This window comes from Gardnerella sp. Marseille-Q9691 (assembly GCF_046507715.1).
GTDB classification, from domain to species: Bacteria; Actinomycetota; Actinomycetes; order Actinomycetales; family Bifidobacteriaceae; genus Bifidobacterium; species Bifidobacterium greenwoodii.
Window position 1 is genome coordinate 298643 of record NZ_JBKFXI010000001.1, and the last position, 115343, is coordinate 413985.

The 115343-nt window shown below is 40.8% G+C and carries 85 protein-coding genes, 5 tRNA genes and 2 pseudogenes (1 of these 92 cut by a window edge); 47 read left to right on the top strand and 45 right to left on the bottom strand.

Annotated features, from left to right (window positions below; genetic code table 11):
- Positions 1–1000, top strand: partial view of a preprotein translocase subunit SecA gene (gene secA / locus ACLD6A_RS01260; RefSeq protein ID WP_004136105.1) — the end only. The gene continues 1787 nt to the left of window position 1, outside the view; only the last 1000 of its 2787 coding nucleotides appear in the window; its start codon lies off the left edge, out of view; it ends in the stop codon at positions 998–1000.
- 183 nt (positions 1001–1183) lie between these two features.
- Here secA and ACLD6A_RS01265 read toward each other — a convergent pair whose 3' ends face one another.
- Positions 1184–1735: a hypothetical protein gene (locus tag ACLD6A_RS01265; protein WP_004136106.1), complete on the bottom strand. Its 552-nt coding sequence runs from the start codon at positions 1733–1735 to the stop codon at positions 1184–1186.
- A 79-nt stretch (positions 1736–1814) separates the two neighbouring features.
- Between ACLD6A_RS01265 and ACLD6A_RS01270 the strand changes: the two genes are divergently transcribed.
- On the top strand, positions 1815–2525 hold the full coding sequence (locus ACLD6A_RS01270) for a lysophospholipid acyltransferase family protein (RefSeq protein WP_004136107.1): 711 nt from the start codon (positions 1815–1817) through the stop codon (positions 2523–2525).
- Positions 2526–2610: 85 nt separating this feature from the next.
- On the opposite strand, the gene ACLD6A_RS01275 is transcribed toward ACLD6A_RS01270, so the two are convergent.
- Together ACLD6A_RS01275 and ACLD6A_RS01280 are read right to left on the bottom strand one after the other, a co-directional pair.
- A complete protein-coding gene (locus tag ACLD6A_RS01275; protein ID WP_410313356.1) occupies positions 2611–4824 on the bottom strand; it encodes a protein kinase domain-containing protein in 2214 nt (737 codons plus the stop codon).
- A 107-nt stretch (positions 4825–4931) separates the two neighbouring features.
- Entirely contained in the window at positions 4932–6038 is a 1107-nt protein-coding gene (locus ACLD6A_RS01280) for a polyprenyl synthetase family protein (protein ID WP_410313357.1), read from the bottom strand.
- Positions 6039–6264: 226 nt separating this feature from the next.
- Here ACLD6A_RS01280 and ACLD6A_RS01285 point away from each other — a divergent pair, with 226 nt between their 5' ends.
- The 3 genes from ACLD6A_RS01285 to ACLD6A_RS01295 all read left to right on the top strand — a co-directional run bounded on the left by ACLD6A_RS01285 (position 6265) and on the right by ACLD6A_RS01295 (position 11245).
- Positions 6265–7155, top strand: a complete 891-nt coding sequence (locus ACLD6A_RS01285; RefSeq protein ID WP_410313358.1) for a hypothetical protein — start codon at positions 6265–6267, stop codon at positions 7153–7155.
- Positions 7156–7261: 106 nt separating this feature from the next.
- Positions 7262–8767 carry an RNA polymerase sigma factor gene (locus ACLD6A_RS01290; protein ID WP_410313359.1) on the top strand — a complete coding sequence of 502 codons (1506 nt, stop codon included), beginning with the start codon at positions 7262–7264 and terminating at the stop codon, positions 8765–8767.
- A 93-nt stretch (positions 8768–8860) separates the two neighbouring features.
- Positions 8861–11245, top strand: coding sequence for a DNA gyrase subunit B (locus tag ACLD6A_RS01295; RefSeq protein ID WP_410313360.1), 2385 nt, complete (start codon positions 8861–8863; stop codon positions 11243–11245).
- 163 nt (positions 11246–11408) lie between these two features.
- Here ACLD6A_RS01295 and ACLD6A_RS01300 read toward each other — a convergent pair whose 3' ends face one another.
- On the bottom strand, positions 11409–12518 hold the full coding sequence (locus ACLD6A_RS01300; RefSeq protein ID WP_410313361.1) for a type II TA system antitoxin MqsA family protein: 1110 nt from the start codon (positions 12516–12518) through the stop codon (positions 11409–11411).
- A gap of 269 nt (positions 12519–12787) precedes the next feature.
- Here ACLD6A_RS01300 and ACLD6A_RS01305 point away from each other — a divergent pair, with 269 nt between their 5' ends.
- From ACLD6A_RS01305 to ACLD6A_RS01320, 4 genes are all read left to right on the top strand, one after another.
- A complete protein-coding gene (locus tag ACLD6A_RS01305) occupies positions 12788–13969 on the top strand; it encodes an MFS transporter (protein ID WP_410313362.1) in 1182 nt (393 codons plus the stop codon).
- A 172-nt stretch (positions 13970–14141) separates the two neighbouring features.
- Positions 14142–14465, top strand: coding sequence for a hypothetical protein (locus ACLD6A_RS01310; RefSeq protein ID WP_410313363.1), 324 nt, complete (start codon positions 14142–14144; stop codon positions 14463–14465).
- 17 nt (positions 14466–14482) lie between these two features.
- The gene (locus ACLD6A_RS01315; RefSeq protein ID WP_410313608.1) at positions 14483–16789 is read left to right on the top strand and encodes an InlB B-repeat-containing protein; all 2307 of its coding nucleotides are present in this window, start codon (positions 14483–14485) and stop codon (positions 16787–16789) included.
- Positions 16790–17117: 328 nt separating this feature from the next.
- Positions 17118–19847, top strand: coding sequence for an InlB B-repeat-containing protein (locus ACLD6A_RS01320; RefSeq protein ID WP_410313364.1), 2730 nt, complete (start codon positions 17118–17120; stop codon positions 19845–19847).
- Positions 19848–19883: 36 nt separating this feature from the next.
- Here the strand turns inward: ACLD6A_RS01320 and ACLD6A_RS01325 are convergent, their stop codons facing one another.
- The gene (locus ACLD6A_RS01325) at positions 19884–22547 is read right to left on the bottom strand and encodes a DNA topoisomerase (ATP-hydrolyzing) subunit A (RefSeq protein WP_410313365.1); all 2664 of its coding nucleotides are present in this window, start codon (positions 22545–22547) and stop codon (positions 19884–19886) included.
- A 229-nt stretch (positions 22548–22776) separates the two neighbouring features.
- Between ACLD6A_RS01325 and ACLD6A_RS01330 the strand changes: the two genes are divergently transcribed.
- Positions 22777–24033 carry an alkaline phosphatase family protein gene (locus ACLD6A_RS01330; RefSeq protein ID WP_410313366.1) on the top strand — a complete coding sequence of 419 codons (1257 nt, stop codon included), beginning with the start codon at positions 22777–22779 and terminating at the stop codon, positions 24031–24033.
- Between the two features lie 50 nt (positions 24034–24083).
- Here the strand turns inward: ACLD6A_RS01330 and sepH are convergent, their stop codons facing one another.
- Positions 24084–25343, bottom strand: coding sequence for a septation protein SepH (gene sepH / locus ACLD6A_RS01335; protein ID WP_246905085.1), 1260 nt, complete (start codon positions 25341–25343; stop codon positions 24084–24086).
- Between the two features lie 158 nt (positions 25344–25501).
- Between sepH and ACLD6A_RS01340 the strand changes: the two genes are divergently transcribed.
- The 3 genes from ACLD6A_RS01340 (at position 25502) to ACLD6A_RS01350 (ending at position 28749) form a co-directional block, all read left to right on the top strand.
- On the top strand, positions 25502–25795 hold the full coding sequence (locus tag ACLD6A_RS01340) for a DUF4193 domain-containing protein (protein WP_004128217.1): 294 nt from the start codon (positions 25502–25504) through the stop codon (positions 25793–25795).
- Positions 25796–26275, top strand: coding sequence for a dUTP diphosphatase (gene dut / locus ACLD6A_RS01345; RefSeq protein ID WP_004128220.1), 480 nt, complete (start codon positions 25796–25798; stop codon positions 26273–26275).
- A gap of 122 nt (positions 26276–26397) precedes the next feature.
- Complete coding sequence (locus ACLD6A_RS01350) at positions 26398–28749, top strand: RelA/SpoT family protein (RefSeq protein WP_410313367.1); 2352 nt, start codon at positions 26398–26400, stop codon at positions 28747–28749.
- 108 nt (positions 28750–28857) lie between these two features.
- Here the strand turns inward: ACLD6A_RS01350 and ACLD6A_RS01355 are convergent, their stop codons facing one another.
- From ACLD6A_RS01355 to ACLD6A_RS01410, 12 genes are all read right to left on the bottom strand, one after another.
- Positions 28858–29139: an HU family DNA-binding protein gene (locus ACLD6A_RS01355; protein ID WP_004119480.1), complete on the bottom strand. Its 282-nt coding sequence runs from the start codon at positions 29137–29139 to the stop codon at positions 28858–28860.
- A gap of 198 nt (positions 29140–29337) precedes the next feature.
- Complete coding sequence (locus ACLD6A_RS01360) at positions 29338–31773, bottom strand: YbhN family protein (protein ID WP_410313368.1); 2436 nt, start codon at positions 31771–31773, stop codon at positions 29338–29340.
- Positions 31774–31789: 16 nt separating this feature from the next.
- Complete coding sequence (gene purB, locus ACLD6A_RS01365; RefSeq protein WP_410313369.1) at positions 31790–33232, bottom strand: adenylosuccinate lyase; 1443 nt, start codon at positions 33230–33232, stop codon at positions 31790–31792.
- Positions 33233–33285: 53 nt separating this feature from the next.
- On the bottom strand, positions 33286–34938 hold the full coding sequence (locus ACLD6A_RS01370; RefSeq protein ID WP_410313370.1) for an alpha/beta hydrolase: 1653 nt from the start codon (positions 34936–34938) through the stop codon (positions 33286–33288).
- A gap of 1 nt (position 34939) precedes the next feature.
- A complete protein-coding gene (locus tag ACLD6A_RS01375) occupies positions 34940–35128 on the bottom strand; it encodes a hypothetical protein (protein ID WP_410313371.1) in 189 nt (62 codons plus the stop codon).
- Positions 35129–35299: 171 nt separating this feature from the next.
- A complete protein-coding gene (locus tag ACLD6A_RS01380) occupies positions 35300–35890 on the bottom strand; it encodes a DUF6466 family protein (RefSeq protein ID WP_410313372.1) in 591 nt (196 codons plus the stop codon).
- Positions 35887–37041 carry a vWA domain-containing protein gene (locus ACLD6A_RS01385; RefSeq protein WP_410313373.1) on the bottom strand — a complete coding sequence of 385 codons (1155 nt, stop codon included), beginning with the start codon at positions 37039–37041 and terminating at the stop codon, positions 35887–35889. The genes ACLD6A_RS01380 and ACLD6A_RS01385 overlap by 4 nt, the downstream gene beginning before the upstream one ends.
- A complete protein-coding gene (locus tag ACLD6A_RS01390) occupies positions 37038–38171 on the bottom strand; it encodes a vWA domain-containing protein (RefSeq protein ID WP_410313374.1) in 1134 nt (377 codons plus the stop codon). The genes ACLD6A_RS01385 and ACLD6A_RS01390 overlap by 4 nt, the downstream gene beginning before the upstream one ends.
- On the bottom strand, positions 38171–38701 hold the full coding sequence (locus ACLD6A_RS01395) for a hypothetical protein (RefSeq protein ID WP_410313375.1): 531 nt from the start codon (positions 38699–38701) through the stop codon (positions 38171–38173). Before ACLD6A_RS01395 ends, ACLD6A_RS01390 begins: the two co-directional genes overlap by 1 nt.
- Entirely contained in the window at positions 38701–39645 is a 945-nt protein-coding gene (locus ACLD6A_RS01400; RefSeq protein ID WP_410313376.1) for a DUF58 domain-containing protein, read from the bottom strand. The genes ACLD6A_RS01395 and ACLD6A_RS01400 overlap by 1 nt, the downstream gene beginning before the upstream one ends.
- Positions 39642–40763, bottom strand: a complete 1122-nt coding sequence (locus ACLD6A_RS01405) for an AAA family ATPase (RefSeq protein WP_180964320.1) — start codon at positions 40761–40763, stop codon at positions 39642–39644. The genes ACLD6A_RS01400 and ACLD6A_RS01405 overlap by 4 nt, the downstream gene beginning before the upstream one ends.
- 90 nt (positions 40764–40853) lie before the next feature.
- Positions 40854–41570, bottom strand: coding sequence for a uracil-DNA glycosylase (locus tag ACLD6A_RS01410; RefSeq protein ID WP_410313377.1), 717 nt, complete (start codon positions 41568–41570; stop codon positions 40854–40856).
- Between the two features lie 129 nt (positions 41571–41699).
- On the opposite strand from ACLD6A_RS01410, the gene ACLD6A_RS01415 reads away from it, so the two are divergent.
- Together ACLD6A_RS01415 and groL are read left to right on the top strand one after the other, a co-directional pair.
- Positions 41700–42371 carry a LytR C-terminal domain-containing protein gene (locus ACLD6A_RS01415; RefSeq protein WP_410313378.1) on the top strand — a complete coding sequence of 224 codons (672 nt, stop codon included), beginning with the start codon at positions 41700–41702 and terminating at the stop codon, positions 42369–42371.
- Positions 42372–42619: 248 nt separating this feature from the next.
- Positions 42620–44245, top strand: a complete 1626-nt coding sequence (gene groL / locus ACLD6A_RS01420) for a chaperonin GroEL (protein ID WP_004134974.1) — start codon at positions 42620–42622, stop codon at positions 44243–44245.
- A gap of 122 nt (positions 44246–44367) precedes the next feature.
- On the opposite strand, the gene ACLD6A_RS01425 is transcribed toward groL, so the two are convergent.
- Complete coding sequence (locus ACLD6A_RS01425; protein WP_004127832.1) at positions 44368–44661, bottom strand: WXG100 family type VII secretion target; 294 nt, start codon at positions 44659–44661, stop codon at positions 44368–44370.
- Positions 44662–44789: 128 nt separating this feature from the next.
- Between ACLD6A_RS01425 and ACLD6A_RS01430 the strand changes: the two genes are divergently transcribed.
- From ACLD6A_RS01430 to ACLD6A_RS01455, 6 genes are all read left to right on the top strand, one after another.
- On the top strand, positions 44790–45614 hold the full coding sequence (locus tag ACLD6A_RS01430) for a hypothetical protein (protein ID WP_410313379.1): 825 nt from the start codon (positions 44790–44792) through the stop codon (positions 45612–45614).
- 75 nt (positions 45615–45689) lie between these two features.
- Positions 45690–46418 (top strand): response regulator transcription factor, encoded by a 729-nt coding sequence (locus ACLD6A_RS01435; RefSeq protein ID WP_004127837.1) that lies wholly within the window; start codon positions 45690–45692, stop codon positions 46416–46418.
- Between the two features lie 14 nt (positions 46419–46432).
- On the top strand, positions 46433–48379 hold the full coding sequence (locus ACLD6A_RS01440) for a sensor histidine kinase (RefSeq protein WP_410313380.1): 1947 nt from the start codon (positions 46433–46435) through the stop codon (positions 48377–48379).
- A 129-nt stretch (positions 48380–48508) separates the two neighbouring features.
- Positions 48509–48898, top strand: a complete 390-nt coding sequence (locus ACLD6A_RS01445; RefSeq protein WP_116794016.1) for a cold-shock protein — start codon at positions 48509–48511, stop codon at positions 48896–48898.
- A 17-nt stretch (positions 48899–48915) separates the two neighbouring features.
- Positions 48916–50211, top strand: a complete 1296-nt coding sequence (locus ACLD6A_RS01450) for a DUF3027 domain-containing protein (RefSeq protein ID WP_410313381.1) — start codon at positions 48916–48918, stop codon at positions 50209–50211.
- A gap of 137 nt (positions 50212–50348) precedes the next feature.
- Positions 50349–52925 (top strand): ATP-dependent Clp protease ATP-binding subunit, encoded by a 2577-nt coding sequence (locus ACLD6A_RS01455; RefSeq protein ID WP_410313382.1) that lies wholly within the window; start codon positions 50349–50351, stop codon positions 52923–52925.
- An 83-nt stretch (positions 52926–53008) separates the two neighbouring features.
- Here the strand turns inward: ACLD6A_RS01455 and ACLD6A_RS01460 are convergent.
- Positions 53009–53203: pseudogene (locus ACLD6A_RS01460) on the bottom strand (type IIL restriction-modification enzyme MmeI); the annotation flags it as partial.
- A gap of 294 nt (positions 53204–53497) precedes the next feature.
- Between ACLD6A_RS01460 and ACLD6A_RS01465 the strand changes: the two are divergent.
- Positions 53498–54472: a zinc-ribbon domain-containing protein gene (locus ACLD6A_RS01465; RefSeq protein ID WP_410313383.1), complete on the top strand. Its 975-nt coding sequence runs from the start codon at positions 53498–53500 to the stop codon at positions 54470–54472.
- On the top strand, positions 54394–55047 hold the full coding sequence (locus ACLD6A_RS01470; protein WP_410313384.1) for a zinc-ribbon domain-containing protein: 654 nt from the start codon (positions 54394–54396) through the stop codon (positions 55045–55047). The genes ACLD6A_RS01465 and ACLD6A_RS01470 overlap by 79 nt, the downstream gene beginning before the upstream one ends.
- A gap of 475 nt (positions 55048–55522) precedes the next feature.
- Here ACLD6A_RS01470 and ACLD6A_RS01475 read toward each other — a convergent pair whose 3' ends face one another.
- The 3 genes and pseudogenes from ACLD6A_RS01475 to ACLD6A_RS01485 form a co-directional block, all read right to left on the bottom strand.
- Positions 55523–56971 (bottom strand): hypothetical protein, encoded by a 1449-nt coding sequence (locus tag ACLD6A_RS01475; RefSeq protein WP_410313385.1) that lies wholly within the window; start codon positions 56969–56971, stop codon positions 55523–55525.
- Positions 56968–57978 (bottom strand): hypothetical protein, encoded by a 1011-nt coding sequence (locus ACLD6A_RS01480; RefSeq protein ID WP_410313386.1) that lies wholly within the window; start codon positions 57976–57978, stop codon positions 56968–56970. Before ACLD6A_RS01480 ends, ACLD6A_RS01475 begins: the two co-directional genes overlap by 4 nt.
- Positions 57979–58258: 280 nt before the next feature.
- Positions 58259–61041, bottom strand: a pseudogene (locus ACLD6A_RS01485) (class I SAM-dependent DNA methyltransferase).
- A 138-nt stretch (positions 61042–61179) separates the two neighbouring features.
- Here ACLD6A_RS01485 and ACLD6A_RS01490 point away from each other — a divergent pair.
- The 9 genes from ACLD6A_RS01490 to ACLD6A_RS01530 all read left to right on the top strand — a co-directional run bounded on the left by ACLD6A_RS01490 (position 61180) and on the right by ACLD6A_RS01530 (position 70294).
- The gene (locus tag ACLD6A_RS01490; protein ID WP_410313387.1) at positions 61180–61953 is read left to right on the top strand and encodes a DNA-binding protein; all 774 of its coding nucleotides are present in this window, start codon (positions 61180–61182) and stop codon (positions 61951–61953) included.
- A 377-nt stretch (positions 61954–62330) separates the two neighbouring features.
- Positions 62331–62403 (top strand) — tRNA-Gly (locus ACLD6A_RS01495).
- 28 nt (positions 62404–62431) lie between these two features.
- Positions 62432–62502: transfer RNA gene (locus tag ACLD6A_RS01500), tRNA-Cys, on the top strand.
- A 30-nt stretch (positions 62503–62532) separates the two neighbouring features.
- Positions 62533–62604, top strand: a tRNA-Val gene (locus ACLD6A_RS01505).
- Between the two features lie 40 nt (positions 62605–62644).
- Positions 62645–62717, top strand: a tRNA-Val gene (locus tag ACLD6A_RS01510).
- Between the two features lie 220 nt (positions 62718–62937).
- A tRNA-Gly gene (locus tag ACLD6A_RS01515) sits at positions 62938–63013 on the top strand.
- Positions 63014–63088: 75 nt separating this feature from the next.
- The gene (locus tag ACLD6A_RS01520; protein ID WP_410313388.1) at positions 63089–66319 is read left to right on the top strand and encodes a tetratricopeptide repeat protein; all 3231 of its coding nucleotides are present in this window, start codon (positions 63089–63091) and stop codon (positions 66317–66319) included.
- 54 nt (positions 66320–66373) lie between these two features.
- A complete protein-coding gene (gene ligA, locus ACLD6A_RS01525) occupies positions 66374–69145 on the top strand; it encodes an NAD-dependent DNA ligase LigA (protein ID WP_410313389.1) in 2772 nt (923 codons plus the stop codon).
- Positions 69146–69160: 15 nt separating this feature from the next.
- Positions 69161–70294 (top strand): Mrp/NBP35 family ATP-binding protein, encoded by a 1134-nt coding sequence (locus tag ACLD6A_RS01530; protein WP_410313390.1) that lies wholly within the window; start codon positions 69161–69163, stop codon positions 70292–70294.
- A 72-nt stretch (positions 70295–70366) separates the two neighbouring features.
- On the opposite strand, the gene ACLD6A_RS01535 is transcribed toward ACLD6A_RS01530, so the two are convergent.
- Positions 70367–71737 carry a DUF349 domain-containing protein gene (locus ACLD6A_RS01535; RefSeq protein ID WP_410313391.1) on the bottom strand — a complete coding sequence of 457 codons (1371 nt, stop codon included), beginning with the start codon at positions 71735–71737 and terminating at the stop codon, positions 70367–70369.
- Positions 71738–71832: 95 nt separating this feature from the next.
- Between ACLD6A_RS01535 and hisS the strand changes: the two genes are divergently transcribed.
- The 12 genes from hisS (at position 71833) to ACLD6A_RS01595 (ending at position 86669) form a co-directional block, all read left to right on the top strand.
- Positions 71833–73233 carry a histidine--tRNA ligase gene (hisS, locus tag ACLD6A_RS01540; protein ID WP_410313609.1) on the top strand — a complete coding sequence of 467 codons (1401 nt, stop codon included), beginning with the start codon at positions 71833–71835 and terminating at the stop codon, positions 73231–73233.
- Positions 73234–73321: 88 nt separating this feature from the next.
- Positions 73322–75118 carry an aspartate--tRNA ligase gene (gene aspS / locus ACLD6A_RS01545; RefSeq protein ID WP_019261015.1) on the top strand — a complete coding sequence of 599 codons (1797 nt, stop codon included), beginning with the start codon at positions 73322–73324 and terminating at the stop codon, positions 75116–75118.
- Between the two features lie 187 nt (positions 75119–75305).
- A complete protein-coding gene (locus tag ACLD6A_RS01550; RefSeq protein ID WP_029600181.1) occupies positions 75306–76076 on the top strand; it encodes an amino acid ABC transporter ATP-binding protein in 771 nt (256 codons plus the stop codon).
- Positions 76077–76150: 74 nt separating this feature from the next.
- Positions 76151–76984, top strand: coding sequence for a glutamate ABC transporter substrate-binding protein (locus ACLD6A_RS01555; RefSeq protein ID WP_102695166.1), 834 nt, complete (start codon positions 76151–76153; stop codon positions 76982–76984).
- 1 nt (position 76985) lies between these two features.
- Positions 76986–77663, top strand: a complete 678-nt coding sequence (locus ACLD6A_RS01560) for an ABC transporter permease subunit (RefSeq protein WP_410313392.1) — start codon at positions 76986–76988, stop codon at positions 77661–77663.
- 5 nt (positions 77664–77668) lie between these two features.
- Complete coding sequence (locus ACLD6A_RS01565) at positions 77669–78820, top strand: amino acid ABC transporter permease (RefSeq protein ID WP_004135018.1); 1152 nt, start codon at positions 77669–77671, stop codon at positions 78818–78820.
- A 131-nt stretch (positions 78821–78951) separates the two neighbouring features.
- A complete protein-coding gene (locus tag ACLD6A_RS01570; protein ID WP_410296076.1) occupies positions 78952–80391 on the top strand; it encodes a UTP--glucose-1-phosphate uridylyltransferase in 1440 nt (479 codons plus the stop codon).
- A 229-nt stretch (positions 80392–80620) separates the two neighbouring features.
- Positions 80621–82543, top strand: coding sequence for a helix-turn-helix transcriptional regulator (locus ACLD6A_RS01575; RefSeq protein ID WP_246905199.1), 1923 nt, complete (start codon positions 80621–80623; stop codon positions 82541–82543).
- Position 82544: 1 nt separating this feature from the next.
- Positions 82545–82883 (top strand): hypothetical protein, encoded by a 339-nt coding sequence (locus ACLD6A_RS01580; RefSeq protein WP_004135025.1) that lies wholly within the window; start codon positions 82545–82547, stop codon positions 82881–82883.
- Positions 82884–82898: 15 nt separating this feature from the next.
- Entirely contained in the window at positions 82899–85532 is a 2634-nt protein-coding gene (locus ACLD6A_RS01585; RefSeq protein ID WP_410313393.1) for a DEAD/DEAH box helicase, read from the top strand.
- Positions 85533–85594: 62 nt separating this feature from the next.
- Positions 85595–85942 carry an RNA polymerase-binding protein RbpA gene (locus ACLD6A_RS01590; RefSeq protein ID WP_004126876.1) on the top strand — a complete coding sequence of 116 codons (348 nt, stop codon included), beginning with the start codon at positions 85595–85597 and terminating at the stop codon, positions 85940–85942.
- A 7-nt stretch (positions 85943–85949) separates the two neighbouring features.
- Positions 85950–86669, top strand: coding sequence for an HAD hydrolase-like protein (locus ACLD6A_RS01595; RefSeq protein ID WP_410313394.1), 720 nt, complete (start codon positions 85950–85952; stop codon positions 86667–86669).
- Between the two features lie 510 nt (positions 86670–87179).
- Here ACLD6A_RS01595 and ACLD6A_RS01600 read toward each other — a convergent pair.
- The 16 genes from ACLD6A_RS01600 to ACLD6A_RS01675 form a co-directional block, all read right to left on the bottom strand.
- The gene (locus ACLD6A_RS01600; RefSeq protein WP_410313395.1) at positions 87180–87803 is read right to left on the bottom strand and encodes a MerR family transcriptional regulator; all 624 of its coding nucleotides are present in this window, start codon (positions 87801–87803) and stop codon (positions 87180–87182) included.
- Positions 87781–88221 carry an FHA domain-containing protein gene (locus ACLD6A_RS01605; RefSeq protein WP_004137215.1) on the bottom strand — a complete coding sequence of 147 codons (441 nt, stop codon included), beginning with the start codon at positions 88219–88221 and terminating at the stop codon, positions 87781–87783. Before ACLD6A_RS01605 ends, ACLD6A_RS01600 begins: the two co-directional genes overlap by 23 nt.
- A gap of 18 nt (positions 88222–88239) precedes the next feature.
- Complete coding sequence (locus ACLD6A_RS01610) at positions 88240–89076, bottom strand: DUF881 domain-containing protein (RefSeq protein ID WP_004137217.1); 837 nt, start codon at positions 89074–89076, stop codon at positions 88240–88242.
- Position 89077: 1 nt separating this feature from the next.
- A complete protein-coding gene (locus ACLD6A_RS01615) occupies positions 89078–89410 on the bottom strand; it encodes a small basic family protein (RefSeq protein WP_004135038.1) in 333 nt (110 codons plus the stop codon).
- A gap of 2 nt (positions 89411–89412) precedes the next feature.
- Positions 89413–90495 carry a DUF881 domain-containing protein gene (locus ACLD6A_RS01620; protein ID WP_410313396.1) on the bottom strand — a complete coding sequence of 361 codons (1083 nt, stop codon included), beginning with the start codon at positions 90493–90495 and terminating at the stop codon, positions 89413–89415.
- A gap of 15 nt (positions 90496–90510) precedes the next feature.
- Entirely contained in the window at positions 90511–91116 is a 606-nt protein-coding gene (locus ACLD6A_RS01625; RefSeq protein WP_410313397.1) for a CDP-alcohol phosphatidyltransferase family protein, read from the bottom strand.
- Positions 91117–91230: 114 nt separating this feature from the next.
- Positions 91231–91896, bottom strand: coding sequence for a ribulose-phosphate 3-epimerase (gene rpe, locus ACLD6A_RS01630; RefSeq protein WP_004126825.1), 666 nt, complete (start codon positions 91894–91896; stop codon positions 91231–91233).
- A 55-nt stretch (positions 91897–91951) separates the two neighbouring features.
- The gene (gene lgt, locus ACLD6A_RS01635) at positions 91952–92893 is read right to left on the bottom strand and encodes a prolipoprotein diacylglyceryl transferase (RefSeq protein WP_032841763.1); all 942 of its coding nucleotides are present in this window, start codon (positions 92891–92893) and stop codon (positions 91952–91954) included.
- 66 nt (positions 92894–92959) lie between these two features.
- Positions 92960–93985: a phosphatidate cytidylyltransferase gene (locus tag ACLD6A_RS01640; RefSeq protein WP_410313398.1), complete on the bottom strand. Its 1026-nt coding sequence runs from the start codon at positions 93983–93985 to the stop codon at positions 92960–92962.
- Between the two features lie 50 nt (positions 93986–94035).
- Positions 94036–94590 (bottom strand): ribosome recycling factor, encoded by a 555-nt coding sequence (frr, locus tag ACLD6A_RS01645; protein ID WP_004135046.1) that lies wholly within the window; start codon positions 94588–94590, stop codon positions 94036–94038.
- Positions 94591–94609: 19 nt separating this feature from the next.
- The gene (gene pyrH, locus ACLD6A_RS01650; RefSeq protein ID WP_004126813.1) at positions 94610–95359 is read right to left on the bottom strand and encodes a UMP kinase; all 750 of its coding nucleotides are present in this window, start codon (positions 95357–95359) and stop codon (positions 94610–94612) included.
- Positions 95360–95529: 170 nt separating this feature from the next.
- Positions 95530–96381 (bottom strand): translation elongation factor Ts, encoded by an 852-nt coding sequence (gene tsf, locus ACLD6A_RS01655; protein WP_004135048.1) that lies wholly within the window; start codon positions 96379–96381, stop codon positions 95530–95532.
- Between the two features lie 102 nt (positions 96382–96483).
- On the bottom strand, positions 96484–97302 hold the full coding sequence (gene rpsB / locus ACLD6A_RS01660; protein WP_004126798.1) for a 30S ribosomal protein S2: 819 nt from the start codon (positions 97300–97302) through the stop codon (positions 96484–96486).
- A 240-nt stretch (positions 97303–97542) separates the two neighbouring features.
- On the bottom strand, positions 97543–98031 hold the full coding sequence (locus ACLD6A_RS01665) for a peptide deformylase (RefSeq protein ID WP_004135050.1): 489 nt from the start codon (positions 98029–98031) through the stop codon (positions 97543–97545).
- Positions 98032–98098: 67 nt separating this feature from the next.
- Positions 98099–100156, bottom strand: coding sequence for an AMP-dependent synthetase/ligase (locus tag ACLD6A_RS01670; protein WP_375169483.1), 2058 nt, complete (start codon positions 100154–100156; stop codon positions 98099–98101).
- Between the two features lie 218 nt (positions 100157–100374).
- Positions 100375–101505, bottom strand: coding sequence for a GuaB3 family IMP dehydrogenase-related protein (locus ACLD6A_RS01675; protein WP_004135052.1), 1131 nt, complete (start codon positions 101503–101505; stop codon positions 100375–100377).
- A gap of 382 nt (positions 101506–101887) precedes the next feature.
- Between ACLD6A_RS01675 and ACLD6A_RS01680 the strand changes: the two genes are divergently transcribed.
- Positions 101888–102478: a hypothetical protein gene (locus tag ACLD6A_RS01680; RefSeq protein ID WP_004137250.1), complete on the top strand. Its 591-nt coding sequence runs from the start codon at positions 101888–101890 to the stop codon at positions 102476–102478.
- A gap of 182 nt (positions 102479–102660) precedes the next feature.
- On the opposite strand, the gene uvrC is transcribed toward ACLD6A_RS01680, so the two are convergent.
- Positions 102661–104949, bottom strand: a complete 2289-nt coding sequence (uvrC, locus tag ACLD6A_RS01685) for an excinuclease ABC subunit UvrC (protein ID WP_410313399.1) — start codon at positions 104947–104949, stop codon at positions 102661–102663.
- A gap of 68 nt (positions 104950–105017) precedes the next feature.
- Positions 105018–107978: an excinuclease ABC subunit UvrA gene (gene uvrA / locus ACLD6A_RS01690; protein ID WP_410313610.1), complete on the bottom strand. Its 2961-nt coding sequence runs from the start codon at positions 107976–107978 to the stop codon at positions 105018–105020.
- A 213-nt stretch (positions 107979–108191) separates the two neighbouring features.
- Here uvrA and ACLD6A_RS01695 point away from each other — a divergent pair, with 213 nt between their 5' ends.
- Together ACLD6A_RS01695 and ACLD6A_RS01700 are read left to right on the top strand one after the other, a co-directional pair.
- Positions 108192–109793 carry an ABC-F family ATP-binding cassette domain-containing protein gene (locus tag ACLD6A_RS01695; RefSeq protein ID WP_019261028.1) on the top strand — a complete coding sequence of 534 codons (1602 nt, stop codon included), beginning with the start codon at positions 108192–108194 and terminating at the stop codon, positions 109791–109793.
- Positions 109794–109849: 56 nt separating this feature from the next.
- Complete coding sequence (locus tag ACLD6A_RS01700) at positions 109850–112063, top strand: hypothetical protein (RefSeq protein WP_019261029.1); 2214 nt, start codon at positions 109850–109852, stop codon at positions 112061–112063.
- A gap of 18 nt (positions 112064–112081) precedes the next feature.
- Here ACLD6A_RS01700 and ACLD6A_RS01705 read toward each other — a convergent pair whose 3' ends face one another.
- The 3 genes from ACLD6A_RS01705 to ACLD6A_RS01715 all read right to left on the bottom strand — a co-directional run bounded on the left by ACLD6A_RS01705 (position 112082) and on the right by ACLD6A_RS01715 (position 115299).
- Complete coding sequence (locus ACLD6A_RS01705) at positions 112082–113272, bottom strand: pyridoxal phosphate-dependent aminotransferase (protein ID WP_410313400.1); 1191 nt, start codon at positions 113270–113272, stop codon at positions 112082–112084.
- Between the two features lie 99 nt (positions 113273–113371).
- Positions 113372–114148 carry a polyphosphate--glucose phosphotransferase gene (gene ppgK, locus ACLD6A_RS01710; protein WP_004135072.1) on the bottom strand — a complete coding sequence of 259 codons (777 nt, stop codon included), beginning with the start codon at positions 114146–114148 and terminating at the stop codon, positions 113372–113374.
- A 107-nt stretch (positions 114149–114255) separates the two neighbouring features.
- On the bottom strand, positions 114256–115299 hold the full coding sequence (locus tag ACLD6A_RS01715; protein WP_410313401.1) for a glycosyltransferase: 1044 nt from the start codon (positions 115297–115299) through the stop codon (positions 114256–114258).
- Between the last annotated feature and the right edge of the window lie 44 nt (positions 115300–115343).

Genomic DNA, 115343 nt, shown 5'->3' on the forward strand with positions numbered 1-115343 from the left:
CACTCAGCTTGTTGCTCGTGTTATGGCTAAGGGCTTGCCAGAGGGCGAACCAATCGAATCTAAGTATGTTTCTAACGGTGTGCGCACGGCGCAGAAGACTGTTGAAGCTCGTAACTTTGAAATGCGTAAGAACGTTTTGAAGTATGACGATGTTATGAATAAGCAGCGTACTGTTATCTATGCAGAACGTCAGATGGTTCTTAAGGGTGAAGATATTCATGAGGACATCTTGAAGTTCATCAGTGACACTGTGGAAAGCTATGTTCGTGGCGCAATGAACGGTTCTGATAAGCCAAAGAACTGGGATTTGGACGGCTTGCAAAACGCTTTGTTAGCAGTTATGCCTGTTATTCTCGATTGGGATCAGGTTCGTGAAACAATTTCTAAGCTTAAAGGTGAAAAAGCTGTTATTGCTTTGCGAGATTTGATTGTTGATAACGTAAACAATTTCTACGATATCTTTGAAAAGCGCATTGGATCTGACGCAATTCGTCAGATTGAGCGCCGTGTTGTGCTGGCTGTGCTTGATCGCAAGTGGCGTGAACATCTTTATGAGATGGACTACTTGAAGGATGGTATTGGTCTTCGTGGCATGGGCCAGCGCGATCCTCTTGTTGAGTATCAGCGTGAAGGCTATCAGATGTACAACTCCATGATTGAAGCAATCAAGGAAGAAAGTGTGCAGCTTCTGTTCCACATTAATCTTGAGCAGGTTGCTTCTACAGAAGATACTTCTTCTGATTCTTCTGTCGATGAGGATGTTGCTCAGGCAGAAGCAGAAGTTGATTCTCAAGATCAGCAATCTGGAATTGTTGGACCTGCACCTTTGAGCCATGCTGAAGGCGATGTTCCGTTAAGCATGCGACCAAAGAACGAAGAGTGGAAGACCCCTTGGTCTGATGGTCGTACGTTCCCAGGAACTAACAAGAATGATGAATGCCCATGCGGTTCTGGACGTAAGTACAAGCTTTGCCATGGACAGAATGAAGCTGAAAACTAAGCAAAACTTAAACTAGAACTTTAAGTGAAAATTTAAGCTTAGAAAAATAAAATAAAAATAAATAAGCTAAAAGTAAAGTAGAAGGCTACATACGTTTTGTATTGGCCTTCTACTTTTTTATTCACAATACTTTTATGCAATCTATAAAGCGTTTATTTTGCAGACATGTTTTTTATGCTTTTGTTAGACTCTAGCTCCATGCCCATAATCTCTATAATCTTCTTTATAAGGATCTGGTTTTTTACGGCTTAAAAAGATCCCTAATCCGCCTAAAAGCATGAAGATTGCGCTTATAATTCCAACAATAGTTGCGAGCGATGGAATAAAAGCACTCAAAATAATACCAGCAATACCAACAGCAAAAACAGTCCATAAAACAAATGTAACTGGAGAAATATCTTCCAACTTTGGATTAGGAGGCACAAAATCATCGCCATACTCGTCCATAGTCGTATCTACGTCAAGCCAACTTGAGCGAGTATTGTCGCGTGGTCCGCTACTATTTTTTGCAATCAAATAAAAATTATGTGCATTCTCTTTCTTCTTAGCATGCTTTTCAAAACTTTTTGCGTCGAGAGAATTAGAAATATCTTTTAAATCATCCGAATGATCCGCAATAAAATTCAGCCAATCATCTTCGAAATTTTTACTATTCTTTGCATCGTCATTATTTGATGATTGTGACATTCCTTTTCCGTAACGGTGAGGGTCGTTGGTATCCTTAGAAGAAGTCATGAATTATACTCTAGCAAGTGTGCCTGATTCTTGGTGTGCAAATTAGCGGGTGTCTGCTTGCTTGCAGAAAGGATAAGCTATGTTGTACTGGTTCTTCGTGAAGGGTCTTGGGGGTATTGCCCGCATGAGGATTCATCCATCAGCAAAAGGCGTTCAAAATGTTCCTAAAAAAGGTGGAGCAATTATTGCAGCAAATCATCTTGCTGTTATTGACGATGCTCTACTTCCTTTAACTTGCCCACGTATGATTCACTTTATGGGTAAAGCCGAATATTTTGAAGGAAAAGGATTAAAGGGACGTTTTAAGAAGTGGTGGTTTACTTCCGTTGGTGTGTTCCCAGTTGATCGTTCTGGTGGTTCAAAATCTCTCGGTGCTCTAAATCATGCTCGTGAAATTATAGAAAAAGGTCAGCTTTTCGGCATTCATATTGAGGGCACAAGAAGCCCAGACGGAAAACTGTATCGAGGTCATACTGGTGCTGCTCGTCTTGCTCTTGAAACTGGATGTCCAATCATTCCTGTGGCAATTATTGGCACAAGAGATTTGCAGGTTCAAGGTCAGATAATTCCTGCCAAAGGCAAAACGCAGGCAATCTATGGTGAGCCTATTCAAGTAGAGCGTGTAAAAGACGAAAGTGAGATTACTCACGAGCGTCTTCGTGAAATTACTGATCAAATAACGAAAGCAATTCAACAGATGAGCGGTCAAGAGTACGTTGACGAATATGCTCAAACTGTAAAAGAACGAATGCGTCAAGCTGCAAAAGATAATCAGGCTAATAAGCAATGACGTGCACTAATGCACGTTAGTAACAGTTGGAAAGCTGTAAGCCAAGAACCAGTGAAGATGGCAGATACAGTAAGTTAACTGTATCTTAGATTACTGTAAGAGTAATAACAGAAGGATTGCCGTGTGAATCCTTCAAAGGAACTTCGCTACCAGCTCCAGGAGATTGGAACCTAACTACATGCATATAATCTCCAAGAGGAGCCGATATTTTAACCTGTAGACCAAGGCTTTCAATAATCCTACGAGCTTCTGCAGTGTTTTTGCCGCAAACATTTGGTAAGGTAACAGATTTAGGTCCTTTTGAAACAACAACTTTTACACTGTCTCCCCAGTGCATTTGAGTGCCAGCGTCAACCGAAGCGCTAATAATCCTACCTTTTGCAACAGTATCGCTATTTTCCTCTTCGTACTTTACGTCTAATTTAGCACCGCTAAGAGCAACGTCAGCATCATCCTTAGTGTGATTAACAATATCCGGCATTTGAACAGGCATAGGTCCTTTAGAAAGAAGCAAACTAACTTCCTCATTGTGATTCATGCGCGTGCCCGGTTTAGGAGTAATGTCAACAACGCTTCCTTCTGGGACTTCAAGAGAGTAAACGTCGAGTGAAGTTCGATGAATAATATGAGTAAATCCAGCTTTACGAAGTGCTTGCAATGGTTTCTTACCATTACGAGTTTTTGGATTAGTAATATCAGACGGAATTGTAGCTTTTTTAATACCGCGCGAAAGTATAATACGAAGCTTACTATTCGAGTGCTTACTAATGTGACTTCCAACAACATCAGGCACAGTGGCAAGAACTTTCCCTGAATCAACATCGTCACTGTAGTCTTTGGAAACAGTGTAAGGAATTCCAGCAACCTTCAAAGTATGCTCATATTCTTGCCAACTAATATCTTTAACTTTGCAAGCTGCTTGATTTGCGCATCGAAGATCATCCGGCTTAGGAAGCGTCCAGTAGCTGCCAGGGCCTAGGAAGTACCAGAAGCTTCCAATAGCACCAAGAACTAGCACTGCAATAACACTTCCTACTGCAATAGCAATTACTCGCTTTTTAGAAGATGAATCTTTTTTAGAGTCTGAATTAAAACTTGCAGGATGCAATGTTGGAATTAGTGGATTTATAGAAGTCTTATTGCGATTAAGCTCGTGTGAATCAATTGCAATAGTTGGCATATTGCTGTCGTCAAATTCTTCAAGCGGATTGCTTTGAGAATCAGAGTTAGTATTTTCTTCAGATTCTACAGCGGCAGTGCTTATTGCTTGAGTAGCATCTAAATCGCTTGTAGAATCATCTGAATCTTGAGAATACTTATAATCTTTAGTTTTATTATCGCTATCAGACTTATCAATATCTGTAAGGCGCAGATTATCTAGAGGAGATAATGAGTCGGAATCTTGCTCTTCCTTAACAGCATCAATTTTATATTGCCAGTCTTCAGCACTTAATTGTTTTGAAAGATTTCGCAATTGCGTTAATGCTTCGATAGCATTATCTGGTCGATCGTTCATATCGCGCGCAGTAAGCTTAGATATAAATTGCGCAACTTTTTCGTTAATATCTGGGCACGCTGTGCTTATTGAAGGAGTGTTTTCGTGAACATGCTTAAACACTAGCGTTACAGGATTGTCTGCAGTAAAAGGAACTCGTCCCGCAAGCATTTCCCATGCCATCATTCCAGCAGAATATAAATCACCTTGAGGTGTTGCAAGATTGTTCTCAATAAGTTCTGGAGCAAGATAAGCCGCAGTTCCAAGCAATAATCCGGTAGAAGAAAGAGTTGCTTGGGATATTGCGCGAGCCAAGCCAAAATCAGTAATCTGCACGTGACCGCGATCATTAATCAAAATATTTTCAGGCTTAATATCTCTGTGCACGACTCCAGCTTGGTGTGCGGAAGCAAGACCGTCTAAAGTTTCAGCCAACAAGCGTAAAGTATCGCGAACACTAAAAGTGCCTTGCATGTTCATTTCGTAGCGCAAATTAACGCCGTGCACATACTCCATAACAAGATAATCAAGACCGTCGTATTCACCAGTGTCATAAACTTGAACAATATGCGGGTTTGCTATAGCTGCTGCAGAAGTTGCTTCTCTGCGGAATCTAGCAATAAACTGCTGACGATGTACTCCTTGAGCAAGCTGAGTGTGCATTATTTTAATTGCGACAGGCCTATCGAGACGCTCATCCTGCGCCTGGTACACCGTAGCCATACCACCTTGAGCAATTTTACGCACAATACGATAGCGATTTTCAATGCACATTCCAGGCTGAACCTGAGTAGCTTCATCCATTGTCACAATCCTTATACGCGTAAACCTTGCTTACTATTTACAAGCCTACGTATGATTTTACAAGTAACGTAGTAAGTATGGTTGCTTTCGATAGTTACACTCAAATACTATTGTACATTACGCCATGCTTCAGGTATAAAGCGTTCGCTTATATTGTGAAGTATTGCTTTACCGCTGCCACTTAGAGGACTTTCATCAATTGAATTATTTGACTTCTGCCAAAGATTCATAATACGCTGTTTTGAACGTTCAATAGCTCCCGAAGTATGGTAGATTTGTATTATTTTTTCAACGTCGCTTTCACTGCGTTCTTCGCTTGTATAAGCTTTCGTTAGTATTTCTTTTTCTTGGTCACTGCCGTATTGCAACGCGTCTGCAAGTAGCACAGCACGTTTTCCTTCGCGAATATCTCCACCAATAGGTTTTCCTGTAAGCTTGCTATCTGAAACAATGTCAAGCAAATCGTCAGCAAGCTGGAAAGCAATCCCAAGAGGATCTCCAATAGAATTAGCAAGATTATAAGCATCGTTTGGATTCATTGATGCAGCAAGAAAACCAAGTGTTAAAGGAGCAATAGTTGTATAACTTGCTGTTTTCCACCTAAACACATTAAGAGAAGACTGTGCAAGCTCAGATGGATTATCAAGTTGCATCATTTCAATAGACAAATCCAAAACTTGACCAATACCTACATTTCGTTGCATTGAAGCAAAAGCTTGAAGTAATTCTTCACTATAAGTAAAATATTTCGCCGAATTTCTAGTAATATCAAAGCTTTCTGTAGCAAGCAAATCACCAAGCATAAGGCCAAGCCCTGAGCCTATGTGCTTGTTGTTGCATACAGAACTTAATGCACAATATGCACTCGGTTTTCCACGTCTTAAAGCTGACTCGTCAATAATGTCGTCATGAATTAATGCTGCGGTTTGAAATACTTCTAAAGCACAAGCAATATCAAATAAAGCTTTATCTTGAATCTTATTCGTAGTTTTTTCGCTAGAAGCAGCATTATAAGCACTTATAGTAAGTAGAGCTCTCAGCCTTTTACCGCCTTCGCTAGAAACGATAGCTTGCTTTATTACCTGCTGTAAAGTTGTTTTACAGGTTGAAGAAAGATTATTTTCGGCGCTTGTGCAAAATTGTTGCGAAATTAAATACGCAATTCGAGATTCAATAGCAGCAAGATTGCAAGTATCGTCCGTTAAAGTGCTCATATTATGAAAGTTATCCACAGGGCTGAACAAGTAAAACACAATAGTTTACACGATTTAATGAGCTTATAACCGTTGCAATCGTTTTTTATTGAATACTATTTCGCATATTGAGAAACTTACACATATCAAGAATTACGCTCGTAAAGCTTGATTTAATAATAAAAAATTATGAGCAAATACATAAATGTATATGTGCAATACACATTAATGAAGGGGAGTAATTATTATGACAGTAGCAGGTATTGATTTAGAAGAGAAGATTTCGCATAGTTGCATTGATGATTTTGATACTCAAAGCATATTGGAAGTTTATGGTGAAAGCGCTGATCTTTGCGATGATTCAATAGATTTTGTTGGATTGGATAATTTTACTAGTTTTGCTGGCCAAGAGATTTCGGACATTAAAGGAAAAATATATCCTTCAAAAGAATGTAGCTTCTTTATGACATTCTCAAAAGAATATGCGTATTTTAATTGTGACGAAAATTCGCAATGGGTTAAAGGCATACAGCATTGGATTCCAACAGTTTCAAAATCTTTTATTCAAAACGCGAATATAAACGGTAAAGAAAGCGCTGTTAGAAATACTGCATGTGTTGCTTTCGTACGATGGTGCGACATGTTTCTACACGACAAGAAAATGTTCGGATATGATTTAGTAAATCTTGCTATTGGAATGTTCCACAATATTAACGTCCGCGACGCAATGCTTATATCTATTTTAGATGAAAATCAAGAATGGTATGACGACAATGCTCTAGCAGAATTCGCATGGTATCCGCACACGCCTATGGTGTCAGATAGATTGCGCCAATTTTTAGAAGCTAAGTTTATTCAAACAAGCAAAAAGCCGAATATAAAAAGAGCAATAACAGCATGCAGAGTGCTACAAGTTATGGCATTTGCTACACAAAGTATACCGGAGCTAACAGTGCAAATTTACGCACTTTTAGCCTATATTAGCTGGTGGTTTAGGCTAGGTAACGTTAAAAAATATACTGAGCGAGCATTGAGTATAGATAGTGATTGTACAATGGCAAAAATTGTTGAAGGAGCTTATGAAAATAAGCTTGAACCAGCCTGGATATCAGAATGCGCCACGCCGCAAGAAAAATAAGGGGGAATAATCGTCGTGCTTAAATGGTTTACTACTTAAGGTAAAACTTGCCCTTGCTTGAACTATGCCTATATGCGCTGCAAGGGGATACTACAGGAGGAACAGTTTGACGAGCGAAGTTGAATCATCAGCTGATCAGAGCGAAGAGCAAGATGGTAATAAGCCTGTAAAAGCACGTAAAACAAGTACTGCACGACAAAGTCACGCTCGCACTTCGTCTGCTGCTAGTAAAACGCGTAGTTCTCGTTCAAAAAAAGTAGTTGAAAATCAAACTGATACTGAGTTAGGTTTGAGCGAAGTTGAATCTGAAGTTGAAGCAGAAGTTCGCAACAATAGTGATAACAGTATCGATAATGCTCAAAATGATGCTATAGAAGATGGTGATTCATTAGCTATTGACGATTCATTAGACGACGCTCATCTTGACGATGAGGATCAAATGAATTTGGAAGATTTGGATGATATTCATCCAGAAGATATAGCTGATGTTGATGATCTTGGAGATGTTGATGTAGATGTTGATAGCGATCTTGAAGATGATGTAGATGATCTTGAAGATACTGAAGACAATGATCAGCATAAGCATGATGTTCCTCAAGTTCCACAGGCTAAGGGCGCATTTATTGTTCGAGATGACGATGATGACGATAATCTAACTCCTTCCGGAAATCCTAAGCGTCGAGTTATTGCTACAGGAGCTACTGCTGACCCTGTTAAGGATTATTTGAAGCAGATTGGCCGCGTGAGCTTGCTGAACGCTGAGCAGGAAGTTGATTTGTCGGAACGTATTGAGGCTGGCTTGTACGCTCAGCATTTACTCGATACTGAGATTGACAATATGGAATTTAAGCGCAAGCGCGAACTTAAGTGGGCTGCGGCAGACGGTAAGAAAGCTAAAGATCATCTTTTGGAAGCAAACTTGCGTCTTGTTGTTTCTCTTGCTAAGCGCTATACCGGTCGTGGAATGCTTTTCCTTGATTTGATTCAGGAAGGTAATCTTGGTTTAATCCGAGCTGTAGAAAAGTTCGATTGGAAGAAGGGCTTTAAGTTCTCCACTTACGCAACATGGTGGATTCGCCAAGCAATCACTCGCGCTATGGCAGATCAGGCTCGTACAATTCGAGTTCCAGTGCACATGGTGGAAGTTATTAATAAGCTTTCTAGAGTTCAGCGTCAAATGCTTCAAGACTTGGGTCGCGAGCCTACGCCAGATGAGCTTGCGCGCGAGCTTGATATGCCAGTTGAAAAGGTGCAGGAAGTACAAAAGTATGGGCGTGAGCCTATTTCTTTGCATACACCTTTGGGTGAAGATGGCGATTCTGAGTTCGGAGATTTGATTGAGGATACTGATGCAATAGCACCATCTGATGCTGTAGCATTCTCTCTTTTGCAAGAGCAGTTCAGGCAGGTTCTTGAAACATTAGCTCCTCGGGAGGCTGGTGTTATTAAAATGCGCTACGGTTTGGAAGATGGTCAGCCTAAGACTTTGGATGATATTGGTCGCGTTTATGGCGTTACTCGTGAGCGTATTCGCCAGATTGAGTCCAAGACAATGTCTAAGTTGCGTCATCCTTCTAGATCGCAAACTTTGCGTGACTTCTTAGATCAGTGATTTTGTAACGTTATATTGCAAAAGTGTCGTGTTTCTACTTTAGTTAAGATGCGACACTTATTGCTTAATAGTTAGCTTATATAAGGGGTAGAAGTGGTCTCTAAAGAGCAAGAGCAATATGATGCCGACAGTTTGACAGTGCTAGAAGGCTTGGATGCTGTAAGAAAGCGTCCAGGAATGTATATTGGCACTACAGACAGCCAAGGATTAATGCATTGCCTCTGGGAGATTATTGACAATGCGGTTGACGAGGCTTTGGCTGGAGCTTGTGACCATATTGTTGTTACTCTTCACGACGATGGATCTATTGAAGTTGCAGATAACGGTCGTGGCATTCCAGTAGACGTTGAGCCTAAAACAAAGCTCACTGGTGTTGAAGTTGTTTTAACTAAACTTCACGCTGGAGCAAAGTTTGGTAACGCTTCTTATAATGCTGCAGGCGGTTTGCACGGCGTTGGCTCTTCTGTTGTAAACGCTTTAAGTTTGCGTTTGGATGTTGAAGTTGATAGAGACGGTAAAACGCATCATATGGCGTTCCATCAAGGGCATCCTGGTGTTTATAGTGATGCGGATCCGGAGCATCCATCTCCAGCATCTCCGTTTAAGCGCACGCGCAAAAATAAGCCTACTGAGCTTGAAATTATTGGCACTGTTTCGCCAAAAACTACCGGAACTCGTGTACGCTATTGGGCGGATCCAGAAATCTTCAATTCTACTGCTCATTTTAGCTATGAGCAGCTTATTGCTCGCGTGCGTCAAACAAGTTTCCTAGTTCCTGGCTTAAAGATTACTGTTATTGACGAGCATGTTCCTGAAGGTGAATCTGCAAATATTGAAGAAATTGATTCTCCTGAAGATAATGTTGCAGACGATAATGTTGCAGAAAATAATATTCTTGAAAATCAGTCTGATAATAGCGATGACTCTGTGGCTGAATTTGAAGAATTAGAATCTGAAACAACATTAGAAGATGAAGATAAGTCTGAAGATGAGACTGAAAATATAGCGACTGAAAATTCTGAATCTGAAGAATCAACAGCACAATCTATTGCAAATGCTGAGTCCGCTAACTCAATGCAAAATAAGCATCACCCTCGCGTGATTGAGTTTTTGCATAATGGTGGCGTTAAAGATTTCGTTGATTTTCTTTCAAAAGGTGAAGCAGTATCCGATATTTGGCGTATTTCTGGCGAAGATACGTATGTAGAAGAAACGCAAGCCGTTGATTCTGCAGGAGATTTACACGCGCAGCAGGTAACTAGAAAATGCGGTGTTGACATTGCAATGCGCTGGGTAAACGGCTACGATTCAACGATTATTAGTTTCGTAAACGTTGTTGAAACTCCTGGCGGAGGCATGCATGTTGACGGATTTATGCAGGGATTAACTAAGCAGATTCGTAAAGCAGTGGAAGATAATGCTAGAAAGCTTAAAGTAAATCTTAAAGACGCCAACACAAAAATTGAGCGTGACGACATTATGGCAGGATTGGTAGCAGTCGTAACTGTTCGAATTGCTGAACCTCAATTCCAAGGTCAAACTAAGGATGTTCTTGGAACCGCACAAGTTAAGCCAATCGTTACCAAAATGACTGACGCTCAATTTGGCGAAATGATTACCGGTTCTAAGCGAGGTTTTAAAGAGCAGTCTGCTAGAGTTTTGGAAAAAATAGTTTCCGAAATGCATGCGCGTATTCAGGCGCGTAAAACTAAGGAAGTTACGCGCAGAAAGAATGCGCTTGAGTCCGCTTCAATGCCGCCAAAACTTTCCGACTGCCAGCCTGGAAACGACGATGTTGCAGAACTTTTCATCGTCGAGGGCGATTCTGCACTTGGTACTGCAAAAGCTGCTCGAAACTCTGCTTTCCAAGCGCTTCTTCCAATTCGCGGTAAGATTTTGAACGTGCAAAAAGCAAGTCTTGCGCAAATGCTTTCCAATAAAGAGTGCGCTGCAATTATTCAGGTTGTTGGAGCAGGATCTGGCGCAAGTTTTGATATTTCGCAAGCGCGTTATAACAAGATTGTTATGATGACCGATGCAGATGTTGACGGCGCACACATTCGTATTTTGCTGCTAACGCTGTTCTACCGTTATATGCGTCCGCTTATTGAGCACGGTCACGTTTATGCTGCAGTGCCGCCTCTTCACAGGATTGCGCTCGCTGGAAAGCGCAAGGGCGAGTATATTTACACGTATTCAGACGACGAATTGGCTGGAAAGCTCAACGATTTGCAAGCTAAGGGCATTGATTTTAACAGCGATATTCAGCGTTACAAGGGCTTGGGTGAGATGGATGCAGATCAGCTTGCAGACACCACTATGGATCCTAGAACTCGCATGCTTCGAAGGATTCGTATGGAAGATGCTCAGCAGGCGAGTGAAGTATTTGATTTGCTAATGGGCGATGATGTTCCTCCGCGAAAGCAGTTTATTGTTGATAACGCAGACGACTTTGATCGTTCCAAAATCGATACCTGATTTTGCTATATAAACACTTTTTTGATAAGTGAAACTGAATTATTAATTACACGTGAATTACTTACGAGTATTGATTACGCGTAAATTACTTACACAAAATCCTCCTGTCTAGTGAATTGCTGCAGGAGGATTTTTTATGTGGACTATTTATTTAGTTATTTAGTTATTTACTAGCAAACATATCTTTTGCATACTGGTGAATGTCATCTGGATTTATCATATTGTATTTTTCTTTTATTTTCGTAAAGTATTCGCCAATTATATTTTTGCTGATTATTTTATTTGATGAATCATCAGCTTTTAGATTGCCGCGAGTAAGTATCCAAGGCTCCTCATGATGCGTAAATCGTTCAAGTTCTTTACCGCTGTAGCAGCAAATATTATCAATAACGCTATCGCATATTGCTTTTTCAGTAGCAGATAGTGTAGTTGTTAGTTCTGCTGTAAGTCTTGTGATATCGCTTTTTTGAGCGTATTTGTAATCAGCTAATTTTCCTGATGATTTAATTCCTGATATTTCTGTTGTTGGCGAATCGATTGGTGTAAAAGTGTAGTCTTTATAGCGCAAATAGACGTCTTTATACACAGGTCCATGAACCCATGCTTGACAATCATCGGTAAATAAGAACGATTTATAGAATGCAAAGTAAAAACCTTGTATATAGTACAATGATTTTTGCAAAGCAAGGGGAGTAATGTCCTCACATTTTACGAGCAAGTATTGTATTACATAGTTTATTTTGTTGCTTGAATCTGTGTTAATAGAGCCGTTATTGCTTGAAGAATTGTTGGACTTAAGCAATAGTTTTTGAGTTGCCTTGTAGCTTTTTTCGTAGCTAAGTGCGGATTTCAGATTATTTTTATTACTGATTAATAATTGCAAGTAATATTCCGGGTCATTATAAATGCGTTGCAAAATGTCAGAATATTGTTTTGAGGGGATGTCTCCGTCTGCAAATCTAGAAAATGTCTGTTCTCCCCAGCCAAGTAGCAGCGAAAGTGGTCGTTTACCTATTGAGTATTTAGTAGGTATTTCGTTGATTTTATCAAGTGGAATAATATTGTTTTCTTTACGATACTCGTCATACAATGCTCGAAGATTTGCGTCGATAATTTCTGGTACATATACGGCAGAATCGCATTCTTTGCAGTGTGCCTCTGTGCCGGTGTAGGAATATTGTTTTCCTTTAATAGATGCAGTCATTGGAATGGATTTTGTTGAGTACTCAACTTCATTCCTGCATTCTTCGCAAAATGTTTTATTTGCACGCATTTATACTCATTTTTTAGGACTAATTAACATTTACATGAACTTAATTTATGATACAAAAAATAAGCGTTTTTATCAAGAAAAATGCATCTATTGATGCATAAATAATTGCACATGTGAGCGCTTTTAAGCCCGATAAACTGTCACTGTGATCAAGTTCTGTATATCTTAAAATTATCTTTCGCTATGCGATAGGTTATTTGCTTATTGGGCTACACTTGTATAGGGAGTTTGATTTGCAAATACGAATTGGCTAATGTTGGGGAATTTTTATGATTAACCTTCTTCTTGCTGTTATTTATCTTGCTTTTATAAGCTTGGGTTTGCCGGATGCTCTTCTTGGAGCTGCGTGGCCTACTATGAGTCATGATGTTGGTGCGCAAATTTCTTGGGCTGGTGGAATATCAATGGTTATTTCTGCAGGAACAATTGTTTCTGCGCTGCTATCTAATAGGCTTACGCATAAGTTTGGCCCTGGGAAGGTTACGCTTATTTCAGTTGCTTTAACAGCTTTAGCGTTACTAGGTTTTTCTTTTGCTCCGAATTATCTTGTGCTTATTTTTCTAGCTATACCGTACGGTTTGGGTGCAGGAGGAGTGGACGCGGCTCTTAATAATTATGTTGCAGTGCATTATGAAAGCTGGCACATGAGCTGGCTTCACTGCATGTGGGGAATTGGGGCTTCAGCAGGCCCTTACGTTATGGGTTTCGCACTTTCTCACGGTCAGCGTTGGCCTGCAGGCTACCAGTATATTGCTGTTATACAAATTGCTCTCACTCTTGTGTTATTCATAAGTTTGCCGTTGTGGAAAAATAATAATAAAAAGGCAGAGCCGCATAATCTTACTGAGGTAAAGAAACAATCTTCTGGAATGCTTTCTTATGCGGAAGTTTTGCGCATTCCAGGAGCGAAAAATATTCTTATTATGTTCTTTTGCTATTGTGCGTTGGAACAAACTGCAGGATTATGGGCTAGTAGTTACATGGTTTTGCATGGGGGAGTTAGCCGCATTGTTGCAGCCGGCTGGGCAAGCTTGTTTTATGTTGGCATTACGGTTGGTCGTTTTGTAAGCGGATTTCTTACTATGCGTTTTAACGATGCAACTATGATTCGTATTGGTCAGTGCGTGATGCTTGTGGGAATTCTGGTATTGCTTCTGCCTTTGCCGAATCATATTGAGCTTATTGCAGGATTTGTAATTATTGGACTAGGATGCGCGCCAGTTTACCCATGCATTATTCATTCAACGCCTCATTATTTTGGTGCAGATAAGTCTCAAGCGATTGTTGGAATGCAAATGGCAAGTGCATATATTGGATCTATGGTAATGCCTGCTATTTTTGGCATAATTGCGCAGAATGTTTCTATGATGCTGCTTCCGGCTTATTTGCTTATTCTTCTTGTTTTAATGACTTTTATGCACGTGCGTTTGCTTCGAACTTGCGAAAGTTGAGCGTGAAAGTATTTGCGTGTGCGTTTAAGTTTAAGCTTTTATAATTTTGTATATAAATTATACCGAATTGTGGTATATTAGTTAGTGTGGTTGCATTCTTAGGATGAGATTGCAGCTGTGTGATTTTTATTTTATAAGTTTTTTAAATTTGTTGATTTTATAAGAGGGAAAAATGAACAAGAGAACTGTGCTTGTTTTATCGACTACGATGATGAGTATTGCTACGGCTGCTTGCGCTTTTTGTGTTGCGCAGACTGCGAATGCGGCTGAGAATGTTACAAGTGCGGATGCTGTTGTGAATGCTAACTCTAATGTTGCAAATCCGGGATTTTCTGACGGGGGGGGGATCCTGTCGCTAAAAATCCTGATAAAGCAAAGGGTGATGCTGGTTCTAGGGATGCTGCGCTTTCCAAGTGTGATGACAATTCGAAGAATGATTCTAGTTTCAAGGATGATGCTAGTTCCAATGGTGTTGATGCTTCGAAGCATGATGTAAATTCTAAGAGCGCGAACATTCCTAATAATGATGCTGCAAATAGTAATGTAAAAGATGATAGTTCTGCAAACGATTCGACTGATGCAAAGAAAGGCAAAGTAGCTGTATACAAGTCGGCTCAAGCTGCGAAAGAAGTATCAGAAGATAAAAAAGCAAACGTAGATAAAAATGTCAAAGATGTCAAGGGTGATAAAGAGCTAAAAGATAATAAGATTGCAACAGACTCAGCTGAAGATCGTGCGGCAAAAGATGATAAAGCGGCAGAAGAGTCCACAAATAGTGGCGAGAAGAAAAACGAAGTTAAGCTTAACGAATATGGCAAATACGATTTTACTACTGATGAGAATGTAACCAATCCGTTCCCGAATGTTATTACGCCTGATGAAGTAAAAGAGTTGCAGGATAAAACAACGTCCGCATACCCTTTCCCGCTTATTGTTAAAAGTTTTTATACTCCTGCTGGTAAAGAGTTTAAAGTTGTGAATGGAAAACCTGTAGGGGACACTCAAGAATTTACGTATACAATCCAGAATAAATATCATGATATGCTTGGTCGCATTGATAATTACATTTTTATCCCTCGTGCCGAAAAAGCGTACGGTGGTGAGGGTGAGATACGTCCATATAAATCTTCTCGTGAGTTTAGGAATAATGATGGATCTCTAAGCTTTGATTGTAGTAAAGCTCCTGATACGGTGATACCATACACGCTTGAAATAAATGGGAAATTTATTGGTAAAGACCTTACAACAAAAACGCCTTTTGAATATTACATGCATAGAAATCAAACCTTTGTGCATATGACAATGTACGGTCGCAAAGATGATGAAATTATTTATGGAAATCAATCTCTTAATTATGAGGGTTCAAGTGTTGCACCGGGATTATTTGTATTTATACCAGAGTGTGGCGCGCAGTTTCATTTTGTAGATGATTTACAATATCGCAATGTTGCACGTATTGAAGGTACTGGTGAACTTTCTCAGCGTAGTGATGGTGAAACTGACAAGTTCTCTACTAAATCGTTTACCAAGCTAAATATAACTGATTTGCAAAATTATAAAAATGTGTATAATGTAAAGTTTTGCAATAACGCTATTGCAAATTATTTTATTCCTCTTCTAAGCTACGAAGGCGACCCAAAGAAAGATATTGTTGAACGCCCAACGATGGAAGAGCTTAAAAAAACTAACATTCCTGGCTATCTTTACTACAGTAACGATATTGACACTCCTGAAGGTGGCACATTCACCACGGATAATACCAAGAAATTTGGAAACTACGATTACGGTATTGTGCGAGATAAGGATGATAATCAAGTAACAACAAAGCACTATTATGTTACTTTTAGGCCGATTCCTACGCAGCTGGTTGTACAGTACAAAGATTCGCAAAACAATATTGAGAGCGGTGAAAAGTATGCTATTTATTCTGGAAATGCTCTTGTAAGTGATACTCTTACTTCGTCTTCTAATACTCCAACAGCTCCTACAAAAGATGAACTTCAAAAGATGATTACAGACAAAAACACGTCTTTGCTTCCTGCGGCTGCTGGTTATTTTTCTGATAGCAATGCGTATCTTGCTCCTGGAAGCTATATTGTAAAGCCAACAGCTGAGGCTCCAGAGGACTATGAGTGGGTTGTTGATTCAACAGATATTGCTAACGCTCCAACTGATGCGAACGTTAATATTGCAGTGCATGCAACTGATGACGTTTCTACTCAGCAAGTTGTTACTTTCGTATTGCGAAAGAAAATTGCTACAGTAACATTTTTCGACGACGATGACAGTAAACCGTATGCTACTGTGAAAGTTCAAAAAGGTAGCTCGATTGATGGTGATGAACTGAAAAATCAGTCGATGCCTAAAAATCCTACAAAGCCTGGTTTTAATTTTAACGGTTGGTTTACTGAGAAAGATGGTAAAGGTACTAAGTTCACTGGAAATACTACTGTGAGTAGCAATATTTCTGTGCATAGTTCGTATATATCTAATCCGCCAGCTCCTACGCCTACGCCAGAGCCTGAACCAGAGCCGGATATAGATTTGACTCCGGATAAAGAGCCGGAGCCAAATCCTGTTCCAGTTCCTGATTTTCCGGTTCCTGTTGCTCCAGCTCCGATTCTGCCACCTGCTGAAGCAGAGCCGGAACCTGCACCAGCTCCTTCGCAGCCGGAACAACAGCCTAAGCACGTTGCTAAGCATCTTCCTAAAACTGGCTCAACTGCAACCTCAGTTCTCGCTTCCGCAATTGCCTCGCTTTTCGCTGGCTTCGCTGGACTTGCTGAATCATTTGCTGCAAATCGCAAGAGCAGAAACTAGTGGTAAGTGGTAAGTGGTAAGCAATACGTAGTTTTAATTGCTTAAGTTTTAATAATTAAGGCTTCTGTTTAATGTTTAATTACACTAAGCAGAAGCCTTATTTTGAGTTGAAAGCTCACTGTGCTTCAATAGCGAACAGCTGAGCCGACACTCATTCTGATTTGTTTGGTAAGTAATAATTATTAATCTGTGAGCTTGGTCACATTTTGTTATATTGATATAAGGTTATTCGTATAATTGTATGTATACGTTGCTTAGCGATGTTATGAGAGCAGAGTGTGTGAGTTTTTATTAAATAATTTTTTATATTTTCTAAAAAGAGGGCAAGATGAATAAAAGAACTTCGATTTTGCTGTCTACTACGATGGCAAGTATTGCTACTGCTGCTTGCGCTTTTTGCATGGCACAAAGCGCGAATGCGGTTGAAACTTCAACTGTTTCTGGCGTTAATACGCCTGTAAATTCTTCTGCAAATAATTCTTCTGCCACAGGTTCTAATACAGCAACTTCTTCTTCCGTAACTTCTTCTACGGCAACTTCTAATACAACAAATGGGGGGGGGTCTGCTTTCGCTAAAGGTTCTGCGAATGAAGTAAAAACTGCAGAACCAAAGAATACTGCAGAATCTGCGAAGTCATCAGAACCTAAAAAGACTGCTGAACCAGCACCATCTACAGAGCAGTCAAGTCCTGCTGACTCAGTTCAATCTTCAAATACACAACAGTCTGCGAACTCTGAGAAAGATACTAAGAATTCCAAATCTAATGGGGAAGTAACTGGTAAATCTGAATATTCTGCGTCAACTGGCAACTTAGGTAAAAGCAATTCACATGCTGAAAGCTCAACGAATCAAACTGTTCTTAAAGCTACTAGTGGAAACAATAGTACAACTGCTACAGATTCTGTATTTGATACTGAGAAAAATTATACGAAAACCGGTGAGGGCGAAACCTATATATCATACAGTTATATAAAAAATCCTAAAAAAATTACGAATCCATTTTCAGATATAATTTCAGACGCTGAAATTACAGAAGCGTTTAATAATAACGAAACTGAAATAGAAAAGATTTATTTTAAGCCTGATGCAACTCCTGATAATCCTAATCCTAAAGAGGAGCTTAGCGAACTGTACACACTTAATTATAAACAATTGGGAATATTGAAAAATATTAATGGTGAATATATTGTCTACAAAGTATATAAGAACAATTACAAAGAAGGCATTAAAAGAACTCTAACATTGATTCCTGGTGTGTCAATTAATGGAACTATCGCAAAAGATGGAAGTATTTATGCGGGATCTGAAGCAACAACTAAAGGCGCGGCTGAGCCTTTTACTGTTGAGCTAAATGGTTACAAAATTGCTGATGATTCAAAAAGGATGATAAATCTAGAGATTAGTTCATTTACAAATCACTTATATATGAAGTTGACATATAAATATAAATTTAATATCGAGTTGCTTAGAATTTCGCATTCCTACTGTCAATCAGCTTGTTATACACCATCTATACGATATTATTCTGTTGCGGACGCTCAATTCCATTTTGTAGACGACTTGCAATATAGAGCTAAGAATCCAAGAGGAGTGGATGATAAAGGTAAGTTAAAGGAGCGTGGGAACTCTGATACTCATCCATCTTTAACTGATGATGAGAAAAATAAGGGTACACTAATATCGTCAGTTCCATTTCACGAAATTGAGGGATTGCAAGATATTGGTGGCACTACTGTTGTAACAACTGATAAAGCAGGTTTCTATCGTAATGATGAAGGTGATGGTAAGACATCTATTTTGTCTTTCGACAATGATTCAGATATAAACTATGCGAAAAGACCAACACTTGCTGAGCTTATTGACAAGAATATTCCAGGCTATGTGTACTGGGATAACGATATTGACAAGCCAAATAACACCAATCATGAGTTTACGAAAGATGATGCTACTACTAAGAATCCAGGAAATCACTATCTTTCGTTTGCTTACGAAATGAAAGATGGCAAGCCTGTAAAGTTTCTTTCGCGCAAGCATTATTATGTGACTTTTAGGCCGATTCCTACGCAGCTTGTGGTGCAGTACAAAGATTCGCAAAACAAGATTGAGAGTGGTAAGAAGTATGCTATTTATTCTGGAAATACTCTTGTAAGTGATACTCTTACTTCATCTTCTAATACGCCAACAGCTCCTACAAAAGCTGAACTTCAAAAGATGATTACAGATAAAAACACGGCTTTGCTTCCTGATGCTGCTGGGTATATTTCTGACAACAATGTGTATCTTGCTCCAGGAAACTATACTGTGAATCCAACTGCTGATGCTCCAGAGAACTATGAGTGGGTTGCTGATTCAAAAGATATTGCTAATTCTTCCACTAGTGTGAACTTTAGTATTGGAGTAAATAAAAGCGATACGGATTCTACTCAAAAAGTTGTTACTTTTGTGTTGAGAAGAAAGATTGCTGTAGTCAAATTTATAAATGATGATGAAAATAATCCGTATGCAACTGTGAAAGTTCAGCAAGGTCTTTCTATTAGTGGCGATTCTTTAACTGACCAGTCGATGCCGCCTGATCCTACGAAGCCTGGTTTTACTTTTAACGGTTGGTTTACTGGGAAAGATGGTAAAGGTACTAAGTTCACTGGAAATACTACTGTTAGTAGCAGTATTTCTGTGTATAGTTCATATACGTCTAAACCTCCAACACCTCCAACGCCGGCTGGTGATAAGCCGAATCCAGTCCCGAAACCAAAGCCTATTCCAAAACCTGAGCCAGAAGCAGAGCCAGTTCCTGATTTGTCGGTTCCTGTTTCTCCAGCTCCGATTCTGACGCCTGCTGAAGCAGAGTCGGAACCTGAGCCAGCTCCAGCTCCTTCTCAACCGGAGCAACCTGAACAACAACAAGCCCAGCGCGTTGTTAAGCATCTTCCTAAAACTGGTTCAGCAGTATCTACGGTAATAAATTATTTGTTTGCATCTGTAACTGCAGGAATCTTTGCGTTTGTAGAAGCTAGAAAGTCACTTCGCAGATATTCCAAGCATGCTCGCAAAAACTAGCTTTAAAAAAGTGTAAAACTAGCAAGCAAAACGTTGCTACCCAATATGCGCAATTGGGGAAACAAGCTCGGTTCCCGAAGCGTCTCTTCGCATGTCTGGCTTAGGTAGCTCCACGCGGCTTCCTCTATCTGTTACTGCATGCAGTGGATAATATCCAACGTATGCATGAATAAGAGTATTCTGCCCCTTAAGGAATCGTTGCGAGCGCACGCCGCCAGTTCCGCGACCCTTTGTTGGGTACATGTCGAAAGGTGTAAGTTTTGCAGCACCGTTTTCTGTTCCAGGAAGAGCATCGCTGTCGCCAGCAACTGTGAATACTACTGTTCCAGTTGCGCAGAATAGTCCATTTTCGCCTTCTTCATAATGCCATTCAATGTCTTGTTCTGGCACTACTGCAAAGCTTGCAACTTTTGCACCTTCAGCTAGGCGAATTCCAGCCATTCCTCCTGCTGTACGTCCTTGTGGACGAACTTGTTTTGCGTCGAAGGTAAGAAGTGACGAATCTGTGCTAATAAACACAAGTCTGTCATTGTCTTTAGCTGGGGCTGCGGCAATAACAGCATCGTCATCTTTCAAATCAATTATGCTCCACGAGTCCATGGTTGTTGGAGCTTCGCAATTCCAGCGCTTAACTACGCCGTTTTTAGTTCCAATCGCAAGCGGGGTAGGAGATTCGGAATTTTCTAATACTATTGCTGTAACTACACGTTCTCCTCTTACGGGATCTGTGCTTTGCGTGGATGTTAACAATTCTTGTGCTTTTACGCCTTTTGTTAATTCAGAAGTTTTTCCTTCTTCGTAGTTTAGCTGCGGCAAATCAGCAACATGCGCTAATACTAGGCGTCCAGCGGAAGTAATAAGAGCGTAGCTTGCTCGAGTTGTTGTTTTAAACATTGTTGAGCAAGGAGTGTTAAAAACGTTTTCGCTGTGCGACTTCCAGCGTTCGAATGTTTCTACGTCGGTTCGTGCAATGAAACCGGAAGCACTTAACGCAACCGCACAAGGTTCGTCGCTTAATTGCAAAGCTGCGTAAGCCGCATCATTCTCTCCAGATTTACGTGCAGCACTAGCTGCAGCAGCCAAGTCTGCTTGAGTTGAAGTAAGTTTATTAGCGGACTGTACTGCTTTAATTGCAACGTCTTCGCTATCTTTGCTAATGCTTGTTTCAACAGGAACAAAACTGCCGTCTTCGTTTTCGTCTAGAAGAATTGTTCTTCGTGGAGTATCCCACTGTTTAACCGCAGAATCCATATCTGCTATTACTACTCCGTCAAGTTTTGCGTCAGAGCTTAAGATTTGATTTAGTTCGTCAATTTTTTTAAGTAAATCATCGCGTTCCGCTTCAAGCTCAATTCGGCTCATTTTTGTAAGTCTGCGAAGGCGCAAATCAAGAATGTATTGTGCTTGAATTTCGTCAAGATCAAAAACTTTGATTAACTTGGTTTTTGCACTATCTGCATCTTCAGAAGAGCGAATAACCTGAATAACCTCATCAATATCAAGTAAGGCAAGTAACAGGCCGTCAACTAAGTGTAGACGCTCTTGTGCTTTCGTGCGTCTAAACTCACTGCGTCTTCTAACAACGGTTCTGCGATGCGCAATCCACACGTCCAAAAGCTCTCGCAATCCCATTGTGTGTGGTCTTCCATCAACTAATGCAACATTGTTAATAGTGAAGCTTTCTTGAAGAGGCGTGTGCTTAAAAAGTTGCGCAAGAACTGCGTTAGGGTCAAAGCCTGTTTTTATTTCAATAACAAGGCGAGTGCCGTTGTGTCGGTCAGTTAAATCAATAGCACCCGAAATTCCGTCGAGTTTACGAGCTTTTACGCCTTGAGAAATACGCTCAAGAACACGCTCAGGACCAACCATAAACGGAAGCTCGGTAACAATAATCGCTTTTTTGCGAGCGGTAATATTTTCAATATGTGTTGTGGAACGCGTTGTAAACGCTCCGCGCCCAGTTTCGTAAGCTTCACGAATGCCGCTTCTGCCAATAATAATTCCTCCGCCTGGCCAGTCTGGTCCTGGAACGAGTTTCATAAGATCGTCCAATGTGGCTTCAGGATGTTTCATAACATATTTTGCTGCAGAAACTACTTCGCCTAAATTATGCGTTGCCATGTTTGTTGCCATGCCAACAGCAATGCCGGAAGCTCCGTTTACAAGAAGATTTGGAATAGCAGATGGAAGTACAGTAGGCTCTTTTAGTTTGTTGTCGTAGTTTGGAGCAAAATCAACAGTATCTTCGTTAATATCCGCGTTCATTCCAAGAGCTGCGGGAGCTAAACGTGCTTCCGTGTAGCGGGATGCTGCAGGACCGTCGTCAAGAGAACCAAAATTACCGTGTCCGTCAACAAGTGGTAAACGTAGTGAGAACGGCTGAGCAAGGCGAACCATTGCCTCATAAATTGCAGAATCACCGTGAGGATGCAGCTTACCCATTACTTCGCCAACAACGCGAGCAGACTTCATGTAAGCGTGATCAGGGCTTAAATTCATGTTGCCCATTTGGTAAATGATGCGTCGCTGAACAGGTTTCATGCCGTCTCTAGCATCTGGAAGAGCACGCGCGTAAATAACAGAATAAGCGTATTCAAGGAATGATTTGCTCATTTCTTCATTCAATGGTGTTTCAACAATATGCTCTTTGACTTTTCTTGGGTCGAAAGCTTGTTGTGTTGAGTGACGGCGTGAAGGCATATTTAGAACTCCTTGAATGACATTACGGCTCTCAATACTACCAATTTCTATGCACAAACTGTAAGTATTTTCTTAATATTGTTAATAAAAGTAGGTTTATTTGCTGAAGATTTGTTACTAATTTAGTATTTTTTATTTTGCTAGAATGATTTTGCTTTCTCAGTATTAGTGCTTAGTAGCGGTTAGCAGTAGTAGCTTGTGGTTCTATATAAGTGGTTCAATAGTGTGTATGAGTGTTGATGTGCCATCTAAAAAAGAATTGTTGCAGTTTGTAAGCAATATTACTTATGGAGATTTTTCCAGCTCAACTTTGCAAGATTATTCGCATGATTCTTGCTCTGAGCAAAGTGGCGGAGCTTTTCATCTTTCATCCGTTTTACCAGCTTTAAGCGATGCAATTGGCGCTCCTATAAGTACTAAAGTGCATGAAAATCCAGCTTTTTTGCGCGAAAGTCTTGGTTTTCCTAAAGTAAAATCTGCAATTGTTGTTTTAGTTGACGGATTGGGATACTGGAATATTCTAATGCGTCAAGGTCATGCACCATATTTGCGTTCTCTTTTAAATGAGCCTAAAAATCAGCGCCCTATTAAATCTTGTATTCCAAGCACAACTGTTGCTGCAATGGCAACGTTTGGCACAGGCACATGCCCAGGTCTTACTTGCATGACTGGCTATACTCAAAAAAATGCTCAAACTGGAAAGCTTGCTCAACTTATTCAATTTAAGGATGCTCCAAATCCTCTGGAATTGCAGCAGCAACCAACAGTGTTTGAAAGCCTAGTTTCTAAAGGTTTTCGTGCAGATAGTATTAGTTTGCCTAAGTTTGAAAATTCCCCACTTACTCAAGCTGCTTTTCGTGGAGCTACTTATATTACTGCTGGAACTCCTAGAGCTAGAATCATGAAAGCCGCCAATACTACTAAAACTCCGGGATTAACTTATTTGTATTTAAGAGATACGGATAAGGTTGGGCATAATTATGGATGGGATTCTGAGCATTGGGTTGCCGCTTTTGAGCAGGTTGATTCGCAGTTGCGCTTGTTGCAACGAAATTGCGCTAAAGGTACTTTGATTGTTATTACTGCCGACCACGGTATGATTCAGTCTGACCCTAACTCTCGTATTGATATTGCTAAAAGTGAAGAGTTAATGCGCGGAGTTGAACTGGTTGGTGGAGAACCTCGCTCTGTTATGCTTTATGCGAATAAAAACACTAATCCAGAAGATATTATTGAAAGATGGCGCAAAATTATTGGTGAAAATGCGCTTATTCGCAGCAAAAAGCAGGCTATCTTAGATGGCGTTTTTGGCAAGGTTGATCCGCGAGCAGAATCTGTTCTTGGCGACGTTCTAGTTCAGGCTCGTAACTCTTTTACTATTGTTGATTCTCGAACTCAAACAGAAAAAGCTATGAGCTTACCAAGTGTTCATGGGTCAATGACTCACATGGAAATGGATATTCCATGTCTTATTGATTTAGTGTGAATTTTTTAGCTTAAATTTCGTAGTAAAAATTCGCTCTAAAATCAAAAGAATCAGCCTTCGCCAAATAAAATCTCATCCCAGCTTGGAACTGCAGCTCTTCCACTTCGTCTCTTATTGTTATTGTGATCTGCATGATCTAAAGAGTTTTTCTTCGCAGAATCAGACTCTTGATTAGCGTCAAATTCGGCTTCATTATTTGTAGAAGTGGTATTCAAAGATTTTGCAGCATCAGAATTTACTTTTTCTGCGTTTTCAGCTGCTTCAACTCTTTTTGCTTTCTCAGCTTTTTCGGTTTGCTTTACTTTGTCTGCCAAAGATTTTTGCGCTTCACTCGAGTCGTAGGAAAGAATGTTAGACGATGCATCTTGTTCATCATAATCTGACTGTATAAGCGAAGGTTGCTGAGCTCTGCTGCTATTTGATAGCGCGTTTTCGGCTAAATCATTTGAAGAATCCGCGATTTTCCTAGATTTTGCCTGCTTATGCTCTTGCTTAGAATCAGAACTATCAGAAATATCAGAGCTATTCGAAATTTCAGAAAGCTTGTCACTATTTCGAAGCTCCCATTGTGAAACAGCACGTTCAATTCTTGCTGAACGAATTGAATTTCCCGGCAACTCTTCTGTTGAAAATGGGAAGTTTATGCTTACAGTGTCACGGTACATTCCGCCGTATTGTGCTTGCTTAGCAGCATCATTACCATTTGCGTCTTCTCCAAGAAGTAAACGAGAAGATGGATTAGCGCATGTTACTGAGTTGTCGTGCATGTTCCAAGTCCACTCAGCTTTAATAGTGCGTGTTGCAGTTTTGAAAGTAGCGCTAATAAGCCATGGTTCTAAGCCTCGGCGTGTCGCGCGCCATTGAACTGTTTCCATGCCAATATGAGCTTTGGCAAGAGTGCGCTCTATTAAATCTGCAAGTGTGCGCATATTGCTTTGTTTTGGTGCAGGAACAAGCAGGAATTGCTCAATAGCGTATTGTTTTTCTGTTTCTACTCCAGCAGAAAATCGCCTTACTTGAGCTTCGCTTACGTTATAGCGCTTAGCAACGTGGCTTGGATCAACTCCAGCGCGAATTAAAGCCTGAATCTGCGAAATAGGCAGGGTAGCGTTCGACGATGCTGCAGATACGTTATTATCTGCCGAATTATTATCGCTATGCTTTTGAGTAATCTTTTGTGATTCAGCGATAGCGTGTTCCAGCGTGTCGTCCACTTTAATGCTTAACGGCGTGTTTTCAAAAATAAAAATCAAATTGCCGTCTGCATCAACATGGTCAAAACTCGCCTCTTTTGGCGGATTTTCAAGCATTGTGCACCACTTTCTTCGCTTTTAACAATACTATGTATATACTTTAGTCCATACACTGCATTCTTTACCATTCTATATAAGATAAAATGTGTGTATTATATGCGGGGTGGCATTAATGTATGCTATGCGCGTAGGTAGCTTAAAACGAAAGGACCATAATGGCACAGGATTATGATTCTCCTCGTAGTAAAGATGAGGACGAAGAGTCGTTGGAAGCTTTGAGCAAAAGCTCTCAAAATTCCAGCAGCGACATTGACGATGACGAGAATGCTATTGCTGAAGACTACGAGTTACCAGGTGCTGATTTAAGCAATGAAGATGCGTCTGTAACTGTTATTCCTATGCAAGGTGATGAATTTATTTGTTCTGAATGTTTCCTTGTAAAGCATCGTAGTCAATTAGCAGAAACTACGGCTGATGGACAGCCTGTTTGCAAGGAGTGCGCAGCTTAAATGGCATACGACGAGACCTACACTGGCCCCGAGCAGGTTGAGGTATTAATTCAATATCTCGATGGCGAATCCTCCACTATGCAGCCGCTTTGCTATGCACATGCTGGCGATGCTGGTGCAGATTTGCGTACTACTGAGGATATTACTTTGCGTCCATTTGAACGTGCTTTAGTTCCAACTGGGGTTGCTATTGCTTTGCCAGCTGGATACGTTGCTTTGGTTCATCCTCGTTCTGGTCTTGCCGCAAAACAGGGAGTAACTGTGTTGAATGCTCCTGGAACGGTTGACGCTGGGTATCGTGGCGAAATTAAAGTACCGCTTATTAATTTAGATCCAGAAAATACCGTGAAATTTAATCGCGGCGATCGTATTGCTCAATTGGTTATACAGCGTTATGTAGAAGCACAATTTATTCCAGCAACACAATTGCCTGGTTCTGATCGTTCAAATAAAGGCTTTGGTTCAACCGGCGTACAATAATTTTTTTAGTAAATCCGACCAGTTTTAGCGCTGAGTCGGATTTATTGTATTATTTGACAATTTTGTAGAGCATAACGCATTTTTGCGGGTAGGATAGTAGACAATACAGGAGGTGTGCTGCGATGGGTGAACTTCAAGATGATGTAAAAGGCGCTCATAGGCTTGGGTGCGAAATCAGTGAGGATTCTCGTAACCCATTGCTGCCAATATTAAACATGTGCAAGTGGCATCATCCCGATGAAGATATGACTATTCTTCATCGTGCTTACGCCCGCGCAGTAAAACAGCATACAGGTCAGCGTCGTAAATCAGGCGAGCCTTATATTATTCATCCTCTTGCAGTTGCGCAGATTCTTGCAGATCTTGGCATGGGTCCGATTGTTGTTGCGGCAGGATTATTGCACGACACTGTTGAAGACACTGATTACACGTTAGAAGAATGTCGTGCAGAATTTGGTGACACTGTAGCCGGATTAGTTGATGGTGTTACAAAAATCTCCAAGATGGAGTATGGCGAAAGCGCACAAGCTGAAACAATTCGAAAAATGGTTGTTGCTATGAGCCGAGATGTGCGAGTGCTTGTTGTAAAACTTGCAGACCGCTTACACAATGCTCGCACATGGCGTTATGTTAAACCAGCAAGTTCACACAAAAAAGCTCGAGAAACTCTTGACGTGTATGCTCCTCTTGCAAACCGTCTTGGTATGAATGCTATTAAAACTGAGCTTGAAGAACTTAGCTTCAAAGTTCTTTATGCAAAAATTTATAACGAAATTGTTGTACTTGTTGCTCGTAGAGCTGGTCAGCGCGAAGTTTATTTGCGTCAAATTCTTGAAGAAATCAACGAAGATTTAGCAGTTCAACACATAGAAGCATCAGTAAAGGGTCGTCCAAAAGATTATTTCTCGATTTATCAAAAAATGATTGTTCGCGGTCATGATTTTGAGAATATTTACGATCTTGTTGGCGTTAGAATTATTGTTGACTCTATTCGAGATTGCTATGCCGCATTAGGAGCGGTTCATGCGCGTTGGAGCCCTGTTCCGGGTCGTTTTAAGGACTATATTGCAACTCCTAAACTAAATATGTATCAGAGCTTGCACACTACTGTTGTTGGTCCTGGTGGAAAGCCTGTAGAAATTCAGATTCGTACTTGGGATATGCATAGGCGTGCTGAATTTGGTATTGCTGCACACTGGAAGTACAAGGCAAACGGTCAGGCTGGTAGGGCTTTAAGTAAGCCAGACAGAGATGACCGTAAGCGTGAAGGTGAGCTTGAAGATCGTAAAGAGCTTAGTGAAGCAGATAATCTTAAGTGGATTCAGCAGCTTGCCGATTGGACTAGTGAAACGCCTGATTCTGATGAGTTCCTAGGTTCATTAAAGCAAGATCTTGGAGCTTCTGAAGTTTACGTGTTTACTCCAAAGGGAAGTATTGTTGCTCTTCCTCAAGATGCAACGCCGGTTGATTTTGCTTATTCGGTTCACACTGAAGTTGGTCACCGCATGATGGGCGCAAGAGTGAACGGAAGATTAGTTCCTTTGGACACTAAGCTTACAAATGGTGACACGGTTGAAGTTCTTACTTCAAAGTCAGATACCGCCGGTCCGTCTCGTGATTGGCTGAGTTTTGTTAAAAGTCCACGTGCTCGAAATAAGATTCGTCAGTGGTTTAGCAAGGAACGTCGCTCTGAGGCCATTGAAGAGGGCAAGGACGAGCTAACTCGCGCTATGCGTAAACGTAACTTGCCTTTAACTACTTTAATGACACAGCAGGCTTTAATTGGCGTTGCTGATGAACTCAATTTGCCTACTAACGTTGAATCGTTGTATGCAGCTATTGGCGAAGGCCAAGTTTCTACGCAAAATGTCATTTCGCGCTTAGTAAAAGATGCTGGTGCAGATGAGGTCGCAGAAGAAGTAGAGCAGGAAGCATTACCTCTTAAGAATGTAGAGCGCAATAGAAAATCTAATGGTGCTTTAGGTGTTTCTGTTAAGGGTGTTGGAGACGTTTGGGTAAAGCTTGCAAGATGTTGTATGCCTGTTCCAGGAGATAACATCATTGGTTTTATTACTAGAAATCAAGGCGTGTCTGTGCATCGAACTGACTGCCAGAATATGCTTGATTTACAAAAAACTCAGCCTGAACGAGTTATTCCTGTTCAATGGACAAGCGATAAGGGTTTGTTCTTAGTAAAGGTCCAGGTTGAGGCTTTGGATAGGCAACACTTGCTATCTGATGTTACTCGCGTACTTTCGGATCATGGCGTAAATATTCTTTCCGGAACTATTGCCACTGGAGACGACCGTGTTGCAACAAGCCAGTTTACGTTTGAAATGGCAGACCCTCAGCATCTGAACACGCTTTTAGCTGCTATTCGTAAGATTGAAGGCGTTTTTGACGTTTATCGTATTACTGGCGCAAAAGATAGCGCTGAGCCTCGTTTGCGTAAAATGGAGCGCGGAGACTTATAAATAAAATAAAATAAAATGAAATAAGATAAGATAAAAATAAGAAGGACGTCCAGCTTTGGAACGTCCTTCTTTATTAATCGCACATTTTGAATGCGCATCCGTCTAATTTCAGGCGGTAACAGCCTTCTTCAACAAGGAACCAGCGGAGATACGTACACCGTAAGAAGCTGGAATCTTGATGGTTTCGCCGGTACGAGGGTTGCGGCCAGTGCGCTCAGCGCGCTTTACGCGCTCTGCGGAGAACAGACCAGTGAGCTTCAAACCTTCACCAGACTGCAAAGCCTCAACGAACACATCCTGGAATGCGTTGACGGCGGCCTCGGCCTGTGCCTTGGTCAGGTTGGACTTCTGTGCGATCTTAGAAACGAGATCAGACTTGTTGTATGCCATGCAGCATCCTTTGGGTCAGGGGCCTTCTTTGCAAAGGCCACGTTCATTCTCGATACTAATACATTTTCCCTACAAATGTGGCCATTTTTAGCATTTTTTTCAATAATTTTATGTATTTTTTTATAAAAAACTCATTCTGAATAGTCTTATTGCGATTTTTTGATAGAAAAATACACAAAAGTTGAGTAATTAAGCCATTTATATTAGCTCACGGCTGCTAAGCCAATTCATAGCAAAAGCACCAATAGGAATTCTTAGCCAGTAGAACATAAGCCTATAAAGCAAGGTTGCAGACAATGCAATAGTAGGTGGAACTCCAACAGACGTAAACGCAAAAGTAAGAGAAGCTTCAACCGCGCCTAAGCCGCCAGGTGTTGGTATTGCGGATCCTGCAGTATTTGCAAGAATGAACAAAAGTATTGTTTCCCAAGGGTTCGCATAGTAGCCAAACGCAAGTAATGCAACCCAATATCCCAATCCAATGCAAGCAACCAGCACAATCGCTCCAAAAGATCCGCCAATAAGCTGAAGAGGGTGTGAAACAAGCTCTTTAATCTGTCTGCCATAATCAGACAGTATTGGAAGATAATGTTTGCGAATAATTTTACGAGCCTTAGGAATGGCCATTAAAGTGCATATTAACAAGGTTATTATGCCAATAACTGTAATAAGCATGTGTGTTGGAATCATTCCAGAAAGCACATTCTTTCCAGTAAAAATACCAATAACAAGAAGAACAATAGTTGTTATTAAAGCTTGAATAAGCCATACTGCGCTAGTTATAGCAGTAGCTTGAGTTGAATTGTAGCCATTCTTTTTCAATAATTGCATATTGACGAAAGCAGGGCCAACGCCTGCAGGCATAGAAACTGCTGTAAAACCTGATGCTGCTTGAGAAGCAAACAAAACCGTAGAAGACGGTTTTTGATCATCCATAAACGATCCTAAAGTAATTGCAGAGCCAACCCAAGCAAGCATACTGAAAATAAAGCAAAGCAAAACCATTAGATTATTAGCATGCTTCAACGCTGCAAACACTTCTTGAGGATGCCATTGTGTTGCAATAACAGCAATAGCAATAATTGCTAAAACAAGGCTCACAAAGAATCGAATATTAAAACGAGCCAATCGTACTGTATCGTAGTCTTCTTCATCAGTATGAAGCGCTACTGTTTGGCTTAGATTATTGCAAAGATGCTCAAAAACTTTCTTATTCCAAGAAGGAAGAGAACGTGTTGAGGCAGGAATAGCAGCTTTTTGCATAAAAGGAAGTATTTCTGCAAGCTTGTCTGCACCCCAAGCGTTAAGAGCGGCTTTGATTGAAGTTTCAATATCTGTGCATGCAGCAATAAGAGTCAATAATTGAACTTTATCTAAAGCAATATTTGTTGAATCGCTGGCAACATCGCCATTTTGCCATCCTGCAATAACAGGAGTTCCATCCTCTAAACGTGCAATAGTTTCTGGAGTAATTCTTCTATGCGTAATTCCTCGCATATTTGCAGCGTCAACGTATCTCATAAGTTTTGCCGCATCTTCAACAGTTAGAGTGTTCAAATTACAAGGAAGTAAAGCATTTGCTGCGTGAAAAACCATGATTGATGATTTATCGCTGTCAGATACTCCGTAAACATTAGCAGTTGGCAAATGAAGATTTCTCAATACAAGAAGCATTGAAAGATGATGGTGAACGGAATGTCTTGCTGAACGGTCACGTCGAGTTGGAATATCAATTAAACGCACCCACTGCCACAGCTGATTCAAATATCCAGGTAAATGCACTTGATTGTCTAAAACTGAAATAACATAGTGCATTCCGTGAATATCAGTTGCGTCATAAAGTCTTGAATTTTCGATTAAATCGTCATCCAAGCTTGAGCGTAACACTCCAGTATGGTCAGCCTGCTGAGTTCTGCGAGTAAGCTGAGTTAGATTATCTATACCAATATTTTTAAGCGCAATAACGATGTCATCACCCCAAGCGCCTTTACTGCTCGTACCTTTAGCAAATCTTATTAATGTTCCAATAGTTCTTCCTACGCAACAAGAAATAAGCGCTGCAGGGTAGGAGTCCCATGAAGAAAATAGCAGTATTGCAGAAACAATAAACAGAGCATTCCAGCCCCACATTACATGCTTATATTCTTTACGCGGGCCACTTACTGTAAGAAACGCAACCAGAACAGCGTACATGTCTGGCAATAATTCTGTTACTGAATTTGTTGGTTGAGAATGCAATGCAGAAAGCAGGGGCAAATTGTGTGTAGAAGCAATAGCGTCAGAAAGCAGCCATATTGAGCCGTAGCTTACAAACAGCGTAATAACAGAAATAGCAGTATCAATCCAACGCTTTTGTGCAGCCATAAAAGCAATTACTTCTGCAACAACAATAAGCGTTAAACCCTGCTGTATTAACGCGCATGGAATTCCGGTAACAGTAAGACCAATTATTTTACTAGCGCTACGGGCATCAATTTCCACGCCGACTGTTGTTGCAGAAAGCCACATTGCTGACAAAACTGTAAGTACGGCAACAGCAATAGCTGAAAGTGCGTACAGCAAATCAGCCCAATTTCTCACTAAACTTGGCTGAGTGTCTTCAATAACAAGATTTGGATTTATGCGAGATTGCATTGTTCTTACCGTTTACTTATTGAATAAAATCCACCAATCGTGAAGCAAAACCAGTGTAAGAAGCAGGAGTCAAGGACTTTAATCTGCAAGCTGTATCCTCGTCAAACTCGCGAGAAGAAATAAAATCTTCAACATCCTTTTGAGAAATATGATGTCCTCGCATAAGCTCTTTAACCTGCTCATAAGGACGTTCCATTCCAGGAACTCCCGCAATTTCTTCAGCACGCATAGCGGTTTGAATTGGCTCGCCAAGAACTTCCCAATTAGCATCCAATTCTTTAAGAATAAAATCAGAATTAGGGTGAATAGAATTAAGTCCGCCCAAAAGATTGTTAAGAGCTAAAAGAGCGTAGCCAAAAGCAGAACCGATATTTCTCTGAGTTGTAGAATCTGTAAGATCCCTCTGCCAACGGCTTTCTGTAAGAGTTGCGCAAAGAGTATCAAACAGAGAGCAAGAAATCTCAAGATTAGCTTCAGCGTTCTCAAAGCGAATAGGATTCACCTTATGAGGCATAGTAGAAGATCCAGTAGCACCTTTTACAGGAACTTGAACAAAAATGCCTCGAGAAATATACATCCAAACATCAACAGCAAGATTGTGCAAAATATGGTTAGTGTGGCTTACTGTGCTATAAAGTTCAGCCTGCCAGTCGTGACTTTCAATTTGTGTTGTTAATGGATTCCATTGAAGAGACATGCGATTTTCAACAAACTCTTTAGAAACGCCAATCCAATCAACGTTAGGGAATGCTGCTAAATGAGCACCAAAAGTACCAGTAGCACCATTGATCTTGCCCAAATATTCCTGATTGTCGAGATGTTTAATCTGACGCTTCAAACGGTATGCAAAAACAGCCAATTCTTTACCCAAAGTTGTTGGAGTAGCAGGCTGACCATGCGTCAAAGAAAGCATTGGCAAGTCGCGATACTTTTGAGCATTGCTCACTAAATATTCAACAATTGCTTCCAAATTCGGCCTGTAAACATTCAAAACCGCATTTTTTACGCAACGAGCAATAGAAAGATTGTTAATATCTTCACTTGTGCAAGAAAAATGAACCAAAGTTTTAAGATTAGACAGCTGAGTTTCGTGACCTAACTTCTTTTCAGCCTCATCTAAAGCGTCATCAATGTAGTATTCAACAGCTTTAACATCGTGATGCGTAACAGCCTCATGAGCAGCATGACGCGCAATTCCTGCGGCGTCGAAATCTTCAGGAATACTGCGCAAATACTCACATTCTTCATCCGTTAAAGGATTTACACCATTGACAATAGGCTGCCAATTATTCCCCTCATATCCGTTTGCAAGAAGAATCATCCACTCAACTTCAACACGCATGCGCTCGCGGTTTAACGCAGGTTCACTTAAGTATTCAACAAGTTCTGAAGTTTGATTATGGTAACGACCGTCTAAAGGAGTCAGAGCTATTGCAGGAGAAATATCAGTAAGCTTCATACTTGCAAGGTTACATCATGCTGTGAATTAGGCAGTTAGATAAATTATATTAACTAATGCATTATGCCTTGCCATAGGGTAGTGCTTTCTAACTTTCCGTTGATAATACTGTTAAAATGCTGATTATGCATAATCACATTTTTAGAGCCTAATTGCAGAGCGTCATCGTAGGCAGCTTTATGATAGTGCATGTCATGAGTTAAAGTTCCTTCTTCAGGCACATCGTTTACAAATATTCCGTTTTTACTAAATTCTTGATTAGAATATTTCCTTCCAGAAAAACGCGTTACTCCAGGAGGCAAAGGCTTTTGAGTTTCTTTAACATGCGTTGCTTTGCCGTGAATAGTAATCCAATTACTTCGGCGAGGATTTTCCTTGCCGTCGAGAGATGGAACAAGCTCATCTTCCATTTCAATACTCGTAACCCAAGTGCGTTTTGCAATAGGATGATTTGCAATAGGAGAGCCCGCGGTTACTACATGCTGTATGTTGTACTGTTTTGAATAATCGCTTGCAATACTTGCAGCCACAATACCGCCTTGCGAATGACCAACCAACACAACAGGGTCTTTAGGCTTAATCCCAGATTTTTTCATTGCTTCGATAACCATTCTTGTGCTATCTGCTTGCTTTCTAGCTAAAGGAGTATGACTCATTACCTCAGCATTCTGCTCCCATCCAAACGGTGAATGAGCTTTACCGTCTGTTCCAGGTATTACAACTAGCCAAGATGTTTTTCCGTCCGCTTTTTTGAAGCGTGAAATAGCAATAGTTGCCGCATCTGGATTAGCAAGTGGCGGGCGAACTCCCAAATTTCCGCTGCCGAGTTCAGCTAAATTATCGAGAGTTTCACTCAAATTTCTTCCAGGTTTAGGAAGAACAAAAGCTGGTTTTCTCCAAGCTTCGCTAATTTTAGTAACAGTTAGATTATTACCTTGATTTTTGTTATTTAACTGTGCTGTAAAAAGACTTAGCGCTCCAGAAACAAATGGAATTGAAGAAACTGTTTTGTTTGAATTATCAATATGCTTATTTGCGTACTTTAAGAAATTAAGCGACTTATTTCTATACGTTTTTGTCATTCGATTATTTCTTTTACTTTGCGCTGCTCCTAAAATAAACAGAGGTATTCCTGTAATTGGGTTTATTAGTAGATTTTGAGAAAGTCCTCGAATAGTTCCTTGCTGAATTTTTCGAGTTTTGTGGGCCCATTTTCCAACATTTTTAAGACCTGTGTGGTTATTAGCATCGTTAGAAGCTGAAGAGAGTGCTGAAATGAAAAATGGCAAGGATGTTATAGGAAAAATTGTTGTAAGAAGCGCAATGCCATTATCAAATTGCTCTTTTGCTTTCTGCTCAGCTTCCTCGTAAATGCCGCTTGCTCTAATAATAAGAGCTGCCAACTGCTCTAAATTTTGAGACATATTTTGACATTTAGACGCGTAAGCATTGCAAATACTGGGAGTTAGAAAACTTTGAGAAGCGTTCATAGCAAAAGGTGAGGAAGGATTGTAAGAAGCTGATAAATTATTAAAAGCTGAAGTTTGATTAGAAATAACCATTGCAGCATGCTGCCAAGAAGCACTTAACATTGACATTTCATGCGCAAGATTGCTTAGTTTTCTAGATACACTGCAGTATGCTTCGCTTTGCGCAGCTGTAAGAGATATTCCGCCAGAAACAGAAGATTGAACTTTCCAAGGCATATTACATTCCTCCTCTAATTTCGTAGAGTGAATATGCTTGGTTAGCAATATTGCTCATGCTATGGCGAAAATACTGGGCAGCAATACCTTGCCATTCGTTTAATTCGCTTGCTTTAGCCTCAGCAAGAATGTTTCTTGCGCACTGTTCAGTGCGCTGAATAAGCCATTTCCATTCGTAATATGTGTGCATAGTTAAGTATTAAACACACTTGCTAAATTAAAGTCACCAAAAAGTAAGCATTGTGGTTAAAAGCTATAAGCAATTTTTTGCAAACTTTTTCGCGCTTTGCTTAAAAATTTTGCAGTAAATTTGCAGTAAATTTACTACTAGCACACCAACGATTCTGCTAATCGCTAAGAATTACCAAGGCTTATTTGAACCGTCTGAACTCGTTGTGCGCTTAGTTGTTTTTTCTTTTCCGTTTTGATTATCCTGATCTTCTTGATCTTGTTGATCTTTAGGATTTACCTTATTGTTCTGCTTAAGCAAGTCTTCCACTTTATTCTTTTGCGTATTGTTAAGTTTAGGCTTGCTTGATTCAGTCTGATTCTTATTTTCTTCGCTCTTACTAGAGTTTTTTAGTTGCTTACTCTTAGACGCAGGAGATTTAGCATTATTTTTACCATTCTTTTGCTTAAGGCTTTCAGTAAACTTTCGTGAAATTTCAGAATTGTGCTCAATGTCTTCGCTAAGTTTTGGTAATAAAAGTATTTGCTGAGATTTAGCGTCGCTAAATTGTGCGTCAGTCTGCTGCTGTTGTGTAACCAATATGTCTTTGTCACTGTAAATATTTTTAGCAGATTTCATATTTGCAATAAGGCTGTTTGTTGCAGCATTATACGCATATTGCGCACGCCAATTAGTAATCACATAGTATGCTGCGAATAACGCAATAATAAGAAATATAATAGAAATAACGCGAATAATATTTCGTTTAGATATGCGCATCATACTAATTTCCTTGATGTAATAAACCAAACAACTAATTCCCATATAAGCAAAACAGCAGCAATTGTGGCAAATGGCCAAATAATTGGTTCTGGACGCAAGCGCGGTTTCGCTGTTTCATTCATACGCCACTGATGAGAAAGTATTGGCTTTGCTTCACTTCCTAAAGCGTGATTTAAAGAAGAATGAATATACTTTCCGCTAAGCTCATCCGCAATATTTCGCAAGTTTTTCTCATCAAGCTTTGAAATACCAGGTTTTCCAGTAGAAGGATCTTTAACCCATTGTATTGAAGAACTTAAATTGGAATCTCCTTCTGATTTTCCTTGCAGATCTTGCTCAGAAGCGTAATCGTCAATACTTAATTTCGTACTTTTAAGCGGTATTTTTGCACCTTTAGACGAGCCTATGCCAATAACAAAAGCGTGAGTAATATATGCTCGTAAAGATGAGAATGTTCTGCGCTTTCGTTGAGTTGTTTCTTCGCCATCACTAAGAACATACAGCACTGTTGTGTCGTCTGGATGAGCGTCATGAATAGCTTTTGCTGTGAGCAAAGTCTGATCTATTGGAGCGTCCAGGCTTGTTCCTGTAGCAATACTTGTAGGCTCTGTAAGTAAGGTTGTTATCCAATTATCAACCGCTTTTGCGTCCGGAGTTAAAGGCACATCGACAGACGTGGATGCTCCAAAAGAAATAGCTGCAAAACTCGCATTTGCATAAGACTTAGTTATTTGCTTAACAATAGAGCGAGCTGCATCAATGCGCTCAATATTTGCCTTATTATCATAATCTGCATCTTTAGCTCGCATTGATCCTGTAATATCAACTGCAATAATCACGTTAGTTGCGTTTACAGCACGTTGCATAGTTGCGCGCATAATACTAGGGGATAGTATGCAGATTACGAGCATTGCGCAGATAGCTATTCTTCGCAATCTCATTGCTAAAGTTTCGTTTGTTAGCGCCGATTTTCTTCTTAAAGGCACGATTTCAAAAAACATTGCAACAAGAACAATAAGTACGGCTATAATCGCAACAATCCAACCATAAGATGGAGCGAGAACCAGTTGACCTGCTTTAGCAGTGTCATCTGCAACAATTCTGCCGTATGAGAAATTGAGAGCCGCTGCTGAAAATAGTGTTGATATCATCTCTTAATCCTCTTTGCAATAGCCAACCACACAACAACGCTTACAACGCTAATAAGCACCCATATTCCAGGATCGTCGCTAAACGCTGATTGCGTTGTGCCTTGAGGAATAACTGAGTGACGTTTTTCAATTTCTCTTACAAGATTAAGAACAGAATCAGTATTTCGTTGAGTTAAGAATATTCCGCCATGAGATTCAATAAGATTCTTCATGTCTACAGTTGTATCTTCATTCTCATTCTGTTTAGCGCCTGAATATAAGCCGTCAACAGTTATATTTGCTTGCTTAGTCAAATCTAAAGCTTGCTTTAACGAGTAAGTTGGATTTCCTGAAACAACATTATCTGTTGCAAGAACAATTGATGCACTTCTGTTAAAACGACTTTGAGATTTACTAGAATTATGCGCATTGCCATAAATAAAACCAGGAAGCATTGCAGCGCAACTAACTAAGCCATCTCCAATAAGAGAAGTTGCATTTTTTCTATTTTGTGTGCCTTCAAGCCAATCAGAAATTTCCTGATATTGGCGCTGCTGCAAATTGTCGATTTTATTTTGAGACTGAACGCCTCCAAGCAAATTAGCAGCATACTGCAGCTGCTTTTTAGCTAGACGATAATCATCCGTTAAAGGAAAAACGGTTCTAGAAGTGGAATTAAAAATACTTAAACCTATTCGTTCGCCTTGGAAATGCTCAATAAAATTAAGATAAGCAAGAATAACTTCGCGATCGTAAGGCAATGCAGAGCCGGAAACATCCAGGCATAAAACAATATCTCTAGAACTTATTTGTTCATCTGCATTAAACACTCGAGAAGGTCTAGAGGCAATCGCAAGCGACCCTAATAAAGACAAAACCAACATTGCTGTTGCGCATCTTTTAAGCCTTCTCCACATATACCATGAGTGACTTGCTAAAGATCCTTGCAAATCTTCATCAAAAGTAAAAGTGTAGAATTTTTGATTCAGATTGTGGTGATGCTTCTGATACTGCTTTTTAAGAATATGCTGACGAATAACGTCTCCAACAATCAAAACAGCAAAAATAACTAAGCATACTAGTATTCCTGCAGCAAAAATTAAAGGCCACTTAAAACGCCAAGGCCACAAAGTTTCAAATATCTTACTCATTAGCGTTGCCCCTTCGTTTGCCAGCCTTCGAGCAAAACAAGAACCCACTCTGCTGCTTGATCAACAGTAGTATTTTGTGCCTGTTCGTTCTCTTTATAATTAGCAAATTCTGGCGGATACAAAGCTGCGATTGTTTGGCGCAACATATCTGCACCCTTTTTATTTCGCCACTTTAGGCGCAAAGAACTAATTTCACCTAAAGTATGCGTTTTAATATCTTCACCACTCATTCGAGAAACGTAAGTTCTAGCAACTGACGCTAGTTTTGCACAAGCCTGATCAGAAGTAAGCTCATTGCTGTGATATTGTTTTACAATTTCGTCAATTTCATTTCGCCAAGCTTGTTTGTTTTCACGATGAACATGCACAGCATTATCTGCAATTTCGTCGGAAGATAACAAAACTTTCGGCTTTTTGAAAGAAAAATACAAAACAATTGCAGCAATAACAATAACAACAAAAGCAACGCCAAGTATGCTTGCAAAAAGAATGTCGTTATGAATCTGTGGGTGAATATCTTGCATACTCATTACTGCACATCCTCCTTGCGTAATGATTCAGTAAGATAATTCGTACGACTTACAGATTTAGCAGACACTCGGAAAATTTCCTCACTAGATGATCCACATATTAATGACGCTTTAACACCAACAAGCATGTCACGCAAGGCACTACTTTTTACGCTTCTGCGATTTTCAACCTCTTGCTTAACGTTATCGTTTTGCAAAAAAGCTGGAATTTTTCGCAAAGTAATGCCGTCGCTTATACGCATGTTAATTGTTTTATCAAAAGAATTAACTGGGCAAATAGTTACAACAACGAGATTATGATTTTGAGTAATTTTTCGTAAACTATCCGCATCGTGAGCTTGCAACGCATACTCGTCTGTAATAAGAACAACAAGACCATTTGAATCAACAAACTTTTGCATTGATTTAATCAAATACTCAGTATTTCGAATGTGACTTCGAGTATTAAGCAAAGCACTGTCAAGATTTCTTTCAAAATCAGAAAGATTGCGAGCTTGAGGAACTTTAACTATGTTGTTACCGTCAACGCAAAGTAACGAAACAGAATCGTGACGTCTTAAACTTAAAGCTGCAAAAAAGCATGCAGCATTTGCAGCAATCTCATACAATGTTTCAAAAGATTTGCAAGCGCCGTTCATATTAATACTTGCGTCACACACAATCCAAGTATGAGATGACGAAGTACGTTCGCGCGAAGAAACCATAGGCTGACCTGTTCTAGCACTAGCAGACCAGTTCATCATTCTAGCTTCGTCACCAGGTTGCCAAGCGTGAACATCAATAACATCCCCGGTTCCAAAACGACGATGCGAAGGATGCTCACCTTCTAGTAATCCCAATGCTTTACGAGCAATAGGCAAATCTATGCGTTGGTCGAGCAGCTCAATTTTTCGGCGAACAGCTTTTGCTGGCTCAGACAACGCTAAACGCTTCATAGGTATCATGGCACAGGAACAGTCTTTACCAATGCGTCAATAACTTGATCAGTAGTAATAGAGTCAGCCAAAGCTTCAAAAGTCAACAGAATACGGTGTCTTAATACTTCGTGCGCGAATAATTTAACATCTTCTGGAATTACATAGTCTCTACCAGAAAGCAAAGCATGAGCCTGAGCAATACGAATAAGCGCAATAGAAGCACGAGGGCTTGCACCCATGCGAACAAGAGTATTGATGGTTGCAAGAGGGTGAGAACCTTCGCCTCGAGAAGTTGCAACAATATCAACAGCATACTTCATAACTGCTTCAGAAACATGAATATGTCGAGCTGCAGCACGCATAAACACAACATCTTGCAAGCTAATGCGCTGTGTGCTTAAAGTTGCAGGATCAACAACATCTGAACCTCTTTGTGTAAGCAACTGAAGCATTCGAACTTCTTCGTCAGGATTCGGGTAGGTCATAATTGCCTTAACCATAAAACGATCCATTTGAGCTTCAGGAAGATTAAAAGTGCCTTCTTCTTCAATAGGATTCTGAGTTGCAATAACCATAAAAGGCTGTGGTAGCGCAATACGCTCTCCGCCGATTGTTGTTGCGCCTTCTGCCATAGCTTCAAGCATTGCAGATTGAGTTTTTGCATTAGATCGGTTGATTTCATCTAGCAAAATAATATTTGCGTGAATAGGACCAATCTGAGTAGTAAAACGTTGGGATGCAAAATCAAAAACTTGCGTACCAACTAAATCAGCTGGCATTAAATCAGGAGTGCACTGCACGCGTCGGAAGCTACCAGACATTGCAGTTGCAAGAGTTTGTGCAGCAGTGGTTTTTGCAAGGCCTGGCACAGATTCAATGAGAATATGTCCGCCAGCAATAAGTGTTAAAATAAGAGATTCTCGCAATGCTTCCTGACCGACTAAAGTTTGTGCAAAGCGCGAGCGCAAAATGTTTGCAATCTGCTGGCAGCGACGAATATCGTCTGCTGAAATAGTAGTCGAATCTTGAGCATTTGATAATCCAACTGTAGATTTACCTGCTGCAGAAGCTATATTCGCATTAGGAATCATATTGGAATTATTATTTAATTGTTGCTTACGTGGTTGCGGTGGAAATAATGCCATAGGCTCTATGTTAGCTGATATACGGTACTGAAATTGGTAAAAACCGGCATATTGCTAAGGATTATTTGATTAATACACGCATTTTTAAAGCTATATTTCTTGAGAATTTAGCGACCAGTCAATTGGTGAAGCGCCCATTTTGATTAGTGCACTATTCGCTCTTGAAAACGGTTTTGATCCAAAGAAACCTCGCGAGGCAGAAAGAGGGCTTGGGTGAGAAGAAGTAATAAGTGTTGCGTTTGTTAACAATGGAGCTAAGCTTTGAGCGTTTCTTCCCCATAAAATAGCTACAAGAGGCATTGGGTTTCCGTTTTCGTCTTTTCGAGAATTTAAAGCTTTTATTGCAGCGTCCGTTACAGTTTCCCAGCCTTTTCCTTGATGACTATTTGCTTTACCTGCTTCAACAGTTAAGCAGCGGTTAAGAAGCATTACACCCTGCTTAGTCCACGGCGTTAAATCTCCACTTTGAGGAGTAGAAACGCCTAAGTCGTTTACTAACTCCTTGTAAATATTAATAAGACTTTTAGGTAGCGGACGCACTTTTGGTGAAGTGCAAAAACTTAATCCCACAGGATGGCCTGGAGTAGGGTAAGGGTCCTGGCCAACAATTAAAACCTTTATGCTTTTTAACGGAATGCTAAACGCGCGCAAAATGTTGTGGCTTGCGGGAAGAATATGGTGTCCACTTTCGATTTGCTCTCGCAAAAACACTCCCATTGCTCGTATTTGTGGCTCAACTGGAGCAAGAGCTTTAGCCCAATCTGGATCCATTAATTCTTCTAAAGGTTTAATTTTGTTAGGACTCATATGGCTACTGTATGACAAGGCATAGCATAATAGAAAAAATTTCTTGAAAATTCTGATTTGTGCTTTGTGACCAGCATTCGGTACTATGGATGCATATTGTTTTGAGTAAACACTTGGAGGAATGCAATTATGGCGCGAAATAATCACAACGTGTCGTATACGCCCGATGTTTTTGATGAACCACCAGAGGGGCCAGTTGGTGTGCATCGCGGCAATCCCGCTTGGTACGCTGTAATTCTTCCTTATTTTGTTGCAATAATTATTGCATTACTGGCTGGTTTGCTTGTTTGGGCAATCGGCTCTGGAGAGATTTCGCATCTTCCATTACCTTGGAATAATTCGCATCAAAGCTCGAAGTCTACAACAATAATTAAGAAGTCGCATACTGATAAGTCAGATGGAAAAGATGAAGATAAGTCTGAAGATGCAGATGCGGATGAAGATGAGGATACTTCAGCAAAGCAAAAGTCCAACAAAGATAAATCAGCGGACGATACTAAGGATGCTGATAATAAATCTGATTCTACGGCTTCAGTAGATAAGTCTGTTACTGTAAAAGTTATTAATGCAACCAATATTGCTGGACATGCTGCTAAGAATGCAGACAAGCTTAAGCAATCTGGTTATGCAAATGTTACTGCTGGTAATCCAAGCGGCAAAGTTCCGTCTGAATCTGTTGTATGGTACAAGGATGATTCTCAGAAAGCTGCTGCTGAAGATATAGCAAAAACTTTGGGCATTACTGCTGTAGAAAACGAAAAAGAGATTGTTTCGCAGATTGTAGTAGTTCTTTGCAAGTAGTTTTCTACGCACAGAAGTAATAAAAGCAAAATATAGAAGCCGGTTGGATTAGATTCTAACCGGCTTTTGTTTATAAAATTTTATTGAAAATAAATAATTATAAACGCCAAAGTTGGCACTCGGGCACATAGAGTGCTAATCTGCTAATTAGCACTCGAAGGTTGAGAGTGATAATTAGCAGCTGACGGCTAATAAAATCTTATTCACCTACGAGTGAGTGTTCCATAGTTACGATATGTGGAGGAAACATGGCAAAGATTATTGCCTATGAAGAGGACGCCCGTCAGGGTATGCTCGCAGGTCTTGACAAGCTTGCTAACACTGTAAAGGTTACGCTTGGACCTAAGGGTCGCAACGTAGTGCTTGATAAGACTTATGGAGCTCCAACCATTACTAACGATGGTGTTTCCATCGCTAAGGAAATCGATCTTGAAGATCCATATGAGCGTATTGGCGCCGAGCTTGTTAAAGAAGTTGCTAAGAAGACTGATGACGTTGCAGGCGACGGTACAACAACCGCAACAGTGCTTGCTCAGTCCTTGGTACACGAAGGCTTGAAGAACGTTGTTGCAGGAAGCAACCCAATTGCTCTTCGCCGCGGTATTGAGAAGGCATCTGAAGCAATTGTTAAAGAACTTCTTGCTTCTGCTAAGGATGTTGAAACTAAGGATCAGATTGCTGCTACTGCTACTATTTCTGCAGCAGATCCTGAGGTTGGCGAAAAGATTGCTGAAGCTTTGGATAAGGTCGGTCAGGACGGCGTTGTTACAGTTGAAGATAACAACAAGTTTGGCCTTGATTTGGACTTCACTGAAGGTATGCGTTTTGATAAGGGTTATATTTCCCCTTACTTCGTCACTAACGCAGAAGATCAGACTGCTGTTCTTGAAGATCCATACATTTTGCTCACTTCTGGCAAGGTTTCCAGCCAGCAGGACATTGTTCACATTGCTGAACTCGTTATGAAGTCCGGTAAGCCATTGCTTATTATTGCTGAAGATGTTGATGGTGAAGCATTGCCAACTCTTGTTTTGAACAAGATTCGTGGCACTTTCAACACTGTTGCTGTAAAGGCTCCAGGCTTTGGCGATCGCCGTAAGGCTATGCTCCAGGATATGGCTATTTTGACCGGCGCACAGGTTGTTTCTGACGACCTTGGCTTAAAGCTCGATTCTATCGACGCTTCTGTGTTTGGTCACGCAGCTAAGGTTATTGTTTCTAAGGATGAAACAACTATCGTTTCTGGTGCTGGATCTAAGGAAGATGTTGACGCTCGCGTGGCTCAGATTCGCGCAGAAATCGAAAACACTGATTCCGATTACGATCGCGAAAAGCTTCAGGAGCGTCTTGCTAAGCTCGCTGGCGGCGTTGCTGTTATTAAGGTTGGCGCTGCTACTGAAGTTGAAGCTAAGGAACGTAAGCATCGTATTGAAGATGCAGTTCGTAACGCTAAGGCTGCTATTGAGGAAGGTTTGCTTCCAGGCGGTGGCGTAGCTTTGGTTCAGGCTGCTGCAAAGATTGAAAAGTCTCAAGCAATCACCGAGCTTAAGGGTGAAGAAGCAACAGGCGCTGCAATCGTGTTCCGCGCTGTAGAAGCTCCAATCAAGCAGATTGCTCAGAACTCTGGCGTTTCTGGAGATGTTGTGCTCAACAAGGTGCGCGAGCTTCCAGAAGGCCAAGGCTTCAACGCTGCAACCAACACTTACGAAGATTTGATGGCTGCTGGCGTTACTGACCCAGTTAAGGTAACTCGTTCTGCTCTACAGAACGCTGCTTCTATTGCAGGTTTGTTCTTAACCACTGAAGCTGTGGTTGCTAACAAGCCAGAAAAGCCAGCTGCAGCACCACAAGCTGGCGCTGATATGGGTTACTAAATTAAAAGTTGTAAAAATTTTATAGCTGAATAGCTCATAGACTGAATAGCTCATAGTAAATGGCGGTATGCTCAGAAATGAAGTATACCGCCATTTATATTTCATTAGATTATTCAGACTATTCAGCCCATTCCAAATAGGGAAGTAGCTTGAGTTTCCGCATCAAGATACACTCCCGAAGCATGTTGCATAGCTTGCTGAATTGCTTCTAATGATTGTTCCATCTGCTGCTGTGCTGCACGCCACTGACCTGCGGTCGACGCAAACTTTGTAGCAGCGGAACCCGTCCATACGCTTTGCAATTGCTGCAGATTGGCATACATGCCGTTGACTGCTTCTCTAATTGAATTAACCGAGGTTCCAACTGCTGCAGCCGCCTGCTGAATTTGTTCTGAATCAACTCGAAATTGTGCCATATTTTCCCCCTATTTGTATCTGCTTAAAAAGCATTTAGTATTAATTAGCGCAACAACACACTTATTAAGTAACCTTCTTGCATAAACGTGTCTTACATACTTGTGTGATGTCACGCTATTATGAATATATGCCATCGAAAAATTACGCAAAAGTTTTAGAAGAGAATGTGGTTAAAAGGTCAGGGGTTATCCACATTTTAAATGACTATAAGCTTACAAGCTTAAAACTCGCACGCTTAAAGCAAGTATTACGTGCGGTTGTGGCATTTTTAGTTAGTGTTTTTCTTATTCTTCAAATATTTTCAATATTTCCAACTTTTTCTTTACTTCCGTCTGATTTTATAAAAATTAATAAAGCTTATGCGGAAGAACAAACTTCAAATTCAGGAATTGTTGCTACTGATTCAATTACGGATACTGAAAATCTTCTCGGCGACTCTGTTAATAAAGTTTCTGACGAAATTGCAGCAACTAAAAAGCGAACTGGAGTAACTGTAAGACTACTTTATTTGTCTACTTTTGGAGATACTAAAGATCCATCAAAATGGGCGAGTGATTTACTAATAAGCACTCTTCCTGCCAAAAATACGGTATTACTTGCTGTTGCAACTCGCGACGGCCGTCTAGTAGTTGCAGTATCTCCTAATTCCGACGAATGGTTAAAAAGCAGAAATACTGTTGACGCATTATCTGATGCAGCATATAAACCTCTAGTAACAACAACTGGCACTCATTGGGGTCAGTCTGCAATTATGATGATGAAGCAAATTTCTCGCTCTAAACGAACCGCTACAACTTCATCTGCAAGTCTTATATCAACACTTATTATGTTGATTATTATTCTTTGCTTATGTGTAGTAGTGACACTTATTTTGCTTCACCGAAGCCGTATTCAAAAGCAGATAAAAGCGGGCGTTAGAAAAGCGCGTAAGCGTCATGCTCGTCACCGCTAATAAAATCAACTACAACTTGTTGATTTTCAGCATTTATTCAGGAAACGTTCAGCTTCATAAGTGATGCTAATCAGTATGAGTAAGAATGTTGAAGCATCTATTGTTGTCGTAGACGACGAACCGTCAATTCGTGAGCTTTTAGTAGCGTCTTTACACTTTGCAGGTTTTGAAGTTGAAACTGCAGCATCCGGTTCTCAAGCCGTTGATGTTATTGAAAGAGTGAAGCCTGATCTTATTGTTATGGACGTTATGCTGCCAGATATTGACGGCTTCACCGTAACAAGACGAATTCGCCAAAACGGTATTAAAGTACCTGTTCTTTTCCTCACCGCAAGAGATGACACGCAAGACAAGATTATGGGCTTAACAGTTGGCGGTGACGACTACGTAACTAAGCCATTTAGTTTGGAAGAAGTTGTTGCAAGAATCCGCGCAATTCTTCGCCGTACTCAGGAGCAGGATGAAATAACTCCTGTTATTCGCGTAGCAGATCTTGAGATTAACGAAGACTCGCACGATGTAACTCGAAGCGGCATACCGATTGAGCTTAGCCCAACCGAATACAAGCTTTTACATTACTTGATGGATAATGAAGGCCGAGTGTTATCAAAAAGCCAGATTTTGAATCATGTATGGCAGTACGATTGGGGCGGAGATGCTGCAATCGTTGAATCCTATATTTCGTATCTTCGAAAGAAAATTGACGGAATTGAAATTACGGACGAAAATGGCAAGCTGCAAAAGGTAGTCCCTCTTATTGAAACAAAACGCGGAATTGGATACATGATTCGCGAACCAAAGTAAGGTCAAGCCTGATTATGGAAAACAATAATCGTAGTAGTGACGATAAAAAGCAGCCAAATAATGCTGGAACTGCGCAATCTAACAAAGACTCAGCGCGACAGCATATTGGAAAAAGCGTTGCTGTTATACAAAATACTGCGTCAGAAAAAAAGCCAAAACAAAACAGAATTTGCTGGCTTAAAACCAAGGCAAATTCTATTCCTTTAAGTACTCGTCTTGTGGCTTGCACTCTTGCAGTACTTACTGTTGCAGCATTTTGTATTTCATTATCAATTCGTCAATTGGTAGGAAATTATTTGCTTGAAAAAACTGATGCGCAGTTAACGGATCAGGCAAGACTTATTTACGACAATATAGATTTGCTTCGTTCAAAAGATTCAAGCCAATCTACAGCAGGTCCAAACGACTACTTTATGCAGATTCGCGATATTAATAACAAAATCATATCTACTCCTTTAGTTCCAAAACTAAAGGGAGATTTTGTTTCTATGCCGAAGCTTCCTGCAAACGGAAAACCCATTAAGGGCGTTCTTATACATAGGCCTTATACTGCTCCGGCTAAAGTTAAGGGTGACCCTAGTAGCGTTGATGAGATTACTTTAAAATCTGCAAAAGCTCCTTGGAGAGTTTTGGTGCTTGAATGGGAGCATCGAAGCAGCTACACTTCCGACGTACGTTTGCGCGGATACGTGTATATTGCTTTATCTTTAAGCGACCAGCGCGATACTGTAAATACTCTTACTAGATACTGCATTATGGTAAGTATTGCAGTTATTCTTCTTGGAGCGGTATTTGCGGCGCTTATTATTCAGTCCACTTTAAGACCGTTAAAGCGTATAGAAAAAACAGCTTCAAAAATTGCTTCTGGAGATTTAAGTAGGCGAGTTCCATCCGCGCCAGAAAACACGGAAGTTGGTTCTTTGGCTGCTTCTTTGAACTCAATGCTTGCGCGTATTGAACGTGGATTTAATGAGCAAGAAGCAATGACTGAAAAAATGAAGCGATTTGTTTCTGACGCAAGTCACGAATTGCGAACTCCTTTAGCAGCTATTCACGGTTATGCTGAGCTTTACACAATGTGGCGCAATATGCCGGGAGAGCAGGAGCGCGCTGATGATTCTATTGCTCATATTAAGGCTTCTAGCGAGCGCATGACTGAGTTAGTGGAAGATTTGCTTTCTTTGGCTCGATTTGACGAGGGTAGAGGAATTAATATTTCTCAGGAAGTTAGCTTGTCTCCAATTCTTTCGGATGCTGCTAACGATTTGCATGCTTTAGATCCAGCTAGAGCGGTTCAGCAGGGTTCACTTACGCTTTCAGAAGACTTTTCTTTGGAAGATTGCACTGACTGCAATTTTGAACGCAAGTTTGTGTTCAATAGCGGAAGTCTTCCTAGCGTATCTTTTCTTGGTGATGGAGCGCGTTTACGTCAAGTCATGACGAATATTGTTGGAAATATTCACCGATACACTCCGGCTGATTCTCCAGTAGAAATTGCTATTGGCGTAATGAAGGCTTCAATTGATCCAGACCAGCTTTCCAAGCTTCCTTCAGTTAGTGACTCGTTAAAAGAGTTTTTGATTGCTGCAGAAAAAAGCCAATCTACTGATTCTGGCAATACTTACGCAGTAATTCGTGTTGTTGACCATGGTCCTGGAGTTCCAGAAGAGTCGCTTTCTCGCATTTTTGAACGTTTCTATATTGCGGATCCTTCAAGAGCGCGCGAAAAAGGCGGAACTGGATTAGGAATGGCTATAGCGCAGTCTGTTGTAAAAGCTCATCATGGTTTTATTTGCGCAACAATATCTGACCCGTCAACTATTTCGGGAAACTTTGCTGGCTCAGATAATAATGTTGACGACACAATGGACGGTTCTGAGTCTCTGGATATTAATCCTCATGGATTAACGCTTACTGTTGTGCTTCCTGTAAGAGAAATTGAACCTTATGCGCTACAATAGAAAAAGCGAAACAATTAACATTAATATCTGTTAAACTATATACGGATGTTTTCGCATATAAACGATGCACTTGTGTGTTTAATGCATATTGGTATGCGACAATGAGTGATTATTTGAGTGAGGTGTGTTATGCCCAATGGGCGTGTGCGTTGGTACGATGCGCAGAAGGGGTACGGCTTTATTGCCGGCGACGATGGTAAGGATGTTTTCTTACCAGCTGCAGCTTTGCCTGCAACTGTAAAGACTTTGCATAAGGGTACAAAGGTTGAATTTTCTGTAATTGAGGGTCGTAAAGGTCCTCAAGCGATGGGACTTAATCTTATTGCAACAGCTCCATCGCTAGTTAAAGCAACTCGCCCAAAGGCAGAAGATATGGCAGCAATTGTTGAAGATCTTATTAAGCTGCTTGATTCTGCAGGTAACGGTTTGCGCCGTCGTCATTATCCATCTACTGCTGAAAGCAAGAAGCTCGCTACGCTTTTGCGCGCAGTAGCCGACAATTTCGACGTTCAAGAATAGTTTCGGGAATATTATTTATGACTGATGAAGTGATGAATCCACAAGATATTGCTCGTAGCATTGCTGTGGAAACTTCAGAGCGTTCCGATGCCGTGGGAGATTTTGTGTCTTCCACGGATATTGGTGACGGTGTTACCGATTTTCGCTTTGAAAGTAAGCTTGTTGGCTACGAGGGCTGGCAGTGGTCAGTAACGCTGTATCACGATTTGGAAACTGAGCGTTGGACTGTAAACGAATCCACGCTTATTCCTACCGACGATTCACTACTGCCGCCACCTTGGATTCCATGGAAAGATCGATTGAAGCCAAGCGATCTTTCTGTAATGGATTCTATTGGAACAGAAGAAGACGATTCTCGTCTTGAAGATGGATTCCGTCCAGTAAATCATCAGTCTGAAAATGAATTAAGCGAAAAATCTGAGGAAGAATCTAAAGAAGAAAAAGAAAATTCCGAAGAAAATACACTTAAGCAAGATGGTGAAACTGCTGAAAATGCAGACGCCACAGAAACTGTTGAGAATGAAAACAGCTCTTGCGATTCGCAAAACAATGAATCATCTGAAAATAATGATTCTAACGAAGATCTTGAAGAGGCAGTTTCGACTTTACGCCTATCTCGCAGACGCGTGATGACTGCAGAAGCTCTTTCGCAAACAGCAAAACGCTGGTATGCAGGGCAGCACGGTCCAAAGTCACTGTCAACAAAAATAGCTGACGGTAATGTTTGCTCTTCATGCGGCTTTATGATTCCACTAGCTGGAAGCTTGGGTTCAATGTTTGGCGTGTGCGCGAACATGTGGAGTCCGGACGATGGGCGAGTTGTATCTCTTGATCACGCTTGCGGAGAACATTCCGAAATTGAGCCACCTGAACCATCACAACTGTGGATTCAATCAGCTCCAGCCTACGACGATTATCATATTGATATTTTGCAGCAAGCTCCTCGAGAAGAGCGTGCAGATGTTGAGCTTATTGAGGAAGCAATTGAAGATAGCAAAACGCATCGCCGCAAGCGTCGCAAAATAAATAAAGATGCTGCTAATACCGCTGATACAGCTGTTATAGCTGATGCTGATATAGCTGATACCCCTAGTACAGATACAGCTGATTCTAAGACAGCAGATTTGACTTCAGAATCTAACGATGTTGATTCTCACGATGTTGAATCTAACTATGAGGATGAAACAAAAACCGAAGAAATTAAGAAAATAGAAGTTACTGAAGAATCTGCTAAAAGCGAAGAACCTAATAAAAACACAGGTACTACAGCAATGCGATTGTACAAAAGGAAATCACGCAGACAACATAAGTAAAATCTAAAGAAATTTTAAGGAATACAGAAAAATCCTAAAAATCTTAACAGATTCTAATAAATACTAATAAGTTGTGTAATACTTCGCGTCATGGTGACTAGTTACCATGGAATGAACGAAAAGAACGGAAGGCAGTTATGTTTGAACGGTTCACTGATCGCGCACGACGCGTGATTGTGCTAGCTCAAGAGGAAGCTCGCTCACTTCAGCATAATTACATTGGTACTGAGCATATTTTGCTCGGTCTAATTCGCGAAGGTGACGGAATTGCAGCAAAAGCGTTGAGCTCAAAGGGCGTAGACTTGGAAAGCACACGCAAGCAAGTTGAGGAAATGATTGGCAAGGGTGCTGTTGCGCCAAGCGGCCACATTCCTTTTACGCCGCATGCAAAGCAAGTTTTGGAGCTTAGCTTACGAGAAGCTCTGCAGCTTGGCCATAGCTACATTGGTACTGAGCATATTTTGCTAGGACTTATCCGCGAAGGCGAAGGCATTGGTACACAAGTGCTTATTAAAATGGAAGTCGATCTTGGAGACTTAAGAAGCACTACAGTTGACTTAATTCGCGGAGGCAGCTCTACAAGTTCAGAAGATGAAAAGGGCGAACTTGCTAACGCTGGAAGCGTGCAAGATAAAAGCAACAAGTCTGGGTCTGCACTTCTGGATCAGTTTGGCCGAAATCTTACACTTGAAGCACGCGAAGGAAAACTTGATCCAGTAATTGGCCGTTCTGAGGAAATCGAACGAGTTATGGTTATTCTTAGCCGCCGTACGAAGAATAATCCTGTGCTTATTGGAGATCCTGGCGTTGGTAAAACTGCAGTTGTAGAAGGACTTGCCCAGAAAATTGTTGAAGGCGATGTTCCAGAAACGCTGAAAAACAAGCAGATTTATTCTCTTGACTTAGGATCAATGATTGCAGGATCTCGCTACCGCGGTGATTTTGAAGAGCGCTTAAAGAAAGTTCTTAAAGAAATCAAAACTCGTGGCGATGTTGTGCTTTTTATTGACGAAATTCACACTATTGTTGGCGCAGGCTCGGCCGATGGCGCTCTTGGCGCTTCCGACATGCTTAAGCCAATGCTTGCTCGCGGCGAGCTACAGACAATTGGTGCTACTACAACCGATGAGTATCGTAAGTATATTGAGAAAGATGCGGCTTTAGAGCGTCGTTTCCAGCCAATTCAGGTTCCTGAACCTACTATTGCCGAGACGATTGAGATTCTTAAAGGCTTGCGTTCGCGCTACGAAAATCATCATCATGTAACTATTACGGACGGAGCTTTACAGTCTTCTGCAGAGCTTTCCGACCGTTATATTCAAGACCGTCACCTTCCAGATAAGGCTATTGATCTTATTGATGAAGCTGGCGCACGCTTGCGAATTAAGCGCTTAACTCAGCCGCCTGAGCTTAAGGAACTTAACCATAAGATTGCTAAGATTTCTGAAAAGAAAGATGAAGCAATTAAGCAGCAAGATTTCGAAGAGGCTGCTAATCTTCGAGACGATCAAGAAAAACTTGAAAATGAAGCTGCCGAAAAGGAAAAAGCTTGGCGTGAAGGCGAGTCTAACGTCAAAATGGTTGTTGACGAAGACATGATTGCTTCTGTTGTTTCAAGCACTACGGGAATTCCTGTTGTAAAGCTTACGCAGGCGGAATCTCAGAAGCTTCTTCAAATGGAATCTGAGCTTCATAAGCGTATTGTTGGTCAAGATGAAGCAGTATCTGCTTTGGCACGCTCTATTCGACGAGCGCGCGTTGGACTTAAAGATCCTAAACGTCCTTCTGGTTCGTTTATTTTCGCTGGACCTACAGGCGTTGGTAAAACTGAGCTTGCTAAAGCATTGGCAAACTTCCTGTTTGACGACGATGATGCTTTGATTCGCGTTGATATGTCTGAATTTGCTGAAAAGTATGCTGCGTCTAGGCTTTTCGGTGCTCCTCCTGGATACGTTGGTTACGAAGAGGGTGGCGAGCTTACCGAAAAAGTTCGCAGGAAGCCATTCTCTGTGGTGCTTTTTGACGAGATTGAAAAAGCTCATCCGGATATTTTCAACACGCTTTTGCAAGTGTTGGATGATGGTCATTTAACCGACGGCCAAGGTAGAAAAGTAGACTTTAAGAATACGATTATTATTCTTACTACTAATCTTGGTACGCGCGATATTGCGAAGGCTGCAAACACTGGCTTTACGCTTGGAAATAGTTCTGATTCTACGTATCAGCGCATGAAGGATCAGGTTAATTCGGAGCTTAAGCGTCAGTTCCGTCCAGAATTTTTGAACCGTTTGGACGACACTATTGTGTTCCGCCAGCTTACGGAGCCAGAAGTGCGCCAAATTGTTGATATGGACATAAAGCTGCTTAACAATAGGCTGTTTGACCACCATATGTCTTTGGAATTGACCGACGCTGCTAAGAATTTGCTCGCTCAAAAGGGATTCGATCCTTTGCTAGGCGCGCGTCCATTGCGCCGCGTAATTCAGCGAGATATTGAGGATATTATTTCCGAGAAGATTTTGCTGAACGAAATTTCTGACGGCGAGCGAATTGAGGTTGACGCTGAAGGCGAAGGATTGCTGGGGGAGTTTACTTTTAAAAGCCAGCAGTTTGATGTTGCGGAGTTAGATGAATCTAGTAAGGATTCTAGTGATGATGCTGCAGATAATAAGTCTGAAGATAGTGCAGATAAAGAAGATAGCAGCAAAAAATAAGTAATCTACGCAATAACTAACTGAATACACTAAAAGCCCGGCGTATAAATCTCGTCGGGCTTTTCTACTTATTTAACTTAAATTCATTCCTTAGTCATGCGAATATAAGATTTGAAGAGAATTTCCAAACGCTCGTCATTATTAGAGCAAGGTTTTGTAGCACCAAAAGCAACATCTACTACTTTATCTAGCTCATCATGAGCTTTGCGTAAATCTGTTGGCATGTATGTTGGATCATACAAGTCTGCTAGAGATTGGCCTGGGCGATTCGCGGTTTTGCGTAAGTAGTGAAGGTTATCGTTAAAAGATTTAGCGCGCTGCGACTTTAAGCTGGTTTCTTACGGTTTTTGAGTGTTATTTTGCGTTTATGGAAACATGTCGATAGCGTAGTGACGATTGAACAGGATAGATAATATGAAAATGTATCTACCTTGCACTCAGACAAAAAGCTAAATTTTTCAAGGATAAAACAATAATTGAGATAGTAGGTGTCAAAGAAAACATTCTGGTTATCATTTACTTATTGCATATAATAATTTTAAAAGTAATTTATAAAGAATATAGAGTTTATCATGGGAAGAAAAGTTTTACGAACTAAAGAAGAGATTGAAAATATTTTAACTTCTGTAGGTTTAGAGCTAGCTGAAAACTATGATTCTTCTAAAAGCTATCCTAAAGATTTATACATACTTACTAAATGCAAGATTTGCAACACAGAAGCACATTATCGCATCAAGTATATTATGGAGAAAGCTAATATCGGTGAACCTGTATGTAGAGCTTGTTATTGGAATGCATTGATGAGGTCAAATTATCCTATAGTGCATATAACCTCTGGAACTATTTTTAGTAAATATAGCACTCTTGTGAATCGACGTGGATTTGAATTAGTTAGTATCCTTAAAGATGGTTCTATAGATAATACTGGTACTATTCTACTTGTTGTATGCAGTCATTGCGGTAGACAAATCGTTGATGACGGTTCATTAAAATGTTCATGCCAAATGCATCCTAACACTGCTGCTCATTACGCTCCAAAAGTGACGAGAAAAGTTCTGGAACCAGAAATAACATATGTTCAGAAAACTTTTTTATCAATTGAAGAAGCAAAAAATACTTTATGTTCTGATGTGCCTGAGCTATTGGAATCATGGGATGATGAGAGAAGCCCATACGAGACAGCAGTATACCCAACAAATTGGAGCGGTATGCGCGCAGGGGATGGGGAATATAGGTTTAAATGTAAGAGGGGGCATCATCCATATGCTTTTCCGTATTCTTATTTAGAATCAGGATGTCCAGCATGTAGAGGTCAAGCAACTCTTGGCACTGGACTTTTTTTGGCAGATACGAATCCTGAGATAGCTTCTGAGTGGCTAAAAGAGAAAAACGGTGTTTATACACCTGAAAATATAAGAGATAATAGTAAGAGAATAGTATGGTGGAAGTGTATAGCTTGTGGTCATGAATGGCGATCTACCCTAGAGATAGACAAAGAAAAGATGGACAGTTGTGTCCTAACTGTGGAAAAATTCAAGGATCAATAGCTTGGATTTATCCTAAATTAGTTGAGCAATGGGATACTTCAAATCCTGTTAGTCCTTGGTGTATTCGTCCTAATGCAAAATTAAATTTTGTGCCCTTGTGGGTGTGTGAAAACAATCATGCTCATACATATAAGGCATCTATAGTTTCTAGAATCCATGGTGCTGTGTGTCCTGAATGTACAGATTCTAATAAATCAAGGATTGAGCTTAAATACTTTGATGCTGTTCGGAAAAAGATAGGAACGGCTCGATCTGGAGCTAGATACAATTATGATAATTTTTCCTATAACTGGTCCATTGATATTTCGTTTAGTATTCATGACAAAAAATTTGCCATAGAATATGATGGGGAATACTGGCATGAAGGGAAAATAGATGTGGATAAACGGAAAACTTCAGAGTTATTGGAGGCAGGTTTCATTGTTATAAGAATTAGAGAAGCTAATCTTCAATCGCTGAACATAAAATCATCTTATTATTATGAAATTTTTGTTCAATCTGATTATAGTGATTTTGATAGTAGTATAAAATGTTTGATTGATTATATTTCAAACATTAGTAGTAATAAAAAATAGATTAATGCTTGGGTCTTTTATGAAAGTAAAATATTGAAACCGATAGCTATCTATATGAGAAGAAATACGATTAAGCAAATTGACAACTTGAAGTACACTAGAAGTAAAAGCAGTAATCAATTGGACTTGTAAGTGAGCATTTGTTAGTTGGCATTCGTATTTTTTAGTAAACGTATGATGATAGATTACTCACATTTATAGAAAATGATGATAGTCTGTTTGCTGTTGTCTAAAAGAAGCATTATGAATAAGTGCTTTTTAGAAATTTGTAAAATTAAAATATGTTATGCGTGAATCTAGCGAGAATGAACTCTAGATTTTTTTCTTTTTAAGAGGTCATTTCGCTTTAAAGGTATGTGTGTTGCTTATGCAAGTGGCGTCTTGTTTTAAACATTGGCTACAATGAACAACTCTCTTTCGTTTAAAGGATCCTATATTAATTTAATCAGCTTTGATTCATCTTGATTAAAAAAAATCAGTTTTCTATCAATCGGTTGCAAAGCTCTATCACATTTGGGGATTTAAAATTGTATTTAAAAATGGAGGCAATAATAATCTGATTATCAGAAAAATCTCTTTTAAGTATATTCATCATTAGTTGAATATTACTTTGATCCACTTCTTTACCACTAGGCGAATCCAAAATAATAGGTAGTTTAATATGCAAATATTTTTCTATTTCAATAATATAAGCAAGTCGAAAAGCAAAAACAGTTTTGTGCAATACAGCACCTGAGAGTTCCTTCAAGTTGGAAGTAAACAGATATGAAGACACAACAGATTTGTTGTCTCCTACACCTAGTTCAGTAACATATTTAATCATGTTAGTGTAAAGAGATTTTATAACACTTGTATTAGATTTCGTTTTCCTTGATATTTCATTACGAATGAATTTTAGTGTCTTCTCCAAGTACTTTATTTTTTTATCTACAGCACTAGCATCAATAGGAACAGAAGCAATACGTCTATCAAAAATATCAATCATACTTTCTGACTCGAAAAATGCTAGTTGCTCTGCTTCGTTGTTTTTTTCTTTTTGCGCATTTGCTAATTCATGCATCACAGATCGCAGCTCGGAAGAAGTAATTTTACGTTTGGCTACTAGAAAATCTATGGTATCAGAGAGTCCAATGATGCTTTCAGAAGTAACAGGAAATATTGTACCATCTGGCAGCTGGATAATTAGCTTCATTTCAGACACATACTGTCTGGCTCGTTTATTATCTGAAATGCTTTTATCAATTCTCCTAAGTTCGTGTTGAAGAGACTTTTGCTGCATCAGCAACTGCGCAATAACAGCCTCAGATTCTTCAGAATATGAATCAGATGCTACTGTGCCACTTTCTGCTATGATTTCTTCACGATATTTAGCTATACTGGACATTTGTCGATATTTTGAAAGTTCCTTAGAAACCTGTGTTTCTTTACGAATCAAATCACTGCAATCACAATCTGATAAGCCACGAATCAGTTCTTCGATATTAAATCGAATACTTCCAATGGCAGTGCCACGATTGAGAAGAGTCCATCCTTTTTCCTGGTCAGTATAAATTGCTCCAAGAATGTTATTTAGCACATCTGTATTTTCTGTTCCGAATATCATTTTATGCAGATCATGCAGTTGGTCAGGTAGTATGTACGTTTTCTTTTCGTTAGCTACAGTTGCTTCGATATAATCGTTAGAGTAGCGAGATAAGATTATTTCGCCAACATTGTCTACTAAAATTTGAGAGACAACCTCGCAATTATTAAATTTGATATTTTTAGTATTAGGTATGTTATATCCCAAAGAGTATAGTACAAAGCGTAATAAGGTTGTTTTCCCTTTACTATTCTCTTTGCTGAAAATGAGATTTACGCTATCTATAAAATTAAAAGTGCGCTCAAAGAGACCTTCTTTTATCCTAATAGATTTAATAATCACAGATTTACCCCATTCTTAATCTTGTCAATGGTAATTCTTCGACGAATCACATTGTATAAAATAATTTTCGTAAGTCCTTCTAGTGTTTGTGCATCAATGTTGTATGACGAAAATTCTGATTTATAATTTTCCCAATAATTATCTATAAAGTCTTTACACTTTTCCATTGGATTTTTTGTACCGTGAAACTGGATATAGTCATAAAGTATTTTTGTAAAGAACTCAATGCGTTCACAGCAGGAATTAATTATTCTGCTGTATAGATGAACAATCTCTTCATATATTCCTATTTCAAATTGATTTAAAAAATCATCATCACAACGGCTAATATCTGTCTCATGCACCAAGATGGGCCATATAATATCTTTTTTTGACAACTCAATAGATGAATCTTTTTTTGAGCCATTGATGAAAAGGGCATTATGCCATATCTGAAGCAACCAGTTGCCAAGACCAGGTGATAAATTCGCATCAATACTACCGATAAAATCATTTATTGCTTGCGTGACGGCTTTGTATCGTTCTGCATCATTATCGGTCTCGAACGGAAATACTTGTATGGTGAATTTCTGTAAATCAAGAGGATTCTCTATGTTAGCAAGATAATCCTTCACTATTTCCTGTGCAGAGGGTGGCAAAGTAGAAAACGTTCTATGAGTAGGAAAACCACAAAAAATACTACTTGAACCTGAATCGTTGAAAGGATTATGAGAATTGGTTATAAAAATCAACTGCTGTACAGTAGTCTTGCTCGCTCCTTCCGAAAGAGAGGTCAATGCCTTTTTAAGGTTTTCTCGGACATGAGAGAAATCACAGCTACTCTTTTCAACAGCCTTTGCTTGAGCGAGAATTTTCTGATTATTAGATAATTTCAATTCAATATCTTCATTTTTGCTCTCAAGACGAATAGATTGTAACTCCTTGATGTTTTCCAGCATGAGGATAATTGCCGCATTCCTCTGAAAATCGAAGCCAAATAACACTGCATTAGCACGTCTACTTTTCACTGCTGCAACACCTCCATATCAAATTATTACATATTGCCTATATCACTTGTTAAATAGAAACGAATGAATTTAATGGGTTATATAATAAAAGCTCTAGGTTTTTGTGCCTAGAATTCTCCGCCGACCGAGTACTCCCAATCCATTTGTTATAATAGTCTATCCTCATTAATCAAAAACGGTTAATAATTCTTTAAATGGTATAAATTATTACAAATATAAAGCCTTACTGCAGAAAATACAGATTTGCTTTTGCATTTTATGCGGTTTATTTAAATAAAATTCATTTCTTAGTCATGCGAATATAGGATTTGAAGAGAATTTCCAAACGCTCGTCATTATTAGAGCAAGGCTTTGTAGCACCAAAAGCAACATCTACTATTTTGTCTAGTTCGTCGTGAGCTTTGCGCAAATCTGTTGGCATGCATGTTGGGTCATACAAGTCTGCTAATGATTGGCCTGGGTGATTCTCGCGCGCTTTAAGTACGGATTTACCTGCTTCAATAACTTTTGCTCGCATTTCGTTTGTAAGATCTGGAAGTGGAAGATTATTCCAAACGACTGTGTTGGAGAAGCTAGGGTCACTTTTTAATCTTCCACCAACAGCCTTTTGCCAAGCCATAAACATAGAAGATTCAATAATTCAAAATTAAATCCATCTGGGTCTATACATGTATAAACTTTGTCTCCAGCAATAATATTTGGCTCATATAAATCGCAAGTAGCATATTCGCGACGATTGGTAAATACGCGTGGAATAGCTAAATAATTAGTTTGCGGCTGAGCTTGTTGACCAAATAGCCATGCAGTTTTTGCCATAGCTTTTGTTGAACTAGCAGTGCTTATTTCACGCATTTGACGAACTTTTTCTATGCGTCGAGAGATGAATTTTGATTCACGCATTTCAGAAGGCTCAGCATCCACTAGCCATAAACACCATCGTTCAATATTATTAATAAGTTCTTTACCCATGCGGAACGGACGCACATATTTAGCAGCAATAGGGTCTTTCATTGCTTCATCATATTCTTCACGAGTATTAAGAATAAGATTACCGCCATCTCGCGGCATTGAACCAAAGTTTGCAATTGACAGCATTGGAGATAATGTTCCTAATTTCTGATTGCGCTTTTCTATAAAAACATTCGGAGAGTCAGAAAGATACCCATTTATATTGCTGCAAATTGTCATGATAGGTGTAGAATCGATGCTTTTATATCTAAAAAGTTTAAACTCAGACTTCTGCTGAGTCATTCCAATAATAACTACGTGAACATTTGCATTATCAGTAGATTCCGCATTCCATTTAAAAGTTTGATGTGCAAAATTAATATGCCAATTCAAACTTTTAAGAGTTTTAAATAAGAATGGGACTTGTATACCTTGCGATATGCTGTTTGTTGAGACAAAAGCGAACGCTGATTTTGTGCCATCTAAATAATGAGCAGCTTTATTAAACCAACAAGTTACATAATCAAGATTGCCATCATAGTTTTTTCCCCATATTCTTTTCATGTCTTCTGTTTGGTCTTCCGATTTCTTATTCCTACCAACAAACGGCGGATTTCCAATCACATACGAACACTTATCTGCAGAAAGCAAATCATTCCAGTCGTATTGCAAAGCATTTGCTCTAACAATATTTCCTGAATCATGCAAAGGAAGATGAGGCAAGGCACATCCTGCAATACTTTCAGTATCGTCTAAAGCTTGCTGCTCAGCAATCCATAATGCTGTTTTAGCAACGCACACAGCAAAATCGTTAATCTCAATACCGTGGAACTGATCAATGCTTACCTTTATGAGGCTATTTTTATCTCCTAAATCAACGTAACCTTGACCACCAAGCATAAGCTCAACCGCCCTATTTTCAAGCTTTCTTAAGCAAAGAAATGTCTCAGTCAAAAAATTTCCAGAACCGCACGCAGAATCCAAAAACTGAAGGCTTGCAAGCTTATTCTGATACTTCTCAAGTTTGTTATTACGAACCTTTTCTGAGATTGTTTTATCAATTTCAATTTGAGCAATCTCATTTTTTAGCTCGTCCAAAAATAGTGGGTCAATAAGTCTGTGAATATTCTTCACAGTAGTGTAATGCATTCCGCCTTTTCTACGCTGATCGTGACTCAGTGTTTCTTCCATTAAAGAGCCAAAAATAACAGGGCTGATTGTATGCCAATCAAAATCATCACCGGCGTGAAGAATAGCGTCTTTAATTGGCTCAGTGAGTTGAGGAATTTCAATATTCTCACGGAACAATCCACCATTTACGTATGGGAACTCTTGTAGCTCATCTTCAAGATACTTATCTCTATTTTCATCATCAGTATCAAGGGTATTAAATAAGTCAATAAGTTTCCTACGAAGGTCGCTAGCTTTAGCATTATGAATATAATTACTGAAAATATGATTCGTAAACAAGCCAGCATCTTCAGCATATAAGCAAAACACTATACGAACAGTTAGCAATGCTAAAGAATGATGTTCTTCTTCACTATCCGGATCTGCATACTGTTTCTCTAGCTCATTGTGCAAGTTAGCTACCAGCAATCCAGCTTTTTCAGAAAGCCGTTTTTCAATATAGTTGCGTGAACGATTTTCGCTAAAAATGTTACGGAATACTGTTAAATGTTCAGCAAGTTTATCTAACGTAAATTCTTCAACAGGTGACTTTTCGGCTCTAGGATCCTTCTCAATATCGTAGAAACGAAAAGTGTTGAAATTACAGGTGCAAATAAAAGTAGGCTTTTTGCTAGGCGGAAGATTGTCGGAATATCTCACAGCTTGCTCAGCTGGAGTAACAGAATCACCTTGACGTTCTTCAGGCTTATCAAGATCAACATTCTTACTTTTTTGCTCAACGAGAAAACTAGAATCAGGGCACAGCATATCAATGTACCCACGGTTAGCAGTACGATACTCAAACTCGGTATTGTTTATTGCGTCTGGAACATCCAAAACATTTTGCATAAGGTCAAGCCAAAACTTCTGCGTTTCTTGCTTTTCATCGCCGCGACCTTGCCAGCGCTCAATAAACTCGGCTGCCTTCTTGTGTTGATCTGCAATATTCATGCGTCTATTATCTAACTTGCTAGGGATTAGCTATGTGCTTATTGTTTTAACTTGCGCATAAAACCGCCTACATACCCAACCGCGCGTATCAAAACTGTTTCCTTAACGCAACAATTTTGATACACTTGCGTTATGTCTATTTTTGTGAATGATACTCTTCTTACGCGTGAGGAAGCTGCAGCCCAGCTAGCAGTTAGCACTCAAAGAGTTAGCGCATTATGCTCGAATCATTTACTAACAACATACACATTTGGAAGTAGGAAGATCTTAATTTCATTAGATTCCGTAAATCGTTATAAACAACAAAACTCTAAAAGCGGTAGGGCATATGCTCCGTCATTAGCTTTTGCAACATTGTTTATGCTTAGCGGTTGTGAAGTTTCATGGATCAATAGGCAACAGAAATATCGCATAGAAGAATATTTGCAATCGATTACCCCACAAGAGCTAGTTAATCGATCTAAAAATCGCGCGAAAACAATGGAATACTGGTGCAGAAAATCGCGTTTGGTAGAACTTTCAAAGCACTTAATACTTTCTGCTGCAACAGGAAATATGCATTCACAATTTCAACTTATAAAAACTGACAAAATAGAAGGATATGTAAGCAGTAACAATTTAGTGGATTTAATAAATGAGTTTCATCTTAAAGATAAAGAAGACGGCGTAGATAGTTCAATAATCAACGTTAAACTTCGCGTTATTGAAGATTCTAAAGTTTTCGATTTCATTAACCAAAATGTTCCTTCACGCATTACTGAAGAAACTCGAGTAACATCGACAAAATCCTTTATGTCGATTGCAGTGTGTGCTGCAGATTTGGCCGAATCTCTTGACGTTCGCGAGCGCCAAGCAGGATTAAGCAAACTCTCGGAACTGCTTACTGAATACAATCTAGCAAAATAAAGTGTTATATGCGAAAATGCGCAAAGCTAATCTTGTGAATATTCTGGTCTATAAGCCACAATCCAAACACCGTTAAAAACTCAGTCAACGAACTGAGATAGTAACGGTAATAAGCAAAACACCGTTATTTTCTCAGTCAAGTATCTGAGAAAGTAACGGTAATCGCCCAAACACTGTTAAAAACTCAGCTAACCAACTGAGAAAGTAACACTTGCGCTCGCAAATGTTCCAATACTATACGCATAACAAACCTCCAACCAACACGCGCAAACACCACCAAACGACACGCCAAATAGGCGAGGGCTTGCATTTGAGAATATTTCGGGTATAGTAGTTACTCGTGCTTCGGCGCTGACATTGGTCAGTAAAGTTGCATTGCGGACATAGCTTAGTTGGTAAAGCGCAACCTTGCCAAGGTTGAGACCGCGGGTTCGAGTCCCGTTGTCCGCTCTAGGTCCGATGAGTTATTCGACCTTACGGTGGGTTAGCCAAGCGGTTAGGCAGCGGCCTGCAAAGCCGTATAGATGAGTTCGACTCTCGTACCCACCTCGATTAAGCTTCATGCTTAATAAACAACCTGGGCGGTTGGCGCAGTGGTAGCGCACTTCCCTGACACGGAAGGGGTCACAAGTTCGAACCTTGTATCGCCCACTCGAAAGGATTGCCTTTCACGCATAATTAAAAAAATTTTGGGTGATTGGCGCAGCGGCTAGCGCACTTCCTTCACACGGAAGGGGTCATAGGTTCGATTCCTATATCACCCACAATAGGTACGCAGTGTAAAAGCACTGCGTTTTTTGTTTTTGTTACTCGATTTTTGGCCCATAACCACTTATAACCCTTACAACCCCTATACCGCTATAACCCAGATTTCGCCGCTTGACCCTACTTTCCACCAATTACCAACGCTTACCCAACCATAAACCTTGCGACATTCCATATTTGCATTTAATTAAATAATTAACTAGAATATCATTTTGTTTTGCGGACATAGCTTAGTTGGTAAAGCGCAACCTTGCCAAGGTTGAGACCGCGGGTTCGAGTCCCGTTGTCCGCTCCACTTTTTTAGTATTTTGTTTATGAAATCGTGTTTCCATAATTGCTACTAGCATCGATTTTGAAAGAATGGGAATTTATGGCTGACGACGTACAATCTACCAATCAGACGACTTCTAACGAAGATAGTATGTCTACAATGGTAGATGCCATCAATTCCTTATGGTTAGAAGGCAAAGTTACTTCTATTCCAAACTTTGCAAAGCATAATATTTTCAGCGATTTTCCAAATCTTCCTTCTAATACTCAGGTTGGATGGTTTAGAATTCCTGGAAAATCCTTCTGCATTTCGATTGGATTAGTTAAAAATGACGGAAAGCTTTTTCGTCAACTTGCTATTGCAGATTCAGAAGGTAGAGTTTACACGGGTGACAAAGTAACTCTTGAAGATACGTTTGAACGTCTTCCGCAACTTTCTTTTATTGAGCAATCTTCTTTTACTTTACGAAATACAACTCGTTTTTATGGAAGTTTAAAAGTACCTAAATCGAATAATATTTCAAAAAAATTCCGCAATATTTTGCAAAGTTTAAAAAACTTGCCAAGCCTGTGCTTAAAAAATAAAAACGCAGCCAACTTAGCCAACGGAAGTGCGGCAATCGCCAACAACAATATTTCTATAGTAAATGGCGATATTGTTATGCAAGTTTCTTTAGAAGACGGCTTGCATCAGGTTGCTTCATGGCTGTGCTGCACAATTGGAAAGCATAAAAGGTATACGCTTGAAAGTACGCGCGTAAAATTACCTGATTCTTTGCGCTGCAATCTTACTTACGAGAATGCTATTGCAACAACATTTTTCGCAACATTTTTCATACCAGATTTAAATCAAAACTTAATAGGTTTTGGATATTCGCACGTTCTAAGAAGATTGCATACTGAAGCACCTCTTGGCGCAATAAGAAGAAGCTCTGCAGATATTGCGCACGCAAGAAAAGTTGGATTGCAAGTTTCCGGCTTAGAAAGCTACTATGAGCGCGTTATGAAAGAGGTTGGAGCATTAGATCCAACTAGAAGCTTAGAAGCCGTTCATGGCGCAGAAAGACTACATTTTAGACAAGCTCAACAAACTTCTGCACATTACTTAATTTGGGACGATTCTTTAGATCCTTCAGCAGCACTAAAAGTTTTAAGAATTGAAGGAGCGCTAAATCGTTTACAAGCCATATACCAGTTCTTGCAAGCTAATTCTTTGCAGGGTGGAAAAAATTTTGAAGACAACGTTAGCTTAGAGCGCATTGCTGCTATAGATAACGCTATGATTGAAAACCCTGCTTTTAACGCTTGCGAATCTTTTGATACGCCAAGTTTCGCAAATCCTTTACAAGACGATAGTATTCGTCCTTTGCTTCACTTATGGAATAAGGCTAGAAAATATCAGCAGTCTGCAACATTTTTGAAGCAGAACGATGCGGGAGAGTGGCTGTACCGTCAATCTCTTTCTAAGCTTATTAGAAGCTTATACATGCCGTTTAGATTCGATGCAGATTTTCGCTCTAATCTAAACGATGGCAATGTTGCGATTGCTTTCACTTCTACAGGATCGTCGCTAATGCCTACAAGCAAATACGATACTTTAGAGCATAAGTGGCATAAGCTAAGCAATGTTGAAAAGTCGCGTATGGCAACATATTACAATCTGCGATTCGGCATTATGCTTGCAACGCTCGCCTTTGGTGCAAGCGAAAAAATACAGCATGTTTCAATTAGACTTGATTCTATTGGTTTAGAAGAGATGGTTGCAGCACAAGATAATGCAATAAGTACGCTACTAAACCGCACTATTCAAGCATTAGACAATATGAATGTAAATAATGCGCCTTCAAAGGGTGATCCAAAAGACGGTGACGTTCATGGAGACCCTTCACAAATCCAGGATTTGCAACACTTACCGCTTGCAGAAGTTGTTGAAGGTGCACAATCTTTAGTTGATTCTAAGACGGAATCTAAAGCAGATTCAAACTCAAATCCTTTAGCTGCTTTTAGCGAGCCTCCAGAAATACGTACGCTAATGACAGTAACGTTTGAACGCGAAAAATTTATTAAACATATTCGTGCTCACGGTTTGCAAAATCCAATGGAAATATATAAGCAATCTAATGCAACAATGAGCATGCGCGAAGACTACACTTTAGGCTCAGTAGAAGCATCATTCGATATGCACGATACTTGCTTCGCGCCTATAGGAGCGCAAGAAGAGCCTGAGTTTTCAGACACAATATTTAGCGAAGAACAAGAAGAAATACTTGGAACATCACACGCACAAGGATTATCGATTCAACGAGAAGACCTTTTGCAGCAAGCTGTTACAGACTTCCACCATATTGCATCTCAGCCAATTCAAACAACAGCAGAAAAAGCTAGAGAAGCAATGAATATTATTGAGCAAATTGCAGATCCTGAGCTTAGTGAAAAAGCAGACAGTGTAACAAGAGCTCTTATTGATGAAACAGACATACCTGAACTTTCATTCAAAGCTTCGCAAAACATACGAAATATGCGTATTCGAGCCCAAGAGCAACTTATGGAAGGCGATATTAGCACTGCAATAGAAGAATACGAGAAGAATATTGCTAAATTCGACTCAATGTTTGCGGTAGAAAATGTTGTTCCACGCTACTTTAACTCATATGCGGAAAGAGTTGTGTACAATCACATATTTGCAACACCAGAAGAGCATACACTACTTATTCCAGACGGATTGTTCTACGCGCACATGGAGTTAGCAGACTTACTTTCGCAATTGAATAAGCATGAGGCTGCATTAAAGCACTTAAACACGATGGTTGCTTACGCTCCAACATACGCACTATCTCACTTAAAGCTTGCGGCAGAATTATCTCAAAAAGAAGACTGGTCATCTGTTATAGCAGCATGCTTAAACGCTTTGAGAGTATCTTTCGACAAAGATGATGCAGCATTCGCATACTATCGACTAGCGTACGCTGCATGGATGCAAGACAGGTTTGCACTCGCCGCAAGCGCGTATCGTATGTCTGATTATTTAGCCCCAGGAAGAATAGAACCATTGCAAATGGAACTAGAAGAACTGCTATCTAGAATGCGCTCGCAGTGTTATAAAGCTCCGGCTAATATGGACGATGTGAAGCAGAATTTTATGAATGACGATATTCCTGTTTGGCCAAATATTGAAGCCAGCCATATTATTGGCAGAGCTGCAAAACTTACGGTTGATGAAGGAATGTTTGTTATTGCAAGAACTTTGTGCGTTGCTAATATTCGCATGACTTCAAACGAAGATTTGGAAGGCGCTGTGCAATCTCAATTCTTGCGTTCACTAAATGCTTAAGATGCTAAATAGCGTAGTAGATTACGCTAAATATTTGGGTTGAAAGGGGATTTTATGAGTGCTGCTTACAATGATGCAGCGTCACAAAGCTCTCAATGGACGCTTTTTGACGATTTTGATGAGCCAGCTGTAACTGATGAAGCGCACTCTAATGCTCATATTTGGAATCCTAATGTTGACACAGATGAGTGGATTCATAAACTAGAACCTACCGATGCTGACGCTTTAGCTCTTTCAAATCTACAGCCTACATCTCTTACTACTGAACAGGCTGCACGCTTGTGGGCAAAATTAGCAGCGTGGGCACAATCTGATCAAATTGCCTACTATGTTGAAGATGCTCCAACAAGCTCGGATGCAGCTTATGATGCTCGTATACGAGCGTTGAGTGCTCTGGAATCAGCTTTCCCAACACTTGACACTCCACAATCTCCAACGCACCGCGTAGGTGGAACTTTTTCCAACGATTTTACTTCTGTAAAACATCCTTCGCGAATGATGAGCTTGGACGATGTGTTTTCTATTGACGAATTACACGATTGGTATAACAGTGTTCTTCGAGATTTGCAATGGCCTGAATCCAAGCCGCTTCCTATGACATGCGAAGTAAAAATTGACGGTCTTGCGTTAAATCTTATTTACAGAAACGGCACTCTTGAGCAGGGTCTTACTAGAGGAGATGGAGTCACAGGCGAAGATATTTCTCTTAATGTTAGGACGATTGAAGCAATACCAACTCAGCTTCATGCTGAAAATCCTGACGATATTCCTGAATTTGTTGAAATTCGCGGCGAAGTTTTTATGAAATGGGCTGATTTTCGTAAGCTTAACGAGGAGCAGGAAGACGCTGGAAAAGCAGCTTTTGCAAATCCTAGAAACGCTGCTGCAGGTTCGCTTCGTCAAAAAGATCCACGCATTACCGCAACTCGTCATTTAAGCTTCTTCGCACACGGCTTGGGGGAGCTTCGCTGGAAATCAAACTCAAGTCATGCTAATAGTGAAACAACTTTTAACCAGTCTGACGCATACAATTTTTACAAACAGTGGGGTGTTCCAGTTTCTCCATACACGCGTAGGGTAACTAATTTTGCCGAAATACAAGACATGATTGATTATTATGGCGAGCATAGGGCAAATATTTTGCACGCATTGGATGGAATTGTTGTAAAAGTTGATGACCGCGCATTGCAGCGCAATCTTGGAGCAACTTCAAGAGCCCCAAGATGGGCTATTGCATATAAGTATCCTCCGGAGGAAGTTAATACTTATTTGAAGGATATTGTTGTTCAGGTTGGAAGAACAGGAAGAGTTACGCCTGTGGCAATTCTTGAGCCTGTAACTGTTGCAGGATCTACTATTTCCAGAACAACTCTTCATAACGCTTACGAAGTTGAGCATAAAAACGTGCTTATTGGCGATACCGTTGTGGTTCGAAAAGCTGGAGATGTTATTCCTGAATTAGTTGGGCCTGTTTTAAAAGCACGAGAAGGCCGTGAAAACCAATTACGAAAATTTGTTATGCCTGAGTATTGCCCTTCCTGCGGAACAAAATTAGCTCCAGCAAAACAGGGAGATAAAGATATTCGCTGTCCTAATGTGGAAAACTGCCCAGCTCAGCTTACTGAACGTATTATTCACCTGGCTTCTAGGCAGGCTTTTGATATTGAGAATTTGGGAGATAACGCCGCTTTAGCTCTTACAAATCCTGAAGATTCTAGGCCATCTACCGCTGAAGTTTACTGCCCAGATATTGATAAGATTGTGGTTCAAAGAGGCTCAATGCAGCAGCCTTATGTTCCTCCTGCTAATTTAACGTTACCTAAGCCTCAAATTCCTGTGCTTAAAAGCGAATCTGGAATTTTTAGCATAACAGCTAACGATTTACAAAATGTTATGGTTTGGAAGGAAATTCCGCTTGTTGAAGAATGGCAAGAAGTAGGAAAAGACGGAAAATTAAAAAAGCATACTCGAAAAATTGGGGGATCTGGTCTTTGGAGGCAAGTGCGAGCATTCTGGACGCGCACAATTGAAGCAAAATTTGCTGAATCTTCTAGCCAAAACATTGATGCTGAAGCTTTGGATCAGAACAGTGAATTTGATTCTAAATATCCAGAATTTCAGGTTCCAAAAGATGCTCAAGTAGTTTTTTGGAAAACTAAACGAGCTTCAAATAACTCAAAAGAAACAATTAACGTTCCGTGGTACACAAGACCATCGGAAACTACTCGCAGCATGCTTGAAGAAATAGCCCAAAAAGGCAAAAATGCTGCCCTGTGGCGCGTTTTGGTTGCACTTTCTATTCGTAGACTAGGTCCACCAACAGCGCGTCTTATAGCGGCAAAATTAGGATCTTTAGAAAATATTGCAAATACTTCAGTTGAAGAACTTACTCAGATTGATGGCGTTGGTCCAGAAATTGCTCAAGCTGTTTATGACTGGTTTAAGCAAGCAAAAGATAGTAGCAACTGGAGATTTGAAGTTTTGCACGCTTGGCAAGAAGCAGGGGTGGTCGGGAAAGTTGAAACATCATCCCTTGATCAAACTCTAGTTGGTAAAACTGTTGTTGTAACAGGATCTTTGCAAGGCTTTAGTAGGGATGAAGCAAAGGAAGCAATAGTGTCTCGAGGCGGTAAAGCTTCAGGATCAGTTAGTAAAAACACGTACTGCGTAATTTTGGGAGAAAATGCTGGTTCTAAAGCAACCAAAGCTCAGGAACTTTCTATTCCAATGCTTAACGAAAAGCAGTTTAGCGTTCTTTTGGAAACTGGAAGCGTGGAAGAAGCTCTACAAAAAGCTAGCGAAAATTCTCTTGATATTAATGACTAAGGAATCATAACATAAATGAACACGAGCGAACTCGAAACACGCGTTTACGATTTGCTGGGTAGCGTTATTGATCCAGAATTAGGCCGTTCGGTTACAGAACTAAATATGGTAACTGGCGTTAGTGTTAGTGAAGCTGAAAATTTAGATGCTTCTAAACCGGTTTATAACGTAAGAATAAAGCTTGAACTTACTGTACCAAACTGCCCATTGGCTGAAATTATTACAGAACGAGTAAAAGAAGCTGTATCTAAATATCCTCAAGCAACTCTTATACCACATGTTACTTCTAGCGCAATGAGTAAAGATAAGCTAGAAAAACTAGTAGAAGATTTGAAGGCTGAGCGCAGAGAAAATCCTTTTAACAAAGCTGGTACGCGTACGAAAATTTTTGCTATTGCTTCAGGAAAAGGCGGCGTTGGAAAATCTTCTATAACCGCTAATTTGGCCGCAACTTTTGCAGCTTTAGGATACGATACTGCAGCAATCGACGCGGACGTATACGGTTTTTCTTTGCCTCGCATGTTTGGAGTAAACTCTCAGCCAACTAATCTTAACGGCATGCTTATGCCAGTTGTCTCTTGGGGAGTAAAGCTTATTTCAATCGGCATGTTTGCTGGAACTGATCGTGCTATTTTGTGGAGAGGACCGCGTTTACAGCGTTCGCTAGAACAGTTTCTTTCAGACGTTTGGTGGGGAAGTCCAGATGTTCTTTTGCTTGATTTAGCACCTGGTACAGGAGATATGGCACTTGCTGTGGCTCAAACTTTACCAAACGTTGAGCTTGTTGTTGTTACAACACCTCAACCTAGTGCGTCGGATGTGGCGGTTAGGGCAGGTCTTATGGCTTTGCAAATTCCTGTGAGTGTTCGAGGAGTTGTTGAAAATATGAGCTGGTTTGAAAATAATGGCGAGCGCTTGGAAATATTCGGCTCCGGAGGCGGAAAAAGAGTTAGCGAACAGCTTTGTGAAGCTCTTCATACTAATGTTCCTCTTTTAGCTCAGCTTCCTCTTGACCCAACTCTTAGAGAAATTGGCGAAGCAGGACGTCCTGCGGTTCTAAACGAAGATGGCAAGTTAGATAATTCACAGCTTGCTAATACTTTTGTGAAACTTGCTAAATCTTTAATGGAAGAATCTAATCAAAAATAAATATGGGGCCGCTTGATTTTTCAAGAAACCCCATATTTTTATTTAATTTATAAAACTAATTTATAAAACTAATTACTTAACAGCATTAAGCCACTGTTCTTTAGTTGCTTTTTCAGCTTCCAACTTAGCTTTACGCTTCCTGTCAGTTTCTTTAGCAATAGCAGCGTTAAGCTCTTCGAGCTGCGCTTCCAATTGCAAAGCAAAGCTGGACTTACGAGCGTTAGCTTCAGGATCAGCATCTCTCCAAGCAGCCTCTTCAACAGCCTTAATCTTCTTATCAACATCATTCAAGCGAGCCTCAATGCGACGCATATCTTCTCGAGGAACAAAGCCAATCGCATCCCACTCTTCTTGAATTTCAGACAAAGCTTTACGAGCCTTCTTAGCAGCTTCCTCATTTTCTACAGGCAGCAACGCTTCTGCTTTTACAAGCAAAGCTTCCTTCTTAACGAGATTCTCATGCTCTCCAGCATTCAACTTTTCGCGATCAGCCTGTCGAGCATGGTAGAAAGCATCAGCAGCCTCACGGAACTTAGCCCACAAAGCATCATCATGCTGACGTCCAGCATTACCAGCCTTCTTCCAACGATCCATCAAAGCGTTAAACTTAGTAGAAGTTTCACGCCAGTCAGTTGAATCCTTCAAGCTTTCAGCTTCAGCAATAATAGCTTCCTTAAGCTGCTTAGCGTTATTACGCACGTGCTCACGTTCTTTAACCCAAGAATTACGAGCCTGGGAGAATGCGGAACGAGCCTTAGAGAAACGCTGCCACAAAGCGTCTGCATCAGCCTTATTCAAATGAATAGTAGTGCGCTGATGTTCCTGCCATTCGTCGAAAAGAGAGCGAAGCTTATCGTTAAGCTCGCGCCAATTTGTTGAATCGCCCATTTTAGCAACCAATGCTTCAGCGCGTTCTACAATATTTGCACGCTCTGTCAAAGCTTTTTCAAGAGCCTCTTTACGAGCTTTTGCAATTTCTTCTTTCTTTTCATCTCCCTTTGCTTTAAGCTCGGCGTGTCGCGCACGCAAAGCAGCAAGATCACCAACGGCTGCAGGCTCAGCTAATTCTTCTTGCAAAGTGTTAAGCGTTTCATCAATTTCCTTCACTTTTACGTTGGTTGATTCCAACCTTTTAGCGAATAAATCAAGCTTAATCTTCAAATCAAGGTAGCGGTGAATGTAGAAAGTCAATGCTTCTTCAGGAGTTCCAGTGGAGTATTGACCAACCTCACGTTCAGTACCGTTTTCAGTAACATAAACAGTGCCATTTTCATCAACACGGCCAAAGTTTTTTGCGGATTTAATATCCTCTTCGCTATAAGAAATAGTTGGTGCTTGAGCAACAACACGAGTCTTATGCGCGAAGCTCGCAGGCGATGGAGCAAGTGGCTTTGGCGCGGTAGTAGTTTTAGTAGTTTCTTCAGGTTTAGTCTGTTCGGTCACGGTCGACTCCTTACAGCAGATGCACGGTAACAATGTTACGAATAAGTATGACGGTAAGCCATGATTTTTCCGCAACACCACCTATTATAGTGGACATGGTACAAGGCTCATCTATATCAGGTTTCCCTGAATGGCTTCCTAGTGAACGCGCTGTTGAACAGCGAGTAGTAGATACACTTCGAGAAGTCTTTGAACTAAACGGTTTTATTGGCATAGAAACGCGCGCCGTAGAACAGGGTTCAAGTTTGTTGAAAAAAGGCGAAACAAGTAAAGAAATTTATTTATTGTCAAGATTGCAAGAAGTTGGTCACGAATCTGACACTCCTGTGGAAGAACGAATTGGCTTGCATTTTGATTTAACAGTTCCGCTTAGCCGTTACGTTGTTGAACATACTGGAGATTTAACATTCCCGTTTAAACGCTGGCAAATGCAAAAGGTTTGGCGAGGGGAGCGTCCTCAAGAAGGTCGTTTCCGCGAGTTTGTTCAAGCAGATATTGATGTTGTTGGCAACGGAGAACTTCCTTCTCATTACGAAGTTGAATTGCCTTTGGTTATGGTTGAAGCTCTTGAACGATTGAGAGAATTTGGTTTACCAAAAGCTACAGTTCACGCAAATAATCGTAAGCTTTCCGAAGGTTTTTACCGCGGTATTGGTTTAACAGATATTGAAGGTGTTCTTCGCGAAATCGACAAGCTAGACAAAATTGGTGCAGAAGAAGTATCTAAACTTCTTATAAAAGAGTGCGGAGCTAATGAGTCTCAAGCTGCTGCCTGCTTAGAATTAGCTGAGCTTACTGCAAAAACTGGGGAAGAACTAAAGTCTAGCTTTGAATCTTTATGCAATAAACACAATATTTCTACGAGCGAAGATAACGAATCGTACGCTTTGGCTACAGAAGGTGTTGAAACGCTCGCAATGATTGTTGACGAAGCTGCACGAATTCGTCCGGGCGCTGTTGTTGCAGATTTGAAGATTGCTAGAGGACTTGACTACTACACTGGTTCCGTTTACGAAACTTTCCTCGATAATGCAGCATCTTTAGGCTCTATTTGCTCTGGCGGCCGCTACGATAATCTTGTTTCTCAAGGCAAAAAGAAGTATCCAGGCGTCGGTCTTTCTATTGGATTGTCTCGCTTGGTTTCTTACATGCTTCATAGCGCTGGCGCTACAGTTTCTAGAATTTCTCCTGCAGCAGTTCTTGTGTCAGTTTGGAATGAGGAAGATCGTCCTGCATGCAATGAGATTGCTAGGAAGCTTCGCGAGCGCGGTATTGCAACAGATGTTGCACCAACTGCAGCAAAGCTCGGTAAGCAAATCAAGTATGCAGATAAGCTGGGTATTCCTTACGTATGGTTCCCAGCAGACAGCACCGAGTCTGAGTCTTCCAAAGACGAGGTAAAAAATATTATTACTGGCGAGCAGACGGTAGCAGACGCCACGTCGTGGCAACCGGATACTGTTTATGCCCGGCAGACAGTTTCTTGCGCTAAATAATATTCGTGCGAAATTGCTTGAATATTAAGCGCAATTTATGTCAACAAAAATGAATACACCATTATTAGAACGTAGAGGAAGTGGACTTATGAGCCAGACGGCGTATCGTACACATCATGCCGTTGAAGTGACTGAAGAATTAGTCGGGCAAAAAGTAACCATTGCTGGTTGGGTTGATCGTCGCCGTGACCACGGTGGCGTTGCCTTTGTTGATGTCCGTGATAACACAGGCTTGGTGCAGGTTGTTATTTATGATGAGGAAACTGCACGCCCGCTTAGAAGCGAGTTTGTTGTGCAGGTAACCGGCGAGGTTCGCTTGCGCCCGGATGGTAATGAGAACGACCACTTAGCAACAGGTAAAATTGAGATTGTTGCTCAAACTGTTACAATTCTCGCTAAATCCGACGCTCTTCCATTCCAGGTTTCTACTGCTTTGGAAAACGAGTCCGAAAACAAGCTTCCTAGCGAAGATGTTCGTTTGAAGTATCGCTACCTTGATTTGCGTCGCCCATCTATGCAGCGCAATCTAAAGCTTCGTTCTAACATGGCTAAGGCCGCTCGTCACGCTTTGGAAGATATGGACTTTACGGAAGTTGAAACTCCAACCTTTATTAAGTCCACTCCAGAAGGCGCTCGAGACTTTGTTGTTCCAGCACGTTTAGTTCCAGGCTCTTGGTATGCGCTTCCGCAGTCTCCACAGCTCTTAAAGCAGCTTCTCATGGTTTCTGGCGTTGAACGCTACTATCAGCTTGCTCGCTGCTACCGTGATGAAGACTTCCGTGCTGATCGTCAGCCTGAGTTCACTCAGCTCGATATGGAAATGAGCTTTGCAAGTCAGGAAGATGTTATGGCTATGGCCGAGCGCGTTATTGCTGCTATTTGGAAGGAAGCAGGCCACGAAATCACTCTTCCTTTGCCTCGTATTACTTGGCAGGAAGCAATGGATAAGTATGGTTCCGATAAGCCAGATTTGCGTTTTGGAAACCCACTTATTGAGTTGACTGACTTCTTTAAGAACACTCCATTCCGCGTGTTCCAAGCTTCCTACGTTGGAGCTGTGCTGTTTAAGGGCGGTGCTGCAACTCCGCGTCGCCAGTTTGACGCATGGCAGGATTGGGCTAAGCAGCGTGGAGCTAAAGGTTTGGCTTACGTAGTCTTCGGCGAAGACGGCGAGCTTAAAGGCCCTGTTGCTAAGAATCTTAGCGAAGAAGAGCGCGCAGGACTTAAAGAAGCTGTTGGAGCAGAAGATGGCGACGCAGTATTCTTTGCAGCAGGCTCTCGTGAGTCTTCCCAGCTTTTGCTTGGCGCAGTTCGCGTAGAACTTGCAAGCCGCGCAGGATTGCTTCACCCAGATGAGTTTGCTTTTACTTGGGTTGTTGACTTCCCACTGTTTAAGCGCACTGATGATCCAGACGATGACGATGTTGCAGTTGGTCACTCCAAGTGGACTTCTATGCACCATCCGTTCACAATGCCATCTGCTGATTGGATTGATAAATTCGATAAAGATCCAGAGCATGCAATGAGCGATTCTTACGATATTGTGTGCAACGGTAATGAGATGGGCGGCGGCTCTGTTCGTATTCACCGCGACGATATTCAAGACCGCGTTCTTAACGTTCTTGGAATCGACAAGGCTGAAGCTGACGAAAAGTTCGGATTCTTGCTTGAAGCTTTCAAGTACGGTGCTCCACCTCACGCTGGTATTGCTTTGGGCTGGGATCGTACTGCTGCAATTTTGGCAGGCGCAAGCTCAATTCGCGACGTAATCGCCTTCCCTAAGGCTGGCGGCGGTAGAGACCCTCTAACTGGCGCTCCAGCTCCAATTTCTGACGAACAGCGCGCAGAAACTGGCGTAGACTACGATCCAGAAGAAGACGAGTAAATAAAACCTACTCGTAACATATTGTTACAAAGCCGTTGATTGTTGATTTAATAATCCTCAATCAGCGGCTTTTTGTAACCTAAGAGTAACAAAACGTAACGGCGGCGATAAATAACCGTAACACAGCTTAGCTAGACTTCTTTTTATGGATAAGCAAGTATCAAAGTCAGATCCAAACGCCGAGGATATGACTAATAGCACTTCTAAAGTGCTCAAAGCGGCAAATCCCCTTGTAGAATTAAGCCATGTCGAAAAGCATTTCGGAAAATTACATGTGCTTAAAGATATTAATCTCACTGTCAATAAGGGCGAAGTTCTCGTTATTATTGGCCCATCCGGTTCTGGAAAATCAACAATGTGCCGTACAATCAACCGTCTTGAAACAATTGATTCGGGAGATATTCGCATAGACAGCAAGCCACTTCCACAGGAAGGCAAAGAGCTTGCAGCCTTGCGCGCAGAAGTTGGAATGGTATTCCAGTCATTTAATCTTTTTGCAAACAAAACGATTCTTGAAAACGTCACTCTTGCACCAATGAAAGTTCGTCACATGGATCAGCAAAGCGCTGAAACTCTTGCCATGGAATTACTCACTAGAGTAGGCGTAGACAATCAGGCTAATAAAATGCCTTCGCAACTTTCAGGCGGACAGCAGCAGCGCGTAGCAATCGCTCGAGCGCTCGCAATGCAACCAAAAGTTATGCTTTTTGACGAACCAACTTCCGCACTCGACCCAGAAATGGTTAACGAAGTACTGGATGTTATGGTTGAGCTTGCAAAAGAAGGCATGACAATGATTTGTGTTACGCACGAAATGGGCTTTGCTCGTAAAGCTGCTGACAGAATTGTGTTTATGGCCGATGGTCAAATCCTCGAACAGGGTACTCCAGATGAATTCTTCGAGCATCCAAAAACTGATCGAGCAAAAGATTTCCTTTCCAAGATTCTTACGCACTAATAGCGCTTTTTTCAATTTCGTTTTAGCTTAAACGCCAAAACATGCGAAAAACAGTTCTTATGAAGGGAAAAGATATGAAAATATTACATAATCGCATTTTTCGTGCGATACTAGCGATGCTTTGTACCGTATGCTGCGTTATGCCGCTTACAGCTTGCGATCGTAGCGATGGTAAAAAAGTAATACGCATTGGTATTAAATTCGATCAGCCTGGTATGGGTTTCAAAAAAGCAGGAACTTACGTTGGATTCGACGTTGACGTTGCTAAGTATGTTGCCAAAAAGCTCGGCTATTCAGAAGATCAAATCGTATGGAAAGAATCACCATCTAAGCAGCGTGAAACAATGCTTCAAAACGGTGATGTCGATATGATTGTTGCAACATATTCCATTACTGACGCTCGAAAGAAAATGGTTTCGTTCGCAGGACCTTACTTTATTGCCGGCCAAGATTTGCTAATTCGCAAAGGCGAGCATAAAGTAAATGGCCCGAACGATTTAGACGGTAAGCGTTTATGCTCAGTATCTGGTTCAACATCCGCAATAGTTGTTAAAGAAAAGTTCTCTTCAAAAGTACAACTTATGCAACAGCCAGGCTACGCGGAATGTGCAACTGCATTATTCTCAGGCATTGTGGATGCTGTAACTACCGACGATATTATTCTTGCTGGCCTAGCTACAGCTTCTAGAGGTCGTTTAAAGCTTGTTAGCAAGCCATTTACCGCAGAATATTACGGAATTGGCATCAAAAAAGGCAACACTGGCTTAGCTAAGAAAATTAACGCCGCATTAAAAGACATGATTCGTAACGGATCTTGGAAGCGAGCTCTAGACGATAATTTGCGCGGAACTGGTTTTAAGCCAAACGCAAAGTATAATCCGCCAATTCCTCAAGAGGGGGAGATGTAATATGCAAGATTTCGTGCAACTTTTTACCTCCTACAATATTCCAGGAGCATTCTTGGTCAATATTGAAATCACCTTATGGAGTGTACTGTTTTCAACAATAATTGGTGTAATACTTGTTACGATGCGTATTTGCCCTGTGGCTTCTTTGCGCATGGTTGCAACTGCCTACGTTGAGCTTTTTAAAAACATGCCTCTTACAATCATCATGGTTTTCATGGTGTTAGGCGTGTACGCTCAGCTTAAGCTTGGTTTCTCACCAATTTTTGAAGTGAATTTCTTCTGCCTTGCAATTGCTGGATTATCACTATATACGGCAGCGTTTGTGTGCGAATCTTTAAGATCCGGACTTAACACTGTTCCTGTTGGTCAAGCTGAAGCCTGCCGCGCTCTTGGATTAAACTTCTTCCAGTCGGCAACGCAAGTTATTTTGCCACAAACATTCTGCGGATCTGTAGCACCTTTGGGTAACACTTTTATTGCATTGCTTAAAAACTCTACAGTTGCTGCAGCAGCATCTGTTGCAACAGAAACTTCAACAATGATGAGCGAAATGATTGAGAAGCATGCGGATTTAATCGTACCAATCTTCTTAATATTCGCCTTAGGATACATCATCCTCATTATTCCTATTGGAATTTTGACAACGTATCTGTCTAACAAGCTTGCTGTAAGAAGGTGATAGTGATGGCTAAACAACGTGAACAATCATTATTATTTGACGCTCCGGGTCCTAAAGCTCTTAGGAAGATTCGAGTAGCAAATATTATTGCAGCCTGCGTGTTTGCTTTATTTGTTATTGCTGTACTAATGCGACTTAGCAATCCACCAGAAGGAGAAAACCAGCTTTCCTCGGTATTGTGGAATCCAGCTATTGAAACTGAAGCATGGGTTGATTTCTATCTTCCAGGATTATGGATGACTTTGAAAGCTTCTATGCTTGCTGTAGTAGGTTCCATAATATTTGGCTTATTCTTTGGATTGTGCCGTCTTTTACCTAATTTCATTATTCGTAGCATTTCTGCAGTAATAGTTGAGTTCTGCCGAGCTGTACCAGTATTAATGCTTATGATTTTCTTGTGGAGAGCGTTTGCACTTTCTGGCATGAAAGAGGCATCTTACTGGGCTGTAGTTCTTGCTTTGATTATGTACAACGGCTCCGTTGTTGCCGAGCTTGTTAGAGCAGGCGTTGGTAATCTGCCAAATGGACAGCGCGAAGCTTCGTTAGCATTAGGCTTAAGTGAATACCAATCTCTTACGCAAATCGAAATGCCACAGGCTATTATTGCTATGATGCCTGCTGCAGTAACTCAGCTTGTTGTTGTTTTGAAGGATACTGCACTTGGTTCGATTATTATGTACACTGATTTGCTCCAGGAGTCTCGTCGACTTGGATCAATGTACTTTAATATTTTGCAAACTTTAAGCGTGGCAGCAGTTATATACTTCCTGATTTGCCTTGCGCTATCTTGGTTTGCAGAATGGCTCCCAGCTCACTTGAAAAATCGCACTGCGGCTCCAACAGAGGCAGATCCTGTTGCACCAATTGCCATTATGGATCCTTCTAACGTGAACCAGATGGCTGTGGCTGACGAGGTTAAGGAATTGCCTTATGGTGGTACTCCTCGTAAGTATCACGTCCATCACCGTGGAACTAATGCTTCTATCCATCATTGGCGTAGAACTCGCTACATACAAGGCTATGATGAGCATCACTTAAAAACTGGCGACGAGACAGAAGAAAATCTTAAGAATGCTCAAAGCAATTTTGGCAACAAATCAAAAAATAAGCCAAAGGATAATCATAAAGATATTAAAAAAGATAATCCAAAAGCTTAGCTTGTAGCTAAAATTTGTAGCAAAATTTAGGAAGCGTAGTTAGTGACTTTAGTTGCTGACTACGCTTTTTGTAGCTAAACTATTAAGGTCATAAACTATTTATGGCCACATGCATACAAGGAGGCTAATACATGGATGGCGCGTTTGAATTGTCCGCTGCAAAGATGCGCGAACAAGGAATGAGCGAAATTGCTATTGAACAATTTGAGCACTTGTATAATGTTTGGAGCTTAAATAAATCTGGAGATAATTCAGGGGAGTTTATTCGCGAAAGCACAATTGAGCCTATTAAAAGCGTGCCAACTTTTCACGAAATTTACGAAACTATTGATCACGATAAAGCAGTAAACGCATTCGCAAAAACAGCGTTTATTAAACTGAACGGCGGCTTGGGAACTTCTATGGGATTGTCTTGCGCAAAATCTTTACTACCAGTTCGCAGACATAAAGCTCGCCAAATGCGCTTTATTGATATTATTATCGGTCAGGTTCTTACAGCACGTCAGCGTTTAGGAGTTGAGCTTCCACTGATTTTTATGAACTCTTTCCGTACTTCTCACGATACTTTGCAAGTGTTAAAACGCAATCGTAAGTTTATTCAGGAAGATATTCCGGTTGAAATTATTCAGCATCAAGAGCCTAAACTTGTTGAAGAAACAGGAGAGCCAGTTTCTTACGAAAAAGATCATGGTCTTGAATGGTGTCCTCCTGGACATGGGGATATTTTTTCAACTCTGTGGGAATCTAAATTATTACAAGCTTTAAAAGAACACGGTATTGAGTATTTGTTTATCTCAAATTCCGACAACTTAGGCGCAAGACCTTCAAGAACACTTGCACAGCATTTTGAAAATACTGGCGCTCCAATCATGATTGAAGTGGCAAAACGAACCCAAGCTGATCGAAAAGGTGGGCATATTGTTCGAGATGCTCAAACTGGAAGATTAATGCTTCGCGAAATGACACAGGTTCATCCGGAAGATCGTAGAAGTGCGCAAAGTATTAAAAAGCATCCATATTTTAATACGAATAATATTTGGGTTCGTGTTGATGCGTTGCAAAAAAAGCTGGAAGAATATGATGGCGTTTTGCCTCTTCCTGTTATTTGCAACAGAAAAACAGTTGACCCAACTGACGAAACAAGCACTCCAGTAGTTCAATTAGAAACAGCAATGGGCGCTGTTGCATCGCTTTTTGACGAAGCGCTTTGCGTGGAAGTAGACCGCATGCGTTTCTTGCCTGTTAAAACCACGAATGACTTGTTTATTATGCGATCCGACAGATTCCATCTTACTGATTCTTACGAGATGGAAGATGGAAATTACATATTCCCGGATATTGACTTGGATCCACGCTATTACAAGAACATAAACGATTTTAACGAGAGATTCCCGTACTCCGTACCAGCTTTAGCTGCCGCAAAATCGGTTACTATTAGGGGAGATTGGACTTTTGGCAACCAGGTATCAATGTTTGCTGATGCATTATTAGAAGACACAGGTGAGCCAAGTTATGTTCCAAATGGAGAATTTGTTGGACCGCAAGGAATTGAGCCAGATTCATGGGTCTAGTATGGCGTGTCGCGAAAAAATGGCGTATTTTCAACGTTGTTTGTGTTTGTGTGAACAAAAAATATAGAATTATTGTAACTTTTTTCAAAAAATGTCCACACGTACCGCAAAACACCATTAAAATAGAAAAGGTTGTGTAATAGTGCAACGCAAATAAAACTGCATTTTGCAAGTTTTGCATGCACTTACACATAAGTAAACAGATTTCAAACATGATACGTGAGGACCAATGGTAGAAGGAAGCAACGGAAGGCGACGTTTTTCCGACAAATGGGGCAAACACGAGCTCGATGTGCTCGCTGTATTGTCTTCCGCATTCCCGCAATGGCTGACTTCGCGGCAAATTGCACAACGCGTTAAAGCATACGCAGATTCTTATGGCGAGCTTGCTGATCAAGCAGCAAAAGCAGCATTCGCAAAACAATTCCAGCGAGATCGCGCAAAACTAGCAGCCATGGGAATTGCAATCGAGTCTAGGCAGCCTGAATACTCATCGAAGTCCGAAGGCCAAGACTTTGCTTCGTATCGCTTACAATTAGGCGATGAGCCTCGCGTACGTTTACGTTTTGACCAATCTGAATTGCCAGTGTTGGCAGCGGCAAATTATCTTGCTCGCTCAATGTCTATTTCTTCTCTAGAATCAGATCAGCATGAGCAACAGCGTGCTTCTCGCACAGCTCCACGAGTTCCTCAAACTCCTATTCCAGGATTAGGTTTGGATTCTATTGCGCCTGGTTTAGGCACTCAAATGCTTCCTGATTCTTTGGTGAAAGTTATTGATTCTCGTCGTTTTGCAGCAACAGTTGACGTTGACGGAGAACACTTAAACGTTGCTTATACGGATGCAGACGATTTAGCAATGTTTGTGCTCGAGCATCCAGGCTCAAGCGTTGTAAGCCCTCAAGAGGCAGTTGACGCTTTCCACCGTCGCTTGCACGCAGCAGTAAATTTTGCAGCATGCAACGAAAATAACAAACTTGATAGCGAAGAAAACAACGAAGCACCTTTGCAAAATTCTGAAGCGCAAGATGCTGAAGCAGATAAATCTCACACAAAGAAAGGCTCATCCTTCCAAACGGGCAGCGAAGTTGACCGTCGTTTGCGTTTGATGCTTTTCTTATCTGCTCACCTTGGCGAAGAATTCCCATTAAACGAACTAGCTGAGCGTTTTATTGGAAAGCCAAAGAATGAGGATGAGCTTCGTCGTTTCGTTACCATTCTTCACAAAGATATTAATACGCTTACTACTGTTTCCGACGATGGTGAAATGGCAGGCAGCCAATTCTTTGACATTGATTGGACTCTTCTTGAAAACGAGGGCATTGTTTCTGCAACAAACTCTTTGGGTTTGGAGCGTCTTGCCGGCATTTCTCAACAGTATTTGAGTATGCTAACTGCGTCTGCTAACTATTTGGCGCACTCTCTACTGTTACCGGTTGAACAGCGAGCGCAAGCTGAATCGTTGTATAAGCGTCTTCGTCGCCACGTGCTTCCAGGCCAAACTCCTTGGCTAAGCTTAACAGGCTACGAAATCGAGCCTCGCAACTGCTCGATTGTTCGTAGTGCTATCAATGCCTCCGCCTTGTTGGATATGGAGTACACCGATGGAGCTGGCTGTATTCGACGCAAAGTTGTGGCCCCTTCAAAAATTTATGTTGATGAAGGCGTTTACTACGTTGCTGTTTGGACTGATGTTGAGAATCAAACACCTGAAGATAAGCGCGAGTTTGTTTCTAAAGATACGACTATTAATAAAGCAAATGGCTTGCCTCGAATTTGGCAGGTACTTCGCGTAGCTAGAATCGAGCGTGCGGAAGTTGTTGAGCCTGTATCTAAGTTAGAAATTCCAGACGTTCCAGTTAGCGAACTTCGTAAGTGGAGTTTTGACAATGGTACTGAAACCTGCTTCACTACTGACGAAACAGAGCTTAATTTCTTAAAGAATTTATCTGGAGCTACTATTAAACCTTGCGGAAACGGAGTTGAGGTTCATCTTACGGTTTCTTCAGATTCTTGGTTCGTAGCATTCTGTATTGCTCACGCTCGCCACATTACTGCTGTTGCTCCAGAAACATTGCGCAGTATGATTATTGCCCGCGCACAGCGTGAATTAAGCGTTAATCACGCTGATAGCACGAACTCGGAGGAGTAATATGCCATGGTGGATTTGGCTAGTCATCACAGTGTTTATGCTGTGCATGATTGCCGCCGGAGTAGTGGTAGTTGTTTTAAGCGCAATAAAACTAGCCAAGGCTTTCTTTAACTTTACAGATAGTGCAGCCTCTAAGTTTGAAGCTTTGAACGAGTCCAATGAAAACGACGACGAGCCTAAAGATCCTCTTTTCACTCTGCCTATTCAAAAAGCCGCAGAGCGCTATGAGAAAACAAGAGAAAAAGTGCTTGAACGCCATCAAAAAATTCGCGAAAATCATCGTAAAATATGGCAACACTGGGATGAAAAATCTCTTCGAGAAGAAGATATTAAACTATAAAGCTCATAAAACAATTTGAACAATAAAGATAGCGCGGGGCATATTTTGCATAATTCACAAACAGATAACTGCAAAAACGGTGACGTTTTATTGTCTCCTGCTCAACGTTTTGCTGCTTTTCGTGAAGTTATGAAGCATGAGCGTTCAATGGCCGCAGATTTTGAACGTTCTTTGCCTTTTGATTTAGACGATTTTCAGCGTGAAGCAATTGATGCGCTGGAAGCTGAAAACAATGTTCTAGTTGCTGCTCCTACAGGTGCTGGAAAAACTGTTGTTGCAGATTTTGCAGTATTTTTAGCTCAACAGCGTAACGTAAAAGCTTTTTACACTACGCCAATAAAAGCTTTAAGCAATCAAAAATATCATGATTTTTGCGAACAATACGGTTCTAAAAATGTTGGTTTACTAACAGGAGACACATCTGTAAATCCTGAAGCAGATATTGTTGTTATGACCACTGAAGTTTTGCGCAATATGCTGTATGAAAACTCTATTACGCTTAATTCTCTTGGCTTTGTAATTCTTGACGAAATTCATTATCTTGCAGACAAATTCCGCGGAGCAGTTTGGGAAGAAGTTATTATTCACCTTCCTAAAACAGTGAAAATCATCGGTTTATCTGCAACTGTTTCTAATGTAGAAGATTTTTCCGCATGGCTTGAATCTGTGCGCGGAACAACACATTTGGTTGTAGATGAGCACAGGCCTGTACCTCTTGAAAGGCATGTTGTTATTCAAGAAGATGGCAGAACTGAGCCTGAATTATTAGATTTGTATGACCGCGATAATAAAGGAAACGAAACTAAACGCGTAAATCCTGCATTAACTAGGAAACTTAACGAATGGGAGCATCGTGCTCGTAGACGTCAGGATTCATACAGTGACAGCAAATACCGTTATAGAAAAGGCAAAAAGCGTATTGTTAGAAGGGGAGTAGCCGAGTCAGATAAATCTACTCGCCGACATACTCCTAAACGTTGGGCTGTTATTGACGAATTAGATTACTTAGGGATGCTTCCTGGAATTTACTTTATTTTTTCTCGCTCAGGATGCGACCAGGCTGTTCAGCAATGCTTGAATGCTGGATTAATTCTTACTTCCGATGATGAAATGTATGAAATTCGCAAAATCGTTGACAACATGGTTGCAAATCAACTTTCAAAAGAAGACTTGCATGCACTTTCTTTTGAAAGATTCAGATTTTCGCTTGAACAAGGTTTTGCAGCTCATCACGCTGGAATGATTGCATTATTTAGACATATTGTTGAAACACTATTTGAACGCGGACTTATTAAAGTTGTTTTTGCAACAGAAACACTAGCTTTGGGCTTAAATATGCCTGCAAGAAGCGTTGTAGTAGAGAAGCTAGTAAAGTTTGATGGCACAGGTCATGTTCCTCTTACTCCAGGCGAATTTACACAGCTTACAGGCCGTGCTGGAAGGCGCGGAATTGACGATATTGGTTATGCTGTATTAGTCGATCATGCTGATTTTGTGCCAGCTCAAGCTGCAGCACTTTCTAGTAAGCGCGTGTATCCTTTACATTCAAGCTTCGTGCCAACGTTTAATATGGCTGTTAATTTGCTGCATTCAAGCGATGCGGATACTGCTCGCACAACTTTAGATTGCTCATTTGCACAGTGGGAAGCTAATGCTTCAGCTCAACGCTTACATAGTCGCATGAACGAGCTTGAAACAGCTCTTAGAGGATATGAGGAAGCTTTTCACTGTGAACAAGGGGATTTTGCTGAGTTTCTCCAGCTGCGCATGAAACTTAAAGAAGCTCAGCATGATCAGCGTCGTAAGCTTAAGCACACTTTATTTAAGACGGATGCTGAACGAAGTGCAGCTTTTAAGAAGCTAGATGACACTATTTCTTTGCTTCGCGAAGAAGAAAGAAAGCATCCTTGCGCTTCATGCCCAGATATTCAACAACATTTACGTTGGGGATACCATTGGATGCGCGAACATAAGGAGCTTGAGCAAGTGCGTGAACGTTATGAATCTCGTACTGGTTCTGTTGCTCGCACTTTTGACCATATTTGCGATGTTCTTTACAGTTTAGATTATTTACAATCTTCTAAAGATAGTAACAAGCAAAATATTTTATGCCTTACTAATCGCGGGCAATTGTTGCGAAGACTATATAACGAACTAGATATTGTTTTTGCTGAAGCAATTTGCGAAGGAATTTTTAATAATCTTACGCCTATTGAATTATTATCATGCTTATCTGCTTTAGTGTACGAATCTAGGGGAGCTTCAGGCGTAGAGCCTAAAAGATACCCTGGTGGTCAAAATGGAGCGGTATTTACAACTGTTTCGCGCATGAAGGAACTATTTATTAGAACCAGCGCATTGTGCGCAAACGCCCATCTTCCAGCTTTAAGACCGCTTGAATTTGGTGCGGTTGATATTATGTACGATTGGGCTCAAGGAGCAGATTTAGCCGACATTTTGCAAAATACAGACAATACTGGCGGAGATTTTGTTCGTCAAGCAAAACGTCTTATTGATTTGCTTACCCAACTTTACGCAGCAGGAGAGTATTTACAAGCTATAAGCGGTGTAGATAAAAATCTTGCCTCTAACGCTCACGAGGCTGCATTACTTATGAACCGTGGCGTTGTAGCATATTCGGATGTTTAACATTTTTAACAGCTAGTCCGTGCAATTAGGTAGTTTTATAAAGTACTACATAAGGAGATACTATGGCAGAACGCAGTTTACGCGGTATGAGCATTGGTGCAAAATCTTTGGAATCTGACGATAATGTGGATTTTGCTGCACGCGAGGATGTGGCATATGTGTGCCCAAAGGGTCACCGCACAATACTTCCTTTTGCTCAAGGTGCTGATGTTCCTGAAGAATGGGAGTGCCGCTGCGGTTCGATTGCTCATCGCGAAGGCGAAGACGACCGTCCTGACGACGATTTTAACAAGCCGTCTCGCACACACTGGGATATGTTGCTTGAGCGCCGTAGTGAAGACGAATTAAAGACTTTACTAGATAAGCGTTTGAAAATGCATCACGAAGGCTGGATTCCTGACTATGAGTGATTGCTCGATGAACTCGAGAAAAATCTCACGAAATGTTGTGCTGTTAGATCTTGACGGCACTTTAACAAAGTCTGACGTAGGCATTATTACCTGCGCTAAGCTTGCTTTGAAAGAATTAGGTCAGCCTATTCCTGACGATGCTGAAATGCAACGTTTTATAGGACCGTCTATTTTAGAATCCTTCCAAAGAATTAAAGTTCCTGAAAATCTGCAGATGCAGGGTCTTGCTATTTATCGCAAATATTATTCTGAGATTGCCACATTTGACGATCCGAATATTCCTGGAAGCAAAATTCCAGGTTGCTTGCTCAACAAAGTATACGACGGTATTCCTGAGCAGCTTATTAAATTGCGCGAAGCAGGTTTTTATTTAGCAACCGCATCTTGCAAGCCTGAATATCAGATGAAACCAATTTGCGATTATTTTGGATTTAACAATCTTATTGACGGAATTTATGGCGCAAGTAGAGATATGTCGCGTACTACTAAAGCGCAAGTTATTCGCTACGTATTCAATCAAATAGGCTACGATGCGTCTCAAGGAGACAGAGCACTTATGGTTGGCGACCGTTGGACTGATGCTGACGGCGCAAAAGAATGCGGATTAGATTGCTTGGGATGCGCTTGGGGTTACGCTGAGCCTGGTGAGCTTAAAGCACACGGATCTTACAGAATTATTGACGACGTAAGCGAATTAAGCACAGCAGTTTTAGAATATTTCGCTTAACTTATTCTTTAATAAGACTTTTGAGCGTATATTATTACCTGATATTTATCCGATAATGTACGTTATGTCAAATTACTATAGTAAGCAATAAAATCTCACCTAATTTACATCCCTAACCCTATTTAAAAATAATCTATGCTTTTAAGTTTCTGTATGAACAAAATATCATTGTAGAAACGTTTGCAAGAATAAGCACGATAATAATTACGTATGAAGGAATCAAAGTTGAGTCCGTTAATAAGAAATAATTATTGTAAACAAATCCAAAATCGCGAACAAAATGCAAAAGCATGTATGCAATCATCGCACACGGCAACCCACAACAATGCGTAATAACAATGTTCCAAGGTATTAAGCGAACCGAATTTTGCTTATTTATATTTGATTTAGAATAAGCATTTTTTTGAGATCTTACTAAAAAACGTAAGCAAGCAAATAGACTATATGAGAACAACGCTACTGATGCAAACCAGAACATAATAATAGCGATACTAACAGCTACAAGCATGCCTATCCCCACGTTTCTTGAACGAGATTCCAAGAACTATGCTTATTCAACGAAGTTTTTGTAATAGATGATTTTAAATTAGATTTAGATGCAGATTTACCAGAAATTTTCTTGTTGTCTTCTGTTTTAGTATTTTCAGAAGATGCTTCTAAAGCTAAATCATCTTCTACACGCGCCACAATACGCCCAACAGCAATAGCAAATACAGCGAAACCAGAAGCAAGCATACGACGCATATTTTCTTGATTATCATCACATTCTTGAACAGACTGTCCGTCGCAAATAATCGTCATGTTGCGCAAACGATCCTCAGAATAACGATTGAGAAAAATAATAGCAGTCGTAACATTTACTAAATTTACGCCAGCATCAAGCAGTCTTTTAGCAACTGCCATAATCGCAACATCCTTAAAAGAATATAAACGACGAGAACCAGATCCATTAGATGCGTGTATCGAAGGTTCTATAATGCTTTTACGCGCCCAATAATCTAACTGCCGGTAAGTAATACCAGCAACCTTCATAGCAACGCTACCACGATATCCTAGCTGATCAGATGATAGCGAAAAACCAAAAAGCTCCCCCTGAACAGCATAAGAAGAATTATCGGACTGTAACTGCGTCATGAGCGAAAAATACCAGTCGGAATTTACCAATCATGATTTCATCACCATTATGAAGCACAGCTTCATCCACTCTTTCACGATTTACGTAAGTTCCGTTCAAGCTTCCAGCATCAATAATGCTAAAAACGCCGTTAACACGCTTAAACACTGCATGAGAGCGAGAAACAGTTGAATCATCGAGCAAAATGTCAGCATGCGAATCGCGACCAACTGACACCAAATCCTCGTCAAGAAGATAACGAGAACCGGAAACCGCTCCCCTGGTTGAAATCAACAATGCGGTTCCAGGCAGCAATTTTGATATTGTGTCAAAATCATCCTGCTGCAAAGGACGATCCGAAGTAGTATTCATTGGAATATGAATAGCTGGCATACCAATAATAGTTGTTTCGCCAGCGGTAGGAATTGGTTCAGTCATACTTGCTATTCTACCTTGTTACTCGACGGGTTTTGCATATTCGTACTGTTTTGGCGCGCGTGTCGCAGTAATTTCTACCTCATCTGGCACAGAAACCAAAACAGAAGAGCCAAATTTAATCTTCAAACGCGACCCAACACCGCCAGCAATATTAACAGCATTTTGAAGATTCTGCGGATCTCCGATTGCCTTAACAATATATGGCGGATCAATCATAATGCCGTCGCATAAAAGCCCATGCTTTGTTTGCGAAATATAGCTTGAAGTCACAATGCGAACATCATTAATAGACATAACTTCTACACCAGAATTTCGCAATTCTTCCACAAGCTGAAACATGGTTGCGGCGTCAATATTTTCCTTCTCTCCTGCTGTAATGTGTATAATAATACCCCTTCCAACAGCTGGAAGACGACCAGAAATAAGACCATTGGCTTGTGCGTTTTGTTGCGCAATTCTTCGCGCCTCATCCTGCTTATTAACTGCCTGCTTTAAAGAATCAAGCTGACCGGTCAACTCACTTTTTCTCATTTCAAGACTCTGAATTTGAGAATGCGTTTCGGTTATAAGTCGAGTTAATTCTTCCTCGCTCATTGTTTCATACAGTAAAGAGTTGCTTCTATTAACTTGAATCATATAAGCAAATCCTAAAAGAGCACAAAGAAGCATCATTAAAAGTCCGGTAAATATTCGCGTGTAAGTAATATGACCGCTTAAAGACGGCTTTACTCTACGGCGAACAGCAGGAAACGAACCCGTTTGAATTGCATCGCTTTCAGAATCGTGAGCATTCTGTCTGCGCATTTTATGAATAATGTCATCCCCTCGAGAAGCATTAGAAAACAGTGGTCGCATATTAACTCCTGAAAATAAAGCGACGAATTGCAGAAACGTTCGAGAATATTCGAATACCAAGCACAACAATAACTGCAGTCTGCAATTGAGCGCCTACACCAAGCTGGTTCCCAAGCAAAACAAGTAAAGTCGCTGCAATAACGTTTGAGAAGAATGAAATAACGAAAACTTTATCCGAAAAGTTTCGCTCAAAATACGCACGAGCCGCACCAAGCAATGCATCCAATGCTGCAACCACCATAATTGGCAAATATGGTTGAATGACAATAGGAATATCTGGATGCACCACAATGCCAATTAGCACGCCTAAAATCAAGCCTAGAATTGCTGCCATGCTTATCTCCTATTTCTTTCGCTAGCAAAATTAATATCACCTGTACTAGCTGCGTTTAGTTTTATAACCCTGGAAGGTGAAATTTGTGGATTAATACCTGCGTTAAGTAAAGAAGTATACCAACGTACACGTTTTGCTGCATTAAATGCTCGCATTAATTCATTCGTGTCACCAATTGCTTCAATAACGTAAGGGCTTTGTGTTTGATTAACACCAACAAGAATTGTTTGACCAGCAATACGAATAGACGTTTGAGCGCCAATTCTATGCCCATTAACAGATATAGCCTCAGCTCCAGCTTCCCATAATGTTGAAACTAGTCTTTGAATATCTCTATCGGTAACAAGACGCATACGAGCACCGTTATTTTCCCTAGGCAATGAACCACTATTTGTGTCAGACCTAGCAGAAAGAGGATTTGCAATAGTTAAAGTAACTCCACTTCCTTCAACAGCATGCGTACCGTTAACCATATCGTCGGATTTACTAACTTCGTCTTCCTCAGCAGTTGTAATACGCTGCGATTCATGATCAACACTATTTCTAAGCTGAGTTACTTCTTTAACAAGCTTATCAAAACGATTCGTATAACCAACTAACTCGTTCGCTAAAGAAGAGCGTATTGCTTTTCTTGGATCCGTGTGAAGCTTACGAACAAACTGGCTACCAACAGTCCCAATAGCAATACAAATAATAAAAACAATGATACGCGTAAACCACTTGTGCCATGGTTTAACAGGCTGTTTGCCTAAACGAGCATCCATAAATAGCGGGTCAACAGGCCTATTGGTTAAGTCGTCAATTAGACGAAGAGCATAATCATCTATATACCTACGCCGATCGTGACTATGCGCAAAACGATCTGCAGTTAGAACAACATGGTGAGATTCAAGATCTGTAAAAGATTTGGAGAATAGTGCGCGACGACGAGATAACGCAATACCTTCCAACGCTGCAAAAGACTCAGGCATATCTACACTAGAAACGCGAGAAATGCTAGAAACACTAGAAGAGCTAGAAATCTTAGCAGACTTCTCTTCTTCAAAATCTTTCTGAGCGTTATCTAATGCACTATTTTGAGCCATATTAACCTACATAGTTTACTTAGATTTTGCACCAGAAAGTAGCACATAGGCTTGTCTGTAATAAAGCAAACCGGCATACCAGTAAAGTACAATACCCCATATTCCGCAAGCTATAGCGGCAGCATACAGCACAAACATGGCCTCAGTGCTAACAGCATATACAATCATAAGAGACACAATAGCTAACATAATAAGAGCAGTCCCAGCTTTACCAACAAAATTAACAGGTAACGGTCCGTAATCATGTTGAGCCAAAAGAACCACCAAAGCTGCCATAATCACATCTCTTAGAACCACTAATACAAGCGCCCACCACGGTATTATTGCTGCAATTGCCAACGCTACAGTACTGAAAATAATCAGAAGGCGATCAGCTATAGGGTCGAGAATTTGACCTAATTTACTAACTTGATTCCAGCGCCTAGCAATATAACCATCAATGCAATCGGAAAAAGCAGAAATAGCTAAAACAACCAACGCAAGAATCATATGATTCTTAGTAATAAGCCAAGCTATGTATGGGATTGAGCATATGCGAAGAAAACTAATAAGATTAGGAACAGTTAGAACGCGATTCATCGCCTTAGGACTGTATTCCTGATTCATCACGAACTTAACCATAATTCTTCCTTAATCACATATTTTGCGTGTACTGAAACAAATATTTATATGCTCAAAAAGTTGTTACAAAAGATTTAAAATATTGGGGCACTTTTGATGCCCCAATACAAACAACTATGCACGCCAAGCGGCTTGAGCAGTATTTCTAATAGCTTCAATAGCTTTTGCAGGACTTTCAGCTCCATAAACTGCAGATCCAGCCACAAGCACATCAGCTCCAGCTTCAGCAACTGTAGCAGCCGTAGAAGGGCTAACTCCGCCATCTACCTGAATATGAGTTTGAAGTCCTCGGCGAGTAATTTCATCACGCAAACGACGAACTTTATTCATCTGATTGCTCAAGAACTTCTGGCCTCCAAAACCTGGTTCAACTGTCATAATAAGAACCATATCAAATTCGTCAAGAATATCGAAAATAGGTTCAACCGGTTCAGCAGGGCGAACAGCAAAGCATGCTTTGCAACCCATATCCCTAAGCTGGCGAGCTAAACGCACAGGAGCATGAGTAGCACCCATGTGGAAGCTTACAGAAGCAGCCCCGAGCTTAGCATATTCTGGAGCCCAACGATCAGGATCTTCAATCATAAGATGAACATCAACTGGAAGCTTGGTTACTTCGCAAATGCGCTTAACAATTGGCTCTCCCAAAGTTAAGTTCGGTACAAAGTGATGATCCATCACATCTACGTGAACAAGATCCGCATTCGATATTGCGTCAAGATCTCGCTCAAGATTGCAAAAATCTGCGGAAAGAATGCTAGGTGCTATTTGTATATTCATGTGTTCTATTCTAGGAAATGCAAGAGACTAGAATGCTAAAAAACGGTACCTAATACTACTTTTTTGAAGTAGATTTTATTTTCTTTGACGAAACATTTTGCTCTTCGCGCTCACGCTCATCCGAAGTAATGTCAATAAGACGTTCGATTAACATTTCGCGTGTAGTATTACTTTTTTGAAGTAAAGCGAATCCTACTGCAGCAAAAATAAAAACAATAATAGAAACCCATACGTTAATTCTCACACCTAAGAAAACATGCGAAAAATCAATGCGCAAAGCCTCAATCCAAACACGACCAAGCGTGTACCACATAACATACAACATAAATAATGAGCCTGCTTTTAATTTAGCCATAAGCATTTTACCAAAGCAAATAAGCAGTGCTGCACCAATGAAATTCCAAATCATTTCATACAAAAATGTTGGATGGAATAATGTTCCAGCCGGGCAAGTTAAACCATCGTAACAGCGCTCAGCATGCCCAATAGCTTGAGTTGCATTATAGTTTAATTTCAAACCCCAAGGCAATGTTGTTGGAGCACCATAAAGTTCCTGATTAAACCAATTACCAAGCCTACCTACGCCTTGTGCAATAAGTATTGCAGGAGCAGCAGCATCCGCAAGCAACCCGGCAGGATATTTGCGATGCTTGCAAAAAACGCATGCAGCAATCGCGCCTAAAAATATTCCTCCCCAAATACCAAGTCCACCGTTCCAAATTCTAAAAATTTCTAAGAAATCACCATGAGGTCCAAAGAATCTTTCTGGAGTTGTAATTACGTGGTACAAGCGCGCACCAACGATGCCTACAGGAAGACTTAGAAGAATAATATCGAGAATCTGATTAAAATCACCACCTACGCGCTTCCAACGACGATTGGTAATAAACATTGCAATCAATATGCCTGAAAGAATAGAAAGCGCATAAAACTTTATATTGATAGGCCCAAGTGAAAATTGCGAAATACTTGGCGATGGAATAAAACAGACTGTCATGGCGTCGATATTAGTCTAAACCCAAGATTGAGATTCTAAAGATTGACAATATTCAAGATTCTATGCTTAAAAATGAGCAAGATGAACAAGAACAAGCAGAACAGGACCACAAAGCAAAATAGAATCTACACGATCTAGCACTCCACCATGCCCTTTAAGCAGATGGCCCATGTCTTTAATGCCAATATCGCGCTTAAGCATAGATGCGCATAAATCGCCAAAAGTGCCAACAATACCTGAAGAAATGCCCATAACTAGCGGCATCCACCAGAAATTAAACCAAGAAGAACCGTAAAAACCTGCAGTAATTGCATACGCTCCAACAACAGCAAAAAGCATAGAGCCAATCAAACCTTCAACAGACTTCTTTGGGGAAATACGCGGAGAAAGCTTATGCTTACCAAGCCAAGCACCAGCAAACAGTCCACCAGTATCGCTTAATGCTGGCAAAAACACTAGAAGCATAGCATGAGCAATAGCATAACGAGTATTAGTTAAAGCTAGAACAATGCAGGATGCTAAAAGCGGAATGTACAAAACTACAAATAGAGAAACAGACATATTTGTAAATAGCGTATGCTCATAGGATGAGCAATTAGACCCATTAAGCTTTTTTTCTACAGCATGCATTGTTCGAGTAGAAATAGTGCTACTAAGAGTTGCGCAAACTACAGTAAGAAGTAACGATGCTGTAATTCCGCTAGCCATCGCAACAGCGTGCCATTTTGCGTAATAGGTTGAAAAAATAGTAACAAGAGAGCAAAGCGACAAAGTTACAAATGGTATACGCAATCCGAGAGTTGCAAAATCAACGTGTAACTCCCACAACGCAAGAACCATAAAAACAGCCATTAATACAACAAAAACATCAATGCTAATAAGTAAGCATGCAATAATCGCCACAACCAAAACTGCTGCTGTTGCAATTGCTTGAGGCATATTGCGTCCAGTTCGGCGATTTATGTCTGTTAAAGTTTCATGGGTGCCGCGTTCTTCCTGATTAGTAGAAGTAGCATCTGCTTTTTTTGCAGCGCAGTCAGCTCGCTTTTGATTTACTTCGTTTACAAAATCATGCTGCTTTTGTTGACTCATACGACACCCATTCAGATTGATTACAAAAATCTAAGAAAAACTTTTAAAACTCAGACTTCCATAATTTCTTTTTGCTTACCATCAAGCAAAACATCCAAAGAATCAGTAATCTGCTTAGTTAGTTTATCAAGTTCCTTAAGTAAACGATCGCCTTCATCTTCACCAAGTTCTCCATCCTTAACAGACTTATCAATAGATTCCTTGGCTTTGCGACGAATATTACGTACAGCTACTTTGCCTTCTTCTGCCTTGTTTTTAGCAAGTTTAACGTATTCCTTGCGACGTTCCTCAGTAAGCTCCGGCATAGTTACGCGAATAACATTGCCGTCGCGGTTAGGGCTAACTCCCAAATCGGAATCACGAATGGCTTTTTCAACAGCATTCGCTTGAGAAGCATCAAAAGGAGTAACAGAAAGAGTTCGTGGCTCTGGAACGCCAATAGAAGCTACGGCTTTAATCGGAGTTGGAGCACCATAATAGTCAACCATAATTCCATTTAATAAAGCAGGATTAGCACGACCAGTACGAATGCCCATGAAATTTTCCTTAGTAGCTTCCACGGACTTATTCATCTGCTCTTTTGCTTGATCAATAATTGCTGACATGTGTTCTCCTTTGTAATATTTAGGCAAATGTTGGTTCTGCGTCAGACACTAATGTACCAATAGGTTCGCCAACAAGAGCACGAGTTACGTTACCTTCACCCTCTAAGCCGAACACTCGAATTTTTTGATTGTTATCTCTAGCCATAGAAAGTGCGGACGCATCCATTACAGCTAAACCATCAACAAGAGCACGCTGATAGTTCAATGTTACGAATTTTCGAGCAGACGGATCTTTACGAGGATCCGCACTGTAAACTCCATCAACGCCATTTTTACCCATCAAAACTTCATCGCAATGGATTTCCAAAGAACGCTGAATAGAAACAGTATCTGTTGAGAAGTATGGCATACCGGCGCCAGCACCAAAAATAACTACGCGACCCTTCTCAAGATGACGTATTGCTTTCAATGGAATATAAGGCTCTGCAACCTGTCCCATTGTAATAGCAGTTTGTACACGAGTTGCCTGCCCTGCCTGCTCAAGAAAATCTTGAAGAGCAAGACAATTCATAACCGTACCCAACATACCCATGTAATCACCACGGCTACGATCGATACCAGCCTGCTGCAACTCTGCTCCCCTAAAGAAATTACCTCCACCAACAACGATAGCCACTTGAACACCTTCAAGCACTGCAGTCATGATTTCCCCAGCAATTCTTCGAATAACATGAGTATCAATTCCAACAGCGCCGCCGCCAAATGCTTCGCCTGAAAGTTTCAATAAAACCCTACGGGACTTGCTTTCCTCCGCTTGTGCAATTGCCATACAGATTCCTCCAGTCATCACGGCGAATGCAAGTATATCTTTGCTATTTTATCTATAAAACGCGACACTTAACACACATTAAACTGTCAAATAAATAAAAAGGGCTGCGCACAAAACGTACACAGCCCAATAGTTTAAGAATCAGAATAGATTCTTAGCATAAGCAATGCTTATTCAGCAGCGCCCTTGCCAACCTCAAGACGAGCGAATGCCAAAGCGGTACCGCCAACTTCCTTGAACAAGTCTCCAACGCTCTTGGATGGATCCTTAACGTATGTCTGCTCAAGAAGAACGGTTTCCTTGAAGAAGGCGTTCATACGACCTTCAACAATCTTTGGAACAATCTTCTCTGGCTTGCCTTCAGCCAAGGACTTCTCGGTTGCAACGCGACGCTCAGATTCCAAAACTTCTTCTGGAACATCTTCGCGGCGAAGCCACTGAGCACCCATAGCGGAAATCTGCAAAGCTGCTTCGTGAGCAACCTTTGCACCAGCTTCGTCAGTAGCAATCATGGAAACGATGCTTGGAGGCAATTCCACAGACTTCTTGTGAGCATAAATCTCAACGTGTGGACCGCTTACCTTAGCAACCTGACCAACCTTGACGTGCTCACCAAACAAAGCTGCTGCTTCTTCAACAGATTCCTTAACAGTTGCGCCATCAGCTGGTGCTGCAAGTACTTCTTCAGTAGTGGAAGCATTAGCTTCAACAGCATGGTCAAGAACAGTGTTAGAGAATTCCACAAACTTAGGGGTCTTTGCCACGAAGTCAGTTTCGGAATTCAACTCAACTGCATAACCAGTTTCGCCTTCAGCAGACTTAACAACCTTAGAAGCGATGGTGCCTTCCTGAGCCTTACGGCCCTCGCGCTTACCAGCGGCCTGAATACCCTTTGCGCGGATGATTTCCTTAGCGCGGGCAACGTCGCCTTCAGCTTCAGTAAGAGCTTTTTTAACGTCCATCATGCCGGCGCCGGTTTCTTCACGCACCTGCTTAATCAACGCTGCAGTAATTGCTGCCATTTTGTTCTCCTCGTATCAATATGATTCTTAAAAGCTGCAAAAAGCAAATAATTAATTGGATTTTGCAGCTTTAATTTAAGAATCTGGTTGCAAATTAGCTTACTAGGCTTTTGCCTCAGTATTTTCTTCCTTAGCAGGCTTAGCTTCAGCTTCGCCTTCCTTGGTGAGCAATTCCTTTTCCCAAGCTGCCATTGGCTGAGCATCATTACCTTCGGACTTAGCGCCCTTACCAGCATGCTCAAGCAAACCTTCAGCTACAGCATCAGCCATTAAGCTAGTCAACAACTCAACGCCGCGAATAGCATCATCGTTAGCTGGGATTGGGTACTCAACAGCTTCAGGATCAGTGTTGGTATCAACGATTGCCACGACTGGAATACCAAGCTTATGAGCTTCTTCAACAGCCAAAGCTTCCTTGTTAATATCAACAACGAACATGGCAGATGGAGTGCGGTTCATGTTGCGAATACCACCGAGCTGCTTGGAAAGCTTGTCCTTCTCGCGCTCGAGAAGCAAAAGTTCTTTCTTGGTCAAGCCGGATCCACGAACATCGCTGAAGTCCATTTCCTCAAGTTCCTTCAAGCGCTTTACGCGAGTAGAAACGGTCTGGAAATTGGTCAACATACCGCCAAGCCAACGCTCGCAAACATATGGCATGTTTACGCGAGTTGCCTGATTTTGTACAGCTTCCTGAGCCTGCTTCTTAGTGCCCACAAAGAGAACAGTGCCATTGTGAGCAACAGTCTGCTTGATGAAGTCATAAGCCTTGTCGATCATGTCGAGAGACTTGAACAAATTGATGATATGAATACCATTGCGCTGGGTAAGAATGAACTGCTTCATCTTTGGGTTCCAGCGACGAGTCTGATGACCGAAGTGCAAACCAGCCTTCAGCATTTCGCTCATGGTAATCTGTGCCATATCTATATACCTTTCTTGTCGGTTCTTGCCTGGCCATGTCTGTTCGCATGCAACTTGGCTTAAACATACGTCTAAGCGCAAGCCGACCGACACGAACGGACGCGTACATGGCGCGTATTTGCGAGTCCTTGTAGACAATAAAAAGCGAGCATTTATATAACGCGACAATACTCATGCTCAAAATGGACACGCAAAGCGAAATTATATCAGATACTAGATACGATATTTAATCAGTCAAAGTTAGGAACGCATATTGTTACGAAGCTCACGCATAGCTTGCTTGCGAACGTCCTTTTCTAGCCTATCTAAATAAATATGACCGTCCAAATGATCGCATTCATGCTGCAACATTCTGGCCATAAGACCATCGCCTTCAAGAACAACGGTTTTACCGTCTAAATCAATACCGCGAGCGCGAGCATGATTATATCGGCGAGTTTTGTACCACAATCCTGGCACAGATAAGCAGCCTTCATCGTCGTATTGTTCTCCGCTTAAATCTTCAAGAACAGGATTTAGAATATAGCCAATACGTCCGTCAATGTTATAAGAGAACGCTCGTAAACTTACGCCAATTTGATTAGCTGACAATCCTGCACGACCTGGATCGTTCACAGTTTCCAACAAATCTTCAACCAAATGCTTAACAGCTGGCGTAATCTCACGAATCTCGTCGCACGGTGTTCTAAGAACAGGATCTGGAACAACACGAATTTTTCTAATTGCCACGCAAAAACTCCTTAATCACAATGTAACTAATTACACATTATCTTCTATTGCAGATTAGTAATTAATTTCACTCGTTGTTGCGTACGCTATTATCGAGATTGTCTTGATTATCGCGAGATTGCGCAGAAGATTCCGAGGAAGCTTCTTCACCAAAATGCTTAAGATGAGTTGCAGCCTGATCAATTGCTTGACGGACTCGAGGAGTTACAGCCTCTTGAGCTTGCTTAACTGTTTCTTGAGCCTGCTTAACAGTTTCGGTAGTTTTGTCGAGAATCTTAACAGTTGCAGGTAAAGGACGCGTGTTTGGCTTTGGAGCATACAATTGAGTTTCAATAATATCTGCGTAACGTGCAAGTATTTTTGGACGAACAATCTTCATACTTGGAGTCAAAGTTCCAGCATCCTGAGTGAATTCATCTTGCAAAATAACAAATTTGCGAACAGATTCAGCCCTAGAAACAGTGCTATTTGCTTGATCAATAAACTGCTGAACAACAGAGCGGACAGCGTCGTTGTTAGCGATTTCTTTCATAGATAAGTCAACATCCATGCTCTTATTCTTAAGCCATGAACGAACCATGTCTGGATCAAGCTCAATTAAGGCAGAAACGAATGGCTTTCCATCTCCAACCACTACTGCGTGAGAAACCAGTGGGCATTGCGCAATAATGCTTTCCATAGGAGCAGGACTTATATTCTTGCCTCCGGCAGTAATAATAATATCTTTCTTGCGTCCGGTAATAGAAAGGAAGCCTTCGTCATCAATTTCACCAAGATCGCCAGAATGAAGCCAGCCATCTTCGTCAATAACTTCTGCAGTAAGCTCAGGCTTATTGTAGTAACCCATAAAAACGTTAGGTCCTTTAATAAGCACTTCATCATCGTCAGCAAGACGAATTGTGATTCCAGGACCTGGGCGACCAACTGAACCGACCTGATTTGCGTGCTCAAAATTAACTACGCAAGGAGCTGCAGTTTCAGTCATACCGTAACCTTGAATGAAGGTAATACCATCAAGACCGTTGAAGAAATGCGCTAAATCAGCATTAATTGGAGCACCACCGCAAGCAAGCCATGAAAGGTTAGGGCCTAAAGCAGAGCGTATGGAAGAACCAACTGTACGCATGTACATAGCGTGATTCATGCGCGAAGCCAAAGAGTGAGCTTTGCCATCAACGTTGTCACGAGACCACTGAATAAAATGCTTAACAGCTTTAGCAAAAATGCGGCCACGAATACCTGCGCCAGCTTTTTGAGAAGCAGCATTGTAAACTTTCTCAAAGACTCGAGGAACGCCTAATAAGTATGTTGGTTTAAAACTACGCAAGTCTGCGAGCAAATGCTTTGCGTTAGGAACATAACCAATTACACCATGAGCGCCAATAGCAACATATTGAATGTATCTAGCAAAGCAGTGAGCAAGAGGAAGGAACAAAAGTAAACGATTTGGTTTGCAAAGCATGTCGCTAAGAACATCGTATCCCGCAAAAACAATATGCGTAAAGTTACGGTGAGAAAGCATAGCTCCCTTTGGCTTTCCAGTAGAGCCAGAAGTGTAAACAATAGTAGACAAATCGTCTGCTTTAACAGCGCTAACACGCTGATTTAGCTCATCTTCACTAATTGATTTACCAAAGTCAATAACTGCTTCCAAACCGCCTGCTTTGAAATTGAATACGGTTTTAAGAGTAATACGCTTATAATCTTGGCGAACTCGCTCTAAGCATTGTGCGTGAGAATCATCACCAGCAAAAGCAATAACCGGCTTAACTTCGTTGATAATGTCGGCAGCTTGTAAAGCAGAATCCGTTTCGTAAATAGGAATGCTGACTGCACCAATGCAAGCGCATGCAAAGTCAACAACACCCCACTCGTAGCATGTAGCAGAATAAATAACAACTTTTGACCCATGCTGCACACCAAGAGCAATCAAACCTCTAGCTACAGCCCTTACTTTGGAGAGCATTTCAGTAGCAGTAACATCATGCCACTGGCGAGTGTCGTCATCTTGCCACTGCGCAACAATACCTTGCGGATCGCGCATAGCACGGTTAGAAAGAAGCGAGTAAATGGTGTCACCGTCTTGAGTTGGGTGAATTACTTCTACAGAAAATTCTCGGAGCATATTATTAATTGTACTTGATTACGATGCCGACACGACTGTGAGCCGTACAAAAAATGGCGATTAATATTGTTATTAGCGAACAAAAGATTTAAATAAACGTATTTTTACAAGCGTTTATATTAAAAAGTTACGCAATAATGCTAAAAAATATAGCGGTTTAGCACACAATTCATGCACTAAACCGCATATTTTATCTACAAAGTTATGCTGAAATAAACTTAACGAACATCCTGATGGAATGGGTTAAACACAACATTGCAACGCTGGAAGCTCTTTACATCCACGTATCCGGTAGAAGACATTGTTCGACGCAAAGCACCAACAAAATTCGTTGTGCCATCAGCTTCGTGGCTTGGACCAAATAGAATGTTTTCCAATGGTGCAACAGTTCCAACATTAGTGCGCATGCCGCGTGGAAGTGTTAAATGACGAGCTTCAGCACCCCAGTGAGTGCCGTGGCCTGGAGCTTCCGTTGCACGAGCTAATGGAGTTCCAAGCATAACGGCATCCGCGCCCATTGCAAGAGCTTTAATAAAGTTGCCAGAATTACCCATTCCGCCATCTGCAATAATTTGCACGTATCGACCACCGGACTCATCCATATAATCCCTACGAGCTTCAGCAACATCAGCAATAGCAGTAGCCATAGGTGCTTGTACGCCCAAAGTGTTCATAGTTGCAGACACAGCACCGCCGCCGAATCCAACTAAAATACCTGCAGCACCAGTGCGCATCAAATGCAAAGCAGAAGTGTAATCAGCGCAACCGCCAACAATAACAGGCACATCAAGATCGTAAATAAACTTCTTTAAATCAAGAGGCTCGTGATCTGTGGAAACATGCTCAGCAGACACAGCAGTTCCGCGAATAACGAACAAGTCAACACCGGCTTCAAGAACAGTATTGTAAAGTTCCTGAGTTCGCTGAGGAGAAAGAGCGCCAGCAACAGTAACACCAGCGTCACGAATAGTATGCAAGCGCTTAGCAATTAATTCCGGCTTGATTGGTTCAGTGTAAATTTCCTGAATACGACGCGTTGCAACCTCGCTAGGCAACTCGGATATTTCTTTTAATAAAGGCTCTGGATTCTCATAACGAGTCCATAATCCTTCCAAATCAAGAACTCCAAGACCGCCCATTTGACCAATAGCAATTGCAGTATCTGGGCTTGTAACTGAATCCATTGGAGCGGCAATAATTGGAATATCAAAGGTATAAGCATCTACCTGCCATGAAGTAGATACAGCCTTTGGGTCGCGCGAACGGCGCGAAGGAACAATAGCAATATCGTCAAGCGAATATGCAACTCGGGCTTTTTTGCCCAAACCAATTTCAATTTCCTGAGACATACTTATTAGGCTAGTGCCTTATGCTGACGAAGTTTTATCCGCAATGTTTTACAACTATTATCAGTAGCTTTTTGATGTTGAAAAATCTAATTTTTAATGGTTTTTATAAGCAAATTTGCATAACAATGCATACAAAATATTCATCCAAATCATACGACACACCGATAAAACCGTAATGTGTATAACTCAACACGCTTAAAATCGTTTATTTTCAAGGTAAATGACGAATATTTTGTAATTTATCCACATTTTTGCATTTTACACAGATAGACGAAAACTCGCGTTGTAAGCTTTTATCTAACTTGCTGATTTTGTAGGGATATGAGCTTAGCAAGTACTGAAATTTAAGGGCTCATAGAGCAGATGAGATACAGGAGAGAAAATGAAAATTAATATAGTTGATACATATGAAATGGATAACGATGACGAAAATGATGACGTGCTTAATAACAAGTCATCAAATAATAGCAACGATAACAATGAGCATCCGCCACATGTTGTTTTTAACGCTCGCACATCGTTACCAGTGTACGAAGGCGAACTGTCTATTGCTTTATCACGTAAAAAACTGGAGTACCATATTGGCACATGCTATTTTGACGATCAAGATGAAAAAGATCTTGTTAAGATTGCATTAAGAACTTGCCAAATAGCTTGCATTGCTTCTGATATTTCCAGAGGAAGACCTACTTCTACAGCTATGAAACAATTGCTAACACCAAAGTGTGTTACAAAATTAAATAACATGTGGAAGCTAATGGATGATTACTTCCAATATAAGAATGATATGAAAACACGTTCAGCATTGTGTGCGATGCCGGCAGTGCCGAGTTTTGTTAATGGAATGCTAACGAATCCTCATCATTTTGAAGGCGTTGTTCATATTTCTGCAGGACCTGTAGAATACTGGGCTTCAATCGTTTTGGAGCACAAATACAATAAATGGATTTGTACATATGCAGATTTGGGCTAGCAAACGGTAATAAAGTTCACAAATGTTTCATAAGTATTTAATAAAAATTACAGAAAACTCCCCCTTGTAGATTAATATTTTGCGAATCAAGCGAGAATCTTCTACAAGGTGGAGTTTTTTGTTGAAGCAACTTATACTATTTCCAACTATCACTATTTAGCAAAGCGAAATTTTTACGACAATTAGCTTCCAGCCGTTGCAGAATGTAAAGCGTCAAATATTGTTTTTGCTTTACTTTCACCAATACCATTAACCTTTTGTAAATCTTCTAACGAAGCTTTCTTTAACTCTTTTAAAGAGCCAAAGGAAGAAAGCAAACGTTTACGATACACTTCGCCAATTCCAGGAATAGTGTCAAAAGCTGAATGCAAAGCACCTTTTCTTCTACGCTTACGATGGTAAGTAATAGCAAAACGATGAGATTCATCCCTTGCGCGCTGCAACAAATACAATCCTTCTGAACTACGTTTCAAAATAATCGGATAGTCTTCATCCGGAAGCCATACTTCTTCAAGCTTTTTAGCTAAACCACAAACAGTAATACCGCTAATACCAGCGTCCAGCATTGCGCGCTTAGCAGATTTAGCTTGCTCTTTTGCGCCATCAATAATAATAAGTTGAGGCTTGTAGGCAAAACGACGATTCTGGTTAGAATCTGCAGCAAAAGTAGAATTATTCGAATTTTCAGATTCCACATTCGAATCAGAATGCTTAAATCTTCTAAAAATTGTTTCATAAACTGCGCTTAAATCATCAAGTTTTCCAACACCATTTTCTCCACGAATAACAAAATGACGATACTCGCTAGGACGCGCAATTCCATCTTCAAACACAACCATAGAAGCAACCTGATAACTACCATCTACAGTATTTGAAATATCGTAGCATTCAATGCGCAAAGGAGATTCCTTCATGCCAAGAGCCTTAGAAATTTCGTTCATAGCTTCAGTTCTAATATCTATGCTGTTAATACGACTCGATTTTATGCGAGTTAGCGCTTGAGAAGCGTTTTCGTTAGCACGCTCCATAAGAGCTCGCTTTTCTCCACGCTCCGCAACTCTAATACTTACTTTAGAGCCGCGCATATTACTAAGCCATGATTCAAGTTCTTCTTGACGATCTTCAGGAATTGAAATTGGAACTATTATTTCGCGAGGAACTGGAGAGATAGGGGCAAGCAAATCTTCACGCCCCGTAGTTTCTTGGCGCTCTCTACGCTCTCTAGTTGCTTGAGCTCGCAATATTACATCAGTTGCAGTAGCTTTTTGCGTATCGCTAACAGCATCTCGAATCTTCCTAATACTAATAGAAGTATTCTGACCTTTAAAAACATTATGTTCATATTCTGCATAAACATGCGTAATTAAATCAGCTAAAAGCTCACCGTCAGTTATTTGCTCATTTCGCTCAACCGACCAATTGCGCTCGCCGCGAATCATTCCCGAACGAACAAAGAATGCGTGAATTGAAGCCTCAAGCTCATCGGTACAAAAACCGAATACGTCAGCTTCCACATCGTCGTCAAAAACAGCTGAATTTTGTTGTAAAACAGTGCTTAATACTGAAATTTCGTCACGCAATTTAGCAGCACGCTCAAATTCTAGATCTTCACTAGCTTGCTTCATTTCACGAGTGATTTGAGAAATATAAGATGAGCCTACGCTTCCAGTAAGAATCCCAACTAGGCGCTCAACTAAATAACGATGCTCATCCGGTTTAATATTTCCAACGCATGGGGCTGAACATTTACCAATAGAGGCGAGCAAACATGGTCGTCCTGTTCTATGAGCCTTATTAAAAACCGCAGTTGAGCATGTTCTAACAGGAAAAGTTTTAATAAGCAAATCTAAGCTGTGACGCAATGGCCAAACTTTTGCATATGGTCCAAAATATCTAGCGTTTCTTGCGGAACGATTTCGAGTAATCCACACTCTAGGAAATGTTTCTCCTACAGATACAGCAACATAAGGGTAAGTTTTATCATCTCGAAAAACAACATTAAAACGCGGGTCAAAAGCTTTAATCCAAGTGTATTCAAGAGTAAGAGCCTCAAATTCTGTAGCAACAACAGTCCACTCTAAGCTTCTAGCCGCAAGTACCATTGATTGCGTACGAGGATGCAATTGGTAAAGTGGCTGAAAATAATTTGCTAAACGATTACGCAAATTTTTTGCTTTCCCAACATAAATTACTCGACCATCTGCATCACGCCACTTGTATACTCCAGGTTGCGCTGGAATATCTTTAGCCGCTGGACGGAATAAGTCACGGCTATCCCCCAATAATGGAGCTCCAAAAGCATTTAGTTTTTCGATAGCATTTTCTGAATCTTCTGAATCTTCTGAATTTTCGAGATAATGTTCATCTTCAAATGATTGCGTTTTTCGCCATTTTTCGTTCGCTTTCATTTGATCTAATTCTTGCAAGTTATCTGGTTTATGCAAATTCTTATTAAGATTATTATTCTGCATTTTCACCTCCTTTCAAGCACAAAATATGAACAATAATTTTAAGCTTTACACACTATGCGAATTTAATTTTAAGAATTTAACATTGGTTTAAGGAATTTACCAGTCCAACTTGCTTCACACAGCGAAACAGTTTCAGGACTTCCTTCCGCAACAACTTTTCCGCCAGAATCTCCACCTTCAGGCCCCAAATCAATAATCCAATCAGCAGACTTTACAACATCGAGATTATGCTCAATAACAATAACGCTATTGCCTTTATCTACCAGCGATTGCAAAACATTCAGCAACTTTCTAACATCCTCAAAATGTAAGCCAGTAGTCGGCTCGTCGAGAATATACACTGTTTTACCAGTTGATCTTCGCTGCAATTCTGTAGCAAGTTTTACGCGCTGAGACTCTCCGCCAGAAAGAGTTGGCGCACTTTGACCTAAACGAATATAACCTAATCCAACTTGAACCAAAGTATCCAAGTAGCGCGCAATAGACGGGTATGCTTTGAAAAATACTGCAGCTTCTGAAATTGGCATGTCAAGAACGTCAGAAACTGACTTTCCGTTATAAGTAACTTCCAAGGTTTCACGATTGTAGCGTTTTCCATTACAAACTTCGCATTCTACATACACGTCCGGCAGGAAGTTCATCTCAATTTTTAAGGTTCCGTCACCATGGCAGGCTTCACAACGGCCACCTTTAACATTAAATGAGAATCTTCCAGGACCGTAGCCTCTAACTTTTGCTTCAGGAGTTTGGGCAAAAAGCGTGCGAATTTTATCCCACACGCCAGTGTACGTTGCAGGATTAGAACGCGGGGTTCGACCAATAGGGTTTTGATCAACGTGAACCACTTTATCGCAATATTCCAAGCCTTCCACACGCTTGTGTTTTCCAGGAACTATGCGAGCGCCGTTTAGTTTATCTGCAAGAACAGGGTACAAAATTGAGTTAATTAGTGTTGATTTTCCAGATCCCGATACTCCTGTGATGCAAGTAAATACACCCAAAGGTATGTTAACGTCTATATTTTTAAGATTATGCTCCTGAGCTCCAATAATATGTAGCATTCGATCTGGGTTAATTAAGCGACGATTTTTTGGCACTTCAATTATTCGTCTTCTTGAAATATAGTCGCCTGTAATCGAACGTTTTGCTTTCACAATGTTTGCCGCAGGACCAGAGTACACTACTTCTCCGCCGTGTTCTCCGGCTTCTGGACCAATGTCAACTAACCAATCTGCTTCGCGAATTGTTTCTTCATCGTGTTCTACAACAATAAGCGTGTTTCCTAGGTTTCTTAAATGATGCAATGTTGCAATCAGTCGCTCGTTATCTCGCTGATGAAGTCCAATAGATGGCTCATCAAGCACGTACATAACGCCAACTAATCCTGAGCCTATTTGTGTAGCTAGGCGGATTCGTTGCGCTTCGCCACCAGATAATGTTTTTGCGGCTCTTGAAAGTGTTAAGTAGCTTAATCCCACGTCGTTTAGGAAGCCAAGTCGCGCACGGATTTCTTTTAATACTTCTCCTGCAATAAGTGCTTTAGATCCTTCTAAATGAAGCGCATTAACCCACGCTAGGCTGCGTTCAACTGGCATATCGCATACTTCAGATATTGAAGTATTTGCAACTGTAACTGCAAGAACTTCTGGACGTAAGCGTTTTCCATGGCATTTTTGGCATGGAACTTCGCGCATGTACGACTCATAGTATTGGCGCATTTGATCTGAATCAGTTTCGTCATGCTTTCGCATAAGCGTTCTAACTACGCCTTCAAAGCCTGTGGAATATTCTCGCTGCCTACCCCACCTGTTTTTGTAGGAGACTTTTACGCTAAAATCATGTCCGTACATGATTGCATGCTGTACGTCTTCTGGAAGATTTTTCCAAGGCGTATCCATGCTAAAGCCCATGTCTTTAGAAAGACCAGAAAGTACGTGCTGATAGTACATTCCTGCAGCTTTATTCATTGCCCAAGGTTCAATAGCTCCTTGAGAAAGAGATTTGTCTGAATCTGGTATAACAAGCTCAGGGTCAATTTCAAGCTTGTAGCCTATTCCAGAACATTCTGAGCATGCTCCGTACGGCGCGTTAAACGAGAATGTTCTAGGTTCAATTTCTTCAAGATCTAGCTTGTGATTATTAGGGCAAGACCTGTGCTCGGAAAATGATTGGCGCCTGTTTGGAGAGTCTTCTGGCTCGTCAACAAAATCAGCAACCATAACACCTTTAGAAAGTTTTAATGCTGTTTCGATTGAGTCTGTTAAACGAACGCGAATACCATCTTTTATAACTATTCGATCAATTACTACTTCAATATTGTGTTTCTTTTGTTTTTCAAGAGTAATATCTTCAGAAAGTTCATGCATTTGACCGTCAATAATTGCTCGCGCGTAGCCGTCCGAACGCAACAATTCAAGCGTATCTTTAAACTCTCCTTTTCTTCCTCGAACAACAGGAGATAAAATTTGCAGACGCGTACGCTCTGGCTTAGAAAGCAAAGCATCCGTCATTTGTTGAGGAGTTTGTGCACTTACCAACTCACCACACTCAGGGCAGTGAGGAACTCCAACTCTAGCAAACAGCAGTCGTAAATAATCGTATATTTCAGTAATTGTTCCAACTGTAGAACGAGGGTTTCTATTAGTAGTTTTTTGGTCAATAGAAACCGCTGGGCTTAACCCTTCAATAAAATCAACATCCGGCTTATCCATTCGCCCCAAAAATTGGCGAGCGTAAGCACTAAGCGACTCAACATAGCGTCGTTGCCCTTCTGCAAACAATGTGTCAAAAGCTAAAGAGGATTTGCCAGATCCAGAAAGACCCGTAAAAACAACCATTCGATTTCGAGGAATAGACAAGCTCACGTTTTTAAGATTGTGCTCGCGCGCTCCTTGAATAGTGATTTTCCATTCAGAAGGCACTTTAGACAAATCCGATATTATTTTTCCGTCATACGAAGAAAACGTAGTTTTATCTAGTAATGTTTGCAAAGCATCAGACTGCTTACTTACTTGCTTATTCAAACGAATACCTCCACTTTTAACCCCATTAACACTCCCCAACTGTTAACAAACCACTATACTATAAAATTACATTTAGAACAAGTGTTCGAAAAACTATAGTTTTTTCTAACTTATAATCACATATTCGTTACTAGCACACGGTACAATAGTGAGTTTGGCAATACTTTACTTACTACACATAAAATAAAGCCTAATTTTTTGGGGAACGGATTATAAACTATGCCTATTGACGCACAAGCATTAACCATTCAAATTGGTGCGCGCACGCTGTTAAACCCTACCGATTTTCATGTTACAAAGGGAGACAAAATCGGTTTAGTCGGTAGAAACGGCGCAGGCAAAACAACTCTTACTCGAGTAATTACTGGAGATATGCTTCCAGCTGGAGGATCCGTTAGAGTAAGCGGAGGCCTGGGATATTTGCCTCAGGATACTCACGCAGCGGACCCAGAGCAAAGCGTAATTGACCGCATTATGAGCGCTCGAGACATTTCTTCCATTGTGTCTAGGATTCGCAAAGCAGAAAAAGAAATGACCGATCCAGACCCGGACGTAATGACTAAAGCTATGAACCGCTACGACAAAGCTATGCAAGATTTTGAAAAAGCAGGCGGTTACGCAGTACAGTCTGAAGCAATTTCAATGGCAACAAGCTTGGGGCTACCTCAAGAAATTATGCAGCAGACTCTTGGCACTCTTTCCGGCGGCCAGCGCAGGCGCATCGAACTCGCGCGAATTCTGTTTTCCGACGCTGACACGCTTATTCTCGATGAGCCTACGAACCATTTGGACGCCGACTCAATTATTTGGTTGCGAAATTATTTGAAACGCTTCGAAGGCGGATTCCTTGTTATTTCCCACTCGACGGAACTACTTGACGAAGTAGTAAACAAAGTTTGGCATTTGGACGCTCAACTCGCCCAAATAGACATGTATTCAATGGGTTGGAAAGCATACTTGCATCAGCGCGTAGTAGATGAGGAACGCCGCCGCCGCGAGCGCGAAGTTGCCGAAAAGAAGGCAGAACGCCTTATGAAGCAAGGCATTCGCCTGCACGCAAAAGCCACAAAAGCTGTTGCCGCGCAAAACATGATGCGAAGAGCCGAACGTTTGCTTAGCGAAACAAGCGAAGCTCAAAGCCGCGAAAAAGTAGCAGATATTCGTTTCCCAGAACCATCCCCATGCGGTCGCACACCAATTATGGCAAAAGATATTTCTAAAGCTTACGGCTCTAATATTGTTTTTGCTGGAATTAATCTTGCAATAGACAAAGGTTCTAGGGTTGTTATTTTGGGTTACAACGGTGCTGGAAAAACCACAACTTTGCGTATTTTAGCCGGAGAAGAAACAGCGGATACTGGAGAAGTTCAATACGGTCACGGCTGCAAAATCGGCTATTTTGCCCAGGAACACGACACTTTGGATTTAGATGCTACGGTTCTTGAAAATCTGCAGCATGTTGCGCCAAATTTGGACGACACTCAAGCTCGCTCAATGCTAGGCAGCTTCCTATTTTCTGGCGACGACGCAATGAAGCCCGCAAAAGTTCTTTCCGGCGGCGAAAAAACGCGTCTTGCGCTCGCAACACTTGTTACATCTCAAGCCAACGTACTTCTTTTAGATGAGCCAACTAACAATTTGGATCCTGCATCTCGCGACGAGATTTTAAAAGCTATATCTAAGTATGAAGGCGCAATTGTTCTAGTCACACACGACGAGGGCGCTGTTGAAGCTTTGCGCCCTGAGCGTGTTCTTCTTATGCCTGACGGCGATGAAGATTTGTGGAACGACGAGTATCTTGACTTGGTTGCTGAAGAATAGTTAGAAAAATGCTCGAAACTTTGAAATAGAATGGTTATGTGGTGATTACAACGTCCATGCTTAAAGACTTGCCGAAAGATTCTAGCGATACTATTTCGCACACTAGTAGGCAAACTCACAGTCGCATTATGCGCTGCGCATGGCGTTTTTTACACATTCCGCTTCTTGTTTTGCTAATAATTGCACTGTTTGAATGTTCTATTGGAAATATTCCATTTTGGAGCAGTGTTACAGGAAGTACAGATAGCGCATCTGTTCACAATTCTTTAGGAAGCGGCGTTAAACGTCTTAAATCAGGCGGTCTTCTTATAACAGACCCTTCCGAAGCATACTTAGAGGTTATTTCAGATGGAAGCTCGCCTTATATTCGTCTTCAACCTTCTCGCGTTAAAAATAAGCTTTATAAAAAGCAGCAAATTATAGACGATATTCACACGCGTGTTGAAGCTAATAAATATTTAAGCAAACCGCAAAGCACAAATCCTCGAGCGCTTAACGCTTCCCTACTTAGCATTCCTGAAGAAGTAGTTGATCAACCGTGCGTAGTTAGAGTATGGCTTCAGCATCCAGCTGGAGCAATACTTGATATTGAGGATGCTAGAGCTAATGTTAGAGCGCCTTTTAGCTGGTCTTGGGGACGCGTAAGCATACTAATTGTTTTTGCAATACTTATAGCTTTATGGAATCCTTGGTCTAAGCTTTGGAAAATTAAACTCAACACAAGTAGCATTTCTCAACGATTCTACTTATTCGCATCATGGATGCCTTTTATAATCATTGCGCTTGCAACAATTATTTGGAATTTGCGCAATGCTACACCAATGCATTTTGATTCGCCTGGAAATTACGCTTACGATTTCGACCAGTATGCTCATACTGCTGACGCTCTTGCAAAAGGGCAGGTTCATCTTAATCTTCCTGTTCCTCACGAATTAACCACCTTGCCAAACCCGTATGATCCTATGGCTAGGAATAATCTTCTTAATCATTCAGTTCCTCACATGTACTGGGATTACGCATACTATAAGGGGCACTGGTACTCGTATTTTGGTGTTCTTCCAGCTGTACTACTGTTTTTGCCTTACCGTCTTATTACAAGCATTTGGATTCCAGGCGGAGCAATGCTTCCAACTACTGTTGCAACATTTGTGTTTCTTATTGCTTTTCTTATTTCAGGATCTTTACTGGTTATTCGCATAATTGAGCATACTGTAAAAAACGCTTCTTTAGGAACCGTATCAATTTCTTTAGCACTGTTCTTTATTAGCGCAAACACGGTTTACTTGTGGTTTAGAACATCTTTCTATTCCGTTCCAATGGCAGCTTCACTATTTTTCACATCTTTAGGATTATGGTTTTATTTCGGCGCATTTGCTAAGAGTAAAACTAATTCTTTTAGAAATATTGCTTTGGGATCGTTCTTTATAGCGCTTAATTTAGGTTGCAGACCTACTTTTGTAATAGCAGTCTTATTTGCAATTCCTGTGCTATACCCTATTTTGAAAAAATCGTTTAAAGATTTTAGTAAAGATTGGAAAAAATCTGAATATTGGAGAATTCCTTTGCTCTATGCTACAGCTTGGATTCTTCCAGCAGTAATTACTGCAATTCCGTTTGGATTGTATAATTTTCTGCGCTTTGGATCGCCTTTGAACTTTGGTAACGAGTATCAAATCACTATTACAGATATGACAACTATGCGTTTGCCATCGCAAAATATTCTGCCGTCTATTTTTAGCTATATTGCTCTACCTTTGCGTTTAATTCCAACTTTTCCTTGGATTGGCATTCAGCCTGTTGCTTTTGACAGATGGCAGTATGCTGAGCCTATGATTGGCGGAATGTTCGTGCTTTCTCCTCTCGCATTAGTTGCGTCTTTTGCTGCTTTAGTTATGAGAAAACGATGCTTGCACAAGACTTCGTGGAATATTGCTATAACTTCTTTAATAATTGGCGTATTTCTTATTGTTTTCGACAGTCTAAAAGCTGGAATTGGTTGGAGATATATTGCAGATTTTGCGTGGGCTTTTGCGATTGCTGCAGTAGTTGGCGTAACTTTACTTTTAGAGCATGCGGCCTCTGTTCAAAAAGATGATTGTTGGCAGAAAAAAACTATTTCATACAGCATACGTTTTGTTGTAATAGCACTACTTTTTGCTTCGATTATTATTGCAGCACTCAGCTGGTTTGTTACAGGTCGTGAAGATAGCACTCTTCGTTTTAACCCAGACTTATGGTATTTGGTTCGCTCCTGGCTTACGTTATTTTAATAAAAGTTTTTAGTAAAATTATTCTTCACAAAGAAGAGTATCAACGGTTTTTAAAAGTGATTTCAAACCTTCAATAAACTGAGTTTCTTCCGGAAGTAAAGAAAGAGCAAGATACCCATTTACAGGCATGTCAAAATAGTATCCTGGCTGCGAAACCAAGCGATAATCTTGCATTAAGCGCAACGCTAACACATCGTCATCAATGCACGATGGTACGCGCAATAAAATATTCCAACCGCCTTCTGCACGCAAAGCACTAACACAACAATTAGGCCAGGATGCTAAAGTTTCACGAAGAGTTTTAAGATTTTTACTAACGCGGTTACGAACCTTTTGAGTCTGCGAAGAAGCATACTCTAACAACTCAGGTATGCGCTCAGAAACCGTTGTTCCAATCGGCAAAAAGTCGTCTGCAATAACATCAAGCCTTTTTTGAGCTTCGTAAACATCATCTTTAGGACCTGAAACTTCAATCCACCCAACTTTTGCGTGAGGAGCTGCAAGCATTTTAGAAAAACCATCAAGCGCAAACACGAGAGTAGATGATTCTCCAGCAAGCCTAGCGTTTGTTTCAAAAGGCTCAAGATAATAATCGTAAAAAACTTCGTCAGCAATTATTGCAACATCATTATCATGACATAATTGCAATAATTCTTTACGCTCCTCACTCTTTACGTAAGAGCCGGTAGGATTATTCGGGTTAATAAGCACAAGTGCTTTAATGCGCAAAGACTTATTTTCAATTAACTCTTTTACGCGAGGCAAATCAATAGTCCAAGAACCGTCGTAATGCAAAGGATACTGTATTGCGTTCACGCATTGCAAGCGCGCAATCGACTCAATAAGCGGGTATCCAGGAGTAGGACCAATAACAGCATCCCCCGCATCACAAAGAAGCATCATAAGCCATGCGTAAGCTTGAGATGTTGAAGAAAGTACGTAAAGCTGATCTGGATTAAGCTTTGAAGGAATAGAAGTATTAGTGCGATTATCACGCTTGTTAATAAAGTCTGCAATAAGTTCCCTAGCTTCTTTAGGACCTCTTGCATCCGCAGTATAGCGTCCAGATAAACAGCTTGGGGCAAGATTATGAGCAGTAGGATTAGAATCGTTTAATTTAGTAAGCTTTATGCCTTTAGACACAGCTTTTCTCTGCGCTAAAATAATAGGATTTGGCTCACTTACATCTACTCTGGAAGAAAATCGCACGTAACAACCCTAACACTTGGCATAAAAAAGCTGGGCAACAGATTAAACCTGCACCCAGCTTAAAACAACAACAAATAAATTACTACTATTTATTAATATTTAGTCCTGTTGTTGAGTCTTCTGCATTGCGTAATAAGCTGCACCAATAATTCCAGCCTCATTATGCAAAGTTGCAACCACAATAGGAGTCTTAATATCAATATGTGGAAGGAATTTTTCGCTTACGCGGCTAACTCCACCACCAACAACAAACAAATCTGGGTTGAAGTATTTTTCCATCAAACCATAGTACTTAGTTAGGCGCTTAGCCCACTTCTTATAGCCCATATCAAGCTTTTCACGAACGGAAGAAGCAGCATACTTTTCAGCATCTCCCTTACCTTTTTCAAGCTGAATATGACCAAGCTCAGTGTTTGGAATAAGCACACCGTTGTAAATCAAAGCTGTACCAATACCAGTTCCAAGCGTTGTAGCAATAACTAAGCCATCCTTTTCTTTTGCTGCGCCAAAACGCTGTTCAGCTAAACCAGCAGCGTCAGCATCGTTAACAACTGTTACTGGACGACCGCAAGCCTCACTAAAGACTTCAGTAACGTCAACACCAATCCAAGACTGGTCAAGATTAGCCATAAAATCAAGCTTCTTGCCCGGCTTAATTGGAGCAGGGAAAGCGATTCCAACAGGAACGTCTGCAGGAACTTCAAAATGCTCAAGCTGCTGACGGACAATATCTGCAACCGCCTGAGGCGTAGAAACTGCAGGAGTGAGAATCTTATAACGAGGCTCTGCAAACTCGCCCTTTTCCAAATTTACTGGAGCAGCTTTAATTCCAGAACCACCAATATCGACGCCAAATGCTTGTGCAGTGTCAATCATCTCACTAACACTCCCCTCTGAATGTGTGCTGATAACAGGATATTCACAAGTATTGTATCGTATATTTATTGCGACACGCTTGCTGATTGTTAACTTCTATTTCACTTTTACTTCAAAGAAGGCATAGGTTTCCACGTTCCGTCGTGCAAAATCTTCCTAGAAGCAAGCCAACCGGTAAATAATTTCCAAATACCGGAAAGAATATGCTCACGGTCAACAGCCAACAGACGAATAATCTCTTTAGCAGCAGTTAAAGCGGTTCCAAGCGCAAACATAAACGGATGGAAATCACCATGAACCATAAAGTAGCGAGCCATAAACCCACGATTTCGCATAATATGGTAACGGTTCATGTCAGAAGTTGAGTTTAGTTGACGAACTCCTGCAATATCCCAGTTTGGAATATCGCGAGTGCGACGAAGAATAATATCCGGAACAACAATAGGATTCGTAACCTTACTAGCAAGATACCCGTAAGTAGTATCATCCCAGTAAATAAAGTAGCGAGAATCCGGGAAGCCGATTTTTTCAACAATATCGCGACGAATTAAACCGCCCTCAAAACACATTGTGTTCATCACACGATAACCCGCATTACCAAAAGCTGAAGGCGCAATAGGATTAGGTATGCCAAGAGGAACCAAAAAATCATACTGCCAGTAGAAATTACCGCCGTCGTAATCTAAACGACTTCCTTGAATAACAGCGTGGCGCTTAGTCCAAGGAGCAAGACGCTCAATAGACTCAGGCACTGTTTCAACGTCATCATCCATAACCCAGAACCACTTAGCACCAAGCTCATAAGCCTTCTTAACACCAGCGCTAAAACCGCCAGCGCCACCAAGATTCTCATCCTGCGGAGCGTAAACAACGTGAGAACAATTGCCCTCATCGTCCTTTTCTGCATTACCCCAACGATTAGTTAAATCAGCTTCAAGACCAGAAACCATTTCGCGAGTTTTATCGCTGCACTCATTGTCAACAACAACAATTCGCCAAGGGCACTCGTTCAAACATTCAAAAGAATGGAACAAATTATCCAAAAGTTCCTGACGCTTATAAGTAACCACAACAACAGCAAGCTTATCAATACTCTTGCATACGCTATTGGCTTTGCTGTTAACAATTTTCTTTGTTCCCATATTGCTCATACTTGTATTCTCGCACCTACCCTCGCCACACAATTATTACAACA

What these genes read in the sequence shown, in the direction of transcription:
- ACLD6A_RS01610 (WP_004137217.1), bottom strand. Translation starts at nt 89,076, where the DNA reads ATGCGACCACTGTTTTCTAATGCTTCTCGAGGGGATGACATTATTCAT.
- ACLD6A_RS01355 (WP_004119480.1), bottom strand. Translation starts at nt 29,139, where the DNA reads ATGGCATACAACAAGTCTGATCTCGTTTCTAAGATCGCACAGAAGTCC.
- ACLD6A_RS01375 (WP_410313371.1), bottom strand. Translation starts at nt 35,128, where the DNA reads ATGCACACATATTACGAATGGAAATGGCTTATTCAGCGCACTGAACAG.
- ACLD6A_RS01270 (WP_004136107.1), top strand. Translation starts at nt 1,815, where the DNA reads ATGTTGTACTGGTTCTTCGTGAAGGGTCTTGGGGGTATTGCCCGCATG.
- ACLD6A_RS01285 (WP_410313358.1), top strand. Translation starts at nt 6,265, where the DNA reads ATGACAGTAGCAGGTATTGATTTAGAAGAGAAGATTTCGCATAGTTGC.
- pyrH (WP_004126813.1), bottom strand. Translation starts at nt 95,359, where the DNA reads ATGGCAATTGCACAAGCGGAGGAAAGCAAGTCCCGTAGGGTTTTATTG.
- ACLD6A_RS01625 (WP_410313397.1), bottom strand. Translation starts at nt 91,116, where the DNA reads ATGGTTAAGTTCGTGATGAATCAGGAATACAGTCCTAAGGCGATGAAT.
- ACLD6A_RS01275 (WP_410313356.1), bottom strand. Translation starts at nt 4,824, where the DNA reads ATGGATGAAGCTACTCAGGTTCAGCCTGGAATGTGCATTGAAAATCGC.
- groL (WP_004134974.1), top strand. Translation starts at nt 42,620, where the DNA reads ATGGCAAAGATTATTGCCTATGAAGAGGACGCCCGTCAGGGTATGCTC.
- ACLD6A_RS01280 (WP_410313357.1), bottom strand. Translation starts at nt 6,038, where the DNA reads ATGAGCACTTTAACGGACGATACTTGCAATCTTGCTGCTATTGAATCT.
- ACLD6A_RS01415 (WP_410313378.1), top strand. Translation starts at nt 41,700, where the DNA reads ATGGCGCGAAATAATCACAACGTGTCGTATACGCCCGATGTTTTTGAT.
- lgt (WP_032841763.1), bottom strand. Translation starts at nt 92,893, where the DNA reads ATGACAGTCTGTTTTATTCCATCGCCAAGTATTTCGCAATTTTCACTT.
- ACLD6A_RS01310 (WP_410313363.1), top strand. Translation starts at nt 14,142, where the DNA reads ATGAACAAGAGAACTGTGCTTGTTTTATCGACTACGATGATGAGTATT.
- ACLD6A_RS01590 (WP_004126876.1), top strand. Translation starts at nt 85,595, where the DNA reads ATGGCAGAACGCAGTTTACGCGGTATGAGCATTGGTGCAAAATCTTTG.
- aspS (WP_019261015.1), top strand. Translation starts at nt 73,322, where the DNA reads ATGAGCCAGACGGCGTATCGTACACATCATGCCGTTGAAGTGACTGAA.
- ACLD6A_RS01490 (WP_410313387.1), top strand. Translation starts at nt 61,180, where the DNA reads ATGTCTATTTTTGTGAATGATACTCTTCTTACGCGTGAGGAAGCTGCA.
- ACLD6A_RS01470 (WP_410313384.1), top strand. Translation starts at nt 54,394, where the DNA reads ATGGCGATCTACCCTAGAGATAGACAAAGAAAAGATGGACAGTTGTGT.
- ACLD6A_RS01305 (WP_410313362.1), top strand. Translation starts at nt 12,788, where the DNA reads ATGATTAACCTTCTTCTTGCTGTTATTTATCTTGCTTTTATAAGCTTG.
- ACLD6A_RS01395 (WP_410313375.1), bottom strand. Translation starts at nt 38,701, where the DNA reads ATGAGTATGCAAGATATTCACCCACAGATTCATAACGACATTCTTTTT.
- ACLD6A_RS01615 (WP_004135038.1), bottom strand. Translation starts at nt 89,410, where the DNA reads ATGGCAGCAATTCTAGGCTTGATTTTAGGCGTGCTAATTGGCATTGTG.
- ACLD6A_RS01430 (WP_410313379.1), top strand. Translation starts at nt 44,790, where the DNA reads ATGCCATCGAAAAATTACGCAAAAGTTTTAGAAGAGAATGTGGTTAAA.
- purB (WP_410313369.1), bottom strand. Translation starts at nt 33,232, where the DNA reads ATGAAGCTTACTGATATTTCTCCTGCAATAGCTCTGACTCCTTTAGAC.
- ACLD6A_RS01555 (WP_102695166.1), top strand. Translation starts at nt 76,151, where the DNA reads ATGAAAATATTACATAATCGCATTTTTCGTGCGATACTAGCGATGCTT.
- uvrC (WP_410313399.1), bottom strand. Translation starts at nt 104,949, where the DNA reads ATGCAGAATAATAATCTTAATAAGAATTTGCATAAACCAGATAACTTG.
- ACLD6A_RS01565 (WP_004135018.1), top strand. Translation starts at nt 77,669, where the DNA reads ATGGCTAAACAACGTGAACAATCATTATTATTTGACGCTCCGGGTCCT.
- ACLD6A_RS01550 (WP_029600181.1), top strand. Translation starts at nt 75,306, where the DNA reads ATGACTAATAGCACTTCTAAAGTGCTCAAAGCGGCAAATCCCCTTGTA.
- ACLD6A_RS01620 (WP_410313396.1), bottom strand. Translation starts at nt 90,495, where the DNA reads ATGGCTCAAAATAGTGCATTAGATAACGCTCAGAAAGATTTTGAAGAA.
- ACLD6A_RS01455 (WP_410313382.1), top strand. Translation starts at nt 50,349, where the DNA reads ATGTTTGAACGGTTCACTGATCGCGCACGACGCGTGATTGTGCTAGCT.
- ACLD6A_RS01445 (WP_116794016.1), top strand. Translation starts at nt 48,509, where the DNA reads ATGCCCAATGGGCGTGTGCGTTGGTACGATGCGCAGAAGGGGTACGGC.
- ACLD6A_RS01530 (WP_410313390.1), top strand. Translation starts at nt 69,161, where the DNA reads ATGAACACGAGCGAACTCGAAACACGCGTTTACGATTTGCTGGGTAGC.
- sepH (WP_246905085.1), bottom strand. Translation starts at nt 25,343, where the DNA reads ATGCTTGAAAATCCGCCAAAAGAGGCGAGTTTTGACCATGTTGATGCA.
- ACLD6A_RS01715 (WP_410313401.1), bottom strand. Translation starts at nt 115,299, where the DNA reads ATGAGCAATATGGGAACAAAGAAAATTGTTAACAGCAAAGCCAATAGC.
- ACLD6A_RS01410 (WP_410313377.1), bottom strand. Translation starts at nt 41,570, where the DNA reads ATGAGTCCTAACAAAATTAAACCTTTAGAAGAATTAATGGATCCAGAT.
- frr (WP_004135046.1), bottom strand. Translation starts at nt 94,590, where the DNA reads ATGTCAGCAATTATTGATCAAGCAAAAGAGCAGATGAATAAGTCCGTG.
- dut (WP_004128220.1), top strand. Translation starts at nt 25,796, where the DNA reads ATGGCATACGACGAGACCTACACTGGCCCCGAGCAGGTTGAGGTATTA.
- rpsB (WP_004126798.1), bottom strand. Translation starts at nt 97,302, where the DNA reads ATGGCACAGATTACCATGAGCGAAATGCTGAAGGCTGGTTTGCACTTC.
- ACLD6A_RS01340 (WP_004128217.1), top strand. Translation starts at nt 25,502, where the DNA reads ATGGCACAGGATTATGATTCTCCTCGTAGTAAAGATGAGGACGAAGAG.
- ACLD6A_RS01520 (WP_410313388.1), top strand. Translation starts at nt 63,089, where the DNA reads ATGGCTGACGACGTACAATCTACCAATCAGACGACTTCTAACGAAGAT.
- ACLD6A_RS01695 (WP_019261028.1), top strand. Translation starts at nt 108,192, where the DNA reads ATGCCTATTGACGCACAAGCATTAACCATTCAAATTGGTGCGCGCACG.
- ACLD6A_RS01675 (WP_004135052.1), bottom strand. Translation starts at nt 101,505, where the DNA reads ATGTCTCAGGAAATTGAAATTGGTTTGGGCAAAAAAGCCCGAGTTGCA.
- ACLD6A_RS01390 (WP_410313374.1), bottom strand. Translation starts at nt 38,171, where the DNA reads ATGAGTAAGATATTTGAAACTTTGTGGCCTTGGCGTTTTAAGTGGCCT.
- ACLD6A_RS01400 (WP_410313376.1), bottom strand. Translation starts at nt 39,645, where the DNA reads ATGATACCTATGAAGCGTTTAGCGTTGTCTGAGCCAGCAAAAGCTGTT.
- rpe (WP_004126825.1), bottom strand. Translation starts at nt 91,896, where the DNA reads ATGAATATACAAATAGCACCTAGCATTCTTTCCGCAGATTTTTGCAAT.
- ACLD6A_RS01385 (WP_410313373.1), bottom strand. Translation starts at nt 37,041, where the DNA reads ATGATATCAACACTATTTTCAGCAGCGGCTCTCAATTTCTCATACGGC.
- ACLD6A_RS01570 (WP_410296076.1), top strand. Translation starts at nt 78,952, where the DNA reads ATGGATGGCGCGTTTGAATTGTCCGCTGCAAAGATGCGCGAACAAGGA.
- ACLD6A_RS01405 (WP_180964320.1), bottom strand. Translation starts at nt 40,763, where the DNA reads ATGGCATTATTTCCACCGCAACCACGTAAGCAACAATTAAATAATAAT.
- ACLD6A_RS01560 (WP_410313392.1), top strand. Translation starts at nt 76,986, where the DNA reads ATGCAAGATTTCGTGCAACTTTTTACCTCCTACAATATTCCAGGAGCA.
- ACLD6A_RS01580 (WP_004135025.1), top strand. Translation starts at nt 82,545, where the DNA reads ATGCCATGGTGGATTTGGCTAGTCATCACAGTGTTTATGCTGTGCATG.
- ACLD6A_RS01435 (WP_004127837.1), top strand. Translation starts at nt 45,690, where the DNA reads ATGAGTAAGAATGTTGAAGCATCTATTGTTGTCGTAGACGACGAACCG.
- ACLD6A_RS01360 (WP_410313368.1), bottom strand. Translation starts at nt 31,773, where the DNA reads ATGCAATCTCGCATAAATCCAAATCTTGTTATTGAAGACACTCAGCCA.
- ACLD6A_RS01350 (WP_410313367.1), top strand. Translation starts at nt 26,398, where the DNA reads ATGGGTGAACTTCAAGATGATGTAAAAGGCGCTCATAGGCTTGGGTGC.
- hisS (WP_410313609.1), top strand. Translation starts at nt 71,833, where the DNA reads ATGGTACAAGGCTCATCTATATCAGGTTTCCCTGAATGGCTTCCTAGT.
- ACLD6A_RS01595 (WP_410313394.1), top strand. Translation starts at nt 85,950, where the DNA reads ATGAACTCGAGAAAAATCTCACGAAATGTTGTGCTGTTAGATCTTGAC.
- ACLD6A_RS01330 (WP_410313366.1), top strand. Translation starts at nt 22,777, where the DNA reads ATGAGTGTTGATGTGCCATCTAAAAAAGAATTGTTGCAGTTTGTAAGC.
- ACLD6A_RS01325 (WP_410313365.1), bottom strand. Translation starts at nt 22,547, where the DNA reads ATGCCTTCACGCCGTCACTCAACACAACAAGCTTTCGACCCAAGAAAA.
- ACLD6A_RS01670 (WP_375169483.1), bottom strand. Translation starts at nt 100,156, where the DNA reads ATGCTCCGAGAATTTTCTGTAGAAGTAATTCACCCAACTCAAGACGGT.
- ACLD6A_RS01380 (WP_410313372.1), bottom strand. Translation starts at nt 35,890, where the DNA reads ATGATGCGCATATCTAAACGAAATATTATTCGCGTTATTTCTATTATA.
- ACLD6A_RS01605 (WP_004137215.1), bottom strand. Translation starts at nt 88,221, where the DNA reads ATGACTGAACCAATTCCTACCGCTGGCGAAACAACTATTATTGGTATG.
- ACLD6A_RS01265 (WP_004136106.1), bottom strand. Translation starts at nt 1,735, where the DNA reads ATGACTTCTTCTAAGGATACCAACGACCCTCACCGTTACGGAAAAGGA.
- ACLD6A_RS01640 (WP_410313398.1), bottom strand. Translation starts at nt 93,985, where the DNA reads ATGAGTCAACAAAAGCAGCATGATTTTGTAAACGAAGTAAATCAAAAG.
- ppgK (WP_004135072.1), bottom strand. Translation starts at nt 114,148, where the DNA reads ATGATTGACACTGCACAAGCATTTGGCGTCGATATTGGTGGTTCTGGA.
- ACLD6A_RS01440 (WP_410313380.1), top strand. Translation starts at nt 46,433, where the DNA reads ATGGAAAACAATAATCGTAGTAGTGACGATAAAAAGCAGCCAAATAAT.
- ACLD6A_RS01465 (WP_410313383.1), top strand. Translation starts at nt 53,498, where the DNA reads ATGGGAAGAAAAGTTTTACGAACTAAAGAAGAGATTGAAAATATTTTA.
- ACLD6A_RS01300 (WP_410313361.1), bottom strand. Translation starts at nt 12,518, where the DNA reads ATGCGTGCAAATAAAACATTTTGCGAAGAATGCAGGAATGAAGTTGAG.
- ACLD6A_RS01700 (WP_019261029.1), top strand. Translation starts at nt 109,850, where the DNA reads ATGCTTAAAGACTTGCCGAAAGATTCTAGCGATACTATTTCGCACACT.
- ligA (WP_410313389.1), top strand. Translation starts at nt 66,374, where the DNA reads ATGAGTGCTGCTTACAATGATGCAGCGTCACAAAGCTCTCAATGGACG.
- tsf (WP_004135048.1), bottom strand. Translation starts at nt 96,381, where the DNA reads ATGGCAGCAATTACTGCAGCGTTGATTAAGCAGGTGCGTGAAGAAACC.
- ACLD6A_RS01450 (WP_410313381.1), top strand. Translation starts at nt 48,916, where the DNA reads ATGACTGATGAAGTGATGAATCCACAAGATATTGCTCGTAGCATTGCT.
- ACLD6A_RS01370 (WP_410313370.1), bottom strand. Translation starts at nt 34,938, where the DNA reads ATGCCTTGGAAAGTTCAATCTTCTGTTTCTGGCGGAATATCTCTTACA.
- ACLD6A_RS01320 (WP_410313364.1), top strand. Translation starts at nt 17,118, where the DNA reads ATGAATAAAAGAACTTCGATTTTGCTGTCTACTACGATGGCAAGTATT.
- ACLD6A_RS01575 (WP_246905199.1), top strand. Translation starts at nt 80,621, where the DNA reads ATGGTAGAAGGAAGCAACGGAAGGCGACGTTTTTCCGACAAATGGGGC.
- ACLD6A_RS01425 (WP_004127832.1), bottom strand. Translation starts at nt 44,661, where the DNA reads ATGGCACAATTTCGAGTTGATTCAGAACAAATTCAGCAGGCGGCTGCA.
- ACLD6A_RS01600 (WP_410313395.1), bottom strand. Translation starts at nt 87,803, where the DNA reads ATGACGCAGTTACAGTCCGATAATTCTTCTTATGCTGTTCAGGGGGAG.
- ACLD6A_RS01680 (WP_004137250.1), top strand. Translation starts at nt 101,888, where the DNA reads ATGAAAATTAATATAGTTGATACATATGAAATGGATAACGATGACGAA.